The 115,343-nt window shown below is 64.7% G+C and carries 99 protein-coding genes, 7 pseudogenes and 1 riboswitch (1 of these 107 only partly in view); of the genes and pseudogenes, 73 read left to right on the top strand and 33 right to left on the bottom strand.

Annotated features, from left to right (window positions below):
* Positions 1-54: 54 nt before the first annotated feature.
* The 8 genes from frr (at position 55) to fabZ (ending at position 9,018) form a co-directional block, all read left to right on the top strand.
* A complete protein-coding gene (gene frr / locus ABIF91_RS40290; protein WP_027575609.1) occupies positions 55-618 on the top strand; it encodes a ribosome recycling factor in 564 nt (187 codons plus the stop codon).
* 10 nt (positions 619-628) lie between these two features.
* Positions 629-1,387, top strand: coding sequence for an isoprenyl transferase (locus ABIF91_RS40285; RefSeq protein ID WP_028177636.1), 759 nt, complete (start codon positions 629-631; stop codon positions 1,385-1,387).
* Positions 1,384-2,226 (top strand): phosphatidate cytidylyltransferase, encoded by an 843-nt coding sequence (locus ABIF91_RS40280; protein ID WP_028177635.1) that lies wholly within the window; start codon positions 1,384-1,386, stop codon positions 2,224-2,226. Before ABIF91_RS40285 ends, ABIF91_RS40280 begins: the two co-directional genes overlap by 4 nt.
* 4 nt (positions 2,227-2,230) lie before the next feature.
* Positions 2,231-3,454, top strand: coding sequence for a 1-deoxy-D-xylulose-5-phosphate reductoisomerase (gene dxr / locus ABIF91_RS40275; protein ID WP_028177634.1), 1,224 nt, complete (start codon positions 2,231-2,233; stop codon positions 3,452-3,454).
* Positions 3,455-3,498: 44 nt separating this feature from the next.
* A complete protein-coding gene (rseP, locus tag ABIF91_RS40270; protein WP_035670731.1) occupies positions 3,499-4,650 on the top strand; it encodes an RIP metalloprotease RseP in 1,152 nt (383 codons plus the stop codon).
* A gap of 176 nt (positions 4,651-4,826) precedes the next feature.
* Entirely contained in the window at positions 4,827-7,367 is a 2,541-nt protein-coding gene (bamA, locus tag ABIF91_RS40265) for an outer membrane protein assembly factor BamA (RefSeq protein WP_028177632.1), read from the top strand.
* 125 nt (positions 7,368-7,492) lie between these two features.
* Positions 7,493-8,560, top strand: a complete 1,068-nt coding sequence (gene lpxD / locus ABIF91_RS40260) for a UDP-3-O-(3-hydroxymyristoyl)glucosamine N-acyltransferase (protein ID WP_028177631.1) — start codon at positions 7,493-7,495, stop codon at positions 8,558-8,560.
* Positions 8,557-9,018: a 3-hydroxyacyl-ACP dehydratase FabZ gene (gene fabZ / locus ABIF91_RS40255; protein WP_024341283.1), complete on the top strand. Its 462-nt coding sequence runs from the start codon at positions 8,557-8,559 to the stop codon at positions 9,016-9,018. The genes lpxD and fabZ overlap by 4 nt, the downstream gene beginning before the upstream one ends.
* A 27-nt stretch (positions 9,019-9,045) precedes the next feature.
* On the opposite strand, the gene ABIF91_RS40250 is transcribed toward fabZ, so the two are convergent.
* A complete protein-coding gene (locus ABIF91_RS40250; RefSeq protein WP_028177630.1) occupies positions 9,046-9,369 on the bottom strand; it encodes a KTSC domain-containing protein in 324 nt (107 codons plus the stop codon).
* Positions 9,370-9,545: 176 nt separating this feature from the next.
* On the opposite strand from ABIF91_RS40250, the gene lpxA reads away from it, so the two are divergent.
* From lpxA to lpxB, 3 genes are read left to right on the top strand one after another with little or no spacing between them, the layout of a single operon-like run.
* Entirely contained in the window at positions 9,546-10,337 is a 792-nt protein-coding gene (gene lpxA, locus ABIF91_RS40245) for an acyl-ACP--UDP-N-acetylglucosamine O-acyltransferase (protein WP_028177629.1), read from the top strand.
* A 19-nt stretch (positions 10,338-10,356) separates the two neighbouring features.
* The gene (locus tag ABIF91_RS40240) at positions 10,357-11,214 is read left to right on the top strand and encodes an LpxI family protein (RefSeq protein ID WP_035717449.1); all 858 of its coding nucleotides are present in this window, start codon (positions 10,357-10,359) and stop codon (positions 11,212-11,214) included.
* Positions 11,211-12,389, top strand: a complete 1,179-nt coding sequence (lpxB, locus tag ABIF91_RS40235) for a lipid-A-disaccharide synthase (protein ID WP_085966179.1) — start codon at positions 11,211-11,213, stop codon at positions 12,387-12,389. The genes ABIF91_RS40240 and lpxB overlap by 4 nt, the downstream gene beginning before the upstream one ends.
* Positions 12,390-12,486: 97 nt before the next feature.
* On the opposite strand, the pseudogene ABIF91_RS40230 reads toward lpxB, so the two are convergent.
* Positions 12,487-12,627 (bottom strand): annotated as a pseudogene (locus ABIF91_RS40230) (ATP-binding protein); the annotation flags it as partial.
* A gap of 87 nt (positions 12,628-12,714) precedes the next feature.
* Here ABIF91_RS40230 and ABIF91_RS40225 point away from each other — a divergent pair.
* Positions 12,715-13,844, top strand: a protein-coding gene (locus tag ABIF91_RS40225) for an IS3-like element ISRj2 family transposase (RefSeq protein ID WP_129557670.1) whose coding sequence is annotated in 2 segments (ribosomal slippage) — positions 12,715-12,967 and positions 12,967-13,844 — 1,131 coding nt in all. Because the reading frame shifts where the segments join, the coding sequence is not laid out codon by codon here.
* A 148-nt stretch (positions 13,845-13,992) separates the two neighbouring features.
* Here ABIF91_RS40225 and istB (ABIF91_RS40220) read toward each other — a convergent pair.
* The 4 genes and pseudogenes from istB (ABIF91_RS40220) to gltX all read right to left on the bottom strand — a co-directional run.
* Positions 13,993-14,622, bottom strand: a pseudogene (gene istB / locus ABIF91_RS40220) (IS21-like element IS1631 family helper ATPase IstB); the annotation flags it as partial.
* A gap of 4 nt (positions 14,623-14,626) precedes the next feature.
* Entirely contained in the window at positions 14,627-16,384 is a 1,758-nt protein-coding gene (istA, locus tag ABIF91_RS40215) for an IS21-like element IS1631 family transposase (protein ID WP_100214066.1), read from the bottom strand.
* Positions 16,385-16,656: 272 nt separating this feature from the next.
* On the bottom strand, positions 16,657-17,961 hold the full coding sequence (gene gltA, locus ABIF91_RS40210; RefSeq protein WP_028177626.1) for a citrate synthase: 1,305 nt from the start codon (positions 17,959-17,961) through the stop codon (positions 16,657-16,659).
* Positions 17,962-18,105: 144 nt separating this feature from the next.
* Positions 18,106-19,530, bottom strand: coding sequence for a glutamate--tRNA ligase (gene gltX, locus ABIF91_RS40205; protein WP_028177625.1), 1,425 nt, complete (start codon positions 19,528-19,530; stop codon positions 18,106-18,108).
* A gap of 143 nt (positions 19,531-19,673) precedes the next feature.
* Here gltX and ABIF91_RS40200 point away from each other — a divergent pair, with 143 nt between their 5' ends.
* From ABIF91_RS40200 to ABIF91_RS40185, 4 genes and pseudogenes are all read left to right on the top strand, one after another.
* The gene (locus ABIF91_RS40200) at positions 19,674-21,350 is read left to right on the top strand and encodes a glutamine--tRNA ligase/YqeY domain fusion protein (protein ID WP_028177624.1); all 1,677 of its coding nucleotides are present in this window, start codon (positions 19,674-19,676) and stop codon (positions 21,348-21,350) included.
* A 6-nt stretch (positions 21,351-21,356) separates the two neighbouring features.
* A complete protein-coding gene (locus ABIF91_RS40195) occupies positions 21,357-21,743 on the top strand; it encodes a YybH family protein (protein ID WP_028177623.1) in 387 nt (128 codons plus the stop codon).
* Between the two features lie 183 nt (positions 21,744-21,926).
* Complete coding sequence (locus ABIF91_RS40190; protein ID WP_024341296.1) at positions 21,927-22,160, top strand: DUF2171 domain-containing protein; 234 nt, start codon at positions 21,927-21,929, stop codon at positions 22,158-22,160.
* A gap of 94 nt (positions 22,161-22,254) precedes the next feature.
* Positions 22,255-24,512 (top strand): annotated as a pseudogene (locus tag ABIF91_RS40185) (ComEC/Rec2 family competence protein); the annotation flags it as partial.
* A gap of 150 nt (positions 24,513-24,662) precedes the next feature.
* Here the strand turns inward: ABIF91_RS40185 and ABIF91_RS40180 are convergent.
* The 6 genes from ABIF91_RS40180 to ABIF91_RS40155 all read right to left on the bottom strand — a co-directional run bounded on the left by ABIF91_RS40180 (position 24,663) and on the right by ABIF91_RS40155 (position 30,043).
* On the bottom strand, positions 24,663-25,097 hold the full coding sequence (locus ABIF91_RS40180; protein WP_027574385.1) for a hypothetical protein: 435 nt from the start codon (positions 25,095-25,097) through the stop codon (positions 24,663-24,665).
* A gap of 484 nt (positions 25,098-25,581) precedes the next feature.
* A complete protein-coding gene (gene lexA, locus ABIF91_RS40175) occupies positions 25,582-26,283 on the bottom strand; it encodes a transcriptional repressor LexA (RefSeq protein WP_028177622.1) in 702 nt (233 codons plus the stop codon).
* Between the two features lie 176 nt (positions 26,284-26,459).
* Positions 26,460-27,671 carry a gephyrin-like molybdotransferase Glp gene (gene glp, locus ABIF91_RS40170; RefSeq protein ID WP_028177621.1) on the bottom strand — a complete coding sequence of 404 codons (1,212 nt, stop codon included), beginning with the start codon at positions 27,669-27,671 and terminating at the stop codon, positions 26,460-26,462.
* Between the two features lie 208 nt (positions 27,672-27,879).
* On the bottom strand, positions 27,880-28,086 hold the full coding sequence (locus ABIF91_RS40165) for a hypothetical protein (RefSeq protein ID WP_035671950.1): 207 nt from the start codon (positions 28,084-28,086) through the stop codon (positions 27,880-27,882).
* A 170-nt stretch (positions 28,087-28,256) separates the two neighbouring features.
* On the bottom strand, positions 28,257-28,880 hold the full coding sequence (locus tag ABIF91_RS40160; RefSeq protein ID WP_028177619.1) for an HAD family hydrolase: 624 nt from the start codon (positions 28,878-28,880) through the stop codon (positions 28,257-28,259).
* A 29-nt stretch (positions 28,881-28,909) separates the two neighbouring features.
* Positions 28,910-30,043: an alpha-hydroxy acid oxidase gene (locus ABIF91_RS40155; protein WP_028177618.1), complete on the bottom strand. Its 1,134-nt coding sequence runs from the start codon at positions 30,041-30,043 to the stop codon at positions 28,910-28,912.
* Between the two features lie 305 nt (positions 30,044-30,348).
* Here ABIF91_RS40155 and ABIF91_RS40150 point away from each other — a divergent pair, with 305 nt between their 5' ends.
* Positions 30,349-31,686: a S41 family peptidase gene (locus ABIF91_RS40150; RefSeq protein WP_035671956.1), complete on the top strand. Its 1,338-nt coding sequence runs from the start codon at positions 30,349-30,351 to the stop codon at positions 31,684-31,686.
* Between the two features lie 118 nt (positions 31,687-31,804).
* Here ABIF91_RS40150 and ABIF91_RS40145 read toward each other — a convergent pair whose 3' ends face one another.
* The 5 genes from ABIF91_RS40145 to ABIF91_RS40125 all read right to left on the bottom strand — a co-directional run bounded on the left by ABIF91_RS40145 (position 31,805) and on the right by ABIF91_RS40125 (position 39,007).
* Positions 31,805-34,537 (bottom strand): bifunctional diguanylate cyclase/phosphodiesterase, encoded by a 2,733-nt coding sequence (locus ABIF91_RS40145; protein WP_028177616.1) that lies wholly within the window; start codon positions 34,535-34,537, stop codon positions 31,805-31,807.
* 176 nt (positions 34,538-34,713) lie between these two features.
* Positions 34,714-35,262 carry a cyclic pyranopterin monophosphate synthase MoaC gene (gene moaC / locus ABIF91_RS40140; protein ID WP_028177615.1) on the bottom strand — a complete coding sequence of 183 codons (549 nt, stop codon included), beginning with the start codon at positions 35,260-35,262 and terminating at the stop codon, positions 34,714-34,716.
* 1 nt (position 35,263) lies between these two features.
* Entirely contained in the window at positions 35,264-36,073 is an 810-nt protein-coding gene (trpC, locus tag ABIF91_RS40135) for an indole-3-glycerol phosphate synthase TrpC (RefSeq protein ID WP_028177614.1), read from the bottom strand.
* Positions 36,074-36,080: 7 nt separating this feature from the next.
* Positions 36,081-37,094: an anthranilate phosphoribosyltransferase gene (trpD, locus tag ABIF91_RS40130; RefSeq protein WP_028177613.1), complete on the bottom strand. Its 1,014-nt coding sequence runs from the start codon at positions 37,092-37,094 to the stop codon at positions 36,081-36,083.
* A gap of 14 nt (positions 37,095-37,108) precedes the next feature.
* On the bottom strand, positions 37,109-39,007 hold the full coding sequence (locus tag ABIF91_RS40125; protein WP_028177612.1) for a SurA N-terminal domain-containing protein: 1,899 nt from the start codon (positions 39,005-39,007) through the stop codon (positions 37,109-37,111).
* A 45-nt stretch (positions 39,008-39,052) separates the two neighbouring features.
* Between ABIF91_RS40125 and ABIF91_RS40120 the strand changes: the two genes are divergently transcribed.
* The 4 genes from ABIF91_RS40120 to ABIF91_RS40105 all read left to right on the top strand — a co-directional run bounded on the left by ABIF91_RS40120 (position 39,053) and on the right by ABIF91_RS40105 (position 42,378).
* Positions 39,053-39,250, top strand: coding sequence for a hypothetical protein (locus tag ABIF91_RS40120; protein ID WP_155251807.1), 198 nt, complete (start codon positions 39,053-39,055; stop codon positions 39,248-39,250).
* A gap of 34 nt (positions 39,251-39,284) precedes the next feature.
* The gene (gene tpiA / locus ABIF91_RS40115) at positions 39,285-40,043 is read left to right on the top strand and encodes a triose-phosphate isomerase (RefSeq protein ID WP_028177610.1); all 759 of its coding nucleotides are present in this window, start codon (positions 39,285-39,287) and stop codon (positions 40,041-40,043) included.
* 150 nt (positions 40,044-40,193) lie between these two features.
* Positions 40,194-40,577: a preprotein translocase subunit SecG gene (gene secG, locus ABIF91_RS40110; RefSeq protein WP_028177609.1), complete on the top strand. Its 384-nt coding sequence runs from the start codon at positions 40,194-40,196 to the stop codon at positions 40,575-40,577.
* Positions 40,578-40,743: 166 nt separating this feature from the next.
* Complete coding sequence (locus tag ABIF91_RS40105; RefSeq protein ID WP_424579745.1) at positions 40,744-42,378, top strand: CTP synthase; 1,635 nt, start codon at positions 40,744-40,746, stop codon at positions 42,376-42,378.
* Positions 42,379-42,382: 4 nt separating this feature from the next.
* Here the strand turns inward: ABIF91_RS40105 and ABIF91_RS40100 are convergent, their stop codons facing one another.
* From ABIF91_RS40100 to ABIF91_RS40090, 3 genes are all read right to left on the bottom strand, one after another.
* The gene (locus tag ABIF91_RS40100; protein WP_424579744.1) at positions 42,383-43,045 is read right to left on the bottom strand and encodes a class I SAM-dependent methyltransferase; all 663 of its coding nucleotides are present in this window, start codon (positions 43,043-43,045) and stop codon (positions 42,383-42,385) included.
* A gap of 111 nt (positions 43,046-43,156) precedes the next feature.
* Positions 43,157-44,533 carry a sensor histidine kinase gene (locus ABIF91_RS40095; protein WP_028177606.1) on the bottom strand — a complete coding sequence of 459 codons (1,377 nt, stop codon included), beginning with the start codon at positions 44,531-44,533 and terminating at the stop codon, positions 43,157-43,159.
* Complete coding sequence (locus ABIF91_RS40090) at positions 44,530-45,204, bottom strand: response regulator (protein ID WP_028177605.1); 675 nt, start codon at positions 45,202-45,204, stop codon at positions 44,530-44,532. Before ABIF91_RS40090 ends, ABIF91_RS40095 begins: the two co-directional genes overlap by 4 nt.
* Before the next feature lie 195 nt (positions 45,205-45,399).
* On the opposite strand from ABIF91_RS40090, the gene ABIF91_RS40085 reads away from it, so the two are divergent.
* The 4 genes from ABIF91_RS40085 to glsA all read left to right on the top strand — a co-directional run bounded on the left by ABIF91_RS40085 (position 45,400) and on the right by glsA (position 49,877).
* Complete coding sequence (locus tag ABIF91_RS40085; protein WP_424579743.1) at positions 45,400-45,765, top strand: NIPSNAP family protein; 366 nt, start codon at positions 45,400-45,402, stop codon at positions 45,763-45,765.
* A 78-nt stretch (positions 45,766-45,843) separates the two neighbouring features.
* Complete coding sequence (kdsA, locus tag ABIF91_RS40080) at positions 45,844-46,692, top strand: 3-deoxy-8-phosphooctulonate synthase (RefSeq protein ID WP_028177603.1); 849 nt, start codon at positions 45,844-45,846, stop codon at positions 46,690-46,692.
* The gene (locus tag ABIF91_RS40075; protein ID WP_028177602.1) at positions 46,692-47,897 is read left to right on the top strand and encodes an MFS transporter; all 1,206 of its coding nucleotides are present in this window, start codon (positions 46,692-46,694) and stop codon (positions 47,895-47,897) included. The genes kdsA and ABIF91_RS40075 overlap by 1 nt, the downstream gene beginning before the upstream one ends.
* A 105-nt stretch (positions 47,898-48,002) precedes the next feature.
* The gene (glsA, locus tag ABIF91_RS40070) at positions 48,003-49,877 is read left to right on the top strand and encodes a glutaminase A (protein WP_028177601.1); all 1,875 of its coding nucleotides are present in this window, start codon (positions 48,003-48,005) and stop codon (positions 49,875-49,877) included.
* A gap of 18 nt (positions 49,878-49,895) precedes the next feature.
* On the opposite strand, the gene ABIF91_RS40065 is transcribed toward glsA, so the two are convergent.
* Positions 49,896-50,693, bottom strand: a complete 798-nt coding sequence (locus tag ABIF91_RS40065) for an extracellular solute-binding protein (protein ID WP_028177600.1) — start codon at positions 50,691-50,693, stop codon at positions 49,896-49,898.
* Between the two features lie 61 nt (positions 50,694-50,754).
* Here ABIF91_RS40065 and ABIF91_RS40060 point away from each other — a divergent pair, with 61 nt between their 5' ends.
* A complete protein-coding gene (locus tag ABIF91_RS40060; RefSeq protein WP_011084514.1) occupies positions 50,755-51,819 on the top strand; it encodes an IS630-like element ISRj1 family transposase in 1,065 nt (354 codons plus the stop codon).
* A gap of 9 nt (positions 51,820-51,828) precedes the next feature.
* On the opposite strand, the gene queF is transcribed toward ABIF91_RS40060, so the two are convergent.
* On the bottom strand, positions 51,829-52,281 hold the full coding sequence (queF, locus tag ABIF91_RS40055; RefSeq protein ID WP_028177599.1) for a preQ(1) synthase: 453 nt from the start codon (positions 52,279-52,281) through the stop codon (positions 51,829-51,831).
* A 51-nt stretch (positions 52,282-52,332) separates the two neighbouring features.
* A complete protein-coding gene (locus ABIF91_RS40050; protein WP_028177598.1) occupies positions 52,333-53,310 on the bottom strand; it encodes a virginiamycin B lyase family protein in 978 nt (325 codons plus the stop codon).
* A gap of 174 nt (positions 53,311-53,484) precedes the next feature.
* Here ABIF91_RS40050 and eno point away from each other — a divergent pair, with 174 nt between their 5' ends.
* Both eno and ABIF91_RS40040 read left to right on the top strand, forming a co-directional pair.
* Positions 53,485-54,768 (top strand): phosphopyruvate hydratase, encoded by a 1,284-nt coding sequence (gene eno, locus ABIF91_RS40045; RefSeq protein WP_028177597.1) that lies wholly within the window; start codon positions 53,485-53,487, stop codon positions 54,766-54,768.
* A gap of 37 nt (positions 54,769-54,805) precedes the next feature.
* Complete coding sequence (locus tag ABIF91_RS40040; RefSeq protein WP_028177596.1) at positions 54,806-55,939, top strand: zinc-binding dehydrogenase; 1,134 nt, start codon at positions 54,806-54,808, stop codon at positions 55,937-55,939.
* 75 nt (positions 55,940-56,014) lie between these two features.
* On the opposite strand, the gene ABIF91_RS40035 is transcribed toward ABIF91_RS40040, so the two are convergent.
* Complete coding sequence (locus ABIF91_RS40035; RefSeq protein ID WP_028177595.1) at positions 56,015-56,752, bottom strand: SDR family oxidoreductase; 738 nt, start codon at positions 56,750-56,752, stop codon at positions 56,015-56,017.
* A 146-nt stretch (positions 56,753-56,898) separates the two neighbouring features.
* On the opposite strand from ABIF91_RS40035, the gene ABIF91_RS40030 reads away from it, so the two are divergent.
* The 16 genes and pseudogenes from ABIF91_RS40030 to ABIF91_RS39955 form a co-directional block, all read left to right on the top strand.
* Positions 56,899-57,852, top strand: a complete 954-nt coding sequence (locus ABIF91_RS40030) for an AraC family transcriptional regulator (RefSeq protein WP_028177594.1) — start codon at positions 56,899-56,901, stop codon at positions 57,850-57,852.
* A gap of 120 nt (positions 57,853-57,972) precedes the next feature.
* A complete protein-coding gene (locus tag ABIF91_RS40025; protein WP_028177593.1) occupies positions 57,973-58,971 on the top strand; it encodes an MBL fold metallo-hydrolase in 999 nt (332 codons plus the stop codon).
* A 176-nt stretch (positions 58,972-59,147) separates the two neighbouring features.
* Positions 59,148-59,699, top strand: a complete 552-nt coding sequence (locus ABIF91_RS40020) for an NADPH-dependent FMN reductase (protein ID WP_028177592.1) — start codon at positions 59,148-59,150, stop codon at positions 59,697-59,699.
* A 177-nt stretch (positions 59,700-59,876) separates the two neighbouring features.
* Positions 59,877-60,194 (top strand): FtsB family cell division protein, encoded by a 318-nt coding sequence (locus ABIF91_RS40015; protein ID WP_028177591.1) that lies wholly within the window; start codon positions 59,877-59,879, stop codon positions 60,192-60,194.
* Between the two features lie 207 nt (positions 60,195-60,401).
* Positions 60,402-61,361, top strand: coding sequence for a helix-turn-helix domain-containing protein (locus tag ABIF91_RS40010; protein WP_035671992.1), 960 nt, complete (start codon positions 60,402-60,404; stop codon positions 61,359-61,361).
* 176 nt (positions 61,362-61,537) lie between these two features.
* Complete coding sequence (gene adh / locus ABIF91_RS40005; RefSeq protein WP_028177590.1) at positions 61,538-63,055, top strand: aldehyde dehydrogenase; 1,518 nt, start codon at positions 61,538-61,540, stop codon at positions 63,053-63,055.
* A gap of 371 nt (positions 63,056-63,426) precedes the next feature.
* On the top strand, positions 63,427-64,449 hold the full coding sequence (pdhA, locus tag ABIF91_RS40000) for a pyruvate dehydrogenase (acetyl-transferring) E1 component subunit alpha (protein WP_028177589.1): 1,023 nt from the start codon (positions 63,427-63,429) through the stop codon (positions 64,447-64,449).
* Between the two features lie 29 nt (positions 64,450-64,478).
* Positions 64,479-65,870 (top strand): pyruvate dehydrogenase complex E1 component subunit beta, encoded by a 1,392-nt coding sequence (locus tag ABIF91_RS39995; RefSeq protein ID WP_028177588.1) that lies wholly within the window; start codon positions 64,479-64,481, stop codon positions 65,868-65,870.
* A 3-nt stretch (positions 65,871-65,873) separates the two neighbouring features.
* Positions 65,874-66,176: a DUF5076 domain-containing protein gene (locus ABIF91_RS39990; protein ID WP_028177587.1), complete on the top strand. Its 303-nt coding sequence runs from the start codon at positions 65,874-65,876 to the stop codon at positions 66,174-66,176.
* Positions 66,177-66,178: 2 nt separating this feature from the next.
* Positions 66,179-66,631 (top strand): nucleoside deaminase, encoded by a 453-nt coding sequence (locus ABIF91_RS39985; RefSeq protein ID WP_028177586.1) that lies wholly within the window; start codon positions 66,179-66,181, stop codon positions 66,629-66,631.
* Positions 66,632-66,693: 62 nt separating this feature from the next.
* Positions 66,694-68,055: a pyruvate dehydrogenase complex dihydrolipoamide acetyltransferase gene (locus tag ABIF91_RS39980; RefSeq protein WP_028177585.1), complete on the top strand. Its 1,362-nt coding sequence runs from the start codon at positions 66,694-66,696 to the stop codon at positions 68,053-68,055.
* Positions 68,056-68,077: 22 nt separating this feature from the next.
* Positions 68,078-68,311, top strand: a complete 234-nt coding sequence (locus tag ABIF91_RS39975; protein WP_028177584.1) for a hypothetical protein — start codon at positions 68,078-68,080, stop codon at positions 68,309-68,311.
* A 17-nt stretch (positions 68,312-68,328) separates the two neighbouring features.
* On the top strand, positions 68,329-69,750 hold the full coding sequence (gene lpdA, locus ABIF91_RS39970) for a dihydrolipoyl dehydrogenase (RefSeq protein ID WP_424579742.1): 1,422 nt from the start codon (positions 68,329-68,331) through the stop codon (positions 69,748-69,750).
* Between the two features lie 144 nt (positions 69,751-69,894).
* Positions 69,895-71,136 (top strand): threonine synthase, encoded by a 1,242-nt coding sequence (locus ABIF91_RS39965; protein ID WP_028177582.1) that lies wholly within the window; start codon positions 69,895-69,897, stop codon positions 71,134-71,136.
* A 120-nt stretch (positions 71,137-71,256) separates the two neighbouring features.
* Positions 71,257-72,600, top strand: a complete 1,344-nt coding sequence (locus tag ABIF91_RS39960) for an IS1380-like element ISBdi2 family transposase (protein ID WP_424578699.1) — start codon at positions 71,257-71,259, stop codon at positions 72,598-72,600.
* 255 nt (positions 72,601-72,855) lie between these two features.
* Positions 72,856-73,254: pseudogene (locus ABIF91_RS39955) on the top strand (tripartite tricarboxylate transporter substrate-binding protein); the annotation flags it as partial.
* Between the two features lie 73 nt (positions 73,255-73,327).
* Here the strand turns inward: ABIF91_RS39955 and istB (ABIF91_RS39950) are convergent.
* Both istB (ABIF91_RS39950) and istA (ABIF91_RS39945) read right to left on the bottom strand, forming a co-directional pair.
* Positions 73,328-74,095, bottom strand: coding sequence for an IS21-like element IS1631 family helper ATPase IstB (gene istB, locus ABIF91_RS39950; RefSeq protein WP_038952109.1), 768 nt, complete (start codon positions 74,093-74,095; stop codon positions 73,328-73,330).
* A 4-nt stretch (positions 74,096-74,099) separates the two neighbouring features.
* Positions 74,100-75,857 (bottom strand): IS21-like element IS1631 family transposase, encoded by a 1,758-nt coding sequence (gene istA / locus ABIF91_RS39945; protein WP_424578662.1) that lies wholly within the window; start codon positions 75,855-75,857, stop codon positions 74,100-74,102.
* An 87-nt stretch (positions 75,858-75,944) separates the two neighbouring features.
* Here istA (ABIF91_RS39945) and ABIF91_RS39940 point away from each other — a divergent pair, with 87 nt between their 5' ends.
* Positions 75,945-76,544, top strand: coding sequence for a tripartite tricarboxylate transporter substrate-binding protein (locus ABIF91_RS39940; protein ID WP_283805426.1), 600 nt, complete (start codon positions 75,945-75,947; stop codon positions 76,542-76,544).
* A 121-nt stretch (positions 76,545-76,665) separates the two neighbouring features.
* On the opposite strand, the gene ABIF91_RS39935 is transcribed toward ABIF91_RS39940, so the two are convergent.
* The 3 genes and pseudogenes from ABIF91_RS39935 to ABIF91_RS39925 all read right to left on the bottom strand — a co-directional run bounded on the left by ABIF91_RS39935 (position 76,666) and on the right by ABIF91_RS39925 (position 79,802).
* A complete protein-coding gene (locus ABIF91_RS39935) occupies positions 76,666-77,052 on the bottom strand; it encodes a response regulator transcription factor (RefSeq protein ID WP_028181757.1) in 387 nt (128 codons plus the stop codon).
* Positions 77,053-77,147: 95 nt separating this feature from the next.
* The gene (locus ABIF91_RS39930; protein ID WP_028181758.1) at positions 77,148-77,822 is read right to left on the bottom strand and encodes a response regulator transcription factor; all 675 of its coding nucleotides are present in this window, start codon (positions 77,820-77,822) and stop codon (positions 77,148-77,150) included.
* A pseudogene (locus tag ABIF91_RS39925) lies at positions 77,819-79,802 on the bottom strand (PAS domain-containing sensor histidine kinase). Before ABIF91_RS39925 ends, ABIF91_RS39930 begins: the two are co-directional and overlap by 4 nt.
* 434 nt (positions 79,803-80,236) lie before the next feature.
* Here ABIF91_RS39925 and ABIF91_RS39920 point away from each other — a divergent pair.
* The 3 genes from ABIF91_RS39920 (at position 80,237) to ABIF91_RS39910 (ending at position 81,523) form a co-directional block, all read left to right on the top strand.
* Entirely contained in the window at positions 80,237-80,533 is a 297-nt protein-coding gene (locus ABIF91_RS39920; protein ID WP_244430044.1) for a hypothetical protein, read from the top strand.
* 442 nt (positions 80,534-80,975) lie between these two features.
* A complete protein-coding gene (locus ABIF91_RS39915; protein WP_035672022.1) occupies positions 80,976-81,164 on the top strand; it encodes a hypothetical protein in 189 nt (62 codons plus the stop codon).
* Positions 81,161-81,523: a hypothetical protein gene (locus ABIF91_RS39910; protein ID WP_035672024.1), complete on the top strand. Its 363-nt coding sequence runs from the start codon at positions 81,161-81,163 to the stop codon at positions 81,521-81,523. Before ABIF91_RS39915 ends, ABIF91_RS39910 begins: the two co-directional genes overlap by 4 nt.
* A gap of 75 nt (positions 81,524-81,598) precedes the next feature.
* Here ABIF91_RS39910 and ABIF91_RS39905 read toward each other — a convergent pair whose 3' ends face one another.
* On the bottom strand, positions 81,599-83,788 hold the full coding sequence (locus ABIF91_RS39905) for a transglycosylase SLT domain-containing protein (RefSeq protein ID WP_424579741.1): 2,190 nt from the start codon (positions 83,786-83,788) through the stop codon (positions 81,599-81,601).
* Positions 83,789-84,091: 303 nt separating this feature from the next.
* On the opposite strand from ABIF91_RS39905, the gene ABIF91_RS39900 reads away from it, so the two are divergent.
* From ABIF91_RS39900 to ABIF91_RS39855, 10 genes and pseudogenes are all read left to right on the top strand, one after another.
* Positions 84,092-85,221, top strand: a protein-coding gene (locus ABIF91_RS39900) for an IS3-like element ISRj2 family transposase (RefSeq protein WP_129557670.1) whose coding sequence is annotated in 2 segments (ribosomal slippage) — positions 84,092-84,344 and positions 84,344-85,221 — 1,131 coding nt in all. Because the reading frame shifts where the segments join, the coding sequence is not laid out codon by codon here.
* 254 nt (positions 85,222-85,475) lie between these two features.
* The gene (locus ABIF91_RS39895; protein ID WP_028181957.1) at positions 85,476-87,212 is read left to right on the top strand and encodes an adenylate/guanylate cyclase domain-containing protein; all 1,737 of its coding nucleotides are present in this window, start codon (positions 85,476-85,478) and stop codon (positions 87,210-87,212) included.
* A gap of 434 nt (positions 87,213-87,646) precedes the next feature.
* Positions 87,647-87,859 (top strand): hypothetical protein, encoded by a 213-nt coding sequence (locus ABIF91_RS39890; protein WP_028181956.1) that lies wholly within the window; start codon positions 87,647-87,649, stop codon positions 87,857-87,859.
* A 270-nt stretch (positions 87,860-88,129) separates the two neighbouring features.
* Positions 88,130-88,387: a hypothetical protein gene (locus ABIF91_RS39885; RefSeq protein ID WP_028181955.1), complete on the top strand. Its 258-nt coding sequence runs from the start codon at positions 88,130-88,132 to the stop codon at positions 88,385-88,387.
* A 94-nt stretch (positions 88,388-88,481) separates the two neighbouring features.
* Positions 88,482-88,694: riboswitch (cobalamin riboswitch) on the top strand.
* 114 nt (positions 88,695-88,808) lie between these two features.
* Positions 88,809-91,029 (top strand): annotated as a pseudogene (locus tag ABIF91_RS39880) (TonB-dependent receptor).
* Between the two features lie 61 nt (positions 91,030-91,090).
* Complete coding sequence (locus ABIF91_RS39875) at positions 91,091-91,672, top strand: hypothetical protein (RefSeq protein WP_028181954.1); 582 nt, start codon at positions 91,091-91,093, stop codon at positions 91,670-91,672.
* 1,058 nt (positions 91,673-92,730) lie between these two features.
* A pseudogene (locus ABIF91_RS39870) lies at positions 92,731-93,000 on the top strand (integrase core domain-containing protein); the annotation flags it as partial.
* Between the two features lie 381 nt (positions 93,001-93,381).
* Entirely contained in the window at positions 93,382-95,103 is a 1,722-nt protein-coding gene (gene ilvD, locus ABIF91_RS39865; RefSeq protein ID WP_424579740.1) for a dihydroxy-acid dehydratase, read from the top strand.
* Complete coding sequence (locus tag ABIF91_RS39860) at positions 95,090-95,917, top strand: tetratricopeptide repeat protein (RefSeq protein WP_028182307.1); 828 nt, start codon at positions 95,090-95,092, stop codon at positions 95,915-95,917. The genes ilvD and ABIF91_RS39860 overlap by 14 nt, the downstream gene beginning before the upstream one ends.
* 109 nt (positions 95,918-96,026) lie before the next feature.
* Complete coding sequence (locus tag ABIF91_RS39855; RefSeq protein ID WP_424579237.1) at positions 96,027-97,295, top strand: IS256 family transposase; 1,269 nt, start codon at positions 96,027-96,029, stop codon at positions 97,293-97,295.
* A 91-nt stretch (positions 97,296-97,386) separates the two neighbouring features.
* Here ABIF91_RS39855 and xth read toward each other — a convergent pair whose 3' ends face one another.
* Positions 97,387-98,184: an exodeoxyribonuclease III gene (gene xth, locus ABIF91_RS39850; RefSeq protein ID WP_035679920.1), complete on the bottom strand. Its 798-nt coding sequence runs from the start codon at positions 98,182-98,184 to the stop codon at positions 97,387-97,389.
* Between the two features lie 133 nt (positions 98,185-98,317).
* On the opposite strand from xth, the gene ABIF91_RS39845 reads away from it, so the two are divergent.
* Positions 98,318-100,648 carry an ATP-binding protein gene (locus ABIF91_RS39845; protein WP_424579739.1) on the top strand — a complete coding sequence of 777 codons (2,331 nt, stop codon included), beginning with the start codon at positions 98,318-98,320 and terminating at the stop codon, positions 100,646-100,648.
* 4 nt (positions 100,649-100,652) lie between these two features.
* Here ABIF91_RS39845 and erpA read toward each other — a convergent pair whose 3' ends face one another.
* Complete coding sequence (erpA, locus tag ABIF91_RS39840; RefSeq protein ID WP_024342679.1) at positions 100,653-100,982, bottom strand: iron-sulfur cluster insertion protein ErpA; 330 nt, start codon at positions 100,980-100,982, stop codon at positions 100,653-100,655.
* 122 nt (positions 100,983-101,104) lie between these two features.
* On the opposite strand from erpA, the gene ABIF91_RS39835 reads away from it, so the two are divergent.
* The 12 genes from ABIF91_RS39835 (at position 101,105) to surE (ending at position 113,106) form a co-directional block, all read left to right on the top strand.
* Positions 101,105-102,301, top strand: a complete 1,197-nt coding sequence (locus tag ABIF91_RS39835; RefSeq protein WP_035676066.1) for a deoxyguanosinetriphosphate triphosphohydrolase — start codon at positions 101,105-101,107, stop codon at positions 102,299-102,301.
* A gap of 9 nt (positions 102,302-102,310) precedes the next feature.
* Positions 102,311-104,101 carry an arginine--tRNA ligase gene (gene argS, locus ABIF91_RS39830; protein ID WP_028179488.1) on the top strand — a complete coding sequence of 597 codons (1,791 nt, stop codon included), beginning with the start codon at positions 102,311-102,313 and terminating at the stop codon, positions 104,099-104,101.
* Between the two features lie 140 nt (positions 104,102-104,241).
* On the top strand, positions 104,242-105,807 hold the full coding sequence (locus ABIF91_RS39825) for an SPOR domain-containing protein (protein ID WP_028179489.1): 1,566 nt from the start codon (positions 104,242-104,244) through the stop codon (positions 105,805-105,807).
* Positions 105,808-105,853: 46 nt separating this feature from the next.
* Positions 105,854-106,882, top strand: a complete 1,029-nt coding sequence (gene nagZ / locus ABIF91_RS39820) for a beta-N-acetylhexosaminidase (protein WP_028179490.1) — start codon at positions 105,854-105,856, stop codon at positions 106,880-106,882.
* Complete coding sequence (locus ABIF91_RS39815; RefSeq protein WP_028179491.1) at positions 106,879-107,718, top strand: segregation and condensation protein A; 840 nt, start codon at positions 106,879-106,881, stop codon at positions 107,716-107,718. The genes nagZ and ABIF91_RS39815 overlap by 4 nt, the downstream gene beginning before the upstream one ends.
* Positions 107,719-107,739: 21 nt before the next feature.
* Complete coding sequence (scpB, locus tag ABIF91_RS39810; protein ID WP_028179492.1) at positions 107,740-108,480, top strand: SMC-Scp complex subunit ScpB; 741 nt, start codon at positions 107,740-107,742, stop codon at positions 108,478-108,480.
* Between the two features lie 166 nt (positions 108,481-108,646).
* Entirely contained in the window at positions 108,647-108,880 is a 234-nt protein-coding gene (locus ABIF91_RS39805) for a twin-arginine translocase TatA/TatE family subunit (RefSeq protein WP_018317874.1), read from the top strand.
* Between the two features lie 87 nt (positions 108,881-108,967).
* The gene (gene tatB, locus ABIF91_RS39800; protein WP_424579738.1) at positions 108,968-109,471 is read left to right on the top strand and encodes a Sec-independent protein translocase protein TatB; all 504 of its coding nucleotides are present in this window, start codon (positions 108,968-108,970) and stop codon (positions 109,469-109,471) included.
* Positions 109,468-110,280, top strand: a complete 813-nt coding sequence (tatC, locus tag ABIF91_RS39795; protein ID WP_028179494.1) for a twin-arginine translocase subunit TatC — start codon at positions 109,468-109,470, stop codon at positions 110,278-110,280. Before tatB ends, tatC begins: the two co-directional genes overlap by 4 nt.
* Positions 110,281-110,417: 137 nt before the next feature.
* Positions 110,418-111,749: a serine--tRNA ligase gene (gene serS, locus ABIF91_RS39790; protein ID WP_028179495.1), complete on the top strand. Its 1,332-nt coding sequence runs from the start codon at positions 110,418-110,420 to the stop codon at positions 111,747-111,749.
* Between the two features lie 120 nt (positions 111,750-111,869).
* Positions 111,870-112,232 (top strand): hypothetical protein, encoded by a 363-nt coding sequence (locus ABIF91_RS39785; protein WP_028179496.1) that lies wholly within the window; start codon positions 111,870-111,872, stop codon positions 112,230-112,232.
* A 106-nt stretch (positions 112,233-112,338) separates the two neighbouring features.
* Positions 112,339-113,106, top strand: a complete 768-nt coding sequence (gene surE, locus ABIF91_RS39780) for a 5'/3'-nucleotidase SurE (RefSeq protein WP_028179497.1) — start codon at positions 112,339-112,341, stop codon at positions 113,104-113,106.
* A 103-nt stretch (positions 113,107-113,209) separates the two neighbouring features.
* Here surE and ABIF91_RS39775 read toward each other — a convergent pair whose 3' ends face one another.
* Entirely contained in the window at positions 113,210-113,581 is a 372-nt protein-coding gene (locus ABIF91_RS39775) for a response regulator (protein WP_028179498.1), read from the bottom strand.
* A gap of 225 nt (positions 113,582-113,806) precedes the next feature.
* On the opposite strand from ABIF91_RS39775, the gene ABIF91_RS39770 reads away from it, so the two are divergent.
* A complete protein-coding gene (locus ABIF91_RS39770) occupies positions 113,807-114,457 on the top strand; it encodes a protein-L-isoaspartate(D-aspartate) O-methyltransferase (protein WP_028179499.1) in 651 nt (216 codons plus the stop codon).
* 109 nt (positions 114,458-114,566) lie between these two features.
* Positions 114,567-115,343, top strand: partial view of a LysM peptidoglycan-binding domain-containing M23 family metallopeptidase gene (locus tag ABIF91_RS39765; RefSeq protein ID WP_028179500.1) — the 5' portion only. 606 nt of this gene lie beyond the right edge of the window; 777 of the gene's 1,383 nt are visible here — the first part of the coding sequence; its start codon is at positions 114,567-114,569; the stop codon falls past the right edge of the window.

Raw genomic sequence — 115,343 nt, 5'->3', positions numbered from 1 at the left:
GTGCCCCGAGGGAAGGGCGCGGAGCGGTCGCCGGGATTTTGAAGGAGAAACGTGATGGCCACGGGTAATTTCGACCTCAACGAAGTGAAGCGCCGCATGCAGGGCGCCGTCCAGTCCCTCAAGCACGAACTCGGCGGCCTGCGCACCGGCCGCGCCTCCGCCTCGATGCTCGATCCGGTTCAGGTCGAGGCCTATGGCAGCCACATGCCGCTGAACCAGCTTGCCACCGTCAGCGTGCCGGAGCCGCGGCTGATCTCGGTGCAGGTCTGGGACAAGTCGATGGTCAAGGCGGTGGAGAAGGCGATCGTCGATTCCAATCTCGGCCTGTCGCCCGCGACCGAGGGCCAGGTGCTGCGCCTGCGCATTCCCGAGCTCAACGAGGAGCGGCGCAAGGAGCTGGTGAAGGTCGCGCACAAATACGCCGAAGCCGCCAAGGTCGCCGCGCGCCATGTCCGTCGCGACGGCCTCGACGTGCTCAAGAAGCTCGAGAAGAATCACGAGATGTCGGAGGACGATCAGAAGCGTCACGCCGACGAGGTGCAGAAGGCGACCGACGGTACCATCGCCGAGATCGACCAGTTGCTGGCCGCCAAGGAAAAAGAAATCCTCACCGTCTAGGGCCGCTTCCATGTCCAACGCCGCCGCGCCAGCAACGGAAGGGCCCGACCGGTCCGAGGCGCCTGCGCATGTCGCCATCATCATGGATGGCAACGGCCGTTGGGCGGCCGCGCGCGGACTGCCGCGTGCGGAAGGGCATCGCCGCGGTGTGGACGCGCTGCGCCGCGTGGTGCGCGCCTCGCACGAGCTCGGCATTCGCTATCTCACCATCTTCTCGTTCTCGTCGGAGAACTGGTCGCGCCCGGCGAGCGAGATCGGCGACCTGTTCGGCCTGCTGCGGCGCTTCATCCGCAACGATCTGGCGAGCCTGCATCGCGACGGCGTCAAGGTTCGCATCATCGGCGAGCGCGAGGGGCTCGAGAGCGACATCTGCGGGCTCCTCAACGAGGCCGAGGAGCTGACACGCGACAACACGCGCCTGACGCTCGTCGTCGCCTTCAATTACGGATCGCGGCAGGAGATCGCGAAAGCGGCGCAGAAGCTCGCCCGCGAGGTTGCGGAGGGAAAGCGGGATCCAGCCACGATCGACGCCGAGACGCTCGGAGCGCATCTCGACGCGCCCGACATTCCCGATCCCGATCTCATCATCCGCACCAGCGGGGAGCAGCGCCTGTCCAACTTCCTGATGTGGCAGGCCGCCTATAGCGAGCTCGTGTTCGTGCCGATCCACTGGCCCGACTTCGACAAGGCGGCGCTGGAAAGCGCGATTGCCGAATTTGCCAGGCGCGAACGCCGTTTCGGCGGCCTGGTCGCGAAAACCGCCTCGTGAGCGAACCGGACGCCGCACCGGCGGGCGCTCAGCCTGCCCCGAGCAATCTCGTGCTGCGAGTCCTCGCAGGGCTGGTGCTGGCGCCGCTCGCGATTGCGCTCGCCTATGCCGGCGGCTGGCTCTGGGCCCTTCTCGTCACCCTGGTCTCGATCGGACTGTTCGCCGAATGGCTGATGGTGGTGGGCGCGAGCTCGGTCGCGCTGACGGGCGCGGGGACGATCGTCATTGCAATCGTGGGATTTTGCACGGCCTTCGGCGCCCTCAAGACGGCCGTTATCAGCGGCTTCATCGGCGGCGCGATCGTGACGCTGATTGCGCGGAGGAAGTTCTTCTGGGCGGCGACCGGGTTTGCCTATGCGTCGGCGGCGCTGCTGGCGTCGATCCTTTTGCGGCAGGATCTCGTCAACGGTTTCGCCGCGCTGATGTTCGTGCTGCTCGTGGTGTGGGCGACCGACATCGGCGGCTATTTTGCCGGCCGCAGCATCGGCGGGCCGAAGCTGTGGCCGCGCGTGAGCCCGAAAAAGACCTGGTCCGGAGCGCTCGGCGGCTTTGCCGCGAGCCTTGCGGTTGCGGCCGGCTTTGCCGCCTGCGGGATCGGAAAGGTGGTTCCACTGCTGCTCGTCAGCGCCGTTCTGTCGGTGGTATCGCAACTCGGCGATCTCCTCGAATCCGCAGTGAAACGGCGCTTCGGAGTCAAGGATTCCAGTCACTTAATTCCCGGCCATGGCGGGCTTATGGACCGCCTGGACGGTTTCGTCGCTGCCGTCCTGGCGGCATGGATTATCGGCTTTCTCCGCCATGGTGTGCATAGCGCCGGAAGCGGTCTTATGGTTTGGTGAGGATATGAGCGCGGTCCCATTGCGTAACAACAGGCTTGCGGCGTCCGACGTCCGCAGCGTCACGGTTCTCGGCGCCACCGGCTCGATCGGCGACAGCACGATGGACCTGCTGCGCGCCTCGCCCGAGCGCTATCGTGTCGAGGCGTTGACGGCGAACGGCAATGTCGCGGCGCTGGCCAAGCTCGCCAGGGAATTCTCTGCGCGCTATGTCGCGATCGCCGACACCTCCAAGCTCTCCGAGCTCAAGGCCGCGCTGGCGGGCACCAGCACCGAATGCGGCGCCGGCGAAAGCGCGGTGATCGAGGCCGGCGCACGTCCGGCCGACTGGGTGATGGCGGCCGTGAGCGGCGCAGCGGGACTGAAGCCGGCGCTGGCGGCGGTCGATCGCGGTGCCCATGTCGCGCTCGCCAACAAGGAGTGTCTGGTCTGCGCCGGCGATTTCTTCATGCAGCGCGCGGCAAAGGCGGGCGCCTGCATCCTGCCGGCCGATTCCGAGCACAATGCGCTGTTCCAGGCGCTGAGCTCAGGCAATCGCGACGAGCTCGTCCGCGTCATCATCACGGCCTCGGGAGGTCCGTTCCGGACCTGGAAGCCCGCCGACATCGAGCAAGCCACGCTCGAGCAGGCGCTGAAGCATCCGAACTGGAGCATGGGCCAGAAGATCACGATCGATTCCGCCTCGATGATGAACAAGGGGCTCGAAGTGATCGAGGCGTCCTATCTGTTCGCGCTCGCGCCCGACGAGATCGACGTCCTCGTTCATCCGCAGTCGATCATTCACGGCATGGTCGAGTTCTCCGACTGCTCCGTCGTGGCCCAGCTCGGCGCGCCCGACATGCGGACGCCGATCGCGCATTGTCTCGGCTGGCCCGATCGCATCAAGGGACCGGCGGCCAGGCTGGACCTCGCCAAGATCGGTCAGCTGACCTTCGAAGCGCCGGACTTCGAGCGCTTCCCCGGGCTTTGGCTGGCCTACGATTCGCTCCGGACCGGGAAGGGGGCGACCACCGTCTACAACGCCGCCAACGAGGTCGCGGTCGCCGCCTTCATCGCCGGCAAGATCCGGTTCGGCGCGATCGCCCGCCTGGTCGAGGCGACCCTTGACGATTGGGTCAAAGGTGGGAACCAGGCGCCCCTGACGTCCGCCGACGATGCAATTTCCGTTGACCATGTTGCGCGAAATAGGGCTGCCGCCCTATTGCCTCAAATTGCCTTAAAGGCATCCTAGCTGGTTCGGTGCCAGGGCCTTGCGGCGCTGGGTGAGGGAAATCGATGATCGACTTTTTCGTCCATAGTTTCAATACGTTGAGCCATGGGCTCCTCGGTTACGCAGTCCCCTTCCTGTTCGTCCTGACCATCGTCGTGTTCTTCCACGAGCTTGGCCATTTCCTGGTCGCGCGCTGGGCGGGTGTTCGCGTGCTGACCTTCTCGCTCGGTTTCGGACCTGAGCTGGTCGGTTTCAACGACCGCCATGGCACCCGCTGGAAGATCTCGGCAATCCCGCTCGGGGGCTACGTCAAGTTCTTCGGCGACGAGAGCGAGGCCTCGACACCTTCGTCACAGACGCTCGCGGCGATGACGGCCGAGGAGCGCGCCGGCAGCTTCCACCACAAGAAGGTCGGCCCGCGCGCAGCCATCGTCGCGGCCGGACCGATCGCGAATTTCATTTTGGGCGCGCTGATCTTCGCCGGCATGGCCCTCTACTATGGCAAGCCGAGCACGATCGCGCGTGTCGACGGCGTCGTCGCCGATGGTGCGGCGGCTGCGGCCGGCTTCAAGGTCGGGGACGTCGTCATCCAGATCGACGGCAAGCCGATCGAGAGCTTTGCCGACATGCAGCGAATCGTTGCGATGAACGCAGGTTCGGCGCTTGCGTTCCAGGTGAAGCGGGACGGCGCCATCGTCTCCCTGACCGCGACCCCGGCGCTGCTGGAGCGCAAGGATCCCTTCGGCAACAGTCATCGTCTCGGCGTGCTCGGTATCGAGCACAAGTCGCAGGCCGGGGAGGCCTCGACCACGCCGGTCGGCGTCGGTGAGGCGCTCAAGATCGGGGTCGAGCAGGTCTGGTTCATCATCACCAGCACCTTCAAGTTCCTGGGCTCGCTGTTCGTCGGGCAGGGCAATCCGAACGAGGTCAGCGGCGTCCTGGGAATCGCGAAGATGTCGGGGCAGGCGGCCAGCGCCGGGTTCCAGTTCGTCATCAATCTCTGCGCGGTGCTGTCGGTCTCGATCGGCCTGCTGAACCTGTTCCCGATCCCGCTGCTCGATGGTGGCCACCTGATGTTCTATGCGGCCGAGGTGGTCCGTGGCCGGCCCTTGTCCGAGCGGACCCAGGAGATGGGGTTCCGAATCGGACTGGGCTTGGTGCTGATGTTGATGGTGTTTGCGACCTACAACGACATCCTGCGGATGGCCGCTTCCTGATCGAGGCTTTTTTGTGGCGTTGCTGTTCAGCAACGTCCTGGAATGAAATTGAAATCACGGCGCTTTCGGCCGTTTGCGCCGTCGGTGAAATTGGCTACAAGCGGCCTGAACTTGGGGAATCTCCAGACCGGCGTTGGGGTTGGGTCTGGCAGGGAATGATAAGGGCGCGTTGCGCGATGAAGTTTGGACTGCGACTCCGGGGGGGCTTGCTCGCAACCCTGATCATGTTCGGCGCGCCGGTGATTGCCCCGGTTGGGGCTGTTTTCGTGTCTTCGTCTGCATTCGCTCAGACCATCCAGTCGATTTCCGTCGAGGGAAATCGCCGGGTCGAGGTGGAGACGATCCGCTCCTATTTCAAGCCGGGTCCAGGCGGCCGCCTGGATCAGGCTGCCATCGACGACGGCCTCAAGGCGCTGATCGAGACCGGCCTGTTCCAGGACGTCAGAATCAACCGCGGTGCCGGCGGCCAGATCATCGTCTCCGTGGTAGAAAATCCGGTGATCGGGCGCCTCGCCTTCGAGGGCAACAAGAAGATCAAGGACGAGCAGCTCTCCGCCGAAGTCCAGTCCAAGGCGCGCGGCACCTTCTCCCGCGCCATGGTGCAGTCCGACACGCTGCGAATCGCCGAAATCTATCGCCGGTCCGGCCGCTACGACGTGCGCGTCACGCCCGAGGTCATCGAGCAGCCGAACAACCGCGTCGACCTGATCTTCACGATCGAGGAGGGCGCCAAGACCGGCGTCAAGTCGATCGAGTTCGTCGGCAACAACGCGTTCTCGTCCTACCGCCTCAGGGACGTCATCAAGACGCGCGAATCGAACCTGCTGAGCTTTCTCGCCAGCGGCGACATCTATGACCCCGACCGCGTCGAGGCCGACCGCGACCTGATCCGCCGATTCTACCTCAAGAACGGCTTCGCCGACGTCCAGGTCGTGGCCGCGCTCACCGAATACGATCCGGAGAAGAAGGGCTTCAACGTCACCTTCAAGATCGAGGAAGGCGCGCAGTACCGCGTCGCCGCGGTCAACTTCCGCTCGAGCATTCCGAACTTCGATCCGACCTCGATGCGCGGCTATTCCCGCGTCAATGTCGGCTCGCTCTACAACGTCGAATCGGTCGAGAAGTCGGTCGAGGAGATGCAGATCGAGGCCTCGCGCCGCGGCTATGCCTTCGCCGTGGTCCGGCCCGGCGGCGACCGCAACTTCGAGGCGCACACGGTGTCCGTCGTTTTCAACATCGACGAGGGCCCGCGCACCTATATCGAGCGCATCAACCTGCGCGGTAACACCCGCACGCGCGACTACGTGATCCGCCGCGAGTTCGACATCTCGGAAGGCGATGCCTACAACCGCGCGCTGGTCGACCGTGCCGAGCGGCGCCTGAAGAACCTCGACTATTTCAAGAGCGTGAAGATCACGACCGAGCCGGGCTCGTCGAGCGACCGCGTCATCCTGATCGTCGACATGGAAGAGAAATCGACCGGCGACTTCTCGATCTCGGGCGGTTACTCCACCACCGACGGCGCGCTGGCCGAAGTGTCGGTCTCCGAACGCAATCTGCTCGGCCGCGGCCTGTTCGCCAAGGCGTCGGTGACCTATGGCCAGTACGCCCGCGGCTACTCGCTGTCGTTCGTCGAGCCGTATCTGCTCGACTACCGCGTCGCGCTCGGCCTCGACCTCTATCAGCGCCAGCAGCTGGCCAACAGCTACATCTCCTACGGCACCAAGACGCTCGGCTTCTCGCCGCGCCTCGGCTTCTCCCTGCGTGAAGATCTGGCGCTCCAGCTGCGCTACTCGATCTACCAGCAGGAAATCACGCTGCCGAGCTACCTGGCGAACTGTAACAACGTGCAGTTCCTGCCCGATGGCAGTGCGAATCCGTTGTTCAATCCGAGCCCGGCCTTTGCCAATGCCAACGGCATCAGCCTTGCGTCGACGAACGGCCTGGGCTGCTACAACGATGGCGAAGCCTCGCTGCCGGTGCGCAAGGAGCTTGCCAACGGCAAGACCCTGACCTCGGCGCTCGGCTATACGCTCACCTACAACACGCTGGACAACAACAAGAACCCCACCGACGGTCTGCTGGTCGACTTCCGGCAAGATTTCGCGGGCGTCGGCGGCGACGTCTCCTATCTGAAGTCGGTGGTCGATGCGAAGTATTACACCCCGCTGGTGTCCGACATCGTCGGTCTTGTGCGCCTGCAGGGCGGTATGCTGAACAAGATCGGCAGCGACCTGCGCATGCTCGACCACTTCCAGATGGGCCCGAACCTCGTCCGTGGCTTCGCCCCGAACGGCATCGGTCCGCGCGACCTGAATCCGTTCGGTACCCAGGACGCGCTCGGCGGCACCAAGTACTGGGGCGCTTCGCTCGAACTGCAGATGCCGTTCTGGTTCCTGCCCAAGGAAGTCGGCCTGAAGGGTGCGGTCTATGCCGATGCCGGCGGCCTCTTTGATTACCAAGGGCCAACGAGCTGGACCACGACCAACGAGGTCAATGCGCCCGGCTGTATCCCGTCGACCATCAATCCGTCATCAGCGGGCACCTGTACCGGTCTCGTGTTTGACGACAGCAAGGTGGTACGCACGTCGGTCGGTGTCGGCCTGATCTGGCAGTCGCCATTCGGCCCGCTGCGCTTCGACTACGCCGTGCCGCTCACCAAGGGCAAATACGACCGCACGCAGGAGTTCCGGTTCGGCGGCGGCACCACGTTCTAGTTCGATCAGCACGGCACGATCCGGATCACTGGAGCCGGTTTCCGAAAGGGATCGTGCCAATCCAAGACATGAGGCATGATGCGGCCAGACCGCTTCATGCCGAAGCCGGACCGCGACGGGGTGGAATGGCGCAGCCGATCTTCTTCACAGAGCCGCCTGCCACAGCGCTGGCCGATATCGCCACGCTGACCAAGGCGCAGCTGGTCGACCCCGAAAGGGGCGGCCATGTCATTACGGGCCTGGCGTCGCTCGACGAAGCCGGCCCGATGCATCTGGCATTCTTCGACAACCTCAAATATTCCGATCAGCTCAGGGCAACCAGGGCGGGTGCCTGTCTGGTCAGCCCGCGTTTCGAGGCGGAGGTGCCCGCACATGTGGCCGTGCTGCGGGTGGCGCAGCCGTTCCGCGCCTTCGTCAGGATCGCGCGGGAATGGCACGGCGACGCGCTGAGGCCGCAGTCCTGGGTCGGCAATGGCGGTATCGCGCCCTCGGCGATCATCGATCCCTCGGCCCGGCTCGAGGACGGAGTAATCGTCGATCCCCTGGCCGTGATCGGCCCGGACGCCGAGATCGGCAGCGGCACCGTGATCGGCGTCGGAGCGGTGATCGGCCCCGGCGTCAAGATCGGCCGGGACTGCAATGTCGGCGCCCGCACGGCGATCCAGTGCGCCCTGATCGGCAACAACGTGTTGATCCATCCCGGCTGCTCGATTGGCCAGGACGGCTACGGCTTCATCTTCTTCGGCCCCGAGGGCCATCTGAAGGTGCCGCAGACCGGACGGGTGCTGATCCAGAACGACGTCGAGGTCGGCGCCAACACCACGATCGACCGCGGGTCCTTGCGGGACACCGTGATCGGCGAGGGGACCAAAATCGACAACCAGGTCCAGATCGGCCACAATGTGACGATCGGCCGGCACTGCCTGCTGGCGGCACAGATCGGCCTCGCCGGCAGCCTGACCATCGGCGACAACGTGGCGCTCGGAGCGAAGGTTGGCATCAACAATCACCTCAAGATCGGCGACGGGGCTCAGGTCACCGCCATGAGCGCGGTCAAGGACGACATTCCGCCGGGCGGCCGCTGGGGCGGACATTTCGCCAAGCCGACCAAGCAGTGGTTCAAGGAGATCATCGCGGTGGAGCGCCTGGTACGCGACAGCAAGGCCGATCCGAAGGACGAGGGACGGGAATGACGGCGGAATCACCTGTTAAGTTCGAGCTGGTGGATATCAATGCGATCCTCCAGACCCTGCCGCACCGTTTTCCAATGCTGCTCATCGACCGCGTGATCAACATTCGCGCCGATTACAGCGGCATCGGCATCAAGAACGTCACCTTCAACGAGCCGGCGTTCCAGGGGCATTTCCCCGAGCGCCCGGTCTATCCCGGCGTCATGATGATCGAGGCGATGGCGCAAACCGCGGGCGTGATCGGCATCAAGTCGGTCGAAGGCACCGAGAAGCCGCGGGCGGTGTATTTCCTCACCATCGACAAGTGCAAGTTCCGCAAGCCGGTGCTGCCCGGCGACACCATCGAATATCACATGCGCTCGCTCGGGCGCCGCAAGGCCATGTGGTGGTTTCACGGCGACGCCAAGGTCAACGGGCAGGTCGTCGCGGAGGCTGACGTCGGCGCCATGCTGACGGACTGAGCGGCCAAGCGCTCCCACACAGGGGCCTCACGCGGAGCAGTCGTAGCGGCTGCCGGCCGTCTCGCGCCTGATATTCTGGTTGAAGAACTGGCCCATGGATGGCGCGCCCAGGAGGCGTTCGACCGTGTCGGCCGTCACGCCGCAATAGCGGTCATAGGCGCCGTCAGCTGCGACGACGAGATCCTGCCGCGCGCGATCGTAACAGACCCGCTGAAGCACCGTGCTCCTGGTGATGTCGCGGCACTCGAACGTGCCGAGATCGATGAGCTGGCGTTCACCGGTCTCGACCGTCTCGGACACGATCGGTGTACCGGCGAGCTGCGCAAGCAGAAGGACCAGGGCCCTGACCACGATAGCTGAAGCTCCGTATGAACATGTTGATGGGCCGGCAGGACCACTTCATCCGGCACTTGAAATACGCCGAGATGATACGTCACTGGACAGATCGGGCATAGTCGCGCTAACCACCGGAAAACCAAGCGACTTCAACATATAACCAGACCTTCTTGACGAGTAAGATTGGCTTGATGAGCAAGATTGATCCCACCGCACGGATCGCGGACGGCGCCGTGATCGGCGAGGGCACCGAGATCGGACCCTATTGCATCATCGGCCCGAACGTCGTGATCGGCGCGAATTGCAAGTTGATCGGACAGGCCACAATCATCGGCCATACCTCGATCGGGGACGGCTGCGTGATTTCGCCGTTCGCGGTGCTTGGCGGTGCGCCCCAGGATCTCAGCTATAAGGGCGAGCCGACCCGGCTTGAGATCGGCTCGGGCTGCACCATCCGGGAAGGTGCGACGATGAATGTCGGCACCATCAAGGGCGGCGGACTGACGCGCGTCGGCAGCGGCGGCTACTTCATGAACAACAGCCATGTCGGCCATGACTGCATGGTCGGCGACAATGTGATCTTCGCGACGTCGGCAACACTCGGCGGGCATTGCGAGATCGGCGATGCCGTTTACATCGGCGGCCTGTCTGCGGTGCACCAGTTCACCCGCATCGGCTCCTATGTCATGGTCGGTGGTGTCTGCGGTGTGCGCGACGACGTCATCCCGTATGGGCTCGTCAACGGCCAGTACGCGGTGCTGGAGAGCCTCAACCTGATCGGCATGAAGCGTCGCAAGTTCACCAGGCAGCGGCTCGCGACCGTGCGCGCGTTCTACCAGAAGCTCTTCCACGGGCCCGGCACGTTCGCAGAGCGTCTGGAGGCTGCGCGTCCTCTCGCCGGCGAAGACCCCGCGATCGCCGAAATCCTCGACTTCATCGGCAAGGGCAAGCGCCCGCTCTGTCTTCCCGCCATCGCGAAGTGAGTTCGGGATGGCCGCGGACATGACATCGGCGGCTTCGCAGGTTTCGTCACCGGTCGGCATCGTCGCCGGTGGCGGCGCCATGCCGTTCGCGGTCGCCGAGTCGCTCGCCGCGCACGGCATTACGCCGGTGCTGTTTCCGCTGCGCGGGGCCTGCGACCCCGTGCGGGTGGAGAAATTTCGCCATCGCTGGATCTCGGTCGGCCAGCTCGGCCGCGCGATGCGGCTGTTTCGCGAGGAGGGCTGCCGCGACCTGATCTTCATCGGCACGCTGGTGCGGCCCTCGCTGTCGGAGATCCGTTTCGACGTCAAGACGCTGCGCCTGCTCGGCAACGTCATCCGCGCCTTTCGCGGCGGCGACGATCATCTGTTGTCCGGTGTCGGCCGCATGCTCGAGCAGGACGGCTTTCGCATGGTCGGCATCAAGGACGTCGCACCGGATCTCCTGATGCCCGAGGGCTGCATCAGTCGCGCCTGGCCCAGCGACGCCAGCAAGGCCGACATCGAGCGAGGCCGCGCGGTGCTGACCGCGCTCGGTCCGTTCGACATCGGCCAGGCCGCGGTGGTGATCGACGGCCATGTCGTGGCGGTCGAGGACATCGAGGGCACCGACGCGCTGCTCGCCCGCGTCGCGCGGCTGCGTGAGGAGGGCCGCATCCGTGCCGCCACGGGCCGCGGTGTGCTGGTGAAGGCGCCGAAGAGCGGCCAGGATCTGCGCTTCGACCTGCCGACGATCGGCCCGCGGACGATCGAGGGCGTCGCGGCCGCCGGCCTTGGGGGCATCGCCGTCATCGCCGGCAACACCATTGCCGCGGAGCCGCAAGCGATGATCGCGCTTGCCGACGCAAAATATCTCTTCATCATCGGCCTGCCCGCGTGATGCAGGGGCGCGATCCCATGCGCAAGATCTTCCTGATTGCCACGGAGGAATCCGGCGATCGGCTCGGCAGCGCCTTGATGAAGGTGCTGCGCCAGCGCCTCGGTGACGGCGTGCAGTTCGTCGGCGTCGGCGGCCGAACCATGGCGCGCGAGGGGCTCGAATCGCTGTTTCCGATCGAGGAGCTGTCGATCGTCGGCTTTGCCGCCGTGGTGCAGCAACTGCCGAAGATCCTGCGGCTGATCCGCGAGACCGCTGACGCGGTGGCCGAGGCCGCGCCCGACGCCCTCGTCATCATCGACAGCCCCGACTTCACCCATCGCGTCGCGCGGCGCGTGCGTTCGCGCAGTCCCGGAATCCCGATCGTCGATTACGTCTCGCCGCAGCTCTGGGCGTGGCGGCCAGGACGCGCACGAACCATGCTCGGTTATGTCGACCATGTGCTCGGCCTGTTGCCGTTCGAGCCGGAGGAATACCGCAAGCTCGGCGGGCCGCCCTGCAGCTATGTCGGCCATCCCCTGATCGAGCAATTGTCCTCGCTGCGGCCGAACGCAGAGGAGCAGACGCGCCGCGACGGCGCGCCGCCGGTGCTGCTGGTGCTGCCCGGCAGCCGCCGCAGCGAGATCCGGCATCACCTCGACGTGTTCGGCGCGGCGCTCGGCCGGTTGCAGGCGGAGGGGCGCACGTTCGAGCTGATGCTGCCGACCATGCCGCATCTCGAAGCCACCATCCGCGGGGGCATCGCGAACTGGCCGGTCAAGCCGCAGATCGTGATCGGCGAGAGCGAGAAACGTGCCGCTTTCCGCATGGCCCACGCCGCGCTGGCCAAGTCCGGCACGGTGACGCTCGAGCTTGCGCTGTCGGGCATTCCGATGGTGACGGCCTATCGCGTCGGCGCGATCGAAGCCTTCATCCTGCGCCGCGCGATCCGCGTCTCCTCGGTGATCCTTGCCAATCTCGTGATCGGCAAGGATGTCATTCCCGAGTATCTGCAGGAGGACTGCACGCCGGAGAAGCTGGCGCCGGCGCTCGCCGAGCTGCTGACGGATTCGCCGCTCCGCCGGCAGCAGGTCGAGGCTTTCGCCCAGCTCGATCAGATCATGTCGACCGGCAACAAGTCGCCGAGCGTGCTCGCCGCCGATATCGTGCTGGCGACAATGCGCAAGGGCAGGCCGTAAGCGACGCCCTTGTAGGGTGGGCCCCCGCGGGTCACTTCAAATTCCTCCGGGTGTGGTCAGTCAAATTCCTCCACCCGCGAGGCAGGACAAGGGACTGTTAGTTTGAGTTTGTTTCCCGGGCAAGAGCTTCAGCGGCTTCTTTGAGCCGATAGCTGCGTCCGTCGAACTCAAGCAGATGGCAATGATGCATAAGGCGATCGAGGATCGTCGTGCTCATAGTGTTGTCCCCAAGGTATGAGAGCTGGCCCCGCAAATTCGGACAGTAGCTTGAGTGGATTTTCTGCCTGACAGCGGCGAGGATTCTTGCTGCGAATCAGGAGCGAAGATGACGAAGAAGAGCCGCCGGACGCATTCTCCGGCATTCAAGGCGAAGGTTGCTTTGGCTGCGGTCAAAGGCGACAAGACACTGGCGGAGCTGGCGCAACTGTTTGATGTTCATCCGAACCAGATCACGATCTGGAAAAACCAGCTCCTGGAAGGCGCCGCCGGCGTGTTTGGGCATGACAAGACATCGGCCGAGACGCCGGTCGATTTGAAGGCGTTACATGCCAAGATCGGCGAGCTGGCGTTGGAAAACGATTTTTTGTCCGGCGCGCTCACCAAGGCGGGCCTGCTGAGCGCAAAGCGATGATCGACCGCGATCATGATCTTTCTATCGTGCGCCAGGCGAAGGTCCTGAAGCTGGCTCGCAGCACGGTCTACTATGAACCTCGGCCAGTTTCGGCCGAGGACCTTGCCTTGATGCGTCGGCTCGATGAGCTGCATCTCGATTATCCCTTCGCGGGAGCGCGTATGCTGCGATCGTTGCTGCGGCGGGAGGGCGTATACGCCGGTCGCCGCCACATCGCGACGCTGATGAAGCGCATGGGGATCGAGGCGGTCTATCGTCGCCCGAACACGAGCAAGCCGGCTCCGGGTCACAAGATCTACCCGTACCTGTTGCGCGGATTGAAGATCGAGCGGCCCGACCATGCGTGGGCAATGGACATCACCTACATTCCGATGCGGCGTGGCTTCGTCTATCTCGCGGCGGTCGTCGATGTGTTCAGCCGACGGGTCCTGGCCCATCGCGTCTCGATCACAATGGAGGCGGCCTTCTGCGTCGAAGCGGTCCAGGAGGCGTTGGCGAAGCACGGCAGGCCCGAGATTTTCAACACGGATCAGGGCAGCCAGTTCACCAGCCTCGAGTTCACCGATGTGCTGCTGGACGCGAAGATCGCCATCAGCATGGACGGCAAGGGCGCCTGGCGCGACAACGTGTTTGTCGAGCGGCTCTGGCGCACGGTCAAATACGAAGAAGTATATCTCCGCGCCTACGACAGCGTGTCCGAGGCGCGAGCGTCAATTGCCAAGTATCTGGCCTTCTACAATCAGGGACGCCCTCACTCGAGCCTTGACGGGCGCACGCCCGACGAGGCTTACTTCGGCACGCAAGCTATGGTGATGGCCGCATGACCGTCGCCGACGGTTTTGTCGTCGCTCTGGTCGGGCTACGCCCTCCCGACGCAACGACAAAACCGTAAAGCCCCGCGTTCAGCATAACCCGGCAGGAATCCACTTAAATCCAGCGGGGCGCTGTCCAAACAACCGGGGCCAGCTCTTATGCCCCCCAATCCTGCACGACGCGATTGGAGGTGACGATGACGCTGCGGCGCAGTTTGTAACGCTGATGGATCAGGGTCTGCAGCAAAGTGCCGGCGTCGTCGGGGATGGCGCGTGCGAGGAATAGATCGTCCAGCACGAGGAGATCGCAGTCGATGATGGTTCGCAGCCGGACCTCGCGTTGTGCCGGAGAGTTCAGGGCGTAGCGGTGGAAGAAGTCGTCGGTCTCAAGATACTGGACCTTGTGGCTTTGCAGGATCGCCTGATAGGCAATCGCCTTGGCGATGTGCGACTTCCCGGTGCCAGGTTTGCCAACAAGCAGAGCGTTCTCGCCAGCGGCAATGAACGCCAGGGTGTGGAGCTGGAAGCAGGTCTGACGTGGCAGTTTGGGATTGAAGGACCAGTCGAACTCGGCGAGCGTCAGCTTTTCGTCGAGCCCGGATTGCTGGTATCGCCGCTCGATAAGACGGGACTGACGACGGTCCAGTTCATCCTGCAGGATAAGGGAGAAGGTCTCGAGGAAGGGCTGGTTGGCGCCCTGCGCCTGGAGCACGCGCGTCTGCAGCGTGTCGCGGACACCCGACAGGCGCAGCTGTCGTAGGCAACGCTCAATTTCCGGCATGGTCATCATGTGGCTAGGTCTCCAGTTTAAGGTGAGAAGGTGCAGCGGGAGCGCTCGTGGCGCCGGAGTTGGCCGGGGTTGCGCAGGCGACACGAGCGCGGATTGCCGTGGCGTGATCGTCGTGAGCCTCGGCCTGCCGACCATTGTCGTCGGCGTCGCGCCGCACAGCGCGGCTGAAGAGGTCGCCGTATTCCGCGGGGGTACGGATCAGCGGATGATCCTGAGTGAGCGGCGATGCCGGCTGTGGCGTCACTCCAACCTGCTCGATCGCCTGTTCGAACAACCGCTCGACGGTCGCACGCACGTGCTTGTAGCGGTAGATGCGGTTGTCGATGGCGTGCGCGCAGGCCTGCTCGACCAGCCGCGCCGGATACTTCCGGCCCAGCCCGACAATGCCCCACATCGCGCGCTGTCCGGGGCGCCCTTCGGTGTCGAACACCTGCTGGCACAAGGCCCTGGTCTGCGGTCCGATGCGCTCGGCGCTCGCCAGCAGCACGGCGGTTTGCCGCGACGGGTTGAACGGCCGTTCGCTGGTCGGCAGGACGACAGAACCGGGGTGCGCCATCCGGGAATGAACACGCAGCAGCGCACGGGTGTGGCGATCACGGATCTCGATCGTGGTGGTGTAGATGCGCACGACGACCTGGCTGCCGATCGGCGCGGGCCGCGCGGCGTAATAGCTGTTGTCGACGCGTACGGTGGTGTCGTCGCAGACAGTCCGGACGACTTCGGTGAAGATGCGGAAGGGAGCGACAGGCAGCGGCCGCAGGTGCGGCTTCTCTTCCTGGAACATCGCCTCGACCTGACGGCGCGTGCTGCCGTGGATGCGTTTGGAAGCCCAGTTCTCCTCCCAGTGCCTCAAGAACTCGTTTTGCGCCTCCAGCGTCTCGAAGCGCCGTCCGGCCAGCGCAGTGCCCTGGGTATGTTGAATCGCATTCTCGACGCATCCTTTCCGATTTGGATCGGCCACGCGCGCGGGATCGGCGACCACGGCGTAATGAGCCAGCATCGCGCTGTAAATCGGGTTGAGCTGGGGCTCGTACAAATCCGGCTTGAGGACGCCTTCCTTCAGGTTGTCGAGCACGACATAGCTGGGGACCCCGCCAAAATACCGGAACGCCTCTTCGTGGAGCTGCGCCCAGACTTGTTGGCTGGACTTCCAGACTACCCGCCGGAAGCTGCGCCGCGAGTAGCGTAGCGTCATCACGAACAGGCGGGGACGACGGTACCGCCCGCTCTTCGGATCAACCGTCGGCGCGCCCTCGCCATAGTCGACCTGAGCTTCCTCGCCGGGGAGGAACTCAAGACGATCAAACTGCTCAGGATCAGCGTGCCGCAACCGGCGCACAAACCGCTTGACACTCTGGTAGCTGGACGGAAAGCCAAATTGATCAACCAGGTCCTGGTAAATCGCCTGCGCGTTCCGCTTCAGCCGGACCTGTTCTTCGATCCACGTCCGATGCGCTTCGCAAGCCGAACGGGCCAGGCTGCTGGTGACCGTCGCTTCCGATGTCCCAAAAGCCGGTGGTCGGGGTGGAGGAATTTGGCCGTCCGCGCTCACCGAGCCGGTGGTCACTTCCCCGGGGGAATTTGCCTCCGCACCGGCCCGCAGCGCCTGATAACGCCGGATCGTCTTGCGATCGACACCCGTCAGCCGGTGAATCTCGCGCTGGCTGGTGTTGCGATCAAGTAATGTAAGTACGGTGCTTTGCAGATGTCGCTTCAAGACGTTCAACTCCCCGGCCCCTTGCTGGCTAAAGGGGTCGAACATAAACGTCCTGCCTGACCGGCTACTGCTGTTCAGCGGCGCTGACGGCGATCATCAGGTGGGGGAGTTTCAAGTGACCATACCCGGGGGATTTTGACCGACCCACGGGGGGTGGGCAAAGCGCAGCGTGCCCACGGATAGGTGGTGGGCACGCTGCCGCCTTCGCTCTGCGAGCTACGGGGGACAAGTCGCTTTGCCCCACCCTACGATACCGCCACAGACAAAAACGGCGCCATCGCGAGATGGCGCCGTTTCGAAAGCCGTGATGGCCGAACTTACTTGCGATCGCCGATCGGCACGTAATCGCGCTTGGTGACGCCGGTGTAGAGCTGGCGCGGACGGCCGATCTTCTGCTGCGGATCCTCGATCATCTCGCTCCACTGGCTGATCCAGCCGACGGTGCGGGCAACCGCGAACAGCACGGTGAACATCGAGACCGGGAAGCCCATCGCCTTCAGCGTGATGCCCGAATAGAAGTCGACGTTCGGGTAGAGCTTGCGATCGATGAAGTACTGGTCGCTGAGCGCGATCTTCTCGAGCTCCATTGCCACCTTCAGCATCGGATCGTCGCCATGGCCGGTCTCCTTGAGCACGGCGTGACACATCTTCTGCATGATCTTGGCGCGCGGATCGTAGTTCTTGTAGACGCGGTGACCGAAGCCCATCAGGCGGACCTCGGAGTTCTTGTCCTTCACCTTGGCGATGAACTCGGGGATCTTGTCGACCGTGCCGATCTGATAGAGCATGTTCAGTGCGGCTTCGTTGGCGCCGCCATGCGCCGGGCCCCACAGGCAGGCGATGCCCGCCGCGATGCAGGCGAACGGGTTGGCGCCGGAGGAGCCGGCGATGCGCACCGTGGAGGTCGAGGCGTTCTGCTCGTGGTCGGCGTGCAGGATGAAGATCTTCTCGAGCGCGTCGGCGAGCACGGGGCTCACCTTGTAATCCTCGCAGGGCACCGCGAAGCACATGTTCAGGAAGTTCTCGGCAAAGCCCAGAGAGTTCTTCGGATAGATGAAGGGCTGGCCGACCGTGTACTTGTAGGCCATCGCCGCCAGGGTCGGGATCTTCGCGATCATGCGCATGGAGGCGATCATGCGCTGCTTCGGATCGTTGATGTCCGTGGAGTCGTGATAGAACGCGGCGAGCGCGCCGACGGCCGCAACCATGATCGCCATCGGATGGGCGTCGCGGCGGAAGCCCTGGAAGAAGCGGGCCATCTGCTCGTGCACCATCGTGTGATGGGTCACGCGGTGGTCGAAATCCTTCTTCTGCGAGGCGGTCGGCAGGTTCCCGTAGAGCAGGAGATAGCAGGTCTCCAGGAAGTCACCATGCTCGGCGAGCTGCTCGATCGGGTAGCCGCGGTATTCCAGCACGCCCGCGTCGCCGTCAATATAGGTGATCTTGGACTGGCAGCTCGCGGTCGACGTGAAGCCCGGATCGTAGGTGAACAGGCCGGACTGGCCGTAGAGCTTGCCGATATCGACGACATCGGGCCCGACGCTGCCGCTGAGGATCGGAAGCTCGTAGTTCTTGTTTCCTACCGTCAGCGTGGCGGTCTGGTTGCTTGGTTTTGCGTCCATCGTAGTCCCCGATGTGTGGTGAAACGGGCCGAAGCCGGAGGCCCCTAGGCAGATGAGGGGGCAGGCCGGATGTTCCAGAATGTACGGGGGAGATGGGTATATTATTGCTATGTGCGCTGCAAGATCGCCGCACGCATGGTCGACTTACGTCGTAGACTGGTCCTTGAGCCGGCCCAGGGTTTCCTGGCGCCCCAGAACGTCCAAAACCTCAAATATACCAGGCGATGTCGTCCGTCCGGTGAGCGCCGCCCTCAGCGGCTGGGCAACCGCGCCGAGCTTGAGACTATTTTCCTCGGCAAAGGCGCGCAGCGCGGCTTCGGTGGCGGTGCCGCTCCACGTCTCGACTTTCTCCAGCGCGGAATGAAGCTGGCCGATCAGCCTGCGGTTCTCGGGTGTCAGCAACGCTTGCGCCTTGGGATCGAGCTCCAGTGGCCGGTCGGCGAAGATGAAATGGGCGGCGTCGATTAGCTCGATCAGCGTCTTGGCGCGCTCCTTCAGGGCCGGCATGGCTTTTAGGAGCTGCGCGCGCGTGGTGTCGTTTAACTTGGCCTTAAGCTCGTTGCGTCCGGGCACGTGGTCGAGCACGTCCTCGAACATCTTCACGAGCGATTGATCGTCGGTGTGACGGATGTAGTGACCGTTGAGGTTTTCCAGCTTGGCGAAATCGAAGCGGGCGGCGGCGCGGCCGACGCTGGCGAGGTCGAATGCCGCGATCATCTCCTCGGTCGAGAAAATCTCCTGGTCGCCATGACTCCAGCCGAGCCGGACGAGGTAATTGCGCAGCGCAGCCGGCAGGTATCCCATGGCGCGGTAGGCATCGACGCCGAGCGCGCCGTGGCGCTTGGACAGTTTCGAGCCGTCCGGGCCATGGATCAGCGGGATGTGGGACATGCTGGGCAGCGCCCAGCTCATCGCATCGTAGATCTGCTTCTGGCGCGCGGCGTTGATCAGATGGTCGTCGCCGCGGATCACATGGGTGACGCCCATGTCGTGGTCGTCGACCACCACGGCGAGCATATAGGTCGGGTTGCCGTCGCCTCGGAGCAGGACGAGATCGTCAAGGTTCTCGTTCTGCCAGACCACGCGTCCCTGGACCTGGTCCTCGATCACGGTCTCGCCAGTCTGCGGCGCGCGCAGGCGGATGGTGGGCTTCACGTCTGCGGGGGCCGTCGCGGGATCGCGGTCGCGCCACATGCCGTCATAGAGGCGGGTGCGCCCCTCGGCGCGCGCCTTCTCGCGCATGGCGGCGAGCTCCTCGGCCGTGGCGTAGCAGCGGTAGGCCTTGCCGTCGGCCAGCAGCTGCTCGGCGACCTCGCGGTGGCGGGCGGCGCGGGCGAACTGGTAGATGACCTCGCCGTCCCAGCCGAGCTCCAGCCATTTCAGGCCGTCGAGGATGGCGGCGATGGCGGCCTCGGTGGAGCGCTCCCGGTCGGTGTCCTCGATCCGAAGCAGCATCTTGCCGCCGTGCTTCTTCGCATAAAGCCAGTTGAACAGCGCTGTGCGGGCCCCCCCGATATGAAGGAAGCCGGTCGGCGAGGGAGCGAAGCGGGTGACGACGGAATCGGTCATTCTTGGCAGGGCCTATGCATTGGAGGCGGTGGTGTATAGCAGGACCGGAGCATAACTAAAGCCCGACGGCGGACATGCTAGGCCTTGGCTCAGCCACGCGAATTTGGCAGAAGGGCCGCTGATTTCCCTACAGGATTTTCGTGATGACAGAACCGGTGGCGACTGAGGTTGGGCGCGATTTCATTCGTGACATCATCCAGGCCGACCTCGATCAGGGCAAATACAAGGAGATCGTGACCCGGTTCCCGCCGGAGCCGAACGGCTATTTGCACATCGGCCACGCCAAGTCGATCGCACTCAACTTCGGCATCGCCCAGGAGTTTCCGGGCCGCTGCCATCTGCGCTTCGACGACACCAACCCGGTCAAGGAGGAGCAGGAGTATATCGATTCCATCCAGGCCGACGTGCGCTGGCTCGGCTTCGACTGGGGCAAGAACCTGTTCTTCGCCTCGGATTATTTCGACCGCCTGTACGAATGGGCGGAGCAGCTGATCCGCGACGGGCTCGCCTATGTCGACGACCAGACCCAGGAGGAGATCCGCCTCTCGCGCGGCACGCTGACCGAGCCCGGCAAGAACTCGCCGTTCCGCGACCGCAGCGTGGACGAGAACCTCGACCTGTTCCGCCGCATGAAGGCCGGCGAATTCCCGAACGGCGCGCGCGTGCTGCGGGCCAAGATCGACATGGCCGCGGGCAACATCAACCTGCGCGACCCCGTGCTGTACCGCATCCTGCATGCGCATCATCCGCGCACCGGCACCAAGTGGAGCATCTATCCGAGCTACGATTATGCGCATGGCCAGTCGGATGCGATCGAGGGCATCACGCATTCGATCTGCACGCTGGAGTTCGAGGACCACCGGCCGCTCTACGACTGGTTCATCGAGAAGCTGCCGGTGCCGTCCAAACCGCACCAGTATGAATTCGCGCGGCTGAACCTGACCTACACGCTGCTGTCCAAGCGCGTGCTGACCCAGCTCGTCCGCGACGGCCATGTCGCGGGCTGGGACGATCCGCGCATGCCGACCATGGCGGGCATGCGCCGCCGCGGCGTGCCGCCGGCCGCGCTGCGCGAATTCGTCAAGCGCATCGGGGTCGCCAAGGCCAACAGCGTGGTCGACGTCGGCATGCTGGAGTTCTGCATCCGCGAGGAGCTGAACCGCACGGCGCAGCGCCGCATGGCGGTGCTGAAGCCGCTGAAGGTCGTGATCGAGAACTATCCGGAAGGGCAGACCGAGGAGCTCGAGGCGATCAACCATCCCGACGACGCTAGCGCCGGCACGCGCAAGATCACGTTCGGCCGCGAGCTCTATATCGAGCAGGACGACTTCATGGAGAACCCGCCGAAGAAGTTCTTCCGTCTGTCGCCGGGCACCGAGGTGCGGCTGCGCTATGCCTATTTCGTCAAGTGCACCGGCGTGATCAAGAACGACGCGGGGGAAGTGGTGGAGCTGCGCTGCACCTACGATCCCGCGACCAAGGGCGGCAACGCGCCCGACGGCCGCAAGGTCAAGGCGACCATGCACTGGCTGCCGGCGGCGACCTCGACGCCGGCGGAGATCCGCATCTACAACCAGCTGTTCGCAAATCCGAGCCCTGATGCCTCTAACTTTGCGGCCGATCTCAATCCGAACTCGCTGGAGATCCTGTCCGATGCGCGGGTCGAGGCTTCCGTTGCGGAGAGCAATTCGACCGCGCCGATGCAGTTCGAGCGCCAGGGCTATTTCGTACGTGACAAGGACTCGACCTCCGGCAAACCGGTGTTCTCGCGCACCATCGGCCTGCGCGACACGTTCGCGAAGGAAGTCGCGAAAGGTTGATGCGCAATGAGCAGCGAAGCAGACGCCATCGTTTCCGCCGTCATCGCGAAATGGTGCGCCGGCTTTGCCAAGCTCGACGCCGTGGCGCTGTCGTCGCTCTATGCGAAGGATGCGTTCTTCTTCGGCTCCAACCCCAAACTCTATCGGGGCAGGGACGGCGTCGCCGATTATTTCAACGGGCTGCCGCGGTGGCGCAAGCCGAGCGCGGCCTTTTCCGACGTGCAGGCGGCGAAGACCGGCTCCGATCTGATCAACATGGCTGCGACCATCGCGTTCGATCTCGCCGGCGAGCGGGACGATCTCGTCGTCAAGATGAGCTGGGTCCTCATCCGCGAGGACGGCGACTGGAAGATCGTCAATCATCACGCCTCGTCGCAGGCGCCCCTGATCTGATTGGCCATCTGCGTCAGTTTTGTCATTCCGGGATGGCCCGAAGGGCCAGGCCCGGAATCCATAACCCCAGCTCGTGGTTATGGATTCCGGGCTCGCGCCAAGTGGCGCGCCCCGGAATGACATCCGAACAAGAACCCGAGGTCTCTTGCTGCGTTGAGGTAGATTCCAAACAAGGATCCCGCCATGCAGAACATCGCAGAGCATATGGAAGTCATCGGCGCCGACGGCGTCCATGTCGGCACCGTCGATCGTGTCGAGGGCAACCGCATCAAGCTGACCAAGAAGGACAGCGGCGAGGGCAGCCACAAGGGTCACCATCATTTCATCGACAAGGGCCTCGTTGCCGACGTCGAAGGCAACAAGGTCCGGCTGTCGGCCAAGGCCTCGGTCGCGGTGACGATGGAAGAGGAAAAGTAGCGCCGCGACGCCCGTTCCTGATCTGTACCGCTATTCGGCCGGTCGCACGTTCCGGTAGCCTCCGCACCCGTCGCGTATCGTAAGGTGCAGGGGAATGGCGGAGGCGAACCGGCCAGTGCGCTCCCAGGGAGTTGCGGGGACGTGGCCGGTCGGCCGCGCCGCACCGGCCGGCGGCTTTGCGCCGGCGGGCCTTGGCGTCTGGCCGGCTATCGTCGAAACGCTGCGCGAATGGGCCCGCGCTGAGGCCGGCCCTGGCCGGCTGCTGCCCTGGGTGCCGGTCGCCTTTGGTGGCGGCATCGCGCTGTATTTCGCCGCCGATCATGAGCCGGTGTTGTGGGTCGTTGTGGCGACGGCGGCCGTTCTCGCGCTTGGCGCGGTCCTGCTGCGACGGAGCCGGCTGTTTGCTCCTGTGATCATGCTCGCGGCAGTCGCGGCCGGCTTTGCCATGGCGACCTGGAAGACGGCGCGCATCGCCCACACCGTGCTCGCCAAGCCGCTTTATTCGGTGGCGCTGTCCGGCTTTGTGGAGGCGCGCGACATCCGCGAGCGCACCGATCTCGTGCTGCGCGTCAGCGCGATGGAGGCGCAGCGCAGTGACGTCAAGCTCGACCGCGTGCGTCTTTCGGTGCGCAAGGGGACGGCACCGGAGGTCGGCAGCTTCGTGCAATTGAAGGCGCGGCTGCTGCCGCCGATCTCGCCGGTGCGCCCCGGCAGCTACGATTTCTCGCGCGACATGTTCTTCCAGGGCATCGGCGCCTCCGGCTTCGTGATGGGCGCGATCACGGCCGCGCCGCCGCCGGATGCCGTCGGCTCGCGGCTGCGCTACGCGGCCTTCATGCAAGGCTTGCGCGATGCGATCGATGCCCGCATCCGTGCGACGCTCGAAGGCGATAATCGCGCGATCGCGACCGCGCTGCTGACGGGGCGGCGCGATGCGATCACCGCGCCCGTCAACGACGCGATGTTCGTCTCGGGGCTCGGCCATGTGCTGTCGATCTCCGGCTATCACATGGCGGTCGTCGCCGGCGTCGTGTTCTTCGCGGTTCGCGCGCTGCTGGCGCTGATTCCGGGGCTGGCGGCCGGCTTCGCCATCAAGAAATGGTCGGCGGCCGCTGCGCTTGTTGCGGCTGCGTTCTACCTGCTGCTGTCCGGCGCCGAGGTCGCGACGCAGAGATCATTCTTCATGACGGCGGTGGTTTTGATCGCCGTGATGGTTGATCGCCGCGCCATCACGTTCCGGACGCTGGCGGTGGCCGCGCTGATCGTGCTCGCCGTCGCGCCCGAGGCGCTGGTTCATCCGAGTTTCCAGATGTCCTTTGCGGCAACGCTCGGGCTGGTGGCGCTGGTGCAGATCGGCATGCCGAACCTGCTCGCATCGCCTGATCATTCCGCAACGGCGCGCATCGCGCTGTGGGGCGGCCGCGAGATCGCGATGCTGTTCCTGGCCTCGTTGATCGCGGGGCTTGCGACCACGCCCTATGCCGCCTTCCACTTCCACCGCGTGACGCCGTACGGCGTGCTCGCCAATCTCGGCGCGATGCCGGTGGTCTCGGCGCTGGTGATGCCGGCGGGGCTGTTGGGGCTGCTCGCAGCGCCATTCGGGCTCGACGGCGCGTTCTGGTGGCTGATGGGGATCGGCATCGAGTGGATGGTTGCGGTCTCGCGCTGGGTGGCGGCACTGCCCGGTGCCGTCGGCCGCATTCCCGCGTTCGGGATCGCGCCGCTGATCGCGGCGAGCCTCGGGATCATCGTGATGGGGCGTTGCGCACGCCCCTGCGCTGGTCCGGTGCCCTGGTGCTGCTTGCCGCGATCCTCTGGGCGATGTCGGTGCGGCAGCCCGACATCCTGATTGCCGGGGATGGCGCGAGCGTCGCCGTGCGGGGCCGGGACGGGCGGCTGCATGTGATCCGCGCCAGCAAGGATGGCTTCCTGCTGAGGGAGTGGTTGGCTGCCGATGCCGATCCGCGCGATGCCGGCAGCGCCTCGTTGGCCGACGGTGTCTCGTGTGACGAGTCCGGCTGCGTGACGCCGCTCGCGGACGGACGGCTTGTCGCGTTGGCGTTGCGCAGCGAGGCGCTGGCTGATGATTGCAGCCGCGCTGCGCTGGTGGTGACGGCGCGGCCTACGCCGCCCGATTGCGCGGCGATGGTGGTCGACAGGCCACGGCTCGCCAGTCAGGGCGCGCTGGCTCTGACGCAGAGCGGTGACGGCTTCTCGGTTCGGGCGGTGAGGGCGAGAGGCACAAGCCGCCCCTGGCTGCCGGCCGGCGCCGGCGAGGGGGATTTCGACGGCAGCCTTGCGCCGAAGACGGCCGTGCCCCGCAACCGGGACGCAACGCCATCGGAGACGGACAGACGGACTTGCAGGCGGACGATTGAGGAGCGATGCGGGGGAGGTCGATCGGACCGGATTTCGCAGGACGCAACCCATACCATCTCGCCGGCCTCGGCCGGCGATGGCATTTCATTCCTGGCCCACGACCATCGGCCGGGGGCGACGACGTCAGCCGATCGGCAGACGCGTGATTGTGGACCGCGTGTCGGCGACGATCTGCGGCTTGTGCTCGCGCTCGCCAACCGGCTGGGTCACCGGCAGTTGCAGCACGGTCGCGCGCTGGCCTTCGACGAGCTGTGTCACCAGCACGTATTTGCCGTCGGGAAATTCGATCGCGTCATGATGGCGATCGGGAATGTGCGGGTCGATCTTGCCGAACTTGCCGACGCGGGAGTTCACGGTACGCGTCCAGATCCAGCGATTGTCGTAACGGACGTTGTCGGCGAAAGCGAGCTCCGTTCCCGGCAGCAAGCAGACCGCGACGGAGAGATCGGCTTCGGAGGCGAAGCCGCGCGTCGAGGTGCCACGGAAGGTTGTCGTGACGATCGTCTCGCCGACTTCGGCGGGGCGCGTCGCGACGGCATGCAGGCTGTAGTCACACATCGGGTGCTCCTCATGCGAAGATAGCAACCCGCACCTCTTTTGGAGGCGCAGGCCTCTATCAGGTGGAAGCACGCAACGTTCTGCTTCGTTGTAGGCAAATCTGCGGCTGCGTCCGCAAGCCGCGATCACATTATCTTTCCCGGATTCGATAGGAACAAAGCCGACGCCTGTGAATTCGGAAGGCGCGTGTCAGTGCCTCGCGGGCGCCGACCAGCCTGAGTATTGCCGCTCGCTTGCCGAATGGCGGTGCGATTGTATGGCAGTGGCTTACGTCGCCGATGCTGCGATCGGCGCCGCAACATCGTCCATGATAAGTCTGGCGCATCACGTCCCTTCGCACTCTCAGGCCGCGACGCGATGATGCGTTGTGCGGCGTGTCGAGGATGTGGCGCCGAAAGAGGGGGCCGGACCATCTGAGCAGAACCGGAAAAACCATCCAGCCGGAGCGGATAGCGATCCGCTCCAATAGATATCGAACGACCGCTCAATACTTGCGGTAAAGCCCGATCAGCTTGCCCTGGATCTTCACGCGGTTCGGCGGAAGAATACGGACCTCATAGGCGGCATTGGCGGGCTCGAGCGCGATAGAGGCGCCGCGGCGGCGGAAGCGCTTGAGCGTGGCTTCCTCGTCGTCGATCAGCGCTACCACGATGTCGCCGGTATCGGCGCTCTCGTTGCGCTGGATCAGCGCCATGTCGCCGTCGAGGATGCCGGCCTCGACCATCGAATCGCCGCGCACCTCGAGCGCGTAGTGCTCGCCCGAGCCGAGCATGTCGGGCGGCACGCTGATGGTGTGGCTGCGGGTCTGCAGCGCCTCGATCGGCGTGCCGGCCGCGATGCGGCCCATCACGGGCACCGCGACGGGACGCTCGCCCTCGTCCACAGGCGGGCTGGAGGTCGCGCGCACCTTGCCGAGATTGCCCTCGATGACGCTCGGCGTGAAGCCGCGGCGACTGCCGGCGGCGGCCTGCAGCTCGGGCAGCTTGATCACCTCGATGGCGCGGGCGCGGTTGGGCAGGCGGCGGATGAAGCCGCGCTCCTCGAGCGCAGTGATCAGGCGATGGATGCCTGACTTCGAGCGCAGGTCGAGCGCATCCTTCATCTCGTCGAAGGACGGCGGCACGCCGCTTTCCTTCAGACGTTCGCTGATGAATCGCAGAAGCTCGTATTGTTTGCGCGTCAACATCTCGACCAAAGTCCCCCGGTTGATGTCGTTCGAGTCCGAGACGAGGAAGTCAGCGATAAGCCGCTACATCCTCGAAACAAATCATGAACGGACACTATATGTTCGATATGTGTTCCGCAACTGCTTAATTTACGGTGAACAGAGCCAAGCTCGCGCGATGCGTGTGGCCGTGCAGCTCAGGCGGGCAGGCGCAACACCTCGCAAGGCGTGCCGGCCTCGGCCCTCGGCGCGAACGGTGCGCGCACGAGAAGTACCTGCGCCGCAGCGAGATTCGCAAGCAGAGAGGAGTCCTGATGGCTCACGGGAACGGCGACGAACGCGCCGTCGTCACGCTGTTTCAGGCGCGCACGCAGATAGTCCTCGCGCTGGTCGTTGGCATCGAGATCGCGGCCCAGCACGGCGCGCTCGCGGCGATGATGAATCACTGAACGGCCCGACAGCGCGCGAATCAGCGGCACCATGAACAGGAAGGCGCACACGTAAGACGACACGGGATTGCCGGGCAGGCCGATCACGCGCATTGCGCCGAGTCGTCCGTGCATCATCGGCTTGCCGGGCCGAATCGCGATCTTCCAGAACGACATCGAGATGCCTTCGTCCTTGAGCGCCTGCTGGACCAGATCGTGGTCGCCGACCGAGGCACCACCGGTCGTGATCAGGATGTCGGCGCCGCTCTCCCGGGCGCGACGGATGCCGGCGGAAGTGGCCTCCAGCGTATCGGCGGCAACGCCGAGGTCGATGGTCTCGGCGCCCTCGCTGCGGGCGAGCGCGTGCAGGGCATAGCCATTGGAATAGACGATCTGGCCGTGTCCGGGCGTGGTGCCGGGCATCACCAGCTCGTCGCCGGTGGCGAGGATCGCGACCCTCGGACGGCGGCAGACGGCGAGATGCGGGTGATTCATTCCGGCAGCCAGCGCGAGATCGCGCTCGGTGAGACGAGTTCCTCTGCGTAGGAGCACGTCGCCCTCAGAGAAGTCGACGCCGGCGGGGCGAATGTGCCGACCGGGAATCGCGGCTTCCTTGATCGTGATCTGCTTGCCGTCGGCAACCGTATCCTCCTGGATCACGACCGCGTCGGCGCCATCGGGAACGACGCCGCCGGTGAAGATCCGCACGGCTTCGCCGGGGCCGACCCTTCCCGCGAACGGACGACCCGCCGCGACCTCGCCGACCAGTGCCAACCTGGAATCGACCGTTGCCGCGTCAGCCGCGCGCACGGCATAGCCGTCCATCGCCGACATGGCCTGCGGTGGCTGCGTGCGCCGCGCCGCGACGTCGCGCGCCAGCACGCGATGGTACGCCTCATTGAGGGAGACCATCTCTTCAGCCAGCGGCTCTGCATCCGCCAGCACCGCGGCGAGCGCGTCAGAAACCGGCATCAGGGCCACGGGCGGAAACTCCTGCAAATCGTTGGCGAGAGTTCTAGCCGAGTGCACGCGCGAGGCAAAGCAGCACGCAGAATGATTTATCCGGCGTGATTTCCGTCGTGGAGGAGGGAGCTCAAGTCCGCCGCGGCATGATCTGGAAGGCAAGACCGACCGGCACGAGGACGGCCATGGCGAGCACGAGAAGAACGAGCGCCACGGCCGGCATCGGTCAACTCCCGCTCGGACGGTCCGGGCCGTCGTCCGGTGCCACGTCGGGAGCTTTGGGACCTTGATCCTTGTCGGGCAGCGGATCGGCCAGGGACTTCAGGTCGGCCGCCTTGCTGATCAGCTTGGCGGAAAGGTCAGAATCCGAGGTGGTTCTGGCGAATTCGAGCAGGAGTGAGGCCTGCTTGGTGAGATAGGTTTTGCCCAGCACGTCGATCCGTCCGATGTAGAAATCCCAACGGACTCATGAGTCCGAAGGGTGGTACTCCGTTCCCGGAACTCCGTACAAAAATGCACAAAGGGGTTGGGTTCCTCATCTTCTCTTCCGCAATTTGGCTCCGGGAACCGAGGGCATGACCTGTCGCGGCGACTGCCTGGCATTTAGATGCCAAGTGCCCTCAACGCGTTCCCGACGTCGCCCGGCGACGTCACGTGCACGGCGTTCAAACCGCGCGCCCGCGCGCCCTCGATGTTCTCGGCGAGGTCGTCGAAGAATACGATGCGCTCCGCCGGCACGCCGATCGCGGCGACGACGTGGTCGAACGCCTCCGCGTCCGGTTTGCGCAGGCCGATGCTGGACGACAGATACAGCTCGCGGAAATGGCCGAGCACGCCGGCATATTCCTTCGAGAAATAGTCCACGTGCGGCCGATTGGTGTTGGAGAAGGCGTAGAGCGGCATCTGCTTCGCCGCGCGCGGCAACAGTTCGGCGATGTCGGGCATCTCGCCTGCGAAGATCGCGTTCCAGCCTTCCAGGAACTGCGCGTCCGAGATGCCGATTCCGAGTGACGCACGCAGCGAGGCGAAATAGTCCTCGTCGCTGATCTTGCCCATCTCGTGCAGCCGGTAGGCCTCGTCGCGCACATAGCGCGCGACGATGGCCTCGGGCTGGCAGCCGGCATGTCCCGCCCAGCAGGCGATCGCCTTGGAGAAGTCGATATCGAGCACCACGCGCCCGAGGTCGAACAGAAGCGCATCCGCGCTGCCGGGAGAGAGCGATGTCATTGCGTCCTTTTCACTTCAGTATCGGCAAGTCAGTAGCGATAGGGCTCATGGTCGAACAGCGGGAATGCGCTGAACACGCTGGGCGCGTTGGTGGCGGTCGCCGGATGCAGGCAGGATTTGTCGACCTCGGCGAATGTAGTGGCGCCCAGGAGGCCAAGGCAGCGCAGCACCTCGTCCTCGAGCAGCTCCAGCATCCGTGTGACACCGGCTTCGCCTGCCGCCGCCAGCGCCCAGCACTGCAGCCGGCCGATGCCGACAAGGTCCGCGCCCGCCGCGATCGCCTTGACGATGTCGGTGCCGCGGCCGAAGCCGCCGTCGACCATGATCTTGGCGCGGCCCTTCACGGCATCGACAATCTCGGGCAGCACATGCATGGCGCCGCGGCCGTGGTCGAGCTGGCGGCCGCCATGGTTGGAGACGTAAATCCACTCGACGCCGTGATCGAGCGCGATCAGCGCGTCCTCTGCCGTGGCAATGCCCTTGAGGATCAGCGGTATTTTGAACTTGTCCTTGATCATCTTCACGGTCCGCCACTCCAGGCCCTTCTGGAAATCGCCTCCGGTGGCGCGCAGGCGGCTCTCGCGAACGTAGCGCTTGGCGATGTCGCGTTCACGACGGCTGTAATGGGCGGTGTCGACGGTCAGGCAGAAGGCGGCATAGGCGTTCTTCTCGGCCCGGCTGACGACATCGGCGACGAAGGCATCGTCGCCGCGGACATAAAGCTGATAGAGGCGCAGCGCGTCGGGCGCGGCTTCGGCGGTCTTCTCCAGTCCTGGCTCGGACACCGAGCTCAGCATGTGCGCCGCACCGAAAGTGCCGGCGGCGCGTGCCACGCTTGCCGCGCCATCCGGATCGAAGATCTCGAGGGCGCCGACCGGGGCGAGCACCACCGGCAGGCGCATCCTGCGGCCGAATTGATCGACCCCTCCGTCGACCTTGCGGACATCGCGCAGCACGCGGGGGCGGAAGGCGATCTCGTCCAGCGCCATGCGGTTGCGGCGCATCGTGGTCTCGGTCTCGGCCGCACCGACGATGTAGTCCCAGGCGTTCTGGTTCAGGTTGGCGCGCGCTTTCCGGATGAACTCGTGCAGGTTCTGGAACGTCTCGTTGCTGGCGCCGAGCTCGACGTTCCTTTCCGGCCGGATGCGGGGCGCTTCGTTCATTGTTGTCCTCCCGAGAATTTGAAGTCTTATCGCCATCGCCTATTGCGTCCGGCCCTCGAAAACCATCCTAAAATCGCATAGCTGCGAGGCAGGGGCGGCCCGACCGGTTTCCCGCTTTGCGCGAAGCAGTTTCGGAACGTTGCCAAAAGTTTAGTCCAAGGCGAAGGGATTTCTTCGGTATACCCGCCAGCGTGGCATCCCGGCCTTGAAGAAACCGGAATGGTATTGTGAGAAGTGGGCTGGATCGCCATTTGCATGGCGCTCCCAACCCGAAGAGAACCGCCAAGCAAAAGGCTACGTCATCCATGCGGAAAACCCTGCTGTTCCCCCTCGGCGCGCTCACCGGAGCGTGTCTGACTCTTCTGGTAGCCGGCCCGCACAGCGGAGTATGGGCGGCGCGGGCAGCAGCGACCGCGGACGATGCCTATTCCCAGCTCAATTTATTCGGCGCGGTGTTCGAGCGGGTCAAGGCCAGCTATGTCGAGAAGCCCGATAACGCCAAGCTGATCGAGGGCGCGATCACCGGCATGGTGACCTCGCTCGATCCGCACTCGCGCTACATGAACGCCAAGGCCTGGACCGAGATGCAGGAGACCACCTCCGGCGAGTTCGGCGGGCTCGGCATCGAGGTCACCATGGAGGATGGCCTCGTCAAGGTGGTCTCGCCGATCGACGACACGCCGGCCTCGAAGGCCGGCATCATGTCCGGCGATCTCATCAGCAAGATCGACGGCGAGGCGGTGCAGGGCATGACGCTCGAGCAGGCCGTCAACAAGATGAAGGGCCCGGTCGATACCAAGACCAAGCTCACCATCGTGCGCAAGGGCGCCGACGCGCCGCTCGACGTTTCGATCACGCGCGAAATCATCCATGTGCGCCCGGTGCGCTTCCACGTCGAGAACGGCGACATCGGCTATATCCGCGTCACCTCTTTCAACGAGCAGACCACCGACGGACTGAAGAAGGCGATCGCGTCGATCTCCCGGCAGGTCCCGGCGGAGAAGCTCGCAGGCTACGTGATGGATCTGCGCAACAATCCGGGCGGACTGCTCGATCAGGCCGTGTCGGTGTCGAGCGCCTTCCTGCAGCGGGGCGAGGTCGTCTCGACCCGCGGCCGCAATCCGGAAGAGACTCAGCGTTTCACCGCGCATGGCGGCGATCTCACCAAGGGCAAGCCGCTCGTGGTCCTGATCAACGGCGGATCGGCCTCGGCCTCTGAGATCGTGGCCGGCGCGCTGCACGACCACAAGCGCGCGACGCTGATCGGCACGCGCTCGTTCGGCAAGGGCTCGGTGCAGACCATCATTCCGCTCGGCTCCGGCAACGGCGCGCTGGCGCTGACCACGGCGCGCTACTACACGCCGTCGGGCCGCTCGATCCAGGCCCAGGGCATCGCGCCCGACATCGAGATCCTGCAGGACGTGCCGCCCGAGCTGAAGGGCCGGATGGACACCATGGCGGAATCCCAGATGCGCGGCCATCTGCAAGCCGCCGACGGCACCGAGCAGACCGGATCGCAGTCCTATGTCCCGCCGGAAGAGAAGGACGACAAGGCGCTGCATGCTGCCTATGACTTCCTCCACGGCGTGACCGCGAATGCCGTCGCTTCGAAGCCCGCGTCGAAGGCTGCGGTTCCGAACTAGATCTGACGACCTCCAGATACGGATCGCCCGGGAGTGGATGACCACTTCCGGGCGAATTCGTTTGCGGTGCTGTCTCGGTGGTCCCTAGCCCGGATAGCTTCATCGGCTACATTTGGGCCTAACCGGCCTCGCGGCGGCGGCCCTCACTGCCTTCGCGCCGGGCAAGCCGGCTGCGATGCAGCGCGAACAGCTCCAGCATCTTGTCGGCCGGCTTGGCGGCGCTGAACAGATAACCCTGCATCTCGGAGCAGCCGAGCGTCCGAAGCAGACGCCGCTGCTCCTCGGTCTCGACGCCCTCGGCCGTGGTGGTCATGCGGCGGGAGGTCGCCAGGTTGACGACGGCCTGAACGATGCTGGCGGAGCCGTCGGGGCGCGCGATGTCGTCGACGAAGCAGCGGTCGATCTTGATCTTGTCGAAGGGGAAACGGTGCAGATAGCTCAGGGATGAGTAGCCGGTGCCGAAATCGTCGAGCGCGATGCGGACGCCGATGGCACGGAGCTGGTGCAGGATCGCGAGCGCGGCGTCGTCGTCGCGGATCAGGACTGCTTCGGTGATTTCGAGCTCGAGCCGGCTCGCCGGCAGGTTCGACGCAGCGAGCGCCGCCATGATCTTCAGCGCCAGCGTGCCGCTCTTGAACTGCACCGGCGAGACGTTGACGGCGAGGCGGATGTCGTCGGGCCAGGTGGCCGCGTCCCGGCAGGCGGTCGCCAGCACCCATTCGCCGATCTCGTTGATCAGGCCGGTGTCCTCGGCGATCGGGATGAATTCAGCCGGCGAGACCATGCCGCGCTCGGGATGACGCCAGCGCACCAATGCCTCGCAGCCGGTGATGCGGTCATCCTTCAGGCCGAGGCAGGGCTGGTAATGAACCTCGAGCCCGCCTTCGAACCCCCCTTGGGCGATGGCGTGGCGCAGGTCGCTCTCGAGCTGGCGGCGCTCGCGGACCCTGGCGTCCATGTCCGGCTCGAAGAAGCGGTAGGTGCGGCGTCCGGCGGACTTCGCCGCGTACATCGCCATGTCCGCATTCTTGAGGATCTGGTCCAGCACCGTTCCGTGTTCCGGCGCAAGCGCAATGCCGATGCTGGCATCGGTGGTGAGATGATGGCCCATGCAGTCGAACGGCGTGCGGATGGCTTCGAAGACCCGCGCGACGAGCTCGTCGACCTGGTCCGGCGACGTCACCGCGCTCTGCACGATGGCGAATTCGTCGCCACCGAGTCGCGTCACGAAGTCCGCCGGGCCTGTACAGCGCTGGAGGTTCGCGGCTACAGATTTCAACAGCTCGTCGCCGACGAGATGGCCGAGCGCGTCGTTGACGCCCTTGAACTCGTCGATGTCGATGTAATGCACCGCGATCTGTTCGCCGTCGCGGACCGCGGCCAGCGTTTCGCGCAGATGCTCGTGGAACATGGTGCGGTTGGGCAGGTCCGTCAGCGCGTCGTAATGGGCGAGGTGGGTGATGCGCTCCTCGATGCGACGGCGCTCCGTGATGTCCTCATGGGTCGCGACCCAGCCGCCATCCGCAAGCGGTTCGTTGAGGATGTGGATCGAGCGGCCGTCGGAAGTATCGACCACCATGGAATTGCGGATATGGATGTCCTTCAGCACGAGCGCGACATAAGCGTCGACGTCGCCGGTGAACGAGCCGGTTGCCCTGCGATGGGCGATGATGTCGTGGAAGCTGGAACCGGGCTTCACGATCTCGGCCGACAATCCGTACATCTCGATGTAGCGCTGGTTGCAGACCACGAGTCGCTGCTCGGCGTCGAACAGCAGGAGGCCCTGCGTCATGTTGTTGACGGCGCGGTCGAGCCGCTGCTTCTCCAGAGTCAGCCGTTCGCGCGAAAGGCGGTGCTGCTCCAGCAGCTTGCGCACGATCGCAATCAGCACGCCTGCGATGGCGAGGGCGGAAGAGGCGGCGACCGAGATCAGGATGCCGATCTGCTCGCGCCAGTCAGCCAGGGCCGCCGCCCGCGTCGTGCTGGCCATCATCAGGATCGGGAAGTGCGGCAGGGCACGCGCAGAGATCAGCCGGTCCTCGCCGTCGACGGGGCTCGTGAAACGTCCGGCGAAGTGATCGAGGCCGAAAATCCTCTGATGGGCGAACGAACCGGTCTTGAAATTACGTCCCATCAATTCGCTGGAATGGGGATAGCGGGCGAGCAGCGTGCCGTCGCGATGCAGCATCGAGATCGTCGCGCCGTCGCCGAGCACGACGGAGGCGAAGAATTTTTCAAAGTTGGCTGGTTCGATCCCGCGTCCGACGACGCCGAGGAACTCGCCGCTTGGCCCGACGATCTTCCGGGCCACCAGGATGGTCCATGCGCCCGAGACGCGGCTATGCAGCGGCTCGATCAGGACATCAGGCGAAAAGGGATCGTATTTGAACGTGCGGAAGTAGGCGCGATCGGCCACATTCACCTTGGGAGCTGGCCATGCCGTCGACGAATTGATCAGATTGCCTTCGGCATCGGTGACGTTGACGCCGCCGATGTAGGGCAGCGCCTCGATCTTCGACCGCAGCATCCGGTGGACGTCCTCGCCCGAAAGGCGCTTGCGATAGTCTTCCCCGGTCGTGATTCCGCTCGAGCGGACGTGGTCGACGAAATCCTTCTGGATGACCGCGAAATCCTGCAACTGCTGATCGAAATGATGCGCGAGCAGCAGCACGGTGTTTTCCAGTTCGCGGCCGGAGTTGCGCAGCGCCCGCTCGCGGAAATTCTGCGCCATCAGGACAGAGCCGATGGCGATGGCCGCGATCAGCAGCGTGCCGCCCACCACCAGCCAGCGGATCGGTCCGCCGCGCACGAAGGCTTGGTCAAAGAGGCGACTGCCGAATTTCGTCATCATGCAGGATCATTGCCGGGCACACCTCAGGATCAGTTCTTGGCCCTGGAAACATCCGTTGGTTTACGGGAACGGTGTGGAGGCAAAGTTAGCAAGCGCGGTTAACGCAACATGAAAGGCCGCGCTCAAAAGCAAGCGATGTGCCCCGCGCGAGAGGCGGTTCGCCGAAGCAAGCGGTTTCAGGCGCGGTAGTGGCCGGATTTGCCGCCGAGCTTCTCGACCAGGTGGATGTCTTCGATGCGCACGCCGCGCTCGACCGCCTTGATCATGTCGTAGATGGTGAGGCAGGCGACCGAGACGGCCGTGAGGGCCTCCATCTCGACGCCGGTCGGGCCCGTCACCTTCACGCTGGCCCGAACGAGGCAGCCCGGCAATGTCACGTCAGGCTCGATATCGACCGTCACTTTCGACAGCGCGAGCGGATGGCAGAGCGGGATCAGCTCCGATGTGCGCTTGGCGGCCATGATGCCGGCGATGCGCGCGGTGCCGAGCACGTCGCCTTTCTTGGCGTTGCCCGACACGATCAGGTCCAGCGTCGCCCTGGTCATGACGACGCGGCCTTCCGCGACAGCAAGCCGCTCGGTCGCGGGCTTGTCCGAGACGTCGACCATCCGCGCCTCGCCGGAGGCGCCGATATGGGTGAGGGCAGGGCCGGCCTTGGATTTGGCCGGCTTCGTCTTGGCTGGCTTCGACTTGGCTGGCTTCGTCTTGGCTGGCTTGCGCGCCATATCAGCGCGTGCCCGTCGTGTTGCGCGCGAGCAGCGCGCGCGTCGCCGCAGCGACGTCGGCCTGCCGCATCAGGCTTTCACCGACGAGGAACGTCGCTATGCCGACGCGCTCGAGCCGGGCGAGATCTTCTGGCGTGAAGATACCGCTCTCGCCGACCATCAGCCGGTCCCGAGGGATCAACGGCGCCAGTGTCTCGCTGGTCGCAAGCGTGGTCTCAAATGTGCGCAGGTTGCGGTTGTTGACGCCGATCATCGGCGACCGCAGCTTCAGCGCCCGCTCGAGCTCGGCGCGGTCATGGATCTCGATCAGGACATCCATGCCATAGGCGACGGCGGCGTCTTCGATATCCCTCGCGGCGGCATCATCGAGCGCCGCCATGATGATCAGGATGCAGTCGGCGCCGTGCGCGCGCGCCTCGACGACCTGATAGGTGTCGAACATGAAATCCTTGCGCAGCACCGGCAGCGACGTTGCCGCGCGCGCCGCCACCAGGAAGTCGAGATGGCCCTGGAACGAGGGCGTATCCGTCAGCACCGACAGACAGGCCGCGCCGCCCGCCTCATAGGCTCTTGCGAGTGCCGGCGGGTCGAAATCGGCGCGGATGAGACCCTTGGAGGGCGAGGCCTTCTTGATCTCGGCGATCAGCGCGTAGTCGCCGTTGGCAACCTTGCTCTTGATCGCGCGGAGGAAACCACGCGGCGCGGATGCGGCCTTGGCTTGCGCCTCCACGGCGGAGAGCGGACGCGTCCGCTTCGCTGCCGCGATCTCCTCGCGCTTATAGGTCTCGATCTTGGTCAGGATGTCGGGCATGCGCGGTTCAGCTGTTGGAGACTGCGACCAAGTGCTTCAGCTTCGCGTTGGCCGCGCCGCTGTCGATTGAGCGGGCGCCGATCGCGACGCCCTCCTTGAGGTCCTTGGCGCGGCCGGCCACGACCAGCGCGGCGGCGGCGTTGATCAGCGCGACGTCACGATAGGGGCTCGGCTTGCCGTCGAGCACGCTTTGCAGCGCGATCGCATTGGCATCGGCGTCACCGCCCCTGAGCGCGCCGGCCTCGCAACGCGACAGTCCGGCCTCCTCGGGCGTCACCTCGAAATTCCGGATCTCGCCATTGTGGAGCGCGGAGACGAAGGTCGGGCCGGTGAGGGTGATCTCGTCGAGGCCGTCGGAGCCGTGCACGACCCAGGCGGATTCCGAGCCGAGGTTCTTCAGAACCTGCGCCAGCGGCTGCACCCATTGCCTGGAGAACACGCCGACCATCTGCCGCTTCACGCCGGCCGGATTGGACAGGGGGCCGAGCAGGTTGAAGATCGTGCGCGTGGCAAGCTCGACCCGGGTCGGGCCGACGTTCTTCATCGCGGGGTGGTGGGCGGGAGCGAACATGAAGCCGATGCCGCATTCGCGCACGCAGCGTCCGACCTGCTCCGGCTTCAGGTCGATCTTCACCCCGAGCGAGGCCAGCACGTCGGCGGCGCCCGAGCGCGACGACAGCGCGCGGTTGCCGTGCTTGGCGACCGGCACGCCGGCGCCCGAGACGATGAAGGAGGCGCAGGTCGAGACGTTGACCGAGCCGGAGCCGTCGCCGCCGGTGCCGACGATGTCGACGGCTTCGGGCGGCGCCGCCACGGTCAGCATCTTGGAGCGCATCGCGGAAACGGCCCCCGTGATCTCATCCACGGTCTCACCGCGCACGCGCAGTGCCATCAACAGGCCGCCCATCTGCGACGGCGTGGCCTCGCCCGACATCATGGCGTCGAAGGCGGAAGCGGCTTCGTCACGCGACAGGCTGGCGCCGGTCGCCACTTTTCCAATGATCGATTTCAGGTCGTCCATCGCGTGCTTTCAACTCACTGGTTCGCGCCGGTCACCTGCGCGAAGGCGGCCTGATTGATGGTGGTCCCGATGTCGGTCTCGAGCTTGTTGACGTAGGAGGCGACCTGCTCCTCGGTCAGGGCCTGGTCGAGGCTCTCCTTCAGCTTCTTGACCGCGTCGGAGGCGACATCGACAGCGGGATCGACGATGTCGGTGACGCGGAAGACGATGACCTCGCTGCCTCCGTTCACGGCCGTCTGTCCGACGCCGTCCTTGGCGGTGCGGAAGGCGGCCGACACGACGGCGGCGGGCACGCCGGCGGGCGAGTCGTCGCGCTTGAAGCCGGTCGCGGTCTCGACCTTGGCGCCGATCGCGGCGGCCTCGTCAGCGAGCTTGCCGCCTGCTTCGAGCTTCTGCACCATCTCCGTCGCCTTGGCCTTCAGCCTGGCTGCCATCTGGTCCTGGCGCCAGCGCGCCTCGACCTGGTCGCGGACCTCGTCGAGATTGCGGTCACGCGAGGGCGTGATGGCGAGCACGTCGTACCAGACATAGCCGCCCTTGAACGAGATTGCGTCGTTGTCGACGCCGACGTCGGTGTTGAAGGCTTGCGACACCACGTCGAGACCCTGCGGGATGCTGGCGACCGGCTGGCCGTTCGGGGCGCGGCCGGAACGGTCGACGGCATCGATGGTCACGGCGGTGAGGCCGAGCTTCTGCGCCGCGTCGATCACGCTGGAGCCGCCGCCGCGCTCGTCTTCCATCTTGTCGCGGAGATCTGCGACCTTGACGCGGGCCCGTTCGGTGGCGATCTCGCGTTTGATTTCGCCGGCAAAGCTGGCGTAGTCCGCCTCCTTGCCCGGCTCGATCTTGTCGACCTTGACGATCGCAACGCCAAGTCCGCTCTGGATCGGCTGGCTGATTTCGCCGGCAGGAAGCGAGAAGGCGGCATCGCCGACCGCGGGAGTGAGCGAAGACTTGGTCACGAGCCCGAGGTCGATGTCGGAGGCGCTCAGCCCACGCTCCTTGCCGAGGTCTTCGAACGACAGCCCGCCGACGAGACGCTCGCGTGCGGCTTGCGCTTCGGCGACGTTCGGAAACACGATCTGCTGGATTTGTCGCTTCTCCGGGGTGCCAAGCCGGTCCTTGCGCTGCTCGAACACCTTCTTCGCGTCCTCGTCGGAGACCTCGGTCCATTTGCCGATGTCTTCCGGCGAGATCACGACGAAGGCGATCTTGCGGTATTCGGGCGCGCGGAACTGGACCTTGTGATCCTCGAAATAGGTGGCGAGGGCTTCGGGCGAGGGCGCGTCGATGGTGCCTGCCTGCGCGGCGTCGAGCTTGACGAATTCAATGGCGCGCTGCTCGTTCTGGAAGCGCGTCAGCACGTCGATCATGGCCTTCGGCGGCTCCAGGCCGGCGCCGATCGTGCCGGTGATCTGGCGGCGCAGCGACACCTTGCGTTGCTCGGCGACGTAGCGCTGCTCGGTATAGCCGAAATTGCGGATCACGGCCTGGAAGCGGTTTGCATCGAAATTGCCGCCGACGCCCTTGAAGTTGGGATCGTTCATGATGACCTGGCGGATCTGGTCGTCGGTCTGGCCGAGCCCGAGCCGGCGCGCCTCTTCGTCGAGGGCAGCTTCCGCGATGGTCTGCTGGAGCACCTGGCGATCGAGGCCGAAGGCGCGGGCCTGGTCGGGCGTCAACGGCCGGCCGAACTGGCGGCTGATCTGCTGCAGGCGGTCGGTGTAGATCTGGCGGAACTCGTTGAGCGAAATCTCCGTGCTGCCGATCTTGGCCACCGTGGACTGCCCGAAGCCCTTGAAGATGTCGGCGATGCCCCAAATGCCGAAACTGATGATCAACACGCCCATCACAATGGCCATGATGGTCTTGCCGAGCCAGTTTGATGAGGCCTTGCGCATTCCTCGAAGCATTTGGTCCAACTTGTTTGGTCAGGAGGGGGAACGGAGCGCGTCTTAATGCAGATTCCGCAAAAGCGCGTCACCAAATTGATAGATCATCATAAAGTGGCGGCTTTCCCCCCGCAACCTCGCCTCACGCGGCCGCTCGAGACTGCGGTTAAAGGCCCCAATGCGTTTTCCAGCGAAGTGGACCCGGTTCGCTTCAAGAAAATGCGTCAAAACAAGAATCTGGAACTGCCGCGACAGCTCTGCTAGCGCATCCACAAACCTCATTTTGTTGGACCCTGACATGACCGACGCCATCCGACCGCTGATTGCCGGCAACTGGAAAATGAACGGCCTGAAAGCCCAGGCTGCCGAATTCGACGCCATGCTCAACGGTGCGGCAGACGTAGCTGGCAAGGCCGACCTGCTGGTTTGCCCGCCGGCGACCCTGGTCGCCGCCTTCGCCGACAAGGCGCGCGGCAAGAAGGTCGCGGTGGGGGCCCAGGACTGCCATCCCAAGGCCTCCGGCGCCCATACCGGTGATGTCGCCGCCGAAATGCTGGTGGACGCGGGCGCAACCGCCATCATCGTCGGCCATTCCGAGCGCCGCGCCGACCACGGCGAGGGCGATGCTCTGGTCCGCCAGAAGGCCGAAGCCGCCTGGCGCGCCGGGGCGACGGCGATCGTCTGTATCGGCGAGACGCAGGGCCAGCGCGATGCCGGCCAAACCCTGGACGTCCTGCGCAGCCAGCTCGACGGTTCACTGCCGGACGGCTCCAGCGCAGGCAATCTGGTCGTGGCCTACGAGCCGGTCTGGGCGATCGGCACCGGGCTGACGCCGACAGCCAAGGATGTCGAGCAGATTCATGGCTTTATCCGGGAACTCCTGATCTCCCGGTTCAAGGCCGAAGGTGCCGGAATGCGCATCCTCTACGGCGGGTCGGTCAAGCCCTCGAATGCGGCCGAACTGATGGCGGTGAAAAACGTCAACGGCGCGCTGGTCGGCGGCGCCAGCCTGAAAGCAGCCGATTTCCTTGCGATCGCCAAAGGCTGTCCTAACTAAGCGCTGCCCGGCTCGTTCAAACCGTTGGGTTCGGATCCGATCGGGGGTGGCAATACCCCTCCCGATCGTGTAACACCGCGCAACTTCAGGAAAACCGCGAAGCGCGATCGGCCGCCGTCAGGCGCCGTCCGCTTGTGACGGAAGGATATTATGCAGACCGTTGTCATCGTCATCCACCTCATGATCGTCGCCGTCATGATCGGCACCGTCCTGCTCCAGAAGTCGGAAGGCGGCGGGCTCGGCATGGGCGGAGGCGCCGGCTTCATGTCCAGCCGCGGCACTGCGAACCTTCTGACGCGGACCACCGCGATCCTGGCCGTCGGCTTCTTTCTCACCAGTCTGTTCCTGTCCTGGTACGCAGGCTACGACCGCAAGCCGTCATCGATCATTGGCGCGCCTGCGTCGCAGACCCAGCCGGCCGGCGGATCGCCGATCGCGCCGCCGACCTCGGGCGGCATCCTGGATTCGCTGAAGAAGGCCGACGAGCAGCAGAACCAGGCGCCGTCAGGTCCGCAGGTGCCGCGCTCGCAATAAAGCAGGGGGGCCATGCAGGCCGGTTGCTACCGTCCTGCATCAACAATCCCCATCAAGGCACTGTCACCACTGTTAGTTCTGGCTCACCCACAGCCCGCAAAATCTTTTGGGGCGGAATACGAATCGCTTTGGCGAATCGAATTTAGGGGATTAGAGGTTAAGTCCCATGGCGCGGTACATATTCATCACCGGCGGCGTGGTTTCTTCGCTCGGCAAGGGTTTGGCTTCAGCGGCACTCGGTGCCCTGCTGCAGGCCCGGGGCTACAAGGTCCGCCTCCGCAAGCTCGACCCCTATCTCAACCTCGATCCCGATGGAACGATGTCGCCGTACCAGCACGGCGAAGTGTTCGTGACCGACGACGGCGCGGAGACCGATCTCGATCTCGGTCACTACGAGCGCTTCACCGGGCGGCCGGCGACCAAGGCCGACAACATCACGACGGGGCGCATCTACCAGGACATCATCTCCAAGGAGCGCCGCGGCGACTATCTCGGCGCGACCATCCAGGTGGTTCCGCACGTCACCAACGCCATCAAGGAATTCGTCCTCGAGGGCAATGACGATTACGACTTCGTGCTGGTCGAGATCGGCGGCACCGTCGGCGACATCGAGGGGCTGCCGTTCTTCGAGGCGATCCGCCAGCTCAAGAACGAGCTGCCGCGCGATCACGCCGTCTATATCCACCTCACGCTGCTGCCCTATATCCCGAGCGCCGGCGAGCTGAAGACCAAGCCGACGCAGCACTCGGTGAAGGAGCTGCGCTCGATCGGCATCCAGCCGGACATCCTGCTCTGCCGCACCGACCGCGAGATCCCGAAGGAAGAGCGACGCAAACTCGGGCTGTTCTGCAACGTGCGCGAAAGCGCCGTGATCGAGGCGCGCGACGTCGACAACATCTACGCCGTGCCCGAGGCCTATCACGACGCGGGACTCGACGACGAGGTGCTCGCCGCCTTCGGCATCGCCTCGCGCATTCCGCCGGAGCTGCGCAGCTGGCAAGAGATCAACGAGCGCATCCGCAACCCCGAAGGCAACGTCACCATCGCCATCGTCGGCAAGTACACCGGCATGAAGGATGCGTATAAGTCGCTGATCGAGGCGCTCTCGCATGGCGGCATCGCCAACAAGGTGAAGGTCAATCTCGACTGGATCGAGAGCGAGATCTTCGAGAAGGAAGATCCGACGCCGTTCCTCGAGCACGTCAACGGCATCCTGGTGCCTGGCGGTTTCGGCCAGCGCGGCGCAGAAGGAAAGATCAAGGCGGCTCAGTTCGCACGCGAGCGCGACGTGCCGTATTTCGGCATCTGCTTCGGCATGCAGATGGCGGTGATCGAGGCGGCGCGAAACCTCGTCGGCATCGAGGATGCCAACTCCACCGAGTTCGGCCCGACCAAGGAGCCGCTGGTCGGCCTGATGACGGAATGGCTGCGCGGCAACGAGCTCGAGAAGCGCTCGAAGGCCGGCGATCTCGGCGGCACGATGCGGCTGGGCGCCTATCCTGCCGCGCTCAATCGCGGCAGCCGCGTCTCACAGGTCTATGGCGGCGCGACCGAGATCTCCGAGCGTCACCGCCATCGCTACGAGGTCAACACCGCCTACAAGGATCGGCTCGAGCAGCACGGCTTGAAGTTCTCAGGGCTCTCGCCCGACGGCGTGCTGCCTGAAATCGTCGAGTACGAGGACCATCCCTGGTTCATCGGTGTCCAGTTCCACCCCGAGCTGAAGTCGCGGCCCTTCGAGCCGCATCCGCTGTTCGCGTCGTTTATTCAGGCGGCGATGGTGCAGAGCCGGCTGGTCTGACCGCTCAGCGCGCGGCGGAGTGGTCGCGCGCGTGATGTGTCGGCTCCAACGCGATCCGCTTTGATGGTTCAAGTGCAGGCGATCCCGTGATCAGCTTCATCTGTGGTCGCCGCGTCAGCCTGCAGACGGCGGCAGGTGGCACGTTCAGCAGAGCGCGATCCACGAGCTTTGCGCGCAGGCTCAGCCGGTCGAGCACGGGCCGCGGCACCGGGCAGCTCATGCCATAGGTGAACTGGTAGAAGGCGCCACCGGGACGGACATAACTGAACGCACCGCTGAGGATCGAGATGACCTTGCGCCTGGACATGTTGAGCAGCGGCAGGCCGCTCACGACCGCGCCGACCGGCGAACCTTCATAGAGGCGCTCAGTCGTAAGCCGCGCCGCGTCCATCCACAGCACGCGCGCCCCGGGAAAGCGCACTTGCAGGAGCTTCATGAAGTCGGAACCGTATTCGATCAGCGTGAGATCCTGCGGCCGGACGCCGCGTTTGAGCAGCTTGTAGGTGAATGCGCCGGTACCGGGCCCGAGCTCGAGAATCGGCCCAGTCGATGCGCTGATTTCGCGCGTGATGAGATCGGCGAGCGCCGCACCCGACGGCGCGACTGCGCCGACCCGACGCGGGGACGACATCCAGGACAGGAAGAAGGAAAGGAAATCGTTGGGCATGCGCACTCCGGCATCTTGGTTTGCACCTCCTGAGATCAGAGGTGAGACGGATGCAATGTTGCGGAGGTGCATTGCGACTGCATTGCGCTTCAGCGGCGAATGCGGATTGAATCAACTCTGTCGGACCGGCGGCAGCGTCATCCGAAAACAGGCTCCGCCCTCCGGCTCGTCCGCTACGGAGACCTGGCCGCCATGCAGCTGCACGATCTCGCGCACCATGTTGAGGCCGAGGCCGGCGCCGCGATCGAGCGGCGTCAGCCGATAGAACGGCTCGAAGATCTGTTCGCGCTGATCGGCAGGAATTCCGGGGCCTTCATCGGTAACCTCGATAGTCGCGGGCCTGCTGACGCGAATCCCGATCGCGCCGCGGCGAGGGCCGTGCTGGATTGCATTCTGCACGAGATTGGTCAGTGCGCGCTCCAGGGCTGCCGCATCGCCGGTCGTCTCGACCGGTGTCGTCGGCGCATCAAGCGCCAGCTCGTAGCCGGCGGCAATCGCCAGCGGCGCGAGGTCGGCGGCGACGCTTTGCGCAACGGCGGCGAGATTGACGCTGGTGAAGGGATGGCAGCAATGGTCGAGCCGCTGGATATCGAGCAGCTGGTCGGCGAGTGTCGCCAGCCGTGCGGAATCCTCCAGCAGGCGGGTCTTGTCCGGTCCTGGGGCAAGTGATTCCAGCCGCGTGTTCAGAATCGCGATCGGTGTGCGAAGCTCGTGCGCCGCATCCGCAACGAAGCGCCGGTGGCGGGTATAGCCCTGGTCGAGCCGCGCCAGCGCGTCGTTGATCGCGGTCACGAGCGGCAGCACCTCCAGCGGAATCCGCTCCACCGGGAGCCGCGCGCCGCGCTGATGAATATCGATGCGCCGTGCCTCGTCCGCTGCGGAATCGAGTCCCCTGAACGTGCTCCGCACGATCATCGGCGTTGCGATGAACGTCGCCGTTCCCATCAGCAGCAGGCCGGGCAGGGCAATGCCGAGGAACGCGAGTGAGGTCATGAACAGCGCCTTGGCGCCGGTGAGACGTCCTTGCGTTGCGGTGATGACCTGCACATTGCCGGCGTCGGTGTCGACCCGCTTCAGCCGCGCCGCCGGCTTGCGCGGATCGTCCTCGAGCAGCTGCCAGCCGAGCCGCGCCTGGCTGATCTGGTCGAGACCACCGCCGATCGCGGCGAATTCGGCCGGCACGGAGCCTTCGCTGAGCGAACGCCCCAACCGGTCGCGCACCAGGAACCAGAGGTCTGGCGTCTCACTGCGCAACTGCTTCAGCTCGGCCGTCGGCCGCAAGGCCAATCCGCCTTGCGCGTCGCGGGTGAGCGCGCGCTGGACGACATCGATGACGCGGTCCTCGTTCCTCTCGGCCAACACGAAGCCGGAGGCACAAAGCCCGGCGAGGACGATTGCAACCAGCGCGACCAGGATCGCGGCCTGAAGCGAGAGCAGGCGCCAGCTCAGCTGCGCGCGCAAGCAATAGGGATCGTCGTGTTTGCTCATGGCAACTTCTTGAGCAGATAACCAACGCCGCGAATGCCGTGGATCTCGATACCCGCATCGGCTTCCGCGAGCTTTCGTCGGAGCCTCGAGACATGCGTGTCGAGCGCGTTCGACTGGATCTCGTCGTCGAAATTGTAGACCGCCTCTTCCAGCGCCGAGCGCAGCACGGTTCGGCCCATGCGACGAACCAAGGCTTCCAACACCAGGAGCTCGCGGCGCGGCAGCTCGAACGGCTGGCCGTCGATGCTGGCCTCGCGATGGCCGACATCGAAGGCGAGGCGGCCCGCGCGGATGATTTCGGGGGAGAGGCCGGCGGGCCGCCGCAGCACTGCGCGCAGCCGCGCCAGCAGCTCCTCGACTGCAAACGGTTTTGCCAGATAGTCGTCGGCGCCGCTGTCGAGCCCGGCGATGCGGTCGGCGAGCTCCCCGCGCGCAGTCAGGACGATGATCGGTACGCCGTCGGCGCGCGCGCGGAGCTTTGGGATCAGGGCAAGGCCATCGCCGTCGGGAAGCTGGCGGTCGAGCAGGACCGCGGCATGGACGTCGGCGGAAATGGCCTCCTCCGCCTCGGCGAGCGTCGGGGCATGGTCCACCACCATGTCGTAGCGCTTCAGCGCCGAGGCCAGCGCACCGGCCATCTCCGCTTCATCCTCGACGAGCAAAATCCGCATGTAACAGGCACCTGAACCGCAACTGAGCCTTTCTAGCGGCCCGATCATTGCGGCAGCATTGCGGGAGCCCGGCGCGGCGCAGTGCCGGAAGCTGTCCAGCCATGCGCGGGACGCTACGGGGGCGGCCGGGCGAGGCTCAAGACACTGTCGTGACCAGCCGGTATAACCGCCGGACCTGTTTGGGGAGGAGCATGAATGATCTACGAGATGCGCGTCTATCGCTGCGTGCCCGGCCGGCTGCCGGCGCTCTTGAGGCGGTTCGAGACCGTCACGCTGAAGCTGTGGGAGAAGCATGGCATCCGCCAGGCCGGGTTCTTCACCACGCTGATCGGTGAATCCAACCAGGAGCTGACCTATTTCCTCGCCTGGGAATCGCTCGCCGAGCGTGAGAAGAAGTGGGGCGCGTTCATGACCGACCCGGACTGGCTCGAGGCGCGGGCGAAGTCGGAAGCTGACGGCCAGATCGTCGGCAACATCGTCAGCCAGATCCTGGCGCCCACCGCCTTCTCGGCGGTGAAGTGGCCATCCCTGCCGCAACGGGGAACCCTGGCGCAACCCTGATATTCGAACGGCCCGGGCGGAAGAGGGTTGATCCGACCCTCATCGCGGCTATGGTCGCGCCGAAACGAGGGATTTGTCTTGAGCTCTTCGAATTCAGCGGCGCCGGTCGTCACCATTGGCACGGTCAAGTTCGGCAATGATCTGCCGATCTCGATCATTGCCGGACCCTGCCAGTTCGAGAGCCGCCAGCATGCGCTGGAGGTCGCCTCCGCGCTGAAGGAGATCGCCGCGCGGCTGAACATCGGCCTCGTCTACAAGACCTCCTTCGACAAGGCCAACCGCACCAGCGCGTCGGCGGCGCGCGGGCTTGGCCTCGCCCAGTCGCTGCCGATCTTCGCCGAGATCCGAACCTCGCTCGGCCTGCCGGTGCTGACCGACGTGCACGAGGCCACGCAATGTGCCGAGGTGGCGCAGGCCGTGGACATCTTGCAGATCCCCGCCTTCCTGTGCCGCCAGACCGATCTCCTTCTGGCCGCGGCCGCAACCGGCAAGGTCGTCAACGTCAAGAAGGGCCAGTTCCTGGCGCCCTGGGACATGGCCAATGTGGTGAGCAAGATCACCGGCGCCGACAATCCCAATGTGCTCGTCACCGAACGCGGTGTGTCCTTCGGCTACAACACGCTGGTCTCCGACATGCGCGCGCTGCCGATCCTGGCGCGTACCACCGGCGCGCCCGTGATCTTCGACGCCACCCATTCGGTGCAGCAGCCCGGCGGGAAGGGGACCTCCTCGGGCGGCGAGCGCGAATTCGTGCCGGTGCTCGCACGCGCGGCCGTTGCGGTCGGCGTTGCCGGCGTGTTCATCGAGACCCATCCTGATCCCGACCGCGCGCCCTCGGACGGACCCAACATGGTGCCCCTGCGCGAGTTCGAGGCGCTGATCGCCAGACTGATGGCATTCGACGCGCTCGCAAAGAATCCGCGCTGATGCAGGAAGGCGAGGCGCGGCCGCACGATCACGGCTTGCCGCCGGCGCTCTACGTCATATCAGGCGCGAGCTTCGCCGCTGCACTTTCGGCACGCGCGCTCGATCCGGTGCTGCCGCACGTCGCCGAGGATTTTGGCGTCAGCATCGCCACTGCCGCGGGCTTTGCCGCGGTGTTCGCCTTCACCTTCTCGATCATCCAGCCGATCATCGGCGCCGCCGCCGATCTGTTCGGCAAGACGCGGCTGATGATCGGCTGCCTCGCGCTGCTCGGCCTTGCCAACATCCTCGGCGCGCTATCGTCCTCGTTCTCGGTTTTGTTCGCGACCCGCATTCTCGCCGGCATCGGCTCCGGCGGCGTGTTTCCGGTGGCGCTGAGCCTCACCAGCGATCTCGTCGGGCCCGACAAACGCCAGGTCGCGATCAGCCGCACCCTTGCCGGCGCCATGACCGGCAATCTGCTCGGCGCCTCGGCTTCCGGCCTGATCGGCGATTTCCTGGGCTGGCGTGGCGTGCTGGCGGTGCTCGGCGCGCTCGTGATCGTCGCCTCGATCGCCGTTGCGGCCGGCTTCCACGGCGCCAAGGTCAAGCATCCGCCGAAGATGAGCCTGTCGGCGCTGAAGGCCGGCTATCGCACCATCTTCACCAATCCGAACGCCTATGTCTGCTACTCGGCGGTGTTCATCGAAGGCTGCTGCGTGCTCGGGCTGTTTCCCTACATCGCCTCGTTCCTGTTCGAGCTAGGCCAGACCTCGCTGTCGATCGCCGGCATCGTCATCGCCGGCTTTGCGGTCGGCGGCCTGTTCTACACGCTGACGGTGTCGCGCCTGCTGCCATGGCTGGGCGTCAAGGGCATGATGATCGCGGGCATGACGCTGGTGGCCTCGCAGCTCGTCGCCGTGGCCTTGGGTCCGCGCTGGGAGGTTCAGGCGCTGAACCTCATCGTCATGGGCTGGGGGTTCTACATTGCCCATGGCTGTCTCCAGGTCTTTGCCAGCGAGCTCTCGGTCGAGGCGCGCGCCACCGCGCTGTCGCTGCATTCGTTCTTCTTCTTCATGGGGCAGACCGTAGGGCCGCTCGCCTATGGCTTCGGGCTCCAGCACGCCGGCAAGATGCCGACGCTGTTCGCGAGCGCAGGGATCATGGTGGTGCTGGGCCTCGTCTGCGCCCGACTGCTCAAGCAGCGCGCGCCGGCGGATGCGCGCTGACGTCCAGGGGGCCTGGAGTGGGCTGTCGCCCCACCATGACACCGTCAGTCGCGTATGCATGGCACACGAATTGCTTTTAATCTGGGCAAATCGAGGTGTGAGACCGTGGATGCGCAGCCCGACCGTTTGCCCAGCCCAGCAGGTGCGCCTGGATCGACCGGGTATCCGACCAGGCCTCCGCTCCGCCGCTTCCTGTCCGATTGCCAGGAGGAGTTCAGGCTCGATCATTCCGGCGTGCTTGCCGACTACATCCCTGAACTGAAGCGCGCCAACCCCGATCATTTCGGGATCGCGCTCGTCACCATCGACGGCCATGTCTATGAGGTTGGCGACAGCGCAGTGCCGTTCACGATCCAATCGGTGTCGAAGGCGTTCGTCTTTGCGCTGGCCTTGGAGATGGTCGGCGAAGAGCGTGTCGCGGCCACCATCGGGGTCGAACCGAGCGGCGAAGCGTTCAATTCAATCCGGCTCACCAACGACAACCGTCCCTTCAACCCCATGGTCAATGCCGGCGCGATCGCCTGCTCGGGCCTGATCTACGAGGTGGACGGGAAGGGCGCCTTCGAGCGCGTCCGGGCCAAGCTCAGCGAGTTCGCGGGCCGCCAGCTCGACGTCGATGATGCCGTTCATGCCTCAGAGACGGCGACCGGCAATCGCAACCGCGCCATTGCCTGGCTGCTTCGGAATTACGCGGTGCTTCCGGATGACGTCGACGCCGTGCTCGACGTCTATTTCCGCCAGTGCGCCATCCTCGTCACCGCGCGCGATCTGGCGGTGATGGCGGCAACGCTTGCGAACCGCGGCATCAATCCAGTGACGGGCGTGCAGGTGATCACGCCGCACATCGTCGCGCGCACGCTGTCGGTGATGACGAGCTCGGGCATGTACGACTATGCCGGCGAGTGGACTTATCGCGTCGGTATTCCCGCCAAGAGTGGCGTCGGCGGCGGCATCGTCGCGGCGCTGCCCTCGCAGATGGGGCTCGGCACCTTCTCGCCGCTGCTCGACGACCATTTCAACAGCGTGCGCGGCCTGAAGGTCTGCGAGGCGCTGTCGGCGCGCTACGATCTGCACATGCTCAACCGCAATGCCGACGTCCGCACCAGCATCATGGCGGATTACGATATCTACGGCATCTCCTCGCGCCGCAGCCGCCAGCCGCACGAGCAGCAGATCCTCGACGAGCGCCACAGCGACGTCCGTGTGCTCGAACTGGTCGGCGCGATGAATTTCGGCACGATCGACTACGTCACGCGAAAGCTCAGCAGCGAGCCGCCGAACGCGCCGCTCCTGATCATCGATTTCCGCCGCGTCCCCGACATCACCGCGGCCGGCGCGGAGCTGCTCGGCGAGACGCTGACTGCGCTCGGCAATGCCGGAGTCACCACCATTCTGTCCGGCTTCGAGGGCACCTCCCCGGTGTGGAGCGCGATCGCCGCACGCACCGCCGAGCCGCGCCGGCTGCGCCGCTTCGCGCTGCTCGACGATGCCATCGAATGGGCCGAGGACCAGGTGATCTACCGCTTCGGCGGTTTCACCGATCTCAAAGAGAGCGCGCATCTGGGCGAACAGGCGTTGCTCGCCGAACTCGACGCCGACGAGATCGCCGCGATCGTCAAGCTGTCGACCACGCGGCATTACGCGGCCGGCAAGCGCATCGTCGCGGCAGGCGAGCCCGCCAATTCGCTGTTCTTTCTCCAGAGCGGCATGGTCAGCGTGAAGCTGCCGAGCGGCGTGCGGCTCGCCTCGCTTGGCCCCGGCATGGAATTCGGCGAGATGGCGATCCTGGAGCAAAGCCGGAGCGCCGACGTCTTCGCCGACACGCCCGTCACCTGCCTCGAACTGCCGCTGGACAGCTTTGCCGATTACCGCCGGCTGCACCCGGAGACGTCGCTGAAGATCATGCGCAATCTCGCCGCGATCCTGGCGCGGCGGCTGGTCGCTGCGAATGCCAAGGTCGATCTGCTCAGCGCGTATTAGGACGCACTGCGAGACGCGTTATTTCGCTCCACCAGCCGCGATAGGCTCCATCCCGCTCGCGATGATCGCCTCGCGTGCGGCGGGGGAAGCGAGGAAGTTTATCAAAGCGCGGCCAGCCTGCGGCTCCTTGGCGCCCGTCGCAATCCCAGCCGAGAAGATCGTGATCTTCTGCAATTCGTCCGGCAGTGGTCCGACGATGTCGATGCCCTTGACGGGCTTCAATTCGCTGATCTGCTGAAATCCGAGCTCGGCCTCGCCGTGCGCGACGATCTCGCCGACCGGCGTTGCCGGAATCTTGCGCGCCTTGTCCTTCATGACGTCGGCAATGCCGAGCTTGTCGAACATCTCGGTCGAGACGTAGACGCCGCTGGCGCTGTCGGAATAGGCGATGGTCTTCGCCGCCAGCAGCGCGCGCTTGACCGCGTCGACCGAGCTGATGTCGGGCTTCGGCGCGCCCGATTTCACGGCGACCCCGATCGGCGACTTCGTGAGATCGACCTGGCTACCGGCGACGACCTTGCCTTTGCTCGCGAGGTCGTTGAGGGCATAGCCCACCATGATCAGGACATCGGCCGGCTCGCCGCGCGCGAGCCGCACCGGGATCGCGTTTACGGTCGTCCCCATCGACGGCCCATATTCCGTGAGCACCTTGTTGCCCGTGGCCTTCTCGAATTCCGGCACGAGCGTCTTGTAGGCGCCCGTCAGTCCGCCCGAAATCATCACCCGCACCTCAGCGGCATCCGAAACGCCGGTCAGCAAGAGGACGCCGAGGATGCCTAGCGCAAAATTGCGGAATGTTGTCGAGATTGGTTGCATCGTCTTCGTCTCCAACTAGTACCCACTTTTCTTGGAACGTGAGTCGTGATTCAAGGTCGGGATGATACCCGAAGCAAGAGAAGTCCACCTTTCGAGGAAAGATCGCAAGGTGCTTGAGGCGTGCTGTCGCTCACCGGTGACGTTGCAGCGCGATTTGAAGCGGGCGCGGATAGTTCTGTTGGCGGCGGATGGGCGCAGCACCCGGTCGATCGCCAAGGAAGTTGGGGTCCAGCCGCGGATTGTCAGCCTTTGGCGGCATCGCTATGCCGACCATGGCCTTGAAGGGCTGCAAGACAAGCCGCGGCCTGGCAAGCAGCCGATCTATACGAAGACGACCGACAAGCGGATTCTGAAGCTGCTGGATAAGCCGCCACCGCAAGGGTTTGCGCGCTGGACCGGCCCCCTGCTGGCCGAGGCGCTGGGCGATGTCGATGTCCAATATGTCTGGCGGTTCCTGCGCAGCCACAAGATTGACCTGGTGGCTCGCAAGTCCTGGTGCGAGAGCAACGACCCGAACTTTACGGCCAAAGCCGCCGATGTTGTCGGCCTCTATGTCGCGCCGCCGGCGAAGGCCATTGTGCTGTGCGTGGACGAGAAGCCCTCGATCCAGGCTTTGGAGCGAGCGCAGGGTTATCTGAAGTTGCCCAATGGCCGCGCCTTAACCGGCCAAAGCCACGATTACAAGCGGCATGGCACCACAACATTGTTTGCGGCGCTCGAAGTCGCCACCGGAAAGATCATCGCGACCCATTCAAAACGCCGGCGCCGCGTCGAGTTTCTCGATTTCATGAACAGCGTCACCGCGACTTTTCCGAACCGCAAGCTTCACGTCATCCTCGACAACCTCAACACCCATAAAAAGAACGAGGACTGGCTCAAGGCCCACCCCAACGTGCAATTTCATTTCACGCCGACAAGTGCGTCATGGCTCAATCAGGTCGAAGTATGGTTTTCCATCTTGCAGGGGCAGTCGCTCAGCGGCACCTCCTTCACGAGCCTCAAGCAGCTTCAGGAACACATCGATGCCTACGTCAACGCATACAACGACAGAGCCGAGCCCTTCGTCTGGACCAAGAAAAAGGTCCGTCAACGCCGTTTCAAAGGCCGCCGTATCACTCAGCTCTGATTCCGGGTACTAGCCCCGCCCGCGATACGGCGCGACGCCTTGCTCGGGCACCCACAGGCCCTTCGGCACGCGACCGGTCTGCCAGAACACGTCGATCGGGATGCCGCCGCGCGGATACCAGTAGCCGCCGATGCGTAGCCATTTCGGCTTGATCTCGCTGGCGATACGCTTGCCGATCATCACGGTGCAGTCCTCGTGGAAGGCGCCGTGATTGCGGAAGCTGGCGATGTAGAGCTTGAGGGACTTCGACTCCAGCAGCCACGCAGCCGGCGCGTAGTCGATCATCAGATGCGCGAAGTCAGGCTGGCCAGTGACCGGGCACAGCGAGGTGAATTCCGGCACGGTGAAGCGCACCAGGTAATCGGTGCCCTTTTGCGGATTGGGCACGCGGTCGAGCTGGGCTTGTTCCGGTGTATGCGGCCACTCGACCGCCCGGCCGAGCTGGAGGGGTTTCTTCGCCATCGTCGTCACATCCTGTTTCGGGTGCCGGGATGGACGCAAATGCCGCTGCCGTCAACCGCTCGCGATCGTCTGGATCATGACGATCCGGTCGTTGCCGGACTCGCAGCCCCAGAGCTCGCCCGGCCTGCCATCGAGCTGGCGCACATTGGCGTTGGCCTTGTCGCTGACGAACACGTTGAACCGCTCGGTGGTGGGATCGAAGCGCACGATGGCGTTGGCGGAGAAATCCGTGAGCCAGACCTTGTCCTTGTCGTCGACGTAGACCGCGTAGGCGCGGGGAAGTTCGCCCGGCAGCTTCCACGTCTTCCAGGAGCCATTGGCGGGATCGTGCACCGAGACATGGCCGCTATTCCACTCGCTGACCCAGATCAGGCCCTTCGAATCCGACCAGACGCGCCGCGCGCCCTGGTTCGGCGTCGGCGGTTCGGCCACGGTCGCATTCCCGGTCGCGAGATCAATCTTCGCGATGTAGCTGCCGGCGAGCGAGGCGTACCAGACATCGCCCTTGGGCGTGACAGTGATGCCATAGGGACCGATGCCCTTCGGCGCCTTGAACACATTCATCTCGCCGGTCTTCGGCGCGAGCCGGCCGTAATAACCGGATTGGCCGGTGAACCAGTAGGTGCCTTGCTTGTCGAACACGCCAGTGTTGAGATTGGCGTAGGCGAACTTTTCGGGCAGGCGGAACAGCGTGACCTTGAGATCGCCGGGATCGACCCGCGCGATCGCGTTCTGGCCGCCCTCGGTGATCCAGGGCGCGCCGTCGGGACCGATGGTCACGCCATGCGGCGCTGCGCCCTGGCCGAGGCTCACCGTCTTGAAACTGCCATCCCGGGGATCGAGCCTGCCGAGCAGGCCCTTGCCCTGCGCCGTGAACCAAACCGCGCCGTCAGGAGCGGGCGTGAGATCGTGCAGGCCGATGCCCGGGCTGACGGGATAGTATTTTGTCCGGAACGGGGCGTCCTGCGCAAACCCTGGGCGGGCGGTGAGCAGCGCGGCGCTCGAAGCAAGAAACTGGCGGCGATTCATGGCGTTACCCCGACTGTTTCAGATTGAGGTTGGGCACGCGGACCAGATGTGGTCGAGCATAGTCTGAGGCGCTTCACGCGTCAGTCGAAGCGGCTCTTCCAAGCGTTCACATTTGCTTGCGGCCCGTGTAAGACCCGCGGCACCGATCAGCCCTAACGAACGGAAGTGGACATCATGACCGCCATCATCGACATCATCGGACGCGAAATCCTCGACAGCCGCGGCAATCCCACCGTCGAGGTCGATGTCGTGCTGGAGGATGGTGCGCTGGGCCGTGCCGCGGTGCCGTCGGGCGCCTCCACAGGCGCCCACGAGGCCGTGGAACTGCGCGACGGCGACAAGGCCCGCTATCTCGGCAAGGGCGTCTCCAAGGCGGTCGGCGCCGTCAACGGCGAGATCTTCGAGGCCCTGAGCGGCCTCGACGTCGAGCAGCAGGCCCAGATCGACCAGATCATGATCGACCTCGACGGCACGCCGAACAAGAGCCGGCTGGGCGCCAATGCCATCCTCGGCGTCTCGCTCGCCTGCGCCAAGGCCGCCGCGAACTCGCTCGACATGCCGCTCTACCGCTATGTCGGCGGCACCTCGGCGCGCCTGTTGCCGGTGCCGATGATGAACATCATCAATGGCGGCGTGCATGCCGACAACCCGATCGACTTCCAGGAGTTCATGATCCTCCCTGTCGGCGCGTCGAGCTTTGCCGAGGGCCTGCGCTACGGCGCTGAGGTGTTCCACACACTGAAGTCGGAGCTCAAGAAAGCCGGCCACAACACCAATGTCGGCGACGAGGGGGGCTTCGCGCCGAACCTGCCGTCGGCGGATGCCGCGCTCGACTTCGTCATGAACGCGATCGGCAAGGCCGGCTTCAAGGCGGGCACCGACATCGTGCTCGGCCTCGACTGCGCCTCGACCGAGTTCTTCAAGGACGGCAAATACGTCTATGAAGGCGAGGGCAAGACCCGCTCGATCTCCGAGCAGGCGAAGTATCTTGCAGACCTGGTCTCGCGCTATCCGATTGTGACCATCGAGGACGGCATGTCGGAAGACGACATGGAGGGCTGGAAGGAGCTCACCGATCTCATCGGCAGGAAGTGCCAGCTGGTCGGCGACGATCTCTTCGTCACCAACGTCAAGCGTCTCGCCGAAGGCATCAAGGCGGGCCGCGCCAACTCGATCCTGATCAAGGTCAACCAGATCGGCACGCTGACCGAGACGCTCGCCGCCGTCGAAATGGCGCACAAGGCCGGCTACACCTCGGTGATGTCGCACCGCTCCGGCGAGACCGAGGATTCCACCATCGCCGACCTCGCGGTCGCCACCAATTGCGGCCAGATCAAGACCGGCTCCCTTGCGCGGTCCGATCGCACCGCCAAATACAACCAGCTCCTGCGCATCGAGCAGCAGCTCGGCAAGCAGGCGCTCTACGGCGGCAAGGCGGCACTGAAGGCGCTGGCATAAGCCGGCGCCGCGCAAAGATGGACAGGGGAGGATCGACATGAGCGACGGCAAGACCGGACTGCAACTGCGTTCGCTGCTGAAGAAGAGCGGCGAGCTTGAATTGTCGCTCGTGAATGTCCCGACGCCGGAGCCGGCCGACGACGAGGTCGTGGTCCGCGTCGAAGCAGCGCCGATCAACCCGTCCGACCTCGGGCTCCTGATCGGGCCGGCCGACATGTCGGCCGCCAAGGCTTCCGGCACCAAGGAGATGCCGGTCATCACGGCGACGATGCCGGAAGCTGCGATGCGGATGATGACGGCCAGGTTCGATCAGTCGCTGCCGGTCGGCAACGAGGGTGCCGGCACGGTGATCCGGACCGGATCGTCGGACGCGGCGAAGGCGCTGATGGGCAAGACGGTGTCGATGATCGGCGGTGCGATGTACACCCAGTACCGCGTGCTCAAGGTCCGCGACGTCATGGAGCTGCCGGCGGGCACCACGGCCGCCGACGGCGCGTCCTGGTTCGTCAATCCGCTGACAGCGCTCGGCATGACCGAGACGATGCGGCGCGAGAACCACAAGGCGCTCGTGCACACCGCCGCCGCCTCCAATCTCGGCCAGATGCTCAACAAGATCTGCATCAAGGACGGCATCGGCCTCGTCAACATCGTCCGCAGCAAGGAGCAGGCCGACATCCTGCACAAGATCGGCGCCAAGCACGTCGTGGATTCCAGCGCGCCTGATTTCATGGACGACCTCACCAACGCACTGGTCGAAACCGGCGCCACCATCGCCTTCGACGCGATCGGCGGCGGCAAGCTGGCGAGCCAGATTCTGACCGCCATGGAAATCGCGGCCAACAAGACCGCGAAGGAATACAGCCGCTACGGCTCCAACGTGTACAAGCAGGTCTATATCTATGGCAGCCTCGACACGCGTCCGACGGAGCTGAACCGCTCGTTCGGCCTGAGCTGGGGCGTCGGCGGCTGGCTGCTGACGCCGTTCCTCCAGAAGATCGGCCCGGCCGAGATCGGCCGCCTGCGCCAGCGCGTGGCGTCCGAGCTGAAGACCACCTTCGCCAGTCATTACACCAAGGTGGTGTCGCTTCCCGAGGCGCTCGATCCCGCCAACATCGCGGTGTACGCCAAACGCGCCACCGGCGAAAAATTTCTCATCAACCCGAATAAATAACCGTGACCTGCGACGGCACGTGCCCCCGGGGGGCAGGGGCCGTCGCGCCGGCCTATCCTGGCTTGATCGACATGTTCACGCCTGAGCAGTCGGGCGAACGACGATCTCGCCGACATCCACGCCATCCGGTTGCGCTATCGCGAAAGCGATGGCTTCTGCGATCGCGCTCGCCGGAATGGCCAGCGCCTTCATGCTCGCCAGCCCCTCCGCCCGTAGCGCGGAATCCGTCATGGAGGATGGAAGCTCGGTGTCGACATAACCGGGGGAGATGGTCGTCACCCGAAGCGACGGGCCGGCCTCCTGACGAAGCCCTTCGGAAATCGCCCTGACGGCGTTCTTCGATCCCGCGTAGACGGCCATTGTCGGAACGATCTTGATGCCGGCGGTCGACAGGGTGTTGACGAAGTGGCCAAAGCCCTGACGACGGAAGACGGGAAGGGCCGCAGCGATCCCGTAGAGCACGCCTTTCACGTTCACGTCGATCATATCGTCCCAATCGTCGACCCTCAGATCGTCCAGACGGGAAATCGGTGCAATCCCGGCATTGTTGATCATGACGTCCAGCTTTCCGCATCGGTCTGTTGCGAGACCGACGAGCCTGGCGACGTCCTCGCGCTGCCTGACGTCGGTGACGAGATACAACGCCTTTCCACCCTTCGAGGTGATGCTCGCGGTCAGCATCTCCAGCCTCTCGGATCGCCGTGCGGCGAGGACCACGATCGCGCCACGTTCTGCGAGATGCCGGGCCGTGGCTTCGCCAATTCCGCTGCTGGCGTCCGTGATGGCGATGACCTTGCCTGCGATGCCTGTCATAGGTGTTCCATCCAATTCGCTGCGCGATGAAATTCGCATCGGTCGCGAGGATGATCTATGTTTGAAATGCTCGAAAATCGTCGAGATCGGATCAAGCCTTGGACAAACTTTCGGACGAGCACTTCGACAGGCGCTTCGACAAGCAGTTGGGCAAACAGTTGGGCAAGACCTTGGACCCTCTGTCCCAGGCCTTCTCACTCTTGGACGTTCGCGCTGCGCGTTGCACGAGGTTCGAGGCGGGCGGCCATTGGTCGTATCGGTTCCCGGCAAAACCCGCCCTGAAGTTCGGCGCGGTCATCCGAGGCGATTGCTGGATCGATTTTGGCGACGAAGCCCATCATCGGCTTGCCACCGGCGACTGTTTTCTTCTGGCCCATGCACCAGCCTACGTTCTGGCCAACGACGAACGCCTCGCTCCCGAAGACGGAATAGCGGCGTTCGATTGGGCGCAGTCGGATGTCGCGCGTGGCGCGGGGAGCGATACCGTTCTGCTTGCCGGCAGTTTCGGTTTCGAGGCATCAGATGCCGAATTGCTGCTCGATGCGCTGCCTCGCTTTCTGCTCATACCATCGCGCAGTCCGTCGGCAGCCGTCATTCATTCCACGCTCCACATTCTCGACCTTGAAATCAGGGGGACGGCAATCGGAACGGCCGTACTCACCGACAGGCTGGCCGACGTCCTGCTCGTCCAGGTGCTCCGCGCGGCGCGGGATCAGGGTGCCGGCGAGGGACTTGGATGGATCAACGCGCTGGTCGATGCCAGGATCGGCAAGGCAATCAGGCTGATGCACGAAGACGCTGCTCACCCCTGGACCCTGGAAGCACTGGCCGACGCGATCGCAATGTCGCGATCCGCATTTTCGAAGCGGTTCAAGTCCCTGGTGCGGCTGGCGCCGATCGACTACCTCCTTCGGTGGCGAATGCGGCTTGCGCGCGATCAGCTGCGACGTGGCGCGACCGTGTCGGCAACCGCCGCGCAGCTGGGATACTCGTCGGAGAGCGCCTTCGGGCATGCCTTCAAACGAATCTACGGCCATGCACCGAAGCGATACTGGCGTGGACAGGCCACCGGCGAAAAAATTCCCTATCGCCCCAAATAAATAATCGTGATGTGCGACGGCACGTCACCGAAAGAAGGTCTTGCCTTCTGAGCGACGCGGGGGATTATTCCGCCGCCATTTCAAGCGGAAGAACCGCAAGGCGCTCAGAAGGGACATTCCATGACCGATCTCAATCGCCGTCACCTGCTCGCGGGCGCCGCCGCCATGGGCGCGGCGGCCGTCACCGGGCTCGGGCCCATCGCCGCGAATGCCTCAGTCCCGCAAGCCGGGACACAGGCGCCGGGCTTCTATCGCTACAAGGTCGGCAGCTTCGAGTGCTCCTCGATCAACGATGGCGCGCGCACCTTCCCGATGCCGGACAAGTTCGTCGTCAACATTCCGAAGGAGGAGGCGCTGGCGGCCGGCGAGGCGGCCTACATGCCGAAGGGCATGGTCACCGTGCCGTTCAATCCGCAGCTCATCAACACCGGCTCCAAGCTGGTCCTCATCGACACCGGCAATGGCATTGCGAATTTCGAGGCCAGCAAGGGCGCGGTCGGCCGCACGCTGCAAAACCTTCAGGCCGCCGGCGTCGATCCCAAGAACGTCGACGTCGTGCTGTTGTCGCATCTGCACCCCGACCATACCAACGGCATCCGTTTGGCCGACGGCGCGCTGGCCTTCCCGAATGCGGAGATCATGGTGCCGGGCAAGGACTGGGAGTTCTGGACCAGCGAGGACAACGCCGCCAAGGCCGAGGCCAATCCGATGATGAAGAACTACTTCGCCAACGTGAAGAAGACCTTCGCCGGCCTCGAATCCAAGGTGACGAAGTACGAGTGGGGCAAGGAGGTCGCGCCCGGCATCACCTCCATCGCGACACCCGGCCACACGCCCGGGCACACCTCCTTCGCAGTCGCCTCGGGCGACGCCAAGGTGCTGATCCAGTCCGACGTCACCAACATTCCGGAGTTCTTCCTGCGCAATCCGGATTGGCACGTGCTGTTCAACAACGACGCCGCGATGGCGCAGGCGACGCGCCACAAGTTCTACGACATGGCGGCAGCGGAAGAGGCGACCGTGATCGGCTTCCACTTCGCCTTCCCCTCGGTCGGCCATGTCGAGAAGGACGGCGCCAAATATCGCCTGATCCCGTCGGCGTGGAATCCGACGATCTGATCCGCACGCGGCGTTTGCACGAACCATTGGGCCGCCGCTTGGCGGCCCGATTTGTTTGGTCTGCATTCGCGAAACGCAGCGTTTCCAAATCGGACCAATTCATGCACTTGCATCCATCGGTCCGGATGGCTTAAGTGCCCTCCGGGCAACCCCGCTCAAGCCCTCGAGGACATTCCATGGCCTACAACATCGTCACGATCGCCGGCAGCCTGCGCAAGGACAGCTTCTCGCTCAAGATCGCCAATGCGCTCGCCAAGCTGGCGCCTGGCTCGCTCGAACTCGAGGTCGTCACACCGGCAGGCATTTCGTTCTTCAACCAGGACCTCGAGGGCGCGCCGCCCGCGGACTGGCTCGCCTTCCGCGAAAAGCTCCAGAAGTCGAACGGCGTCCTGTTCGTCACGCCCGAATACAACCGTTCGATCCCGGGTGTTCTGAAGAATGCCATCGACGTCGCCTCGCGGCCCTACGGCAAGAGCTCGTTCCTCGGCAAGCCGGTCGGCATCATCTCCAACTCGCCGGGGCTGCTCGGCGGCGTCAGCGCGGCCAAGCATCTGCAGAACATTCTGCCGGGCATTTCCGGTCCGGTTCTCCAGCAGCCGGAAATCTACCTCAGTGGCGTCGGCGACGCCTTCGACGCGGACGGCAATTTGACCAAGGACTCCCTCAAGACGGTGCTGCAGCAATTCATCGACGCCTTCGCCGCGCATGTGGCGAAACATCAGGGCTGACGTCCAAGCCAAGGTTGCTCGACTCTCCATCATGCCCGGGCTTGTCCCGGGCATCCACGTTCTTCGTTATCGCAGGCAAAGTACGTGGATGGCCGGGACAAGCCCGGCCATGACGGGATAGTGTGCCACGTTTCGGCAATTAGCACTCCCTTAACCAACCTGTCCCATCCTGCCAGGATGGTCTCCCGCGCGCGCCTGAAATCGATCCTGACCGGTCTTGCCCTCTATGCGATGGCAGCGGCCATCGTCGGCTATTTCGGCGTCAACGCCTATACCGGCAAATACGGCCTCAACGCACGCCAGGAGCTCGACCAGGAGATCATCGCGCTGACCAGCGAGCTGGCGCAGCTCAAGCGTGAGCGCGCCAGGAGCGAACAGCGGGTGTCGCTGTTGCGGTCCGAGAAGATCGATCCCGACATGCTGGACGAGCGAGCGCGCTTCCAGCTCGACTATGTCAATCCGCGCGATCTCGTTCGGATGATCCCGGCGAAGTAGCGCATCCGCAGCTTTCGAAAGCGGCACCGAGAGCCGCCGCCGAAACCGACTTGCGTGTCCCAATTCCAGCGAAAGTCGTAGGCTTGGAGCCCGACGGCCGCCTTGACGTCCGCGCCGCAATGGGCGCATGGCTTCAGGCGCCTGTGTTGACGCAGATCAACCGGGCAGCACCGGCGGTTTCTAGACTGCCATCCGGAGGAAACAGTGATGAATGGGTCAATGCCCCGGCATCACGCGGCCCGTGTCGAGGCCGCCATCACGTCAGGCCAGGCGGCTCGGTCCGCGCTCGTGGCCTCGTGGCGTCGTTCCTCCCGGTTGCATCATCTCGATCCCGGCGGCCGCACCGCGCCGATGCGATTGACCGAAGCCGAGCTGCAGCGGGCGCGCGAACGCGTCGCGCCGCTTCTGGCCGCGGCGCAAGGCGCGATGGACCGCCTGTATCAGGCCGTCGGCGCCGCGGGCTGCTGCGTGCTGCTCGCCGACGGCGATGGCGTGCCGGTCGATCGCCGCGGCACGGTGGCGGACGACGCGACGTTTCAGTCCTGGGGCCTGTGGACGGGTGCGCTCTGGAGCGAGGAGCACGAGGGCACCAACGGTATCGGCACCTGCCTCGTCGAGCAGCGTCCGCTGACGATCGATCGCGACCAGCATTTCTTTGCCCGCAATACGCTTCTGAGCTGCACCGCCGTTCCGATCTACGACCATGAGGCGGCGCTCGCAGGCGTGCTCGACGTCTCCTCCTGCCGGGCCGACCGCACCGATGCCTTCGCCAGCCTGATCGCACTCGCGACGGGCGAGGCCGCCAAGCGTATCGAGGCCGACCTGTTTCGAAAGGCTTTTGCCGATGCCCGCATCGTGCTGACGCAAGCTGCGGACGGAAGTTGCAGCGGTCTCGTTGCGGTGGATGCGGACGATCTCGTGATCGGCGCGACCCGCTCCGCCCGGGTGGCGCTCGGAATTGCGCCCGGACGGGCCTTGCAGCCGGTGCCTGCCGCCGACCTTCTCGGCGGCGATACCGCACGCGATCACCTTGCCGGCGGCCAGCGCGCGGTGTTGCAGCGGGCGCTGCTTCGCGCCGGCGGCAATGTCTCGGCGGCCGCCAAGGCCCTCGGCGTTAGCCGCGCCACGCTGCACAGAAAGCTCAAGCGGTTCGAGCTGAACCACTGAGCTGCGCCGTTTCGTCAATCGCAATGACGGGCCGGCCCACGACTGTCGCAGAACTGCGACAGGTCCGCCCCACCATCGCTTCCCGCCGGGCTGACAGAAAACACCTCCCGCGACATCGTCGGCGCAAGTCGCGACCAGGCGACGAATTGCGCAAGCACAATCATCGGGAGTGATCAATGAACAAGGTGGAATTCCTCAGCGTCACCAAAGTTCCCTTTGCCGAACGCTACGACAATTTCATCGGCGGCAAGTTCGTGGCGCCGATCTCTGGCAAGTATTTCGACAATGCCTCGCCGGTGACCGGCCAGATCGTCTGCAAGATCGCGCGATCCGACGCGCAGGACGTCGAGGCTGCCCTAGACGCGGCACATGCGGCCAAGGCGGCCTGGGGCCGCACCAGCGTCGCCGAGCGTGCCGCGGTCCTGAACCGGATTGCCGACCGCATGGAAGACAATCTCGAGCGCCTTGCGATTGCCGAGACCTGGGACAACGGCAAGCCGATCCGCGAGACCCGCGCCGCCGACCTGCCGCTCGCGATCGATCACTTCCGCTATTTCGCCGGCGTCGTCCGCGCCCAGGAAGGCTCGATCGGGGAGATCGACCACGACACCATCGCCTATCATTTCCACGAGCCGCTCGGCGTGGTCGGCCAAATCATCCCCTGGAACTTCCCGCTGCTGATGGCCTGCTGGAAGCTCGCCCCGGCGCTCGCCGCCGGCAATTGCGTCGTGCTCAAGCCCGCCGAGCAGACCCCGGCCTCGATCATGGTCTGGGCCGAGATCATCGCGGATATCCTGCCGCCCGGTGTCCTCAATATCGTCAACGGCTTTGGCCTAGAGGCCGGCAAGCCGCTGGCATCCAGCCCGCGCATCGCCAAGATCGCCTTCACCGGCGAGACGTCGACGGGCCGGCTGATCATGCAGTACGCCAGCCAGAACCTCATTCCGGTCACGCTTGAGCTCGGCGGCAAGTCGCCGAACATCTTCTTCAAGGACGTCATCGCCGAAGACGACGACTTCTTCGACAAGGCGATCGAAGGTTTCGTCATGTTCGCGCTGAACCAGGGCGAGGTCTGCACCTGTCCGAGCCGGGCGCTGGTCCACGCGGATATCTATGACCGCTTCATGGAGCGGGCGCTGAAGCGCGTCGCCGCGATCAAGCAGGGCGATCCGCGCGATCCCACGACCATGATCGGCGCGCAGGCATCCAGCGAGCAGCTGTCCAAGATCCTCTCGTACATCGACATCGGCAAGGAGGAGGGCGCCAAGGTGCTGGCCGGCGGCGGCCGTGCCGAGCTCGCGGGCGATCTCGCCGGCGGCTTCTACGTCCAGCCGACCGTGTTCGAGGGCCACAACAAGATGCGAATCTTCCAGGAGGAGATTTTCGGCCCCGTCGTCTCGGTCACGACCTTCAGGACCGACGAGGAAGCGCTCGCGATCGCCAACGACACCCTCTACGGGTTGGGTGCCGGCGTCTGGAGTCGCGACGCCAACCGCTGCTACCGCTTCGGCCGCGAGATCCAGGCCGGCCGGGTCTGGACCAACTGCTACCATGCCTATCCCGCGCATGCGGCCTTCGGCGGCTACAAGCAGTCGGGCGTCGGGCGCGAGACCCACAAGATGATGCTCGATCACTATCAGCAGACCAAGAACCTCCTGGTCAGCTATAGCCCGAAGAAGCTCGGCTTCTTCTGATCAGGGATGTCCCGCTCAGGAGGCCGTCATGCCCGGGCTTGTCCCGGCCATCCACGTCCTCCGTGCCGCGGGGCAAGGCGTGGATGGCCGGGACGAGCCCGGCCATGACGTCGCGGAAGCTGCAGCGCCCCATTCGTGGGACGAGTTTTCGACCGGCAGGATTCTGTTGGTTCGCAGGTGCTTGGCCCGCTCACGAATCCGCGCGCCCATGCGCGCATAGATTTGTTGCCCGATCGGCGCCAAAGATTTTGCAATATTTCGATCACGTTGCAGTGCGGCATAATGAAAGGCGTGTCATGCCGCCGCGGTGCTTTCGCACGCGATTGACTTGGGTTAGAGAGGGCGAAAGTTTTCTCTGACCCGGAATTCCCATGGCCGCCCCCAAGAAAGCCGCCGCAAGCCCTCCACAGGACAAGACCGACGGCGGTTCGCCTCCGGAATTCACCAGGGAGCAGGAGCTCAAGGCGCTCCGCGACATGCTCCTGATCCGTCGGTTCGAGGAAAAGGCAGGCCAGCTCTACGGCATGGGCGCGATCGGCGGCTTCTGTCACCTCTATATCGGCCAGGAGGCCGTGGTGGTCGGTATGCAGATGGCGCTGAAGCAGGGCGACCAGGTCATTACCGGCTATCGCGATCACGGCCACATGCTTGCCACCGGCATGGATGCCAACGGCGTCATGGCCGAGCTCACGGGCCGCCACGGCGGCTACTCCAAGGGCAAGGGCGGCTCCATGCACATGTTCAGCAAGGAGAAGCACTTTTATGGCGGCCACGGCATCGTCGGCGCCCAGGTCTCGCTCGGCACCGGTCTCGCCTTCGCCAATCACTATCGCGGCAACGACAATGTCAGCGTCACCTATTTCGGCGACGGCGCGGCCAATCAGGGCCAGGTCTATGAGAGCTTCAACATGGCGGAGCTCTGGAAGCTGCCGGTGATCTACGTCATCGAGAACAACCGCTACGCCATGGGCACATCGGTCTCGCGCGCCTCGGCGCAGCAGGATTTTTCCAAGCGCGGCGTCTCCTTCAACATCCCCGGCAAGCAGGTCGACGGCATGGACGTCCGTGCCGTGAAGGCGGCGGGCGAGGAGGCGGCGGCCTGGTGCCGCGCCGGCAAGGGGCCCTTCATCCTGGAGATGCAGACCTATCGCTATCGCGGGCACTCGATGTCCGACCCTGCAAAATATCGCACGCGCGAGGAGGTCGAGAAGGTCCGCCACGACCAGGATCCGATCGAGCAAGTGCGCAACCGCCTCCTGGCGGCGAAGGTCAGCGAGCAGGATCTGAAGGCGATCGATGCCGAAGTGCGCGACATCGTCAACGCCGCCGCCGATTTCGCCCAGCACGATCCCGAGCCGGATGCCGCCGAGCTCTGGACCGACGTTTACCGCTGAACGCGCGCAAGCTTTCTTTTGGAGCCGATATGCCAATTCAAGTGCTGATGCCCGCGCTCTCGCCCACGATGGAGAAGGGCAACCTCGCCAAATGGCTGAAGAAAGAGGGCGAGACGATCAAGTCCGGCGACGTCATCGCCGAGATCGAGACCGACAAGGCGACCATGGAGGTCGAGGCGACCGACGAAGGTACGCTCGGCAAGATCCTGATCCCCGAGGGCACCGCCGACGTTGCGGTGAACACGCCGATCGCCACCATTCTCGCCGACGGCGAGAGCGCCGCTGATCTCGGCAAGGCGTCCGCGCCGGCCAAGCAGGAGAAAGCTGCCGAGTCGGCGCCCCCGGCCGCCGCCAAGGCCGAGGCGCCGCAGCCGAAGGCCGCGCCGGCTGCCCCGCAGGCCGTTGCCGAGCCGGATCCGGAAGTGCCCGCCGGTACCGAGATGGTGACGCAGACCATCCGCGAAGCGCTGCGCGACGCCATGGCCGAAGAGATGCGCCGCGACGCGGACGTCTTCGTGATGGGTGAAGAGGTCGCCGAATATCAGGGCGCCTACAAGGTGACCCAGGGCCTGCTCCAGGAATTCGGCGCCAAGCGCGTCATCGACACCCCGATCACCGAGCACGGGTTTGCTGGCGTCGGCGTCGGTGCCGCGATGACCGGCCTGAAGCCGATCGTCGAGTTCATGACCTTCAACTTCGCCATGCAGGCGATCGACCAGATCATCAACTCCGCGGCCAAGACGCTGTACATGTCCGGCGGCCAGATGGGATGCTCGATCGTGTTCCGCGGGCCGAATGGCGCTGCCGCGCGCGTTGCCGCCCAGCACAGCCAGGATTACTCGTCCTGGTACTCGCACATTCCGGGCCTGAAGGTGGTCGCGCCGTATTCGGCAGCCGACGCCAAGGGCCTGCTCAAGGCCGCGATCCGCGATCCCAATCCGGTGATCTTCCTCGAGAACGAGATGCTCTACGGTCACACCGGCGAAGTGCCCAAGCTGGATGATTTCATCATCCCGATCGGCAAAGCGCGCATCGTACGCTCCGGCAGCCACGTCACCATCATCTCCTGGTCGAACGGCATGACCTATGCGCTCAAGGCCGCCGACGAGCTCGCCAAGGACGGCATCGAGGCCGAGGTGATCGACCTGCGCACGCTGCGCCCGATGGACACCGAGACCATCATCAACTCCGTCAAGAAGACCGGTCGCGCGGTCACGGTGGAAGAGGGCTGGGCCCAGAGCGGCGTCGGCGCCGAGATTGCCGCGCGCATCATGGAGAACGCTTTCGACTATCTGGATGCGCCGGTCGCGCGGGTCTCCGGCAAGGACGTCCCGATGCCCTATGCCGCGAACCTGGAGAAGCTCGCGCTGCCTTCGGCGGCGGAAGTCGTCGAGGCCGCCAAAGCCGTCTGCTACAGGTAGATCATGGCGGGCCCCAAGGAGCAGCCACTTCCGCCCGACGTCATGAGCCGCGAGGATGCGGTCGAGATCCTGCGCGTATTCGTGCTGGACGGCGGGCTGTCGATGGCGTTCCAGCGCGCCTTCGAGGAGCCCGACATGTGGGGCCTCTTGCTCGTCGATCTCGCCCGCCATGCCGCGCGCGCCTATGCGCGCGAGAGCGAATACACCGAGGAGGACGCGTTGAACCGGATCCTCGAGATGTTCCAGGCTGAGATCGAGCGTCCCACCGACACCGGCACCACGACGCCACGCGGGAAGGGGCACTGACCATGGCGATCGAATCCTATCACTTCGATTTCATGCTCGAGGCGATCCGCGAGGCTGAAGCCTCGATCGCGCAAGGCGGTCTGCCAATCGGTGCCGTGCTGACGCGCGACAACAAGATCATCGCCCGCGGCCATAACAACCGCGTGCAGGAGAACAACGTGATCCTGCACGGCGAGATGAGCTGCCTGCGCGAAGCCGGCGCGATCAAGTTCCACGACACCGTCATGTACACCACGCTGTCGCCATGCTCGATGTGTGCCGGCGCACTCGCGCTGTTCAAGGTCAAGCTGGTGGTGATCGGGGAATCCGTCACCTTCAAAGGCTCCAAGGACATTCTCGACAAGTTCGGCATCCCCTGGATCGACCTTGCCGACGACCGCTCCATCACCATGATGAAGAATTGGCGTTCCATCCCAGCCAATGAGCGCCTGTGGCAGGGCGACATCGGCAACTAAACCTGGTCTGTTCGTCTTCGCATCGAGGACGACGTTTTTGAGAAGTTCTTCGTGAGGTCAGCATGCCCATCAACATCCTGATGCCCGCTCTGTCGCCGACGATGGAGAAGGGCAACCTCGCCAAGTGGCTGAAGAAGGAAGGCGACAAGGTCAAATCCGGCGACGTGATCGCCGAGATCGAGACCGACAAGGCGACCATGGAGGTCGAAGCCATCGACGAGGGCACGATCGCCAAGATTCTGGTACCCGAGGGCACGCAGGATGTCCCGGTCAACGACGTGATCGCCGTGCTCGCCGGCGAAGGCGAGGACGTGAAGGCTGCGGGTAACGCCAAGCCCAGCGCCTCGGCCGCGCCGCCCAAATCTGCTGAAAAGACGGCGGACAAGCCCGCTGAGGCTCCTGCTGCACCGGCCTCCGCGCCCAAGGCCGCTCCGGCGCCCGCGGCTGCACCTGCGCCGCAGGCGGCAGCGCCGGCTGCGCAAAGCAACGGCCATGGTGGCCGCGTGTTCTCGTCTCCGCTGGCGCGGCGCCTGGCCAAGGACGCCGGCATCGATGTCTCGATGATTGCAGGTACCGGCCCGCATGGCCGCGTGGTCGCCCGCGACGTCGAGCAGGCCAAATCGGGCAAGGGCCTCAAGGCACCTGCTGCTGCTCCGTCGTCCGCGCCCTCGATCGCGCCGACGATGTCGGACAAGCAGATCCTGTCGCTGTTCGAGCCCGGCTCTTACGACATTGTCCCGCATGACGGCATGCGCCGCACCATTGCGCAGCGCCTGACCGCATCGATCCAGAACGTGCCGCACTTCTATCTCACCATCGACTGCGATATCGGCAAGCTGCTCGCCGCGCGCGAGGAGATCAATGCGGCGGCTCCCAAGGACAAGGAGAAGAAGCCGCTCTACAAGATCTCGGTCAACGACTTCGTCATCAAGGCGATGGCGGTGGCGCTGCAGAGGATCCCGAACTGCAACGTCAGCTGGACCGAAAGCGGCATGGTCAAGCATCACCATTCCGACGTCGGCGTTGCCGTGGCGATGCCCGGTGGTCTGATCACGCCGATCATCCGCAAAGCGGAGACCAAGACGCTCTCCACCATCTCCAACGAGATGAAGGATTTTGCCGCGCGCGCCCGCTCGCGCAAGCTCAAGCCCGAGGAGTACCAGGGCGGTACCACGGCCGTCTCCAACCTCGGCATGTACGGCATCAGCCACTTCACCGCCGTGATCAACCCGCCGCATGCGACGATCCTTGCGGTCGGCACCAGCGAGGAGCGCCCCGTCGTGCGCGGCGGCAAGATCGAGATCGCGCACATGATGAGCGTGACCTTGTCCTGCGATCACCGTGCCATCGACGGCGCGCTCGGCGCCGAGCTGATCGGCGCGTTCAAGCAGCTGATCGAAAACCCCGTGATGATGATGGTCTGACGCGGCGGCAGAGGGGGCAACCTTGCATGTCCGGACCCGCTGGCCATGGCTATCGCTGCTGCTCGGAGCCGTCGTCGCGCTCAACCCGATCGGGCTCGATTTTCTTCGTTCTGCGTTCTTTGCCGGCGAGCAACTGGCGCGGAACATCGCCCAGCCGATCGTGCTCACCGCACTGGCCGTGATGGTCGTGGTGGTGGTGCTCGAATGGCTGGTGAGGTCTCTTTTGGTCAAGCGCCGCGCCCGCGGCGCCTCTTGAGTTGAACGGGAGCCGCTATGGCCGACACATCCTTCGACGTCATCATCATCGGCTCCGGTCCCGGCGGTTATGTCGCCGCCATCCGCGCTGCCCAGCTCGGCCTCAAGACCGCGATCGTCGAGAAGTCGTATCTCGGCGGTATCTGCCTGAACTGGGGCTGCATCCCGACCAAAGCGCTGCTGCGCTCGGCAGAGATCTATCACTACATGCAACACGCCAAGGATTACGGCCTGTCGGCCGACAACATCTCCTACGACCCGAAGGCCGTGGTGCAGCGCTCGCGTGGCGTTTCCAAGCGGCTGAACGACGGCGTCGGCTTTCTGATGAAGAAGAACAAGGTCAGCGTGATCTGGGGCGCCGCCACGATAGACGCACCCGGCAAGATCACCGTGAAGAAATCCGACGTCGAGGCGCCGAAGGGCACGCTGGGCGAGGGGAGCTATCAGGCCAAGCACATCATCGTCGCGACCGGTGCGCGGCCGCGCGTGCTGCCCGGGCTCGAACCCGACAAGAAGCTGGTCTGGACCTATTTCGAGGCGATGGTGCCGGAGCGGATGCCAAAGTCGCTGCTAGTGGTCGGCTCCGGGGCGATCGGCATCGAGTTCGCCTCTTTCTTCCACACCATGGGCTCCGACGTCACCGTGGTCGAGGTGCTGCCGCAGATCCTGCCCGTCGAGGATGCCGAGATCGCCGGCCTGGCGCGCAAGCGTCTGGAGAAGCAGGGCATCAAGATCATGACCTCGACCAAGGTGACCAAGCTGGAGAAGAAGGCCGACAGAGTCGTCGCCACCATCGACGACGGCAAGGGCAAGCCTGTCGCGACCGAGTTCGAGCGCGTGATCTCGGCGGTCGGCGTCGTCGGCAACATCGAAAATCTCGGCCTGGAAAAGGTCAGCGTGAAGACCGACCGCGGCATCATCGTCGTCGACGGCCACGGCAAGACCAACATCCCCGGCATCTATGCCATCGGCGACGTTGCCGGCCCTCCGATGCTCGCGCACAAGGCCGAGCATGAAGGCGTGATCTGCGTCGAGGCGATCAAGGGCCTCAATCCGCATCCCATGGACAAGAACCTGATCCCGGGCTGCACCTATTGCCAGCCGCAGGTCGCCTCCGTCGGCTTCACCGAAGCCAAGGCCAAGGAGAGCGGCCGCGAGATCCGCGTCGGCCGCTTCCCCTTCGTCGGCAACGGCAAGGCGATCGCGCTCGGCGAGGACCAGGGCCTCGTCAAGGTGATCTTCGACAAGAAGACCGGTCAGCTCCTCGGCGCCCACATGGTCGGCGCGGAGGTCACCGAGTTGATCCAGGGCTACGTCGTCGCCATGAACCTGGAGACCACGGAAGAAGAGCTCATGCACACGGTCTTCCCGCATCCGACGCTGTCGGAGATGATGAAGGAAGCCGTGCTGGATGCGTATGGAAGGGTGTTGAATATTTGATCGGCGAGCGCGCTGCCCGCCACCGTCATTGCGAGCGAAGCGAAGCAATCCAGACTGCCTCTGCGGAACGACTCTGGATTGCTTCGCTACGCTCGCAATGACGAGCAGCTAGAGCCGTTTGCAAAACAAGAAGGAAACCGCCCCATGCACGACAACGACAACCTCACCATCGAACGCCCCACTTTCGTCACCCATCTCGAATGCGCGATGGAGGGCGATCATTACGCCGCCGACCAGGTCCACAACCTCTCCAAGGCCGGCAAGCCGCTTCTTGTCCGCTACGACCTCGCGGGCGTGAAGAAGGCGCTGACGAAGGATGCGCTGGCCCAGCGCCCCGGCGACATGTGGCGCTACCGCGAGCTGCTGCCGGTGCGCAAATGCGAGGACATCGTCTCGCTCGGCGAGGTCACGACGCCGCTGATCCGGCTGCCGAAGCTGGGTGCAAGACTCGGCGGCGGCGAGATCATCGTCAAGGACGAGGGACGGCTGCCGACCGGCTCGTTCAAGGCACGCGGGCTCGTGATGGCGGTGTCGATGGGCAAGGCGCTCGGCATCAAGCATATGGCGATGCCGACCAACGGCAATGCCGGCGCGGCGCTGGCGGCTTACGCCACGTCCTGCGGCATCAAGACCACGATCTTCTGTCCCGCCGACACGCCCGAGGTGAACGTCAGCGAGATCGAGCTGCAGGGCGCGACCGTCTACCGCGTCAACGGCTATATCGATGATTGCGGCAAGATCGTCGGCGAGGGAAAGGCGAAGGTCGGCTGGTTCGACACCTCGACCTTGAAGGAGCCGTACCGCATCGAGGGCAAGAAGACGATGGGCCTCGAACTCGCCGAGCAGCTCGGCTGGGACGTGCCCGATGTGATCTTCTATCCAACCGGCGGCGGCACCGGCCTGATCGGCATGTGGAAGGCGTTCGACGAGCTCGAGAAGATCGGCTTCATCGGAAGCAAGCGCCCGCGCATGGTCGCGGTGCAGGCGTCGGGCTGCGCGCCGATGGTGCGGGCTTATGAAGCCGGCACCGAGCACGCGACGCGCTGGGAGGACGCCCACACCATTGCCTCGGGCATCCGCGTGCCGCAGGCGATCGGCGATTTCCTGATCCTGCGCGCGGTGCGGGAGAGCAAGGGTTTTGCGATCGCCGTCGACGACGACAAGATCTCGTCGGCGCTGAACGAGGTTGCGCGCGAGGAGGGGCTGCTGTTGTGCCCCGAGGGCGCCGCCACCTACGCCGCCTACAAGCAGAGCCTCGCCGACGGCCGTGTCAGCAAGACCGACCGCGTGATGCTGTTCAACTGCGCGACCGGCCTGAAGTACCCGCTGCCGCCGGTCACCCGCACGCTCGACCGTCACAAGCCGATTGATTACGCGCAGTTCTAGCCCGTCTTATTCGTAAGAGTGCGCCTGAGGGCTGGCGAGCGTGGTGTAAAGCGCTGATGCGGCGTAGGATTCGGTTGCGAAGCCACCCCATCACCTTCAACCGCGAACGCCACGCCCGCCATGACCGACGATACGATTCCGCCCTTCTCGTTTCCAGCCGTTCACGCCAAGAAAGTCACAGCTGCCTTCGATGGCGGTCGCCTGACCTCGAACGGGGGCGTGATGCTTCTGGCGATGGCCGAGCGGCGTCTCGGCTTGGCCGACAATCTGGCCCGGGTGTTCCCGGATCGGCGCGATCCGACGCGGGTCGTGCACAGCCTTGTCGATATGTTCCGCGCGCGCATGTTCGCGATCTGCTGCGGCTACGAGGACGCCGACGACCTCGATCATCTGCGGTCCGATCCCGCATTCAAGCTGGCCTGCGGACGGCTGCCGGACACGGGCCGCGATCTGTGTTCCCAACCGACGCTGTCGCGGCTGGAGAATGCTCCGCGCCTGCGCGACGTGATCCGACTGACCTACATTTTGGTCGACGCATGGATGGATAGCTACCCGCGCGAGCCGGCATCCGTCACGCTCGACATCGATGATACCTGCGATGTCGTCCACGGCCATCAGCAGCTCTCGCTGTTCAACGCTCATTATGACGAACGCTGCTTCCTGCCGATCCACGTCTACGACACGGAGAAGAGCCGTCCCGTGGCGGTCGTGCTGAGGCCCGGCAAGACGCCGGGCGGCGTCGAGGTGCGTGCCCTTCTGCGCCGCCTGGTACGGCATATCCGCACGCGGTGGCACAACACGCGAATTACGTTCCGTGGCGACGGGCACTATGCCCGGCCGGAGGCCATGGCGTGGTGCGAGACCAACGGCATCGACTACATCTTCGGTCTGTCCGGCACCAAGCCTCTCGCCAGAAAAGTCGACGAGGTCGCCGACGACATCCGCACCCGACGCGCCATCGAGAACCTGCCGGTTCTGCGTGGCTATACCGAGACGCGCCACAAGGCAAAGTCCTGGGATCGCGAACGGCGCACCGTCGCCCGTATTGAGGCGACGATGCTCGGCCTCGACATCCGTTTCGTCGTCACCAGCCTCGATGTCGGCTCGGCCGAGTGGATCTACGACAGCCTGTATTGCGCGCGCGGCCAAGCCGAGAATCTGATCAAGCTGCATAAGACGCAGCTCGCCTCCGACCGCACCAGCTGCCGTTCGGCGCTCGCCAACCAGGTCCGTCTCGTGCTCCATACGGCCGCTTATTGGCTGATGCTGACCGTGCGCGACGCCATTCCCAAAGTCCGGGAATTGGCCGCTGCCGAGTTCGCGACGCTGCGTCTTCGGCTCTTGAAAATCGCCGCCCGTGTCGTCGAGACCACGAGCCGCATTCGCCTTGCGTTTGCCGCCGCATGTCCCGAAGCCGACCTGATCTGCGGCTTGCCCGGCGCGCTGCTGCCGCTCGGTCCTTGACCGGCGGGGCGTCCGCCCCCGTTCGCCCAACCCATCCCTCAAGCGCGTTGCAAAGTACCGGTCGTCAGGCGGCGAAAAGCCGAAGGCAATCCTGTGCGCCTCGTCAGACAAGATGTGCGGCCGCATCAATCGGGCCCAAAAGCCGCACTCTCACGAATAGGACGGGCTAGCGCGTTGCTAGACTACGAATGATCCCTCTTCCCGTACGCGGGCAGAGGGCCAAAAAACAACAAAGACATCGCTGGGGAGAAGACAATGAAGAAGGCCGCTTGGGCTGCGCTGATTGCTATTCTCGCTGTGACCGGCGCCTCGCGCGCCGACGACTATCCCTCACGTCCCATCACCGTCATCGTGCCCTTCGCGGCCGGCGGACCGTCGGATGCGATGGCCCGAGTCCTCGCTGACCGGATGCGGGTGACGTTGGGGCAGCCCGTGGTGATCGAGAATGTCACCGGCGCGGGCGGTTCGATCGGCGTCGGCCGTGCCGTGCAATCACTGCCGGACGGCTACACCATCTCCTTCGGCCACCTCGGCACCCACGTCGCCAACGGTGCCGTCTACAAGCTCAAATACGATCTCGTCGCCGACCTCGAGCCGGTGGTGCTGTTGCCGAGCAATCCGATGATCGTCGTCAGCAAGAACGCGGTACCTGCCCCGCGGGTCACTTCAAATTCCTCCGGGTGTGGTCAGTCAAATTCCTCCACCCGCGAGGCAGGACAAGGGACTGTTAGTTTGAGTTTGTTTCCCGGGCAAGAGCTTCAGCGGCTTCTTTGAGCCGATAGCTGCGTCCGTCGAACTCAAGCAGATGGCAATGATGCATAAGGCGATCGAGGATCGTCGTGCTCATAGTGTTGTCCCCAAGGTATGCCCCCCAATCCTGCACGACGCGATTGGAGGTGACGATGACGCTGCGGCGCAGTTTGTAACGCTGATGGATCAGGGTCTGCAGCAAAGTGCCGGCGTCGTCGGGGATGGCGCGTGCGAGGAATAGATCGTCCAGCACGAGGAGATCGCAGTCGATGATGGTTCGCAGCCGGACCTCGCGTTGTGCCGGAGAGTTCAGGGCGTAGCGGTGGAAGAAGTCGTCGGTCTCAAGATACTGGACCTTGTGGCTTTGCAGGATCGCCTGATAGGCAATCGCCTTGGCGATGTGCGACTTCCCGGTGCCAGGTTTGCCAACAAGCAGAGCGTTCTCGCCAGCGGCAATGAACGCCAGGGTGTGGAGCTGGAAGCAGGTCTGACGTGGCAGTTTGGGATTGAAGGACCAGTCGAACTCGGCGAGCGTCAGCTTTTCGTCGAGCCCGGATTGCTGGTATCGCCGCTCGATAAGACGGGACTGACGACGGTCCAGTTCATCCTGCAGGATAAGGGAGAAGGTCTCGAGGAAGGGCTGGTTGGCGCCCTGCGCCTGGAGCACGCGCGTCTGCAGCGTGTCGCGGACACCCGACAGGCGCAGCTGTCGTAGGCAACGCTCAATTTCCGGCATGGTCATCATGTGGCTAGGTCTCCAGTTTAAGGTGAGAAGGTGCAGCGGGAGCGCTCGTGGCGCCGGAGTTGGCCGGGGTTGCGCAGGCGACACGAGCGCGGATTGCCGTGGCGTGATCGTCGTGAGCCTCGGCCTGCCGACCATTGTCGTCGGCGTCGCGCCGCACAGCGCGGCTGAAGAGGTCGCCGTATTCCGCGGGGGTACGGATCAGCGGATGATCCTGGGTGAGCGGCGATGCCGGCTGTGGCGTCACTCCAACCTGCTCGATCGCCTGTTCGAACAACCGCTCGACGGTCGCACGCACGTGCTTGTAGCGGTAGATGCGGTTGTCGATGGCGTGCGCGCAGGCCTGCTCGACCAGCCGCGCCGGATACTTCCGGCCCAGCCCGACAATGCCCCACATCGCGCGCTGTCCGGGGCGCCCTTCGGTGTCGAACACCTGCTGGCACAAGGCCCTGGTCTGCGGTCCGATGCGCTCGGCGCTCGCCAGCAGCACGGCGGTTTGCCGCGACGGGTTGAACGGCCGTTCGCTGGTCGGCAGGACGACAGAACCGGGGTGCGCCATCCGGGAATGAACACGCAGCAGCGCACGGGTGTGGCGATCACGGATCTCGATCGTGGTGGTGTAGATGCGCACGACGACCTGGCTGCCGATCGGCGCGGGCCGCGCGGCGTAATAGCTGTTGTCGACGCGTACGGTGGTGTCGTCGCAGACAGTCCGGACGACTTCGGTGAAGATGCGGAAGGGAGCGACAGGCAGCGGCCGCAGGTGCGGCTTCTCTTCCTGGAACATCGCCTCGACCTGACGGCGCGTGCTGCCGTGGATGCGTTTGGAAGCCCAGTTCTCCTCCCAGTGCCTCAAGAACTCGTTTTGCGCCTCCAGCGTCTCGAAGCGCCGTCCGGCCAGCGCAGTGCCCTGGGTATGTTGAATCGCATTCTCGACGCATCCTTTCCGATTTGGATCGGCCACGCGCGCGGGATCGGCGACCACGGCGTAATGAGCCAGCATCGCGCTGTAAATCGGGTTGAGCTGGGGCTCGTACAAATCCGGCTTGAGGACGCCTTCCTTCAGGTTGTCGAGCACGACATAGCTGGGGACCCCGCCAAAATACCGGAACGCCTCTTCGTGGAGCTGCGCCCAGACTTGTTGGCTGGACTTCCAGACTACCCGCCGGAAGCTGCGCCGCGAGTAGCGTAGCGTCATCACGAACAGGCGGGGACGACGGTACCGCCCGCTCTTCGGATCAACCGTCGGCGCGCCCTCGCCATAGTCGACCTGAGCTTCCTCGCCGGGGAGGAACTCAAGACGATCAAACTGCTCAGGATCAGCGTGCCGCAACCGGCGCACAAACCACTTGACACTCTGGTAGCTGGACGGAAAGCCAAATTGATCAACCAGGTCCTGGTAAATCGCCTGCGCGTTCCGCTTCAGCCGGACCTGTTCTTCGATCCACGTCCGATGCGCTTCGCAAGCCGAACGGGCCAGGCTGCTGGTGACCGTCGCTTCCGATGTCCCAAAAGCCGGTGGTCGGGGTGGAGGAATTTGGCCGTCCGCGCTCACCGAGCCGGTGGTCACTTCCCCGGGGGAATTTGCCTCCGCACCGGCCCGCAGCGCCTGATAACGCCGGATCGTCTTGCGATCGACACCCGTCAGCCGGTGAATCTCGCGCTGGCTGGTGTTGCGATCAAGTAATGTAAGTACGGTGCTTTGCAGATGTCGCTTCAAGACGTTCAACTCCCCGGCCCCTTGCTGGCTAAAGGGGTCGAACATAAACGTCCTGCCTGACCGGCTACTGCTGTTCAGCGGCGCTGACGGCGATCATCAGGTGGGGGAGTTTCAAGTGACCATACCCGGGGGATTTTGACCGACCCACGGGGACCTGCGACCTCGCTGAAGGAGCTGCTGGACTGGCTGAAGTCGCGGCCGTCGCCGCCGACCGCAGGCACCGCCGGCGCGGGCTCCGGCAGCCATATCGCGGCCGTCTATTTCGAGAACGTCTCCGGCATCAAGCTGCAATACGTGCCGTATCGCGGCACCGCGCCCGCGCTGAACGACCTCATCGCCGGCCAGATCGACCTCATCGTCGACCAGACCTCCAACTCCATCAACCAGATCCGCGCCGGTACCATCCGCGCCTATGCCATCACCGACGACAAGCGCCTGCGCTCGGCGCCCGACATTCCGACCGCGGAGGAGGCGGGCCTGAAAGGCTTCAACATGACGCTGTGGTCGGGCATGTGGGTGCCGAAGGGCACGCCGAAGGAGATCGTGACCAAGCTCAATGCAGCCGCCGTCGAAGCGCTGAACGATCCCGGAGTGAGGAAGCAGCTCGAAAGCCAGGGCCTGGAGATGACGCCCAAGGATCAGCTCACGCCCGAAGCGCTCGGCACCCGCCAGAAGGCCGAGATCGCCAAATGGTGGCCGATGATCAAGGCGGCGAACATCAAGGTGGATTGAAGCGGGCAACCCATGCCTCGCGGTATGTCGTGACGTTCTGCGAGCGCGGGCCATCTCGCGGGAAGCCCTCGCGAGATGCGGGGTGATCTTGGTCGCCGTCACCGTCGCGTCCGCTGGCCGCTCACCGCGAGGTTTCGTGACCTGCCGCCAGCGCACGGTCCAGGCACTGCATCAGATCCGAGGCGGCGAACGGCTTGCCGAGAAAACAGATTGCTCCGGCTTTGAGGGCACGCACCCGTACGCTCTCATCCGGGAAGGCCGTGATGAAGATGAACGGCGCCGCCGAACCATGCGCGCGCATCTGCGTCAACAGATCGATTCCAGTCATCAGCGGCATCTGCACGTCGGCGATCACACACGAGGTGCCATTCGAATCGGGCGACCTCAAAAACTCCTCGGCTGAGGCGAATGTGTGGACGACGTACCCGCGCGATTCCAGGAGATTGTTGATAGCGGCCCGCACGTAAGGGTCGTCGTCAAGCACAGAAATGACCGAAGCCGCTGACAAGACGTCCGCTCCTCACCCGGCATCACGCTTGCCGTCGCCACGGCTACACATAAACCGGTAAAGTGGACCTGCCAGTCACGATTGGAAACTCATACTTAGGTTTGTGCGTCGGGCTTGTTGGACCCTATCCCGAGCGCCTCGCTCATTCTCACCAGATCGGCCAGCGACTTCGCGCCCATTTTCCGCATGATCTGGCCGCGATAGATCTTGACGGTAATTTCCGCCAATCCGAGCTGGGCGGCCACCTGCTTGTTCATGAGGCCGGCCGTCACCAGGGACAATACGTCTCGCTCCCGCGAGGACAGTGACTCGAAGCGGGATCTCACGGTCGAGACCGTCCTGTTGAGGTCGCGGCGCTTGCGGTCTCTCTCGATCGCGGCCTGGACTGCATCCAGGATGTCCTGGTCGCGGACCGGCTTGGTCAAGAAGTCGATCGCGCCGCTCTTCATGGCCCGAACCGTCATGGGAATATCACCGTAACCGGTAATGAAGATGATAGGCGTGTGGATATTCGCCTTGGCAAGATCGGATTGAAGGTCAAGGCCGCTGGCGCCGGGAAGGCGGATGTCGAGCACGAGGCAACTGGGGACTTCCGGCGGCTTGGCCTGGAGGAGTTGTGGTGCCGAGCCGAATGCCTCGACCTTGAGGCCGACCGACTCGAATAAATTGGTGAGCGCACGGCGCATGGACGCGTCGTCGTCGACGATAAAGACAATTGGCTGATCGCCGTCCTCCGCCTGCGGTGGTGGAGGTTCCCCGCGCTCGGTCACGAAGTTTCCTCTCGATGGAGGGGCAAGGTGATCTGAAAAGTCGCGCCGTGCTCCTGGTTGGGTGCGGCGAAAAGCCGTCCACCATGCGCCTCGATGATGGATCGACAGATCGACAACCCCATGCCCATGCCGGTGGACTTCGTGGTAAAGAACGGCGTGAACAGGCGGTCTATTGCCTGTTCACTGATGCCGACTCCGCAGTCGGAAACGCTCACCAGCACCGCGCCATCGCCGCTCGCCGCCGAACGGATCGCCAACTCGCGCGGGCGATCATGGACGTCTTCCATGGCCTCGATCCCGTTCATGATCAGGTTGATCAGGACCTGTTGCAATTGGATTCGATCGCCGAATATTTTCGGCAGTGCCGACGACAGCTCCATTCGCACCGACACGGCATGGCTGGCCATCTCACGCTGAACGAGCGCCACCGACTCCCGTACGACGACATTGGCGTCGAGCGGAGCCATGTCGGTGTCGGAGCGCTTGGCGAGCGCTCGAACGCGACGGATCACGTCGCTGGCACGCGTGCCATCCTCGATGATCCACTCGACGGAGCGGCCGGCCGCTTGGAGGTCGGGCGGACTGCGCTGCAGCCAGGCGAGGCAGGCGTCGGCGTTTGCGATCACAGCGGCGAGCGGCTGATTGATTTCGTGGGCAATGGAAGCGGTCAGCTCACCCAGGGTCGTGACACGCGTCACATGGGCGAGTTCGGCTTGGGCCTTGCGCAGTGCGTCTTCGGCCTGATTGGCCCGGATGGCCGCGGTTACGTCAGTGCAGACGCCACGATAGCCCAGGAAAGCGCCGTCGGCGTCGAAGAACGGCTTGCCGCTGGTCCGGACGTAGATCGGCTGCCCGCTGCGATCCTTGCTGCGATACACCAGGTCGCGGAAGGGGATGTGGGCGTCGAGCGCCGCCCGGTGTTGTTGCCATTTCTCGGGTTCGAGATCGGCGTCAGGAGCGATATCCCAACGCGTGAGTCCGATCAGACCGGCGGGAGCGGTGATGGTATCAGAGTGCTCCGATACTTTGGTGACGCGATGGTCTGGCCCTGTTTCCCAGAACCAGTCAGAGGCGGTTTCAGCATAGTCGCGGAAGCGCTGCTCGCTCGCACGCAGTCTGCGCTCTGCCTCTTTGGTCGCCGTGATGTCGGTCACTGATCCCACGAACTCCATGCACCCGTTTGAATCTCGCATCGCGCGGGCCACCGCTCGGACATACTTGATGGAGCCGTCGGGCATCACGAGCCGGTATTCGTGATCGTAATCCTTTCCCTCTCGCGCGGCCCGAGCCGTTGTCTGTTGCACCGCGAGCCGGTCGTCCGGATGGATCCGCTGGAGCATGAACGGGATCTTCGGCTTGGTTCCCTCGTCGCACTGGAAGATGGTAGGTCTCCTTGGACCAGGTGATCTCGCGGGTTGCGGCCTTCCATCCGAAACTGCCGGTGTGGCTCAATTCCTGCGCCTGGGCGAGATAGGCCTCGCTCTGTCGCAGAGCATTCTCGGCTTCCTTGCGCTCGGTGATGTTCTCGCAGGCGATCAGCACGATTGGTCCGCCATCGGCCCGCAGCATGGTCTTGGCATTCTCGCGCACCCATAGCACCGAGCCGTCCTTGCGTATCTTCCGGATCTCCCAGGTGTGGGACTGGTCGACGGTCTCAAGGCACAGCGTGACACACGCGCGGACGAGGTCGCGATCCTCCTCGAAGAAGACATCCAGCACCGATCGGCCGATCAGTTCCGCGGCGGCGTAGCCCAGTTGCGCGGCGCCGAACGTGTTCACGTTGATCACGGTTCCGGCCGGATCGACCATGAAGTACATGACCGGGGTGTGCTCGAAGACTTGCTGCCACTGCTTGACCGCCTCGAGCAGGTCGTCACCATCGGGCTCGCTGCGCGGCTTCGGGGTTGCGGTCTGCCTTACGCAGCCGGCGAGGAATTGCGCGGCTGACTTCCCGAATGTCGCTGCTCGGCCAGGCTTCATCGCAGACGCTCCCGGCGTTCTCTGCGTAAATACGAGTAGAGCACGTTGCGGTGGGACGAGCAATTCCCGCCAAAGTCGGATGGGCAGTTATCACGTTCGCCTGTGACTTGACCGCTGCCACCCTGTCCAGGGCGACGCATCGCGTACGCCATGCCGGCAAGATTTTCACGGTGACCGTGCGGCCGGAGCATCGTGCGCCGTCTCGTTGCACATGAGCCCGCGGCGGAGCCCCGGGCGAGTACGGACAAACCAAGGTATAGCTCCTCCATTCCTAGTCATATCGGTCATTTACCTCCGTACAATTGAGCGTCTCGTGCCCTGGGGAATAGCCTCATGACTAATCGGGAGTGTCGTAGCCAATCGCAGCGAGCGCACGAGAACCGGTCTGAAGCTTGCGGTGGAGGCATCTTACCGGCGGGCAAAGTCCAAGGACGATGCCGCTGCAATTTGCGACGATCCACGATCCGCATGAGGTCGAAGGAAACGAACTGGCAAAGCGCGAGCAAGGGAGGAAGACGACAATGTGCGTGACATCGGTGCTTCCTGAGCGTGGCCGATCCGAGTCCGAATGTTGCTCCTCAGTCAATGGCTGTGCGGTGTGCGGCGGCAAGTTCGGTCTGATCCGCTACTATTCCTGGCGGACCGCGCTCTGCTCCAAGAAATGTGTCGATCGCTTCCGCACACGCCGCGAGCGCGATCACCGGTGGTTGTTTCGGGTTCAGGCCGCGTGAGGCCGAATTAGAGAGCTGATATCGTCCGAGGGGCTGATCCGGGAGCACGTACGTTGAACCGTTCATGCAAGCTGTTGTGCTCGATGGTTCTTCTCGGCTCCACTGCGACGGTACGGGCACAGGAGGCGGGACATGATGCCGTACATCGCCGGCACCCACCCCAGGACCAGGCGCTGCACGAGAAATTCTATTCGACCTGGCACATGCCGGATAATCCGAGCGTCAGTTGTTGCAACAGTGCCGACTGCTATCCGACCGATATCAAATACATCGGCGACCAGATCTATGCCCGGCGCCGGGAGGACGGGAGATACATTCTGATTCCACCGCAAAAGGTGGAGCGAAACAGGGATAATCCGGACGGCCGAAACCATCTTTGCGCTCCGCCGCCCGCACTGTCGCCGCTGGATAGCGTTTACTGCTTCGCGTTGGGAGGTGCCACATGAGATTCGCGTTCGTGCTGGTGAACGACCGGACCCCGTTCCGGCAGGCCTGGTGCATGCAGTGCTGCGAGCCGATCAGCGGCAGCTATCTCCGCGAGATCGCGACCCGTCTGCCTTACTGCGATCATCAGTGCTACGCGCTGTTCTGCGAGATGCTTGCGAAAGATCGCATGAGGGCGGCTTCATGAAATTCATGGTGGTCAATCACGAGCCCCCGTTGTGCGCGGCCACGTGCAGCACCTGCTCGCGATCGATCCGGTCCGGCTATGTCCGGCATGTGCGGACGCAGCGCCGCTATTGTGACTACGATTGCTACCGGCGCAGTGAACTTGTGACGCTGCTGATGCAATGGTCGGTGCCAGGGCGGAACGAGCCGGCCTACGGGAACGTCGAGGTCGCCGCTCGCAACGCGGTCGAGGTGTTTACGGTCCTGGGTGCCGTCTTCTGCTGGAGCTGCACGATCCACGCCTGGACCTTCTCAAGAACCTTGACCGGCGCATACTTGTACGGTCGCGATCCGATCACGATGGAAGGAGGTGACACCTAGCTACGCGACGGCGCTCGCGTGGAAGCCGCAGCGACGCAACCTGGCAGGCGCCGTGTCCAGCCCCGGCGACGTCGCCTAGGGAGCGGGCGCTGCGGCCGCCACCGGTGCCGCTGCGCCGGCCTCCTGCGTGACGACGCGCTGGTCGCTCTTGCCGGCGACCATGCCGCTACCCTCGAACCTTGTGCGGTAGACCAGCACGTTTTCCATCACGCGCTGGACGTAGTTGCGGGTCTCCGACAGCGGGATACGCTCGACCCAATCGACCGGATCGACATTGGGATCCCTGGGATCGCCACGCGTCTGCACCCATTCGCGCACGCGGCCACGGCCGGCATTGTAGCCGGCGAATGTCATGATCTGGTTGCCGCGGTATTCCGAAAAGAGCGCACTGAGCTCGGCCGCGCCCATCTGCGTGTTGTAGACGGGATCGGAAACCATCTTGCCCCAGTCATAGGTCAGGCCGAACCGCTTGGCGGTATCGCGGCCCGCTTCCGGCGTCACCTGCATCAGCCCGACCGCGTTGGCATGGGACTTGTCGCGCTGGTCGAACGAGCTTTCGGTGCGCGCCACCGAATAGATCACGCTGGTCTCGATCGCTGGCGCGACCTGCTTGTGCTCGGGGATGCCGATGGTGGGGAAGGCGTAGTGGTCGAGCGCGAGCCCGCGCGCCAGCGCCGTCTTGCCGACCTCCAGCATCACGCGCGCATCGTTGCGCCGGCGGGCAACCTCGCCGAGGGCTTCGAGTGCTGCGACATCGCTGCTCTCCTTGGCGAAGTCCTCGGCGAAATAGAACACCATGTTGCGCTCGCCGATGGCGTAGAGCATGTCGGCCGCGCGCACGCGCTCGTCCTCGGGGGGCGTGTCGTCCGAGGCCAGCACAGGCGAGGGCGGACGCAGCTCGATCTGGTCGAGGCCGAGCTTTGCGCGGGCGAGCTGGCCGTAATAGGCGGTCTGATAGCGTGCCGCCGCCCGATAGCTCATGCGCGCATCGGCCGTGGCGCCCATGGCTTCGGCGGCGCGGCCGCGCCAGTAATGGGCGCGCGACAGCGCGATCGGATTGGACGAGCCCTCGTCGATGGCGGCAAAGTGCATCATGGCCGCCTCGGGATCGTCGAGAAAGCGCAGCGCGATCCAGCCGCACATGAAGTGATAGTCGACGCGATAGACTTCCTTCTCCGGCACCGCGGCCGTGCGCACCACATCATAGGCGGTCCTGGACTTGCCCTGATCGAGCAGCTTGCGTGCGAGCATGCGGCGCTCGCGCCACCAGGCATCGGTGTCCTGGGCGGGCATCATGCCGGGCGCAGCGGCCAGGATCACCTCGGCCGCGTCGTCGATGCGGTCGTTCTGAAGATGCCACTGGGCGCGGCATAGCACATAGCCGAGATCGCGGCGCGCTTCGGCCGGCACGTCCTCGAGATAGTCCTTGGCCTTGCTCTCCTTGCCGGTGACCGCGGCACAGGCTTTGACGATTGCGAGATCATCCTCGCCGAGCCGTTTGGCGGCGCGCCTCGCGCCTGCATAATCCTTGGCGCCGAGCCGCTTGTCCATGCGCGCGCGGTGATCGTCCGTGAACAGAAGATCGCGAAACGCCTCGTAGGAATCCTCCTCGCTGCGCTCGGACAATTCGTCGGCGCGCCAGGCTTCGCGCACGAGCCGGGCGGCGCTGTCGGTATCGCCTTCAGCGCGCAATACGCGGGCGAGCGCAAACTTGCCCTTGGCGCTGGTCGGCCGGTCCATCGTGAACTTGTGCACGGTGGCGGCGTCGGCCTTCTCCTGCCACAGCCGCGCCTCGGCGCGGCGGCGGAGCAGGGCGCTGCTCGGCCAGTCCGGATTGGCGGCGAGGAAGGCGGCATAGCGCTTGAAGTTCGCCGTGCTCTCGGAATGGCGCAGCATGAACCAGTCGGCGAGCTTCTGTCCGGCGGGATCGGCGATGCGGTCGCGCGCCGCGCTCGCGTCATCCGTCTTGCCCTTGCGCGCGAGATCGATGGCGTCCTTCAGCGCGGCGAGGTCGCCGGTCAGCGGCGGCGGTGCCGGCCTGTCCGCGGGCTCGTCGGCCGTCTTCTTTGACTTGCGCCTGGCCTCGGCATGCTTGCCGTGCCGTGCCTTGCCGGCGGAGGCATGGCGGTGCTTGCCGGCTTTCGCCTCATGCGTCTTCTTCGGCGCGGCCGATTTGTGGCTGCTTTTCGCGGCCAGTTCCGTGGGAAGGAGGGCCATCGCGGCCACGGCAACAAAACACGCGAGCGAGCGTAGGCACTGGTTCATTCGATGGTCCCCCCCTGCGAAACCACTACAAACCAAGGTCCGCGACGACATGCGGCTTGAGAATCAAAATGCCGAGCGATGCCGAGGTATCGTTCCGCGATCCTGAGGCTGTCGCAACAATGCGGCGAAAAGCGGATGCGCGGTGGGAACTTCCGCAAAGGAGAAAAGGACAGGGTCGTTAACCTTCGTTAACGATCGGTCTCGCGCGACGGTTGAGAGCTGGCCCCGCAAATTCGGACAGTAGCTTGAGTGGATTTTCTGCCTGACAGCGGCGAGGATTCTTGCTGCGAATCAGGAGCGAAGATGACGAAGAAGAGCCGTCGGACGCATTCTCCGGCATTCAAGGCGAAGGTTGCTTTGGCTGCGGTCAAAGGCGACAAGACACTGGCGGAGCTGGCGCAACTGTTTGATGTTCATCCGAACCAGATCACGATCTGGAAAAACCAGCTCCTGGAAGGCGCCGCCGGCGTGTTTGGGCATGACAAGACATCGGCCGAGACGCCGGTCGATTTGAAGGCGTTACATGCCAAGATCGGCGAGCTGGCGTTGGAAAACGATTTTTTGTCCGGCGCGCTCACCAAGGCGGGCCTGCTGAGCGCAAAGCGATGATCGACCGCGATCATGATCTTTCTATCGTGCGCCAGGCGAAGGTCCTGAAGCTGGCTCGCAGCACGGTCTACTATGAACCTCGGCCAGTTTCGGCCGAGGACCTTGCCTTGATGCGTCGGCTCGATGAGCTGCATCTCGATTATCCCTTCGCGGGAGCGCGTATGCTGCGATCGTTGCTGCGGCGGGAGGGCGTATACGCCGGTCGCCGCCACATCGCGACGCTGATGAAGCGCATGGGGATCGAGGCGGTCTATCGTCGCCCGAACACGAGCAAGCCGGCTCCGGGTCACAAGATCTACCCGTACCTGTTGCGCGGATTGAAGATCGAGCGGCCCGACCATGCGTGGGCAATGGACATCACCTACATTCCGATGCGGCGTGGCTTCGTCTATCTCGCGGCGGTCGTCGATGTGTTCAGCCGACGGGTCCTGGCCCATCGCGTCTCGATCACAATGGAGGCGGCCTTCTGCGTCGAAGCGGTCCAGGAGGCGTTGGCGAAGCACGGCAGGCCCGAGATTTTCAACACGGATCAGGGCAGCCAGTTCACCAGCCTCGAGTTCACCGATGTGCTGCTGGACGCGAAGATCGCCATCAGCATGGACGGCAAGGGCGCCTGGCGCGACAACGTGTTTGTCGAGCGGCTCTGGCGCACGGTCAAATACGAAGAAGTATATCTCCGCGCCTACGACAGCGTGTCCGAGGCGCGAGCGTCAATTGCCAAGTATCTGGCCTTCTACAATCAGGGACGCCCTCACTCGAGCCTTGACGGGCGCACGCCCGACGAGGCTTACTTCGGCACGCAAGCTATGGTGATGGCCGCATGACCGTCGCCGACGGTTTTGTCGTCGCTCTGGTCGGGCTACGCCCTCCCGACGCAACGACAAAACCGTAAAGCCCCGCGTTCAGCATAACCCGGCAGGAATCCACTTAAATCCAGCGGGGCGCTGTCCAAACAACCGGGGCCAGCTCTGTTGCATGGTACAGGACGCCAGGAGGGCCAAGATTGCGCGTGTTCCCGCGGCCAGTCCGGTGTATGGAGTTCCCGCGTTCCGTCCCTTTGGCCTTTGCTTCCGCACCTATGCCGATTTTCAACCAGTCGATCCGGCGCAAGATCGTCGGCATCGCCATCGGATTGATCGTCCTGATGCTGGTCACCTCGATTTTGTCGATGGTGATGTCCAGCCAGGTCGGCGTCCTGCTCGATGAACTGACCAACCGTTACATCCCGGCCTACAGCCATCTGGCGCGCGCCAACATTCGCTCGCTGGAGCGGGCGCTGGCGCTGCGGCGGATGATCATGACCCGGATGGAGGCGCCGTCGGACGAGGAGGCCTACGCGGCGCGCCTTCGCGAATTCGAGCAATCGGACCGCAGGATCGAGGAGGAGGCCGAGGCCGCGCGCAAGCTGATCAACGCGATCATCGAGGACCCCAGAACGTTTTCCGACAATGCCGCGCTGGCGCGAATCGATATCCGCATCGACACCGCCGTTACCGAGTTGCGGCGCGACCTGAGCGAGGCCCATGCGAAGCTCCTCAAGCAGGTCGACGCCAAGCAGATGGCCGAGGCGCGCGGCACGCTGGAACACATCGACGTGCTGCGCGAACAGTTCAACCGGAAGATCGATACGATCCGCGGCGATATGCTGGCGCAGGTCTTCTTCTCGACGTCGCAGGTGATCAGCCGCCAGCATCAGACGATCATCGTTTCGGGTGTCGTGACATTGCTCGCGGCGATCGTCGGATTCGCCTTTGCCCTGCTGGTGTCCAGCGGCATCACGCGTCCGGTACGGCTGTTGCTGGCCGGCACCCGCGAGGTCGAGGCGGGCCGGTTCGACAAGCCCATCGCCGTCTCGACGCAGGACGAGATCGGCGAGCTCGCCGCGGCCTTCAATCGCATGATCGAGCAGTTGCGGCACAACGAGCGCATCCGGGAGACCTTTGGCCGCTACATCGACCCCAAGGTGGTGCAGGGTCTGATCGAGCGGCCGGAGGTCGCAATCGAGGGCGAGCGCCGGGTCATGACCATCATGTTCTGCGACATGAGCGGCTTCACCTCGATGAGCGAGGGCATGACCCCGCGCGGCCTCGTCAAGGTGATGAACCACTATTTCACCATGATGTCCGGCCCCATCAGGAGCAATCGCGGCGTCATCGACAAATATATCGGCGACGCCATCATGTCCTATTGGGGACCGCCCTTCGTCGAAGAGGACGTGCAGGCCCTGCTGGCCGGCCTCGCCGCCATCGAGATGGCCGACCAGGTGCCCGCGCTGCAGAAGCAGCTGCCCGATCTGCTCGGTATCCGCGCCATGCCCGCGCCGTGCGATCTGCGGATCGGCATCGCCACCGGCGAGGTCCTGACCGGCAGCATCGGCTCCGAGCTGATGATGAGCTTTACCGTGATGGGCGACGCCGTGAATCTCGCCTCGCGGCTGGAGGCCGTCAACAAGGTCTACGGCACCCGCATCCTGGTCTCGCAGGCGACTGCGGACGCGATTGGATCTCGCCTCGAATTGCGCGAGATCGACCGTCTTGCGGTCGTGGGCCAAAGCGCGCCGCAGGCGATCTTCGAGGTGATGGCGCGACCGGGCGCACTCACTGATGCGCAAGTCAGCCTGCGCACGCACTATGTCGAAGGTCTTGCCGCGTATCGTGCCCGGCGCTTCGACGACGCACGTGCCGCCTTCAACGCGGCGCTCGAGGCGGTCCCTGGCGACGGTCCCTCGCGCGCGATGCTCGGTCGCATCGCGCAGTTCGCGGCCAATCCGCCGGATGCCGCTTGGGACGGCGCCTGGCGGCTCGAGCAGAAATAGGCTGCCGCGGAATAATTGATGCTACCCCATAACGATGTTCGCCGTGACCTATTTCCCGGATTTAGGTTAGCTGTCCTTGTGGCGTTTGACGGGGACACGCCGATGACAGAACTTCAGGACAGGTTGGAACGGTTCGAGACGCTCACTGCCGAATGCGAACTGATCGCCAAGCTCGCCCACCGACAGCACCAAGCGCGAGTTCTATCTGAGGCTCGGGGAACAGTATCGCCAGCTGGCGGTGGATATTCGGCAGGCGATCGCGACCACGGCCGCGGCCTGAGGCCGGCTGAAATCCGTTCTTAACATTTAGCGCGCATTCTCGCAGCACGCGGGCATCGCCGATCGGCGGTGGCTCGTGGTGGGAAGGCCGGGGTTCGTTGCAATGCAGCGCACCTCGCGAGTGTCATCGTGCTGTGCCTGACAGGGCAGGTCCCATGCGCCTCGTTGCCGTGATCATATTCGCGCTCATGACGGCGGCCTGCGACCAGGAGCGGGACATCACCGGCTCGACGGCGTCGACCTGCCCGATACGAAACTACAACTACAACCCACGCGACATGAACCAGTGCGTCAACGCCTGCAGATCGTGCGATCGCGGCACCACGGTCACCTGCACGACATCCTGCACCCTCAAGGGGGCTCGCTGAGCGGATTACCTTCTGCCTTGCGAGGCGTCGCAACCGCGCGATCCCCGGCTCCCCATCGTCCTCGCCGTCTCGACCTGATAGGGTCGATCGGAGCAGGGGGACATCGGATGAAATTCGCAAGCTTTGAAATCGACAACGCCGGAGGTCTCGTGGGAACGGCGAGCAGCGCGCAGGCTTCCAGCGAACGTGGCGTCGACGGTGCCGAGGCACCGGAACGATTTCCGTAGGATAGTCATTGGAAGCAGTGGGCAGGACGTGGAGTCCAATGGAATGGGTATGCTCGATCCCGGCCGGTTCCTGGTATCGTGCTCGCATTGCGATGCCTGGCCGATGGCCGCCAACGTGAAACGTTCAAGCTGGTCGGCATCCCCGCATGAGGTCCGTTTCGTCTGCACGCGCTGCCGGCGCGAAGAGACCGCGATCGTCTCGGCCTCCGGCGAACTGACGCCGATCAAGCGCCTCGACGCTCCGCCGCGGGATGTCGCTGCGGCCTGGGCTCAGGCCCAGCGCCCGCGGGGGCGAACGTAGGCGGCGCAGGGCATTGCTCGATTCGTTGGGGAGCCGGCCGATCGCGTCTGCGGCCAAGATGCCAGCGGTCGATTGACTCCCGGCCTGGACGCCCCGTAGATTGGCCGCTGACGGTTCTCCTCATGGAGATCAAAAGGGAACGTGGTGCGAGATGTCCCAAGGCGGGATCTTCTCAATGCCATGGCTGCCCCCGCAACTGTAAGCGGTGAATCTCTCGTCCTATGCCACTGGGAATCTCGGTCCTGGGAAGGCGACGCAGAGGTAACGACCCGCGAGCCAGGAGACCTGCCGTCAGCCGTGGTCACACGCGAAGATGTCGGTCGGGGAGTACAGACATTAGCTTTTCCGGAGCCGTCGATCGCTCCGCAGTAAAGCCTCGTTCGCTGTGACGTGCCACTGACGTCATGCCGAGGCTACAATTGTGTCCCGTATTGTCACTGCCGCCAGGCGCCGCTGCGCCGGCATCGTTGCGGCCGTTTCGCTGTATTCGCTCGATCTCTCCATCGTCCACGCCCAGCAGTCCGTCGCCGAGCAGCTGCCGCCGGTCGAAGTGACCAGATCCGACGATCAGAACCGTACGCGTGCCAGGGCGATCGGCGATGGCGAGGCGGGGCGGCGCCGAGCGGCGCCGGACGGGGCGCCGAGTGGGACCGGCTCGGGCAACGAGGCCGCCGCCGGCAATGGCGGGATCGTCGGCGCGGTCACGACCGCCATTACGGCCGCCGACATCGCTCATGCGCCGTCGCAGACGCTGGCTGAGATCATCGCGACGCAGGTGCCGGGCGCCCAGATCACGACGTTCTATGGCGGCCAGATCGGTGCCAGGACCAGTGTTGACTTGCGCGGCTTCGGTGCCTTCGCCACGGCCAACACGCTGGTGCTGGTCAACGGACGGCGGTTGAACGACATCGATATGGCGCAGGTGGACCTCTCCACCATCCCGCTCAATGCCATCGAGCGCATCGAGATCACGCGCGGCAATTCCGGTGCGGTGCTGTATGGTGACAATGCGGTCGGCGGCGTCATCAACATCGTCACCAAGAACGGCGTCGGCGGCCCGCCCGTGACAGCGCGCATCGAGGCCGGTTTCGGCTCGTTCAATACCAGGCTCGGCAACGTCTCGGCCGCGATCAATTCCGGTCCCTGGTCGACCTCGTTCTACGGCAATGCCGTCAGGACCGACGGCTATCGCGACAACAATCGCTATTCCCAGGAGAACGGCGTCGGCAATCTGAACTACACGACGCCGGGCCTGACCGCCTTCCTGACCGTCACCGGTGACAATCAGGAGCTGCGACTGCCGGGCGGCCGCACCGTCGATCCCTCCATCGGCGTCGACGAGCTCGCGACCAAGCCGGCGAGGGACCAGCACGCCCTTTAACTACGCCAATCAGCAGGGTTTTGGCGCGACCGCGGGCTTCACGAAAACCCTTGTCAACGGCGTCGATCTCATCGTCGACGGCGGCGTGCGCGACAAGAAGCAGCAGAGCGCATTCTTCTCGAGCCCGGCGCCGGTCCCGGCTTTCTTCACGTCGACCTATGTCGATGCTGACCTTACGACATGGTCGATCACGCCGCGGCTCAGCGTGAAGAGCCCGCTCTTCGGAATGCCCTCGCAAGTGCTGACCGGCGTCGACTACTACGATGCGAGCTTTCAGCAGAACCGCGGCGCCGGCCAGGGTCTCGCTCCCTGGCACAATTACGATCTCAGGCAGCGGACGGTGGCGGGCTATGTCCAGCACACGCTCGGCGTCGCGCCAGCGACCGATATCTCCTACGGCGCCCGGTTGCAGAACATCAATCTCTCGGCACGTGACAATTTCGACCCGGCGGCTCCGTTCAACGCCGACATCGGCGCGCTTCCACTCGGGAGCGACGAGACGCAATATGCGCTGCATCTCGGTGCGGAGCATCGCCTCAATGACACCGTTGCGCTGTTCGGCCGGGTTGCGCGCGCCTTCCGCACGCCTGATGTCGATGAGCGGGTGTCGTCAGGCCCTTCGTTCGACCCGTTCTTCAATCCGCTCCCGCAGACGTTCCAGCTCAAGACCCAGACCTCGCAGGACATCGAGGGTGGGCTGCGCATCAGAGCAGGCGGACTGCAGATGCAGAGCAGCCTCTATCTGATGGACCTCGCCAACGAGATCCATTTCAATCCGATCCTGTTCTACAACACCAATCTGGATCCGACCCGCCGCTACGGCGCGGAGACCAGTGTCTCCTATCGCATCAACGACGCCCTGCTGGTGCGTTCCGGCATGGCCTATACACGGGCCGTCTTCCGCGAAGGCGTCTGGGCGGGCAACGACGTGCCGCTGGTGTCGCGCTACACCGCGAGTGCGGGCCTCACCTGGAACATCCGGCAGAACTATCTGGTGCTGGACGCCACCGCGCGCTTCTGGAGCGAGCGTCGCATGGATAACGACCAGGCCGGAACCCAGAAGCCGATTCCCGCCAATGGCACGATCGACCTCAAGCTCAGCGGCCAATATGAGCGCTACTTCTGGTCGCTCAGCGTCAACAATGTGCTGAACGCGCTCTACTACGACTACGCCGTCGCAAGCACCTTCACGGACGGTCGCTTCAGCGCCTATCCGCTACCCGGTCGCACCTATCTGCTCAAGGCCGGCGCCACGTTTTGATTTCAATGGGGCTGTCACAGGCCCCCAAATGGACTAGAACTCGAAGAGAAGGAGATCACTTATGGCTCTCAACATCCTGCCGTCCGATGGCGACGGTTTCCGCCTCCATCCGGTGGCGCCGCGTCTCGCGCCGATGTTCGGCTTCGCGCTGCTGACGGTTTCATGCGCGCTCGCAAGTTTTGCGTTCGCCTGTGCGACGCCGTTCGCGGCCTTCGCCGTGGTCGCGGCTGCAATGCTGCCGCTGCGTCCGGCGCTGCTCGTCGTCACCGGCGCCTGGCTCGTGAACCAGAGCATCGGTTTCGGCGCGCTGCACTATCCCATCGACGGCAGCACCATCGCCTGGGGTTTCGTCATCGGCGCGGCTGCGCTGCTCGCGACGGCGGCGGCGTCGGCCGTGCTCCGCATGCTGCCGCAGGGCCGCACGCCGCTGATGTTGGCGCTCACGCTCGTCGCCGCCTATGCGGCCTACGAGCTCGCGCTGCTCGCCGCGACGCCATTCCTGGGCGGAGAGGCCGCCTTCACCGCAGCCATCGTCACGCGCATTGGGCTGACCAACGTCGCCTGGCTCGCCGGCCTCGTCGCCGTTTGCGAGGTCGTGCGCCTGTTCGATCCGTTCGGGCGCAAGGGAGTGATGTCGGCCTGAGCAGTCCTCTCGTCGCCCGGATGGAGCGCAGCGAAATCCGGGACAAAACGTTCCACAGCGCGACGCCACCCCGGACAACGCTTCCGCGCCATCCGGGTTGCGTCGCCTGTGTCGCCCTCTGTCAATCCGCTCGCGCGAAAATATTCCGCTTTACCGAAATTCGGATTTGTCGTATGTGTCGCCCATCCCGGCTCATCCTTGAGGGGCGATCATGTGGTCGTCATTGTCGCGGGCCGGGCTTGCGGTGGACGCGGCAGCGTCGTGCACGAGAGGTGAAGGGCAGGGCGGATTGCTCTCCGTGAGCCCTCAGGCTTCGCGCGGACGAACGGCGCTGTCAGGTTCGTCTCGTCTGTAAGTTTCCAGCTCCGTCGACAGGGCTGGGAAAACTGCGGCGAAATGGCGGGCCGCGCGTACGGCAAAACCGTGTGGTCCTGGCCGTCGTTGCTACGGTCAAGCCCTTGCGGAGGCGGCAGTCGCGTCAACCGGCGCGGCGCCGGTGAATTCCGCGGGAGTGAGGGAGGCCAGAACGAACTCGGCTCCCGGGAGAGCACGGCATAAGCCGTCCGACCATCGCGCAGGGAAGGCCGAGTGATCGGCACCACCTGTATGGCTGCTGTGCGGTCTCTTTGCGCTACATTTTCGCGCAGCGGACCGCGGGTGCGAGGTCAGCACCCGGTCTTCCCTGCGCCCTCTTGGCTCGAGAGGGTGAGCGACGAAGCAAAGCTCGGGCGAATTCGGCCGCGAGGATGCGAGGGCGTGTCTGCGCTTCAAGATGCGTGTTGAGCTGCGATGCCGCCCCTTGCTCCGTCATTGGGAGCGCAGCGACTTGTCCGCCGAAGCCTTCGGCGAAGACGGAAGCAAACCAGAATCTTTCCACAGCGACAGTTGGATTGCTTCGTCGCAAGAACTCCGCGCAATGACGAGGAGGAGAGAGCGTGCGCCAAACTCCATTCTCGTGCCCCGGACGCAGCGCAGCGTCCCTTCGACGGTGCGCTGCAGAGCCGGGGCCTATGCTGTTGTGTCGCATACCGTGTGGCCGCGGCAGATTGGCAGCGACCCGCCTGCGCGATGAACTCCTCAATGAGACGCTGTTCACTTCGCTCGCACAGGCGCGAGCCGTGCTGGCGGCCTGGAAAGACGACTACAACAACGCCCGGCCGCACAGCGCCCTGGGCAACCTCACGCCGACCGAATACGCCAAACGCAACGCTCTTGGGCCGCAACGGGACGGGACGCTGCGCTATGCCGAGGGCTCCGCGCCCCGCCCCGTTGCTTCACCGAGCCCCTTGGGCTCATATTCAACCGGGACTCTTTCCATTGCTGGATGAAGCGAGGGGCTCAGACCAGCCAATGCCCAAGCCGACTCAGCCGCCAGGTGCGTTGTTCTCGCTGGCGGAAATGGGCTCACTGCGTCCGTCGCAAAATCTGAAGTTGTCAGATGGCTCCTCGGCGGAGGTATCAAAGTAGCCTTAGCCGTGTCTTCCACGCCACGATTGTTGTGCCTGCGCAACACTCATGCCGGATTTAACCTTCATCAGCGACGGTTCGCATCGTCGCCGCTTTTTGGCCACACCCGAACATGAATAAAATCACTCTAATGTTTTAAGGCAGTGGCGGTCTTCGAAGGCGACGAGAAAGTCCCAAGGTCGATTCAAATCTTGGCTCTGATTTTTCGGGTCTGAAAGGGTTGGCCGGGGAAGCTGGTTGCGATGGTCGCGAAGATTGACAAGCAGAGGCTGCCGAGCCGTCACGTGACGGAAGGCCCTGCGCGTGCGCCCCATCGGTCCTACTTCTACGCCATGGGGCTGACCACCGATCAGATCCACCAGCCTTTCGTCGGCGTCGCCTCCTGCTGGAACGAGGCTGCTCCCTGCAACATCGCGCTGATGCGCCAGGCCCAGGCGGTGAAGAAGGGCGTGGCGTCGGCCGGCGGCACGCCGCGCGAATTCTGCACCATCACCGTCACCGATGGCATCGCCATGGGCCATGACGGCATGCGCTCCTCGCTGCCGTCGCGGGAATGCATCGCCGACTCGGTTGAACTGACGGTGCGCGGTCACGCCTATGACGCGCTGGTCGGCCTTGCCGGCTGCGACAAGTCGCTGCCGGGCATGATGATGGCGATGGTCCGCCTCAACGTGCCCTCGATCTTCATCTATGGCGGCTCGATCCTGCCCGGCAATTTCCGCGGGCAGCAGGTCACCGTGCAGGACATGTTCGAGGCGGTCGGCAAGCACTCGGTCGGCGCCATGTCGGACGAGGACCTCGACGAGATCGAGCGTGTGGCCTGCCCGTCGGCAGGCGCTTGCGGCGCGCAGTTTACCGCCAACACCATGGCGACCGTCTCGGAGGCGATCGGCCTCGCTTTGCCGTACTCGGCCGGTGCTCCGGCACCCTACGAAATTCGCGACGCGTTCTGCATGACCGCGGGCGAGAAGGTGATGGACCTGATCGCCCAGAACATCCGGCCGCGCGACATCGTCACCCGCAAGGCGCTGGAGAATGCGGCTGCCGTGGTTGCGGCCTCCGGCGGCTCGACCAATGCTGCGCTGCACCTGCCGGCGATCGCGCACGAGGTCGGCATCAAGTTCGACCTGTTCGACGTCGCTGAAATCTTCAAAAAGACACCTTATGTCGCGGATTTGAAGCCAGGCGGCCGTTATGTCGCCAAAGACATGTTTGAAGTAGGTGGCATACCGCTTCTGATGAAGACGCTGCTCGACAATGGCTTCCTGCACGGTGATTGCCTTACCGTCACGGGCCGCACGATCGCCGAAAACCTCAAGAGCGTGAAATGGAATCCGCACCAGGACGTGGTGCACCCGGCAGACAAGCCCATCACCGTGACAGGCGGTGTGGTCGGTCTGAAGGGCAATTTGGCGCCAGAAGGTGCGATCGTGAAAGTCGCGGGAATGTCCAACCTCAGGTTTACCGGTCCGGCCAGGTGCTTCGACCGTGAGGAGGATGCGTTCGAGGCGGTCCAGAACCGCACCTACCGCGAAGGCGAAGTCATCGTGATCCGCTACGAGGGGCCGAAGGGCGGCCCCGGCATGCGGGAAATGCTCCAGACCACAGCGGCGCTGACCGGCCAGGGCATGGGCGGCAAGATCGCGCTCATCACCGACGGCCGCTTCTCCGGCGCCACCCGCGGCTTCTGCATCGGCCATGTCGGGCCGGAGGCGGCGGTCGGCGGCCCGATCGGGCTTCTTGAGGACGGCGACATCATCGAGATCGACGCGGTCGCCGGTACCCTTAACGTAAAATTGAGCGACGCCGAACTCGCCCAGCGCAAAACCAAATGGAGCGCGCGCGCGACTAACCGTACGTCGGGTGTGCTCTGGAAATATGCTCAGCAGGTCGGACCGGCGGTCGGTGGGGCGGTAACCCATCCAGGCGGCGCGCACGAGAAACAGTGTTATGCGGACATCTAGGCGTGCCATAGTTGCGTTTGTGTTGGGGGCGGCTGCGCTGGCCGCGCCGGCGCTCGCCTTCGACGGCGCGCCGGTCAACCCCAAGGACGCGGCCATTCCGGTCGTAACCACCTTGCCCGGCGCCGCAGGCGCGGTGCGCACCAAGGTTCCGCCGGCAGTCGCACCCCAGGAAACCTCGCTCAGCGCGCTGCAATATGCCGCCGAGGGTGGCCACCCCATCGCGCAGTGGAAGCTCGGCCGCATGTACGCCAACGGCGACGGTGTCGCCCAGGACGATTTGCGTGCGTTCGAATATTTCAGCCGGATCGCCAACGCGCATGCCGAGGACAGCCCGTCGGCGCCGCAGGCGCAGATCGTGGCCAACGCCTTCGTCGCGCTCGGCCGCTATTATCTGAGCGGCATCCCGAACTCGAAGATCAAGTCGGACCCGGAGCGGGCGCGGGAGATGTTCTCCTATGCGGCCTCCTATTTCGGCAATGCCGACGCGCAATACGATCTCGCGCGGCTGTACCTGAAGACGCCGGACGCCTCGCGCGAGGATTTCCGCTATGGCGCGCGCTGGCTCGGCCTCGCCGCGCAGAAGGGCCAGCACCAGGCGCAGGCGCTGCTCGGCCAGATGCTGTTCAACGGCGACCGCCTGCCGCGCCAGGCCGCGCGCGGCTTGATGTGGCTGACCCTGGCGCGCGACAGCGCCGGCGCCGAGGAGACCTGGATCAAGGAAAGCTACAACCGCGCCTTCGCCAAGGCCTCCGACGACGACCGCGCCATGTGCCTGCAAATGCTGGAGCAGTGGGTGCAGGGCCGCCGGGACTAGGTGAGGTCCCGGGAGCTATGGCGGAATCTGGGTGATGACGGTGTGAGGAAGGCGGCGTATCGAGGCGGGTGACGAGCCTGCCAGAACCTCTCGAGGAGAGCGATACGCCATGACCGAGACTACCAATGTTCTTGCTTTCCGTCAGCCGTCCGCGGTTGATGATCCACTGACCGATATCGTTCGTGCCGGCGCGCGGGACCTGCTTGCCAGGGCGATCGAGATCGAGGTTGGCGCGTTTCTGGCCAGCACGGCCAATCTGACGCTGCCCGACGGTCGAGCGCGCCTGGTCCGACATGGGCACGGTCCGGTGCGCGAGATTGCGACCGGCATCGGTCCGGTGGAGGTCGCTCGTCCCAAGGTCCGCGACCGCGGAGCGAGCGGGCCAGGCGACCGCCTCCGCTTCAGTTCGGCAATCCTGCCGCTATGGGCGCGGCGGACGAAGAGCCTGGATGCCTTGATCCCGGTCCTCTATTTGCGCGGCATCTCGACCGGCGACTTCCAGGAGGCGCTCTCGGCGCTGCTCGGCAAGGATGCGCCGAACCTGTCGCCTTCGGTGATCGCCGGCCTGAAGGCCGATTGGCAGGTCGAGTACGAACGCTGGCAGAGACGCGATCTGTCGGCGCGTCGCTATGTCTACATCTGGGCCGATGGCGTGTACCTGCAGGCCCGCATGGAAGATCACAGCGAATGCATGCTGGTGCTGATTGGCACCACGCCGGAAGGCAAGAAGGAGCTGATCGGCTTCCAGGTCGGCGTGCGCGAGAGCGCGCAGAGCTGGCGCGAACTCCTGATCGACCTGCGGCAACGCGGGTTACGGATTGCCCCGCAACTCGCCATCGGCGACGGCGCCCTCGGCTTCTGGAAGGCACTGGACGAGGCCTTTCCCGGCACGCGGCACCAACGATGCTGGTGCCATAAAGTGAGCAACGTACTCGACAAGGTCGCCAAATCCGTGCAGGGCCCCATGAAGAACGACCTGCGGAACATCTATCTGGCCCCACACCGGGCCGAAGCTGAAACCGCGATCGACGTCTTCGTCGAGAAATACCACGTCAAATACGGACGTGCGGTGGAGTGCCTGATCAAGGATCGCCATGCGCTGCTCGCCTTCTTCGACTTCCCTGCTGAGCACTGGATCCACCTACGCAGCTCGAACCCGATCGAGAGCGTCTTCGCCACGGTGCGCCACCGAACGGTGCGGACCAAGGGATCGCTGTCGCAACAAACTGCGAAGCTGATGGTGTTCAAGCTCATCGACGCCGCATCGAAGACCTGGCGGCGATTGAAGAGCACGAACCAGTTGCCGAAAGTCATCGCCGGTGTAAAGTTCATCGCCGGAATCGAAGTCATTCCGAACACTGAAAGCCACGCCGCCTGATCAGGCCGCGTCACCCAAAATCAGCCATAGCTCAGGTCCCGGTAGGGTGGGCAAAGGCGCCTTGGCGCCGTGCCCACCGCCCGATCGGCGCTCACGCCGCGTCGAGATCCAGATCCGCCCACACCGGGACGTGGTCCGACGGCTTTTCCCAGCCGCGCACATAGCTGTCGATGCCGACATTGGCGAGCCGGTCGCTGGCCTGCGGCGACAGCAGCAGGTGGTCGATGCGCAGGCCCTGGTTCTTCTGCCAGGCCCCGGCCTGGTAGTCCCAGAAGGTGTAGAGCCCGGGCTCATCGGTGACGGCACGCAAGGCGTCGGTCAGGCCGAGGCCGAGCAGGGACTGGAAGCTCTCGCGCGTCTCCGTCTTGAACAGGGCGTCCTCGGTCCAGGCGGCCGGATTGTGCACGTCGCGGGCATGCGGGATGACGTTGAAGTCGCCCGCAAGGATCAGCGGCTCCTCAGCCTTGAGGCGCTCCTTCGAATATTCAAGAAGCCGGGACATCCATTTGAGCTTGTAGGGATATTTGTCGCTCCCGACCGGGTTGCCATTGGGCAGATAAAGGCAGGCGATGCGCAGCACCCCGCGCTTGAGCGTGACCACGCCCTCAAGGAAGCGGGCATGCGTATCCTCGTCGTCGCCGGCAAGCCCCGACTTGGTCTCGTCGAATCGCAGCTTCGAGAGCAGGGCGACGCCGTTGAACGTCTTCTGCCCATGGGTGACGACGTTGTAGCCCAGCGCCTCGATCTCCAGCCGCGGAAAGGCCTCGTCGACGCATTTGATCTCCTGGAGGCAGACGATGTCGGGCTGGCACTCCTTCAGCCAGGTCAGCAGGAGATCGATCCGCTGCCGGACCGAGTTCACGTTCCAGGTGGCTACTCTGATGGACATAGGGAGGGGCTCCGGGCGGGGCCATGGTTAGAACAAACTGCAAACGCGCCCGTCAAGGACGCCGCAAAATCTCCCACAAAATTAACCCGGTCTAAGCAGGCGGCGAGCCATTGATGATCGAAAGGTTCCGCGGATGGGTTGGCCGGACGAGTCGATGAAGCGAACTGAGCCGCGCGACGGCCTGATCGGCGCATTCCTGTATTGGCTTGGCGGCTTCGAGATCGAGGACGGCCTGACGGCCGATCTCAGCGAGCGCGAGATCCGCCGCATCCGCGCCAAGCAGATCGACGCCGTGACGCGGCTGATGCCGGTGACGATGGCGGTGACGATGCTGAACGTCGCCATCGTGCTGATCCTGTTCTGGGGCAGGGGCTGGAACGACTTCCTCGCGATCTGGGGCCTGACGCTCGCCGTCACCGCCTCGCTCGCGGTGCGCTCCTGGCAACGGTCGCATCAGAACCCGCCGCAAGAGGCTTCGCCCCGCGTCGCGCGCCAGATGCTGCGGCAGGCATTCTTCCTTGCCGCGATCTGGGGAACGCTGCCGCTCGCGCTATTCAGCCGTATCGAGCCGACCAGTCAGCTCATCCTGGCCTGCCTGATGGTCGGCATGATGTCGGGCGGCGCCTTCACGCTCTCGACCTTCCCGCGCGCGGGCCTCGTCTATCTCGCCACCATGACCGTCGCCTGCGCCGGCGCGCTGCTGCTGTGCGGCACCGGGCCCTATCTCGTGACCTCGGTGTTCCTGCTGCTGTTCGCATTCTTCATGGCGCGCAACATCGTCTCGCAGGGCAATCTGTTCCTCGGCAATCTCAAGGCCCAGCTCGAACTCGAGCGCCAGACCGAGATCATCTCGCTGCTGCTGAAGGACTTTCAGGAGAACGCCAGCGACTGGCTGTGGCAGACCGACGCCGACGGGCATCTGATCGACGTGCCCCAACGCTTCGCGGACGTCGCGCAGCTGCCGCTTCCGCTGTTGAAGGGATCCTATTTCGCCGACGTGCTCGACATGCTCTGCCCGGACGACAAGAGCGCAGCCTACAACGTTGTCGGCCTGATGGAGCAGAACGAGCCCTTGCACGAGATGAACCTCAAGGTCGTTGCCGGCGGCGAGGCGCGGCTGTGGTCGCTGACGGCGAAGCCCGCCTATGACCGCGAGGGACATTTCCTCGGCTATCGCGGCTTCGGGCGCGACGTGACCGAGCGCTGGCGCGCGGAAAAGGCCGAGGCCGAGAGCCGCGCCAAGTCGGACTTCCTCGCGGTGATGAGCCACGAGATCCGCACGCCGATGAACGGCGTGCTCGGGCTCGCCAGCATGCTGCTCGAAACCAAGCTGGATCTGGAGCAGCGCGAAGCCGTCACCACGATCCGCGACTCCGGCGACAATCTGCAGCGCATCCTCAACGACATTCTCGACTTGTCCAAGCTCGAGGCGGGGCGCTTCACCTTCGAGGTGATCGACTTCGCCCCGCAGGCGCTGGTCGAGGCTGTCGCGACCGTCATTCGCGCGAGCGCCAAGAACAGGGGGCTGACGGTCAAGGTCGAACTCGATCCGAACCTGCCGCCGACCCTGCGCGGCGACGTCGCACGCATCCGCCAGGTGCTGCTCAACCTCGCGTCCAATGCGGTGATGTTCACCGACCAAGGCGAGGTGACGATTTCGGTCACCTGCCAGGCGCGACGCGATCTGCTGGCGACCGTCGAATGGACGGTGACCGACAGCGGCATCGGCATCGCCCCCGAAAAGCTCGGCCAGCTCTTCAGCGATTTCGCGCAAGCCGATGCCTCGATCAGCCGTCGCTTCGGCGGCACCGGCCTCGGCCTTGCGATCTCGCGGCGCATCATCGAGCAGATGGGCGGCACCATCGGAGTCACCTCGACGCCGGGCGAAGGCTCGACCTTCCGTTTCACGCTGGTGCTGCCCTGGAGCCAGGCGCAGACGCCCGATCAGGCAGAGGGCCGCGACGCGGCCGACGATCTCAAAGCCCGCATTGCCGGCCTCGACCGGCCGCTGAAGGTGCTGGTCGCGGAGGACGATGCCGTCAACCGCATGGTCGTGAGCAAGATGCTGGGGTCCTTCGACGTCGAGCTGCGCGTCGTCTCCGACGGTGCCGAGGCCGTCGCGGCGGCATCCGAGGGCAATTACGACATCGTGCTGATGGACGTGCGCATGCCCGACATGGACGGGCTTGCCGCCACCCGCGCGATCCGCGCGCAAGGCGGGCGCTTCAAAGCCTTGCCGATCATCGCACTCACCGCCAATGCCTTCCCCGAGGACATCAAGATTTGCCGTGAGGCGGGCATGTCGGACTTCCTCGCCAAGCCGCTGCGCAAGCCGGCGCTGATCGCGGCACTCCTGCGCGCGCTGGACGGCCACGTCATGTCGGAGGATGCACCGCTCCAGCCGGGCCTGATGCCGGTCGAGGTGGAGTGGACGGAGGAGGAAAGGCAGATAACGGGCGCGTAGCGGGTCAGACCGAGAAGCTGGTCCCGCAGCCGCAGGACGCTGTGGCATTGGGATTGTTGACGCGGAACGAGGCGCCGATCAGATCGTCGACGAAATCGACCTGCGATCCCGCCAGGAACGGCTGGGAGGCGGAATCGACCAGCACCACCGCATTGTCCTGCTCGATCACGAGATCGTCGTCGGTGCGGGCACGGTCGATGTCGAACTTGTACTGGAAGCCGGAGCAGCCGCCGCCCTCGACGGAGATGCGCAGCATCGCGCCGGAACCTTCGCCCTTGAGGATCTCCCCAATCCGGCGTGCGGCCCGGTCGCTGATGGTCACGGCAGTCGTCATCGTTCGTCTCCGATAGTCCCGCAGTCATACCCAATTCATTTGGTATCCCGCGCCCGACATAGTTAAGTGCCACCATACGCAGAATCAAATGGATAGGGACTAAATTCGCCGTGTCCGTCGGAATGGCAGCCCCCCGCGCGCCCTATGCCTGCGATCCCGATCGCAGCCGTGGCCGGCTGGTTGCCGAACCCCCGAGCCGGACCCGCAGCCCGTTCCGGCGGGATTGCGACCGGGTCATCCATTCCACCGCCTTCCGCCGGTTGAAATACAAGACCCAGGTGTTCGTGTTCCACGAGGGCGACCATTACCGCACCCGGCTGACCCATTCGCTGGAGGTGGCGCAGATCGCCCGCGCGCTGGCCCGGCAGCTCGGGCTGGACGAGGACCTCACTGAAACGCTCGCGCTCGCCCACGATCTCGGTCATCCGCCGTTCGGCCATGCCGGCGAACGGGCCCTGGACGCCTGCCTGAAGGAATTCGGCGGCTTCGACCACAACGCCCAGACGCTCCGCGTCGTCGCTTCGCTCGAGCACCGCTATCCTGAGTTCGATGGGCTCAACCTGACCTGGGAATCGCTGGAGGGCATCGTCAAGCACAACGGTCCGCTGACCGACCGCAGCGGCGCCCCGGTCGGGCGCTATCGCGAGCACGGCATTCCCGTCGGGATCGCCGACTACATCAGGACCTACGACCTCGAACTGTGGAGCTTCGCCTCGCTGGAGGCGCAGGTCGCCGCCATCGCCGACGACATCGCCTATGACGCGCACGACATCGACGACGGCCTGCGCGCCGGCCTGTTTCACCTCGACGATCTCAAGGTGATGCCGCTGACCGCGGAGATCATCGCCGGGATCGCTGCGCATTATCCCGACCTTGAAGACGTCCGGCGCGGCGCCGAACTGGTGCGCGAGCTGATCTCGCACCTGATCGGGGCGGTGTTTGCGGAGGCACAGAAGAACCTCGCCGCCACCAAGCCGCAATCGGCTCAGGAGGTGCGCCAGCAGAGCCGGGCGCTGATCGCGTTCCCCACCGAGGTCGCGGACGAAGAGGCCGCCATCAAGACCTTCCTGTACCAGCACATGTACCGCCACAAGCGGGTGATGCGGGTGATGGGCGAGGCGGAGCGGATCCTGTTCGACCTGTTCGCAAAATACCTGAAATCCCCCGGCGAGCTGCCGCCGGAATGGCTGCTGGGGGCGGAGGCGGACGACGAGGGCGACCGCGCCCGGCGGATCGGCAATTTCATAGCCGGAATGACGGATCGCTTCGCACTGACCGAGCACCAGCGGCTCTTTGACTCGACCCCGGATTTGCGTTAGGCGGCGGCCATGCCCCAGACACCCTCATCCCTGCATCTGTTCGCCGACGTGCTCGCGCGTGTGCACGCCGCCTGCCGCGCGCTTGCGGCGGACGCCAGCTGGCCGGAGGGCATCGATTTCTCACGCGTGGTGGTCGAGCCGCCGCGCGATGCCTCCCACGGCGACATGGCGACCAACGCTGCCATGGTGCTTGCGAAAGAGGCAAAGGCAAAGCCGCGCGACCTCGCCGAACAGATCGCCGAGCGGCTCCGTGCGGACGCGCTGATCGCCAAGGTTGATGTCGCCGGTCCCGGCTTCATCAACCTGACGCTGAAGCCGGCCGCCTGGGCCGAAGCCCTGCGGACAGTGCTGCGCGAGGGCGCCGATTACGGCCGCGTCCGGGGCGGCTCAAAGGTCAATGTCGAATACGTCTCGGCCAATCCGACCGGACCGATGCATGTCGGCCATTGCCGCGGTGCCGTGTTCGGTGACGCATTGGCGAGCCTGCTCCAGTTCGCCGGCCACGACGTCACGCGCGAGTACTACATTAACGATGCCGGCGCTCAGGTCGACGTGCTCGCACGCTCCGCGTTCCTGAGGTATCGCGAAGCGCTCGGCGAGGATATCGGTGCCATTCCCGAAGGACTCTATCCCGGCGACTACCTCAAGCCGGTCGGCGAGGCGCTGGCGAAGGAGCACGGCGACAGGCTTCTCTCGATGAGCGAGGCAGGGTGGCTGCCGACCGTGCGTGCCAAGGCGATCGCGATGATGATGGACGAGATCAAGGACGATCTCGCCGCCCTCAACATCCGTCACGACGTGTTCTTCTCCGAGCGCTCGCTGCTCGAGGCGGGCAACAACAAGGTCGCCGAGACCATCGATTTCCTGCGTGCCAAGGGTGACATCTACGAAGGTCGCCTGCCGCCGCCGAAGGGCGCCCCGGTCGAGGATTGGGAGGATCGCGAGCAGCTGCTGTTCAAGGCGACCGCCTACGGCGACGACGTCGATCGTCCCCTGATCAAGTCGGACAATTCCTACACCTACTTTGCCTCCGACATCGCCTACCACAAGAACAAGTTCGACCGCGGCTTCGCCGAAATGATCGACGTCTGGGGCGCCGACCATGGCGGCTACATCAAGCGCATGCAGGCGGCGGTAAAGGCGACCACCTCCGGAAAGGGTGCGCTCGACGTCAAGATCGTTCAGCTCGTGAAGCTCTTGCGCAACGGCGAGCCGGTCAAAATGTCGAAGCGGAGCGGGGACTTCGTCACCTTGCGTGAGGTGGTGGATGAGGTCGGTCAGGACGCCGTCCGCTTCATGATGCTCTACCGGAAGAACGACGCGGTGCTCGACTTCGACCTCGCCAAGGTCATGGAACAGTCGCGCGACAATCCGGTGTTCTATGTCCAGTACGGTCACGCCCGCGGCCACTCGATCTTCCGCAACGCGCGCGCCGAGGTGTTCCCGGAGCTGCCCGAGGATACCGGCAAACGGATCGCCTGGCTCAGTGAGTCGGCCGTGGAGCGGCTGTCGGACCCGGTCGAACTCGATCTTCTCAAGCGCCTCGCAATTTATCCGCGCATGCTCGAGGCCGCCGCCGCGGCCCACGAGCCGCACCGAATTGCCTTTTATCTCTATGAGTTAGCGAGCGAATTTCACGCACTTTGGACGAAGGGGCGGGATTTGCCCTATTTACGCTTCATTATCAATAATGATGCAGATCTTACAAAGGCGCGACTGGCCATGGTCCAGGGCGTCGTCTCGGTCCTGGCATCGGGCCTCGCCATCCTCGGCGTCCATGCCCCGGACGAGATGCGGTAGTTTGGGGCGAACTACTTAAGGGGAATTCGGGGGTAACCGGCAGAAGCCGGATCGCTTAGACTTGGTTGAAAGCCTTGTGGGTCGAAGGCCGCGCCTTGGTCGAGGGGCGCGCGGCTTTCCCGAAGGGACGCATCATTACGATGGCCGAACGATATCAGGACAGACCGTTTCCTTCCGATGATTATGGTCGCGGCGGCGATCAGCATGGGAAAGCGGAAAATGATCCCTTGGCCGAGCTCGCCCGTCTGATCGGACAAACCGATCCGTTCGCAGGGCAGGGCCGGCCGACCGCGCGCCCGCAGGCAACGCCGCCCCGGAGCTATCATCCAGACGATTATCGCCAGGACGATGATCAACAGGATTATGCCGAGCAGGCCCCGCCGCCGCCCGGGCCGCCCTCATGGATGCGACGCGCCAACGTGCAGCCCGCACCCGCGCCGGAGCCTGATTATCCCGTCTCCGTCAGCCCGGTTCATCCGCTGCATCGCTATTCGGCCAAGCCTGCCGTGCCCGAGCCTGATGTTCATCAGGCTCAGGCCTATCAGGATGGCTCTTATCAGGATCAGGCATATCAAGGTCAGGCCTACCAGCAGCACGGCCAGGCTTACCAGGATCAGGCCGAGCAGGAGTCGCACGCGCAGACAGATCCCTCGCGCTACGACGATGCGCTCTACGGCCGGCTGGAGACAGGCGAGCAGGACTATCAGCGCGATCCCGCCTATCCGGACGACCCTTACGCGTTCCAAAGCGACTACCCTGACGACGCCGAAATCGAAGAGCCGAAGAAGCGGCGCGGTGGCATGATGACGGTCGCGGCGATCCTCGCGCTCGCCGTGGTGGGTACCGGTGCGGCCTTCGCCTACAAGACCTACATGGGCACGCCCCGCAGCGGCGAGCCGCCGATCATCAAGGCCGACAACACGCCGACCAAGATCGTGCCGGCGCCGACGGACTCATCGGCCAAAGTGCCGGACCGTATGGCCAGCGGTGATGGCACTGAGAAGATCGTGCCGCGCGAGGAGGCGCCCGTCGACGTCAACGCCAAGGCGGGCGGTCCCCGCGTCGTGTTCCCACCGATGAACCAGAATGCGAACCCGCCGTCGGTGGCCAGCGTCTCGCCATCCGCGGTTCCGTCGCCCAGCACGGGACCGGTCCCAAGCAACGGGACGTTGCCGAGCAATTCGCCGCGCCCGATCCGGACCGTCGCCGTAAAGGGCGACCAGACCGACGGCACCGCACCGCAATCGGCCGCCGCCAAGCCGATGATCGCCGCACCCAAGCCTGTTGCCGCGCCCGCTGCGACGACGGCGCCGCACAATTCGCCGACCTCGGCAAATGCCAGCCTCAACCAGCCCCTTTCGCTCTCGCCGCAGTCGGGACCGACGGCCGAGCCTGCGCACCGGATGGCTGCCACCAACCCGACGCAAATCGCCCCCGCCAGCAACGGTGGCGGCTACATCGTGCAGGTGTCTTCGCAGCAAAGCGAAGACAGCGCCGCGGCGTCCTACCGAGTGCTTCAGAGCAAGTACGGCAACGTGCTCGGCTCCCGTTCGCCGGTGATCAAGCGGGTCGATCTGACCGACAAGGGCAAGGGGATCGTCTATCGCGCCTTCGCGGGTCCCTACGCTTCGGCCGAGGAGGCGACGCAGGCCTGCAACAGCCTGAAGGCTGCCGGCCTGTCCGCCTGCTTCATCCAGAGGAATTAACGGCCGTTTCCTTGACCCCCTCGCGGGGCAGGGTTAATCGGCCGTTATGAGCACGCGGGCCTTCATTACCGGCGTATCCGGAACAGAACTGACCGCCGCCGAGCGGGAGTTTATCCGTGCCGAACGCCCATGGGGCTTCATCCTCTTCAAGCGCAACGTCGCGACACCGGCCCAAGTCGCTGCATTGGTTGCGGAATTGCGGGCGGTTGCCGATGCTCCCGATGCTCCGGTCCTGATCGATCAGGAGGGCGGACGGGTGCAGCGACTGGGCCCGCCGCACTGGCCGGTCTATCCGCCGGGCGCCGTATTCGCGACCTTATACGACACTGATTCGGCGCTTGGGCTCGCCGCGGCGCGCCTCAGCGCCCGCCTGATCGCTGCCGATCTCGCTGATCTCGGCATCACCGTGGATTGCCTGCCGCTGGCCGATGTGCCCGTGCCGGGTGCCGACGCCGTCATCGGGAACCGGGCCTATGGCACCGAGCCGGGCAAGGTCGCGGCGATTGCCCGTGCGGTCACCGAGGGCCTGGAGCAGGGCGGTGTCCTACCGGTTCTCAAGCACATTCCCGGTCATGGCCGGGCCACCGCCGACACCCATTTCAAGCTGCCGATGGTCGACACGCCCCGGGACGAGCTGGAACGGACCGATTTCGCCGCGTTCAAGTCACTCGCGGATCTGCCGATGGCCATGACTGCACATGTTGTGTTTAGCGCGGTCGACCCCGCCCATCCGGCGACGACATCTGCGACAATGATTGCTGACGTGATTCGCGGCGCAATCGGGTTCCAGGGTTTGTTAATGAGTGATGACGTGTCGATGAACGCGCTGTCGGGGAATATCGCCGAGCGGACCCGCGCCATCTTCGCGGCCGGCTGCGACGTTGCCCTGCATTGCAACGGCAACATCGAGGAGATGCGCGACGTCGCCGGCCAGACACCTGAATTGTCGGGCAGGGCATTGGAGCGCGCGAAAGCCGCGCTTGCCGCACGCAAGCCGCCGCAGCCACTCGAGCGGGCGGCCGCGCGCGCGGAACTGGACGCATTGATCGCACGGGCAAACACGGCATCGGCATGACCGCAGAAATCCTATCGTTCGAAACCGGGCGGCCCGCAGAGCTCGCTGAGGGCGAGCCGGCGTTGGTGGTGGACGTCGAGGGCTATGAGGGCCCGCTCGACCTCCTGCTCGCATTGGCGCGGCAGCAGAAGGTCGACCTCGCCAAGATTTCGATCCTGGCGCTGGCCGACCAGTACCTCCACTTCATCGAGGCCGCGCGGAAGATCCGGCTCGAGCTCGCCGCCGACTACCTCGTCATGGCGGCCTGGCTTGCCTTCCTGAAGTCGCGCCTGCTGCTGCCGGAGCCGCCGAGTGCGGAAGGCCCGAGCGCGGAGCAGATGGCGACGGCACTGGCCAACCGGCTGCGCCGGCTGGAGGCCATTCGCGAAGCCGCCAACCGGCTGATGAACAGGCCGCAATTGCAGCGCGACATCTTCCCGCGCGGCGAGCCCGAGCAGATCGCCGAGATCAAGCATCCGAAATACACCGCGACCCTGTACGACCTGCTCACCGCATATGCCGCACAGCGCCAGTCGCGCGTGCTCGCGAGCGTGCATCTGGCCAAGCGCACGGTGTGGTCGCTCGCCGAGGCGCGTGCCACGCTGGAGCGGCTGGTCGGCAGCCTCAACGAACAGGACGACTGGGGCGTACTCGACGATTTCCTGATCCGGCATGTCGCCGATCCCACGCAGCGCGCCACGGTCTTCGCCTCGAGCTTTGCCGCCGCGCTCGAGTTGGTGCGCGAAGGTCAGCTCGAGCTGAACCAGAAAGAGGCGTTTGCGCCGATCTATTTCCGGAAGGGGCGCCCAAAACCGGTCCCGGACGCAGCTCCTGCGCCCGACGCGCCGGTCGCCTAAGTGCAAGAAGGAGAATCTGCCATGGCAAGCCTGGCTGAAGTGCGGGTAGAAGAGGCCGAGCCGATGGAGAACGAATCCCAGGCACGTCCCGAAGAATTGCGGCTGCTTGAAGCGCTGCTGTTCGCGTCGAGCGAACCGTTGGATACCGCGACGCTTGCCAAGCGCATGCCCGAGGGCGTGGACGTGAAGGCCGCGCTTGAGCAGCTCCAGGCCGATTATGCCTCGCGCGGCGTCAACCTCGTGCGTGTCGCCAACAAATGGACCTTCCGCACGGCCGGCGATCTCGCCTGGCTGATGACGCGGGAGACCACCGAGACCCGCCGCCTGTCGCGTGCGGCGATCGAGGTGCTGGCAATCATCGCCTATCACCAGCCCGTGACACGTGCCGAGATCGAGGAGATCCGCGGTGTCGTGACATCAAAGGGCACGCTCGACGTGCTGCTGGAGACCGGCTGGATCAAGCCGCGTGGCCGCCGCAAGACGCCCGGCCGTCCCTTGACCTTCGGAACCACCGAGGAATTCCTGTCGCAGTTCACCTTGGAACAACTGGGTGACCTGCCGGGTCTCGAAGAGCTGAAGGGCACTGGCCTGCTGGATTCGCGCCTGCCAACCGGATTTAGCGTGCCGACGCCGTCCGACGACCCGGCTCTGCGCGAGGACGAGGATCCGCTGGAACCGGGCGAGGACCTCGATCTCGCGCTGGCGCCTGCGGTTGAACCCGAGACGCCGGAAGGCGGTAATGAGGGCGGCACCGAAGAGTGATGCCCATCCGCTGCTTACGGGCCCTGCGACCAGTTAACACTAGCAAGATTGCGTAGTGCCGACAGCGAATGGCGCTGCCTTGGTCCTTGTTTTTGAGACCTGCCAAGCCTAGGTTTCGGTGAAGATCGGCCGGGTCCCCGGCCATGCGCGTTTGGAGGGTTGCAGGATGGGTTCACTCAGCATTTGGCACTGGATCTTGGTGATCGCAGTGGTCCTGCTGCTGTTCGGCCGCGGCAAGATTTCGGATCTGATGGGCGACGTGGCGCAGGGCATCAAGGCATTCAAGAAGGGCATGCAGGACGACGACAAGCCCGCCGAGAAGCCCGAGCCGGCCAAGTCGATCGAGCACAATGGTGCGCCGACTGCCGCACGGTCCGACGTCGGCAGCAAGGCCGTCTGAGCAAGAGAGCACGCGAGACACGGGTAGCGGCCCCGATCCTGCGCGCGAGGATTGGGCCGGCTCCGGCTGGCGTGAACGGAAGACCTCATGTTCGACATCGGGTGGAGTGAACTGGTCCTGATCGGGGTCGTGGCCCTGATCGCCATCGGCCCGAAAGAGCTGCCGGGCGTGTTGCGCATGGTCGGGCAATGGATGGGCAAGGCCCGCAAGATGGCCGCGGAGTTCCAGGGCCAGTTCCAGGAAGCGATGCGCGAGGCCGAGATGGCCGACCTCAAGAAGAGCTTTGACGAGGTCAAGGAAGCCGCCACCGGCTTTGCCAGCAACAATCCGCTGACCTCGCTCCAGAAGGACGTCAGCGACGCGCTCCGCGTCGATGCACTGGACAAGCCGGCCGAGACGCCTGCCGCCACTGCCATCGATCCACCCGTCACACCGACGGCACCGGAAGAGCCGACGCCTGCGACCTTCATGGAAGCCGAAGCGCATGCGGCTACGAACGAGTCGCTCGCGATCACCCGTGACGTCGAACAGGCACCGGTTGCGCAGGACACCGCGCCAGCCGAGGCGATCAAGGACGCCAAAGCGTCATGACCGACGCCGATATCGAGGCCAGCAAAGCCCCGCTGATGGACCATCTGATCGAGCTGCGCTCGCGGCTGATCAAGGCGCTGCTCGGCTTTGGCATTGCCTTCATCTTCTGCTTCTTCTTTGCGAAGCAGATCTACAACGTTCTGGTCTGGCCGTTCGTGTGGGTCGCAGGGCCCGAGAACTCCAAGTTCATCTACACGGCGCTGCTGGAATATTTCATCACTCAGCTGAAACTCGCGCTGTTCGGCGCCGGCTTCATCTCGTTCCCGATCGTGGCGACGCAGATCTACAAGTTTGTCGCGCCCGGCCTCTACAAGCACGAGAAGCAGGCCTTCCTGCCGTATCTGGTCGCCACCCCGTTCTTCTTCGTGCTCGGCGCGGCGCTGGTCTATTTCGTCGTGCTGCCGATGCTGGTCCGCTTCTCGCTCGGCATGCAGCAGGCCGGCAGCGACGAGACCGCGCAGATCCAGCTCCTGCCCAAGGTCGGCGAATATCTGTCGCTGATGATGTCGCTGATCTTCGCCTTTGGCATCGCCTTCCAGCTCCCGGTGATCCTGACGCTGCTCGGGCGGATCGGTATCGTCACCTCGAAGATGCTGCGCGAGAAGCGCCGCTATTTCATCGTGATTGCCTTCGTCATCGCGGCCGTGCTGACACCGCCCGACGTGCTCAGCCAGTGCTCCCTGGCCATTCCGCTGATGGCGCTCTACGAGGGCTCGATCATCGCGGTGGGGATGGTGGAGAAGAAGGCCGCGGCTTCGCAGGCCGCCACCGGCACCGACGTGTCGACGCCGGCCAATCCGGCGGAGTAGGGCACTTTCGCTTTATCATCGAACTGCTCAGCCCATGATTCGTCATGCCCGGGCTTGACCCGGGCATCCACGACTTGATCTAAGGCGGCAGACACGTGGATGGCCGGGATAAACCCGGCCATGACGGGAAGACAGCCATGCACGACATCAAATCGATCCGCGACAATCCGCAAGCCTTCGACGCCGGCCTGGCACGGCGCGGTTTGAAGCCGATGTCGGCCTCGCTGCTGGCGATCGACGAGAGGCGGCGTGCGGCGATCCTCGCCTCCGAGCAGGCGCAGGCGCGGCGCAATGCGGCTTCGAAGGAGATCGGCGATGCCAAGAAAGCCAAGGACGAGGCCCGCGCCGCCAAGCTGATGGCCGAGGTCGCCGACCTCAAGACCACGATGCCGCAGCTCGAAGCCGCCGCCAAGGCTGCCGACGAGGAGCTGACGAAAGAGCTGTCGGCGATCCCGAACATTCCGTTCGACGAAGTGCCTGACGGCGTCGACGAGCACGGCAACGTCCAGCACCACGTGTTCGGCAACAAGCGCAACTACAGCTTTGCGCCAAAACTGCATGACGATCTCGGCACCGCGCTCGGCTACATGGATTTCGAGGCGGCGGCCAAACTCTCCGGCGCGCGCTTCGTCGTGCTGAAGAAGGGGCTGGCGCGACTCGAACGCGCCATCGGCCAGTTCATGCTCGACCTGCACACGACCGAGCATGGCTACACCGAGATCAATCCGCCGCTCCTGGTGCGCAACGAGGTGATGTTCGGCACCGGGCAACTGCCGAAATTCGAGGACGACCAGTTCTGGGCGATCAAGGGCGAACTGCTCGCCTCGCCCGACCTTGAGCGGTTGAAGACCGAGCGCCTCGGTCTGATTCCCACCGCCGAGGTGTCGCTCACCAATCTCGCGCGCGAGTCTATCCTCGACGAGAAGCAATTGCCGATGCGGCTCACCGCACTGACGCCGTGCTTCCGTGCCGAGGCGGGCGCGGCCGGGCGCGACACGCGCGGCATGATCCGCCAGCACCAGTTCACCAAGGTCGAGCTGGTCTCGATCACCACGCCGGAAGTGAGCAAGGACGAGCTGGAGCGGATGCTGTCCTGCGCCGAGCAGGTGCTGCAGAAACTCGACCTGCATTATCGCGTGATGACGCTGTGTGCAGGAGATATGGGTTTCTCGTCGCAGAAAACCTACGACATCGAGGTCTGGATGCCCGGGCAGGGCGACGGCGGCATGTTCCGCGAGATCTCGAGCTGCTCGGTCTGCGGCGACTTCCAGGCACGCCGCATGGATGCGCGCTCGCGCGGGCCCGACGGCAAGCCGCGATTCGTGCATACGCTGAATGGCTCCGGCACCGCGGTCGGCCGCGCGCTGATCGCCGTGATGGAGACCTATCAGCAGGAGGACGGCTCGATCGCGGTCCCCGGCGTGCTCCAGCCCTATATGGGCGGGCTGAAGGTGATCGCGCGCGACTAAAGCGTTTTCCCGCGAAGTGGGCACCGGTTCGCGTCCGAAAACGCGGCATGACGAGAATCGCGTTGCGAAGATCGGACGGCCGGCTATCCTGCCGGCCCCCTCAGCGCGACCCCACCCTTCATGCCCTTGCACCGCGACATCTTCTGGATCGGCAGACAATGGGCGGTGACAGGTGCCGGGATCCAGGCCATCGATCAGCGTCTCCGCGGCGTCCTGGACATCGAGATCGCGCGGCTCTGGGACGACGATCTCGTGCACAGCCGACGGGCCAAGCCCGGAGTCAATGCTGCGGATTTCGACAAGGCGCTGACGGTGGCACGCGAACGGTTTCCGCAGGCACCGACACCTGACCCGTTCGTCGCGCAGCTGAAGGCGCTCGGGGTGATCGAGGCTCCCGTCGTGAATCCGGTCGTGCCGGCGATGCAACTGCGTGCGGAGGGCCGGCTCGCGCGTTTCCTGCCGCAATGGCGCATTCGCCGCTAGCGGGACCGGGCCGGGAACCTGTTGCCGGGGCCCTGATCGGCCGGTTTGCCTGATGGGCCACGGCCGGATATGACAGATCAAACGGTTTTCGGAATCGACCTCGCGCATGCGCATTCTCTGCACCAATGACGACGGCATCCATGCTCCCGGCCTCAAGGTCGTGGAGGAGATCGCGCGCGCCTTGTCGGACGACGTCTGGGTGGTGGCGCCCGAGCTCGACCAGTCCGGCGTGTCGCATTCGCTGTCGCTGAACGATCCCTTGCGCCTGCGCGAGGTCGGCCCGCGGCACTTTGCCGTGCGCGGCACGCCGACGGACTGCGTCATCATGGGGGCCCGTCATATCCTGGGTACCAAGCTGCCTGATGTCGTGCTGTCCGGCGTCAACAAGGGTCGCAACGTCGCCGAGGACGTGGTCTATTCCGGCACCATTGCCGGCGCGTTGGAGGGCACCATCCTGGGCCTGCCGTCATTTGCACTGTCGCAGGAGTTCAGCGTCGAGACCCGTGAACGGCCGCCGTGGGACACCGCGCGCAAATTCGGGCCCGACATCCTGCGCAAGGTGATCGCTGCCGGCGTTCCCAAAGACACCGTCATCAACGTCAATTTCCCGTCCTGTGCGCCGGAGGATGTGCTGGGCGTCCGCGTCACGCGCCAGGGCAAGCGCAATCTCGGCTTCCTCAAGATCGATGAGCGCAGCGATGGCCGCGGCAATCCCTATTTCTGGATCGGCTTCGAGCGCACCGCGATGATGGATACGCCCGCCGACGGCACCGATCTCGCCGCGCTGCGCGAGCGCTACGTTTCCGTCACGCCGCTCAGGCTCGATCGCACCAATGAAGCGTTTTCGGAAGAGCTGAGCCGGACGCTGAAATAGGGCTCGAGCCTTCGCCGTTCCGATGGAATCAGACGGGGCTCTCGATTCTTGTTTCGACGTGTTTTCTTGACGCGAACCGGTGTCCACTTCGCTCGAAAACGCTCTAGCCGCCGCGGAGCGCGGCTTCGATGGTCTTGCCGAGTGCATCGAGCTGAAACGGCTTTTGCAGCGACGGCCGGTCGCGGTACTGTTCGGGCAGGCCGGAAGAGCCGTAACCGGTGGCGAAGATGAACGGACAGCCCTTCGCCATGATGACATCGGCCACTGGAGAGATGACCTTGCCGTTGACGTTGACGTCCAGAATGGCGAGGTCGAACTCGGTGGATTCCGCAAGCCGCATGGCCTCGGTGATGTCGCCCGCTTCGGCGGCAACCTTGTAGCCGAGCTCCTCCAGCATGTCCGCGACCATCATTCTGATCATGACCTCGTCCTCGACGAGGAAAACAGAGCGGCCCGAAAGCCCTGTCGCAGTCATAGGTGAGTCCTTGCCCATTCTCGTGAACGTTCGCAGATAACGATAGGGGACGCAATGCGCGTTTCGGCGAACGCAAACCCGCAAACGGCTTAGCGCTTTGAAAGCCTGGTTGTGGTCAAATGCTGCGCCGAAAGGCTATCATGAGTTCCTGAGCCGGAACAAGATTCTCGTCTCGGGTTCTTGCGGTGCAACGCGATGCGCCCGACGAGATGAGCAGCAGCAGCTATGACCTCCCATCAGCACCCGCCGGAAAAGATGGTGTTTCAGCTGACGCTGAGGCGTCGGGGCATCAGCGATCAGGCCGTGCTGAGGACCATGGAGGAGGTGCCGCGGGAGCTTTTCGTCGAGGACGCCGATCGCGACGGCGCCTATCGTGACAGCGCGCTGCCGATCGCCTGCGGGCAGACCATCAGCCAGCCCTTCGTCGTCGCCTACATGACCGAGCAGCTCCAGCTCAAGAAGCAGCACCGGGTGCTCGAAATCGGCACCGGGTCCGGCTACCAGGCTGCCGTGCTGTCGCGGCTTGCTGGCCAGGTGCTGACCGTCGAGCGCTATCGCAAGCTCGCCGACACGGCACGCGCCCGACTTGAAAAGCTCGATTGTCACAATGTCGAGGTGATGCTCGGCGACGGTCTCAATCTGCCTCCCAATATCGGTCCGTTCGATCGCATCATCGTCACCGCCGCGCTGGAGCAGATTCCGGACAACCTGATCGAGCGACTGGAGGTCGGGGGTATCCTGATCGCCCCCGTCGGACCGCATCAGGGCGTACAGACGCTGACCCGCTTGACCCGCACCGAAACCGGGATCGAGCGCAAGGAACTCGTCGAGGTCCGCTTCGTGCCGGCACTGCCCGGGGTGGCGCGGGAACTGTAGAACCCCGGATCGGCTGTGCCGCCAACACCTTATTGGGAGGGTTAAGCCGTTATTTACTCGGCGGGTGTTTACTTAAAACACCAGTTCTGTTGCGTACGAGTGAGTAACCATGTCCGCTGTCGCCGAGTTGCTTTACTCGCGCCGCGTGCCGCAGGTCGCGGCGCTGGCGCTGATCTCCTTCAGCTTTGCAGGGTGCAGCGCCGACATGTCGTCGCGGCTGGCCCAGACGAATTTCTCCAATCCCTTCGCCTCGGAATCCACGGGATCGGTGCAGCAGGCTCCGCCGCCGCAGCGTGAGCTGCCGCAATATGCGCGGCCGCAGACGCAGCCCGGCTATTATCAGTCGCAGCCCTTGCCGGCGCCGGCAGTGTCCGCGCCGCAATCCTATCCCGTCGCGTCGGGTGGGGGAGTGTCCGGTGGCGGACGCGGCGTCGGCTCCTATGCGCCGCCGGCGCAGCCGCATCTCGAGACCACGGCCACCGTGCCGCCGCGCTCGGTTGCGGCCGCCCAGCCGGCGGGCGGGACCAAGATCATCGTCGGTACCAGCGATACGCTGGACGTGCTGGCCAAGCGCTATCGCGTCACGCCGCAGGCGATCCTTGCCGCCAACGGCTACAAGGGGCCGCGCGCTCTCTCGCCCGGCCAGCAGCTGATCATTCCGCATCCGGCGACGGCCGCTGCGCCGGTGCCCGCGCCGGCGATGGCGCCCGTTGCGGCAGCGCCCGCGGCCAAACCGGTCGCGGCCATGGCTGCACCGTCGAGCACCCATTTCGTCAATCGCGGCGACACGCTCGTCAGCATTGCCCGGAAGAACCACGTCTCGGCGGCTGAGCTCGCCCGTGCCAATGGCCTCGATCCGTCTGCAAAACTCAAGCTCGGCACCAGG

Origin of the sequence: Bradyrhizobium sp. USDA 241, from assembly GCF_049739505.1 — a bacterium.
Classification (GTDB): domain Bacteria; phylum Pseudomonadota; class Alphaproteobacteria; order Rhizobiales; family Xanthobacteraceae; genus Bradyrhizobium; species Bradyrhizobium liaoningense.
Note: the sequence above shows the minus strand (reverse complement) of the source record. Positions and strands in the feature narration are given on the sequence as shown.

Coding starts and splice junctions, on each gene's coding strand:
- ABIF91_RS39770 (WP_028179499.1), top strand. CDS start 113,807: ATGACCTCCCATCAGCACCCGCCGGAAAAGATGGTGTTTCAGCTGACG.
- ABIF91_RS40025 (WP_028177593.1), top strand. CDS start 57,973: ATGACCGATCTCAATCGCCGTCACCTGCTCGCGGGCGCCGCCGCCATG.
- ABIF91_RS39980 (WP_028177585.1), top strand. CDS start 66,694: ATGCCCATCAACATCCTGATGCCCGCTCTGTCGCCGACGATGGAGAAG.
- ABIF91_RS40090 (WP_028177605.1), bottom strand. CDS start 45,204: ATGCGGATTTTGCTCGTCGAGGATGAAGCGGAGATGGCCGGTGCGCTG.
- bamA (WP_028177632.1), top strand. CDS start 4,827: ATGAAGTTTGGACTGCGACTCCGGGGGGGCTTGCTCGCAACCCTGATC.
- ABIF91_RS39965 (WP_028177582.1), top strand. CDS start 69,895: ATGCACGACAACGACAACCTCACCATCGAACGCCCCACTTTCGTCACC.
- ABIF91_RS40180 (WP_027574385.1), bottom strand. CDS start 25,097: ATGTGTGACTACAGCCTGCATGCCGTCGCGACGCGCCCCGCCGAAGTC.
- ABIF91_RS40035 (WP_028177595.1), bottom strand. CDS start 56,752: ATGACAGGCATCGCAGGCAAGGTCATCGCCATCACGGACGCCAGCAGC.
- ABIF91_RS39890 (WP_028181956.1), top strand. CDS start 87,647: ATGCGCCTCGTTGCCGTGATCATATTCGCGCTCATGACGGCGGCCTGC.
- ABIF91_RS40015 (WP_028177591.1), top strand. CDS start 59,877: ATGGTCTCCCGCGCGCGCCTGAAATCGATCCTGACCGGTCTTGCCCTC.
- ABIF91_RS40020 (WP_028177592.1), top strand. CDS start 59,148: ATGGCCTACAACATCGTCACGATCGCCGGCAGCCTGCGCAAGGACAGC.
- ABIF91_RS40060 (WP_011084514.1), top strand. CDS start 50,755: ATGATACCCGAAGCAAGAGAAGTCCACCTTTCGAGGAAAGATCGCAAG.
- argS (WP_028179488.1), top strand. CDS start 102,311: ATGCCCCAGACACCCTCATCCCTGCATCTGTTCGCCGACGTGCTCGCG.
- gltX (WP_028177625.1), bottom strand. CDS start 19,530: ATGACCGATTCCGTCGTCACCCGCTTCGCTCCCTCGCCGACCGGCTTC.
- ABIF91_RS39995 (WP_028177588.1), top strand. CDS start 64,479: ATGCCAATTCAAGTGCTGATGCCCGCGCTCTCGCCCACGATGGAGAAG.
- ABIF91_RS40085 (WP_424579743.1), top strand. CDS start 45,400: ATGATCTACGAGATGCGCGTCTATCGCTGCGTGCCCGGCCGGCTGCCG.
- ABIF91_RS39875 (WP_028181954.1), top strand. CDS start 91,091: ATGGCTCTCAACATCCTGCCGTCCGATGGCGACGGTTTCCGCCTCCAT.
- lpxD (WP_028177631.1), top strand. CDS start 7,493: ATGGCGCAGCCGATCTTCTTCACAGAGCCGCCTGCCACAGCGCTGGCC.
- rseP (WP_035670731.1), top strand. CDS start 3,499: ATGATCGACTTTTTCGTCCATAGTTTCAATACGTTGAGCCATGGGCTC.
- ABIF91_RS40155 (WP_028177618.1), bottom strand. CDS start 30,043: ATGAACGAAGCGCCCCGCATCCGGCCGGAAAGGAACGTCGAGCTCGGC.
- ABIF91_RS39825 (WP_028179489.1), top strand. CDS start 104,242: ATGGCCGAACGATATCAGGACAGACCGTTTCCTTCCGATGATTATGGT.
- ABIF91_RS39990 (WP_028177587.1), top strand. CDS start 65,874: ATGGCGGGCCCCAAGGAGCAGCCACTTCCGCCCGACGTCATGAGCCGC.
- ABIF91_RS39805 (WP_018317874.1), top strand. CDS start 108,647: ATGGGTTCACTCAGCATTTGGCACTGGATCTTGGTGATCGCAGTGGTC.
- xth (WP_035679920.1), bottom strand. CDS start 98,184: ATGTCCATCAGAGTAGCCACCTGGAACGTGAACTCGGTCCGGCAGCGG.
- eno (WP_028177597.1), top strand. CDS start 53,485: ATGACCGCCATCATCGACATCATCGGACGCGAAATCCTCGACAGCCGC.
- frr (WP_027575609.1), top strand. CDS start 55: ATGGCCACGGGTAATTTCGACCTCAACGAAGTGAAGCGCCGCATGCAG.
- ABIF91_RS40150 (WP_035671956.1), top strand. CDS start 30,349: ATGCGGAAAACCCTGCTGTTCCCCCTCGGCGCGCTCACCGGAGCGTGT.
- secG (WP_028177609.1), top strand. CDS start 40,194: ATGCAGACCGTTGTCATCGTCATCCACCTCATGATCGTCGCCGTCATG.
- lpdA (WP_424579742.1), top strand. CDS start 68,329: ATGGCCGACACATCCTTCGACGTCATCATCATCGGCTCCGGTCCCGGC.
- ABIF91_RS39785 (WP_028179496.1), top strand. CDS start 111,870: ATGCCCTTGCACCGCGACATCTTCTGGATCGGCAGACAATGGGCGGTG.
- pdhA (WP_028177589.1), top strand. CDS start 63,427: ATGGCCGCCCCCAAGAAAGCCGCCGCAAGCCCTCCACAGGACAAGACC.
- moaC (WP_028177615.1), bottom strand. CDS start 35,262: ATGGCGCGCAAGCCAGCCAAGACGAAGCCAGCCAAGTCGAAGCCAGCC.
- trpC (WP_028177614.1), bottom strand. CDS start 36,073: ATGCCCGACATCCTGACCAAGATCGAGACCTATAAGCGCGAGGAGATC.
- ABIF91_RS40040 (WP_028177596.1), top strand. CDS start 54,806: ATGAGCGACGGCAAGACCGGACTGCAACTGCGTTCGCTGCTGAAGAAG.
- ABIF91_RS39835 (WP_035676066.1), top strand. CDS start 101,105: ATGGCAGCCCCCCGCGCGCCCTATGCCTGCGATCCCGATCGCAGCCGT.
- ABIF91_RS39915 (WP_035672022.1), top strand. CDS start 80,976: ATGAGATTCGCGTTCGTGCTGGTGAACGACCGGACCCCGTTCCGGCAG.
- ABIF91_RS39910 (WP_035672024.1), top strand. CDS start 81,161: ATGAAATTCATGGTGGTCAATCACGAGCCCCCGTTGTGCGCGGCCACG.
- istA (WP_100214066.1), bottom strand. CDS start 16,384: ATGTTCGACCCCTTTAGCCAGCAAGGGGCCGGGGAGTTGAACGTCTTG.
- ABIF91_RS40050 (WP_028177598.1), bottom strand. CDS start 53,310: ATGAATCGCCGCCAGTTTCTTGCTTCGAGCGCCGCGCTGCTCACCGCC.
- ABIF91_RS39905 (WP_424579741.1), bottom strand. CDS start 83,788: ATGAACCAGTGCCTACGCTCGCTCGCGTGTTTTGTTGCCGTGGCCGCG.
- ABIF91_RS39985 (WP_028177586.1), top strand. CDS start 66,179: ATGGCGATCGAATCCTATCACTTCGATTTCATGCTCGAGGCGATCCGC.
- ABIF91_RS40100 (WP_424579744.1), bottom strand. CDS start 43,045: ATGCCCAACGATTTCCTTTCCTTCTTCCTGTCCTGGATGTCGTCCCCG.
- ABIF91_RS40120 (WP_155251807.1), top strand. CDS start 39,053: ATGCAGATTCCGCAAAAGCGCGTCACCAAATTGATAGATCATCATAAA.
- ABIF91_RS40010 (WP_035671992.1), top strand. CDS start 60,402: ATGAATGGGTCAATGCCCCGGCATCACGCGGCCCGTGTCGAGGCCGCC.
- ABIF91_RS40145 (WP_028177616.1), bottom strand. CDS start 34,537: ATGATGACGAAATTCGGCAGTCGCCTCTTTGACCAAGCCTTCGTGCGC.
- ABIF91_RS39920 (WP_244430044.1), top strand. CDS start 80,237: ATGCCGCTGCAATTTGCGACGATCCACGATCCGCATGAGGTCGAAGGA.
- fabZ (WP_024341283.1), top strand. CDS start 8,557: ATGACGGCGGAATCACCTGTTAAGTTCGAGCTGGTGGATATCAATGCG.
- ABIF91_RS40190 (WP_024341296.1), top strand. CDS start 21,927: ATGCAGAACATCGCAGAGCATATGGAAGTCATCGGCGCCGACGGCGTC.
- adh (WP_028177590.1), top strand. CDS start 61,538: ATGAACAAGGTGGAATTCCTCAGCGTCACCAAAGTTCCCTTTGCCGAA.
- ABIF91_RS40105 (WP_424579745.1), top strand. CDS start 40,744: ATGGCGCGGTACATATTCATCACCGGCGGCGTGGTTTCTTCGCTCGGC.
- surE (WP_028179497.1), top strand. CDS start 112,339: ATGCGCATTCTCTGCACCAATGACGACGGCATCCATGCTCCCGGCCTC.
- lpxA (WP_028177629.1), top strand. CDS start 9,546: ATGAGCAAGATTGATCCCACCGCACGGATCGCGGACGGCGCCGTGATC.
- istA (WP_424578662.1), bottom strand. CDS start 75,857: ATGTTCGACCCCTTTAGCCAGCAAGGGGCCGGGGAGTTGAACGTCTTG.
- scpB (WP_028179492.1), top strand. CDS start 107,740: ATGGCAAGCCTGGCTGAAGTGCGGGTAGAAGAGGCCGAGCCGATGGAG.
- tatB (WP_424579738.1), top strand. CDS start 108,968: ATGTTCGACATCGGGTGGAGTGAACTGGTCCTGATCGGGGTCGTGGCC.
- ilvD (WP_424579740.1), top strand. CDS start 93,382: ATGGTCGCGAAGATTGACAAGCAGAGGCTGCCGAGCCGTCACGTGACG.
- ABIF91_RS39885 (WP_028181955.1), top strand. CDS start 88,130: ATGGGTATGCTCGATCCCGGCCGGTTCCTGGTATCGTGCTCGCATTGC.
- ABIF91_RS40285 (WP_028177636.1), top strand. CDS start 629: ATGTCCAACGCCGCCGCGCCAGCAACGGAAGGGCCCGACCGGTCCGAG.
- ABIF91_RS39895 (WP_028181957.1), top strand. CDS start 85,476: ATGCCGATTTTCAACCAGTCGATCCGGCGCAAGATCGTCGGCATCGCC.
- ABIF91_RS40200 (WP_028177624.1), top strand. CDS start 19,674: ATGACAGAACCGGTGGCGACTGAGGTTGGGCGCGATTTCATTCGTGAC.
- ABIF91_RS39845 (WP_424579739.1), top strand. CDS start 98,318: ATGGGTTGGCCGGACGAGTCGATGAAGCGAACTGAGCCGCGCGACGGC.
- dxr (WP_028177634.1), top strand. CDS start 2,231: ATGAGCGCGGTCCCATTGCGTAACAACAGGCTTGCGGCGTCCGACGTC.
- serS (WP_028179495.1), top strand. CDS start 110,418: ATGCACGACATCAAATCGATCCGCGACAATCCGCAAGCCTTCGACGCC.
- tatC (WP_028179494.1), top strand. CDS start 109,468: ATGACCGACGCCGATATCGAGGCCAGCAAAGCCCCGCTGATGGACCAT.
- ABIF91_RS39855 (WP_424579237.1), top strand. CDS start 96,027: ATGACCGAGACTACCAATGTTCTTGCTTTCCGTCAGCCGTCCGCGGTT.
- ABIF91_RS40160 (WP_028177619.1), bottom strand. CDS start 28,880: ATGACATCGCTCTCTCCCGGCAGCGCGGATGCGCTTCTGTTCGACCTC.
- ABIF91_RS39815 (WP_028179491.1), top strand. CDS start 106,879: ATGACCGCAGAAATCCTATCGTTCGAAACCGGGCGGCCCGCAGAGCTC.
- ABIF91_RS40125 (WP_028177612.1), bottom strand. CDS start 39,007: ATGCTTCGAGGAATGCGCAAGGCCTCATCAAACTGGCTCGGCAAGACC.
- ABIF91_RS40065 (WP_028177600.1), bottom strand. CDS start 50,693: ATGCAACCAATCTCGACAACATTCCGCAATTTTGCGCTAGGCATCCTC.
- gltA (WP_028177626.1), bottom strand. CDS start 17,961: ATGGACGCAAAACCAAGCAACCAGACCGCCACGCTGACGGTAGGAAAC.
- ABIF91_RS40075 (WP_028177602.1), top strand. CDS start 46,692: ATGCAGGAAGGCGAGGCGCGGCCGCACGATCACGGCTTGCCGCCGGCG.
- ABIF91_RS40195 (WP_028177623.1), top strand. CDS start 21,357: ATGAGCAGCGAAGCAGACGCCATCGTTTCCGCCGTCATCGCGAAATGG.
- tpiA (WP_028177610.1), top strand. CDS start 39,285: ATGACCGACGCCATCCGACCGCTGATTGCCGGCAACTGGAAAATGAAC.
- trpD (WP_028177613.1), bottom strand. CDS start 37,094: ATGGACGACCTGAAATCGATCATTGGAAAAGTGGCGACCGGCGCCAGC.
- queF (WP_028177599.1), bottom strand. CDS start 52,281: ATGGCGAAGAAACCCCTCCAGCTCGGCCGGGCGGTCGAGTGGCCGCAT.
- erpA (WP_024342679.1), bottom strand. CDS start 100,982: ATGACGACTGCCGTGACCATCAGCGACCGGGCCGCACGCCGGATTGGG.
- ABIF91_RS39960 (WP_424578699.1), top strand. CDS start 71,257: ATGACCGACGATACGATTCCGCCCTTCTCGTTTCCAGCCGTTCACGCC.
- ABIF91_RS39775 (WP_028179498.1), bottom strand. CDS start 113,581: ATGACTGCGACAGGGCTTTCGGGCCGCTCTGTTTTCCTCGTCGAGGAC.
- nagZ (WP_028179490.1), top strand. CDS start 105,854: ATGAGCACGCGGGCCTTCATTACCGGCGTATCCGGAACAGAACTGACC.
- ABIF91_RS40240 (WP_035717449.1), top strand. CDS start 10,357: ATGACATCGGCGGCTTCGCAGGTTTCGTCACCGGTCGGCATCGTCGCC.
- ABIF91_RS40095 (WP_028177606.1), bottom strand. CDS start 44,533: ATGAGCAAACACGACGATCCCTATTGCTTGCGCGCGCAGCTGAGCTGG.
- ABIF91_RS39860 (WP_028182307.1), top strand. CDS start 95,090: ATGCGGACATCTAGGCGTGCCATAGTTGCGTTTGTGTTGGGGGCGGCT.
- lexA (WP_028177622.1), bottom strand. CDS start 26,283: ATGTTGACGCGCAAACAATACGAGCTTCTGCGATTCATCAGCGAACGT.
- istB (WP_038952109.1), bottom strand. CDS start 74,095: ATGATGACCATGCCGGAAATTGAGCGTTGCCTACGACAGCTGCGCCTG.